This window comes from Clostridium beijerinckii HUN142 (assembly GCF_000621745.1).
Taxonomy (GTDB): domain Bacteria; phylum Bacillota; class Clostridia; order Clostridiales; family Clostridiaceae; genus Clostridium; species Clostridium beijerinckii_A.
Window position 1 is genome coordinate 1 of the sequence record NZ_JHXK01000010.1, and the last position, 115,343, is coordinate 115,343.

The 115,343-nt window shown below is 29.4% G+C and carries 94 protein-coding genes, 1 pseudogene and 1 other annotated feature (1 of these 96 running past the window's edge); of the genes and pseudogenes, 76 read left to right on the top strand and 19 right to left on the bottom strand.

Translation table 11 applies throughout. From position 1 onward, the window contains the following. The 3 genes from T483_RS0104575 to T483_RS0104585 all read left to right on the top strand — a co-directional run. Positions 1 to 901 (top strand): transketolase-like TK C-terminal-containing protein (locus T483_RS0104575; RefSeq protein WP_026885776.1); only part of this gene is annotated, 901 nt, incomplete at its 5' end. 438 nt (positions 902 to 1,339) lie between these two features. Beyond that, positions 1,340 to 2,752 (top strand): glycoside hydrolase family 1 protein, encoded by a 1,413-nt coding sequence (locus tag T483_RS0104580; protein WP_026885777.1) that lies wholly within the window; start codon positions 1,340 to 1,342, stop codon positions 2,750 to 2,752. Between the two features lie 343 nt (positions 2,753 to 3,095). Continuing rightward, the gene (locus tag T483_RS0104585; protein WP_026885778.1) at positions 3,096 to 3,845 is read left to right on the top strand and encodes a MurR/RpiR family transcriptional regulator; all 750 of its coding nucleotides are present in this window, start codon (positions 3,096 to 3,098) and stop codon (positions 3,843 to 3,845) included. A gap of 56 nt (positions 3,846 to 3,901) precedes the next feature. On the opposite strand, the gene T483_RS0104590 is transcribed toward T483_RS0104585, so the two are convergent. Then, a complete protein-coding gene (locus T483_RS0104590; RefSeq protein WP_026885779.1) occupies positions 3,902 to 6,589 on the bottom strand; it encodes a sigma 54-interacting transcriptional regulator in 2,688 nt (895 codons plus the stop codon). Positions 6,590 to 7,157: 568 nt separating this feature from the next. Here T483_RS0104590 and T483_RS0104595 point away from each other — a divergent pair. The 7 genes from T483_RS0104595 to T483_RS0104625 all read left to right on the top strand — a co-directional run bounded on the left by T483_RS0104595 (position 7,158) and on the right by T483_RS0104625 (position 12,646). Then, positions 7,158 to 7,478 carry a PTS lactose/cellobiose transporter subunit IIA gene (locus tag T483_RS0104595; protein WP_026885780.1) on the top strand — a complete coding sequence of 107 codons (321 nt, stop codon included), beginning with the start codon at positions 7,158 to 7,160 and terminating at the stop codon, positions 7,476 to 7,478. Between the two features lie 152 nt (positions 7,479 to 7,630). Continuing rightward, a complete protein-coding gene (locus T483_RS0104600) occupies positions 7,631 to 7,942 on the top strand; it encodes a PTS sugar transporter subunit IIB (RefSeq protein ID WP_012060794.1) in 312 nt (103 codons plus the stop codon). Between the two features lie 279 nt (positions 7,943 to 8,221). After that, positions 8,222 to 9,562 carry a PTS sugar transporter subunit IIC gene (locus tag T483_RS0104605; protein WP_026885781.1) on the top strand — a complete coding sequence of 447 codons (1,341 nt, stop codon included), beginning with the start codon at positions 8,222 to 8,224 and terminating at the stop codon, positions 9,560 to 9,562. A gap of 256 nt (positions 9,563 to 9,818) precedes the next feature. Beyond that, positions 9,819 to 10,043, top strand: a complete 225-nt coding sequence (locus tag T483_RS0104610) for a hypothetical protein (protein WP_026885782.1) — start codon at positions 9,819 to 9,821, stop codon at positions 10,041 to 10,043. Positions 10,044 to 10,520: 477 nt separating this feature from the next. Beyond that, positions 10,521 to 10,841 (top strand): PTS lactose/cellobiose transporter subunit IIA, encoded by a 321-nt coding sequence (locus tag T483_RS0104615; RefSeq protein WP_017211270.1) that lies wholly within the window; start codon positions 10,521 to 10,523, stop codon positions 10,839 to 10,841. Positions 10,842 to 10,921: 80 nt separating this feature from the next. After that, entirely contained in the window at positions 10,922 to 11,230 is a 309-nt protein-coding gene (locus T483_RS0104620; protein ID WP_026885783.1) for a PTS sugar transporter subunit IIB, read from the top strand. A gap of 87 nt (positions 11,231 to 11,317) precedes the next feature. Further along, positions 11,318 to 12,646: a PTS sugar transporter subunit IIC gene (locus tag T483_RS0104625; RefSeq protein ID WP_026885784.1), complete on the top strand. Its 1,329-nt coding sequence runs from the start codon at positions 11,318 to 11,320 to the stop codon at positions 12,644 to 12,646. 118 nt (positions 12,647 to 12,764) lie between these two features. Here T483_RS0104625 and T483_RS0104630 read toward each other — a convergent pair whose 3' ends face one another. After that, the gene (locus T483_RS0104630) at positions 12,765 to 14,603 is read right to left on the bottom strand and encodes an MBL fold metallo-hydrolase (RefSeq protein WP_026885785.1); all 1,839 of its coding nucleotides are present in this window, start codon (positions 14,601 to 14,603) and stop codon (positions 12,765 to 12,767) included. Between the two features lie 316 nt (positions 14,604 to 14,919). Continuing rightward, complete coding sequence (locus T483_RS0104635) at positions 14,920 to 15,888, bottom strand: glycosyltransferase family 2 protein (RefSeq protein ID WP_026885786.1); 969 nt, start codon at positions 15,886 to 15,888, stop codon at positions 14,920 to 14,922. 211 nt (positions 15,889 to 16,099) lie between these two features. Here T483_RS0104635 and T483_RS0104640 point away from each other — a divergent pair, with 211 nt between their 5' ends. The 4 genes from T483_RS0104640 to T483_RS0104655 all read left to right on the top strand — a co-directional run bounded on the left by T483_RS0104640 (position 16,100) and on the right by T483_RS0104655 (position 22,213). Further along, complete coding sequence (locus T483_RS0104640) at positions 16,100 to 16,948, top strand: LicD family protein (RefSeq protein ID WP_026885787.1); 849 nt, start codon at positions 16,100 to 16,102, stop codon at positions 16,946 to 16,948. An 853-nt stretch (positions 16,949 to 17,801) separates the two neighbouring features. Beyond that, positions 17,802 to 18,785 carry a glycosyltransferase family 2 protein gene (locus tag T483_RS0104645; RefSeq protein ID WP_026885788.1) on the top strand — a complete coding sequence of 328 codons (984 nt, stop codon included), beginning with the start codon at positions 17,802 to 17,804 and terminating at the stop codon, positions 18,783 to 18,785. 54 nt (positions 18,786 to 18,839) lie between these two features. Next, positions 18,840 to 20,705, top strand: coding sequence for a polysaccharide biosynthesis protein (locus T483_RS0104650; RefSeq protein ID WP_026885789.1), 1,866 nt, complete (start codon positions 18,840 to 18,842; stop codon positions 20,703 to 20,705). A gap of 2 nt (positions 20,706 to 20,707) precedes the next feature. Further along, complete coding sequence (locus T483_RS0104655) at positions 20,708 to 22,213, top strand: O-antigen ligase family protein (protein WP_026885790.1); 1,506 nt, start codon at positions 20,708 to 20,710, stop codon at positions 22,211 to 22,213. A gap of 148 nt (positions 22,214 to 22,361) precedes the next feature. On the opposite strand, the gene wecB is transcribed toward T483_RS0104655, so the two are convergent. Further along, a complete protein-coding gene (gene wecB / locus T483_RS0104660) occupies positions 22,362 to 23,426 on the bottom strand; it encodes a non-hydrolyzing UDP-N-acetylglucosamine 2-epimerase (protein ID WP_026885791.1) in 1,065 nt (354 codons plus the stop codon). 416 nt (positions 23,427 to 23,842) lie between these two features. Here wecB and T483_RS0104665 point away from each other — a divergent pair, with 416 nt between their 5' ends. Beyond that, entirely contained in the window at positions 23,843 to 25,099 is a 1,257-nt protein-coding gene (locus tag T483_RS0104665) for a glycosyltransferase (RefSeq protein WP_026885792.1), read from the top strand. A 44-nt stretch (positions 25,100 to 25,143) separates the two neighbouring features. Here the strand turns inward: T483_RS0104665 and T483_RS32635 are convergent. Further along, positions 25,144 to 25,515, bottom strand: a pseudogene (locus T483_RS32635) (UDP-N-acetylglucosamine 2-epimerase); the annotation flags it as partial. Positions 25,516 to 25,641: 126 nt separating this feature from the next. After that, positions 25,642 to 25,791, bottom strand: a complete 150-nt coding sequence (locus T483_RS32640) for a hypothetical protein (protein ID WP_431603139.1) — start codon at positions 25,789 to 25,791, stop codon at positions 25,642 to 25,644. Positions 25,792 to 26,002: 211 nt separating this feature from the next. Here T483_RS32640 and T483_RS0104670 point away from each other — a divergent pair, with 211 nt between their 5' ends. The 11 genes from T483_RS0104670 (at position 26,003) to tyrS (ending at position 40,562) form a co-directional block, all read left to right on the top strand. Next, the gene (locus tag T483_RS0104670; RefSeq protein ID WP_026885793.1) at positions 26,003 to 26,725 is read left to right on the top strand and encodes a response regulator transcription factor; all 723 of its coding nucleotides are present in this window, start codon (positions 26,003 to 26,005) and stop codon (positions 26,723 to 26,725) included. A gap of 26 nt (positions 26,726 to 26,751) precedes the next feature. Beyond that, entirely contained in the window at positions 26,752 to 28,152 is a 1,401-nt protein-coding gene (locus T483_RS0104675) for a sensor histidine kinase (protein WP_026885794.1), read from the top strand. Between the two features lie 302 nt (positions 28,153 to 28,454). Further along, a complete protein-coding gene (locus tag T483_RS0104680; protein WP_026885795.1) occupies positions 28,455 to 29,489 on the top strand; it encodes an N-acetylmuramoyl-L-alanine amidase family protein in 1,035 nt (344 codons plus the stop codon). 158 nt (positions 29,490 to 29,647) lie between these two features. Continuing rightward, on the top strand, positions 29,648 to 31,333 hold the full coding sequence (locus T483_RS0104685; protein ID WP_026885796.1) for a hypothetical protein: 1,686 nt from the start codon (positions 29,648 to 29,650) through the stop codon (positions 31,331 to 31,333). A 445-nt stretch (positions 31,334 to 31,778) separates the two neighbouring features. Then, positions 31,779 to 32,996 (top strand): glycosyltransferase family 4 protein, encoded by a 1,218-nt coding sequence (locus tag T483_RS0104690; RefSeq protein ID WP_026885797.1) that lies wholly within the window; start codon positions 31,779 to 31,781, stop codon positions 32,994 to 32,996. Positions 32,997 to 33,106: 110 nt separating this feature from the next. Beyond that, positions 33,107 to 33,712, top strand: coding sequence for a sugar transferase (locus T483_RS0104695; RefSeq protein ID WP_026885798.1), 606 nt, complete (start codon positions 33,107 to 33,109; stop codon positions 33,710 to 33,712). Between the two features lie 125 nt (positions 33,713 to 33,837). Next, a complete protein-coding gene (locus T483_RS0104700; RefSeq protein ID WP_026885799.1) occupies positions 33,838 to 34,926 on the top strand; it encodes a Gfo/Idh/MocA family protein in 1,089 nt (362 codons plus the stop codon). Positions 34,927 to 35,112: 186 nt separating this feature from the next. Continuing rightward, entirely contained in the window at positions 35,113 to 35,988 is an 876-nt protein-coding gene (gene galU / locus T483_RS0104705; RefSeq protein WP_012060773.1) for a UTP--glucose-1-phosphate uridylyltransferase GalU, read from the top strand. 631 nt (positions 35,989 to 36,619) lie between these two features. Further along, complete coding sequence (locus T483_RS0104715) at positions 36,620 to 37,702, top strand: sensor domain-containing diguanylate cyclase (protein WP_026885800.1); 1,083 nt, start codon at positions 36,620 to 36,622, stop codon at positions 37,700 to 37,702. A 207-nt stretch (positions 37,703 to 37,909) separates the two neighbouring features. After that, positions 37,910 to 39,058 carry an AlbA family DNA-binding domain-containing protein gene (locus T483_RS0104720; RefSeq protein ID WP_026885801.1) on the top strand — a complete coding sequence of 383 codons (1,149 nt, stop codon included), beginning with the start codon at positions 37,910 to 37,912 and terminating at the stop codon, positions 39,056 to 39,058. Between the two features lie 283 nt (positions 39,059 to 39,341). After that, positions 39,342 to 40,562: a tyrosine--tRNA ligase gene (gene tyrS, locus T483_RS0104725; RefSeq protein ID WP_026885802.1), complete on the top strand. Its 1,221-nt coding sequence runs from the start codon at positions 39,342 to 39,344 to the stop codon at positions 40,560 to 40,562. A 265-nt stretch (positions 40,563 to 40,827) separates the two neighbouring features. Here the strand turns inward: tyrS and T483_RS0104730 are convergent, their stop codons facing one another. Genes T483_RS0104730 through T483_RS0104745 form a run of 4 tightly spaced genes read right to left on the bottom strand, consistent with a single transcriptional unit; the run spans position 40,828 to position 41,904 of the window. Continuing rightward, positions 40,828 to 41,118: a spore coat protein gene (locus T483_RS0104730; protein ID WP_026885803.1), complete on the bottom strand. Its 291-nt coding sequence runs from the start codon at positions 41,116 to 41,118 to the stop codon at positions 40,828 to 40,830. A 12-nt stretch (positions 41,119 to 41,130) separates the two neighbouring features. Further along, a complete protein-coding gene (locus T483_RS0104735; protein WP_026885804.1) occupies positions 41,131 to 41,355 on the bottom strand; it encodes a hypothetical protein in 225 nt (74 codons plus the stop codon). Positions 41,356 to 41,403: 48 nt separating this feature from the next. Next, positions 41,404 to 41,679, bottom strand: a complete 276-nt coding sequence (locus T483_RS0104740) for a spore coat protein (protein WP_026885805.1) — start codon at positions 41,677 to 41,679, stop codon at positions 41,404 to 41,406. Positions 41,680 to 41,715: 36 nt separating this feature from the next. Then, positions 41,716 to 41,904, bottom strand: coding sequence for a hypothetical protein (locus tag T483_RS0104745; protein ID WP_026885806.1), 189 nt, complete (start codon positions 41,902 to 41,904; stop codon positions 41,716 to 41,718). A gap of 219 nt (positions 41,905 to 42,123) precedes the next feature. Between T483_RS0104745 and tlp the strand changes: the two genes are divergently transcribed. The 6 genes from tlp (at position 42,124) to T483_RS0104775 (ending at position 48,210) form a co-directional block, all read left to right on the top strand. Continuing rightward, the gene (tlp, locus tag T483_RS0104750; RefSeq protein WP_026885807.1) at positions 42,124 to 42,351 is read left to right on the top strand and encodes a small acid-soluble spore protein Tlp; all 228 of its coding nucleotides are present in this window, start codon (positions 42,124 to 42,126) and stop codon (positions 42,349 to 42,351) included. A gap of 421 nt (positions 42,352 to 42,772) precedes the next feature. Further along, a complete protein-coding gene (gene buk / locus T483_RS0104755) occupies positions 42,773 to 43,843 on the top strand; it encodes a butyrate kinase (RefSeq protein ID WP_026885808.1) in 1,071 nt (356 codons plus the stop codon). Positions 43,844 to 44,139: 296 nt separating this feature from the next. After that, positions 44,140 to 46,023, top strand: a complete 1,884-nt coding sequence (locus T483_RS0104760; protein WP_026885809.1) for a flagellar hook-length control protein FliK — start codon at positions 44,140 to 44,142, stop codon at positions 46,021 to 46,023. Positions 46,024 to 46,164: 141 nt separating this feature from the next. Next, positions 46,165 to 46,425 carry an EscU/YscU/HrcU family type III secretion system export apparatus switch protein gene (locus T483_RS0104765; protein WP_026885810.1) on the top strand — a complete coding sequence of 87 codons (261 nt, stop codon included), beginning with the start codon at positions 46,165 to 46,167 and terminating at the stop codon, positions 46,423 to 46,425. A gap of 27 nt (positions 46,426 to 46,452) precedes the next feature. Next, positions 46,453 to 47,142, top strand: coding sequence for a metallophosphoesterase (locus T483_RS0104770; protein WP_026885811.1), 690 nt, complete (start codon positions 46,453 to 46,455; stop codon positions 47,140 to 47,142). Between the two features lie 189 nt (positions 47,143 to 47,331). Continuing rightward, positions 47,332 to 48,210 (top strand): aldose 1-epimerase family protein, encoded by an 879-nt coding sequence (locus tag T483_RS0104775; protein ID WP_026885812.1) that lies wholly within the window; start codon positions 47,332 to 47,334, stop codon positions 48,208 to 48,210. An 88-nt stretch (positions 48,211 to 48,298) separates the two neighbouring features. Here the strand turns inward: T483_RS0104775 and T483_RS0104780 are convergent, their stop codons facing one another. Continuing rightward, positions 48,299 to 49,252: a methyl-accepting chemotaxis protein gene (locus T483_RS0104780; protein WP_026885813.1), complete on the bottom strand. Its 954-nt coding sequence runs from the start codon at positions 49,250 to 49,252 to the stop codon at positions 48,299 to 48,301. Positions 49,253 to 49,291: 39 nt separating this feature from the next. Then, positions 49,292 to 49,972: a DUF2225 domain-containing protein gene (locus tag T483_RS0104785; protein ID WP_026885814.1), complete on the bottom strand. Its 681-nt coding sequence runs from the start codon at positions 49,970 to 49,972 to the stop codon at positions 49,292 to 49,294. Positions 49,973 to 50,175: 203 nt separating this feature from the next. Here T483_RS0104785 and T483_RS0104790 point away from each other — a divergent pair, with 203 nt between their 5' ends. The 5 genes from T483_RS0104790 (at position 50,176) to T483_RS0104815 (ending at position 55,653) form a co-directional block, all read left to right on the top strand. Then, a complete protein-coding gene (locus tag T483_RS0104790; RefSeq protein WP_026885815.1) occupies positions 50,176 to 50,967 on the top strand; it encodes a GTP pyrophosphokinase in 792 nt (263 codons plus the stop codon). 568 nt (positions 50,968 to 51,535) lie between these two features. Beyond that, positions 51,536 to 52,315 (top strand): hypothetical protein, encoded by a 780-nt coding sequence (locus tag T483_RS0104800; protein WP_026885816.1) that lies wholly within the window; start codon positions 51,536 to 51,538, stop codon positions 52,313 to 52,315. Positions 52,316 to 52,332: 17 nt separating this feature from the next. Then, positions 52,333 to 53,421, top strand: coding sequence for an ATP-binding protein (locus T483_RS0104805; RefSeq protein ID WP_026885817.1), 1,089 nt, complete (start codon positions 52,333 to 52,335; stop codon positions 53,419 to 53,421). Positions 53,422 to 53,567: 146 nt separating this feature from the next. Next, a complete protein-coding gene (locus T483_RS0104810) occupies positions 53,568 to 54,902 on the top strand; it encodes a vWA domain-containing protein (RefSeq protein WP_026885818.1) in 1,335 nt (444 codons plus the stop codon). A gap of 79 nt (positions 54,903 to 54,981) precedes the next feature. After that, positions 54,982 to 55,653 (top strand): hypothetical protein, encoded by a 672-nt coding sequence (locus tag T483_RS0104815; RefSeq protein WP_026885819.1) that lies wholly within the window; start codon positions 54,982 to 54,984, stop codon positions 55,651 to 55,653. A gap of 123 nt (positions 55,654 to 55,776) precedes the next feature. Here the strand turns inward: T483_RS0104815 and T483_RS0104820 are convergent, their stop codons facing one another. Next, entirely contained in the window at positions 55,777 to 56,106 is a 330-nt protein-coding gene (locus tag T483_RS0104820; RefSeq protein ID WP_012060752.1) for a HesB-like protein, read from the bottom strand. 252 nt (positions 56,107 to 56,358) lie between these two features. Between T483_RS0104820 and T483_RS0104825 the strand changes: the two genes are divergently transcribed. Together T483_RS0104825 and dcd are read left to right on the top strand one after the other, a co-directional pair. After that, the gene (locus T483_RS0104825; RefSeq protein WP_026885820.1) at positions 56,359 to 57,102 is read left to right on the top strand and encodes a hypothetical protein; all 744 of its coding nucleotides are present in this window, start codon (positions 56,359 to 56,361) and stop codon (positions 57,100 to 57,102) included. 114 nt (positions 57,103 to 57,216) lie between these two features. Beyond that, positions 57,217 to 57,738, top strand: a complete 522-nt coding sequence (gene dcd, locus T483_RS0104830) for a dCTP deaminase (protein WP_026885821.1) — start codon at positions 57,217 to 57,219, stop codon at positions 57,736 to 57,738. Between the two features lie 128 nt (positions 57,739 to 57,866). Here dcd and T483_RS28725 read toward each other — a convergent pair whose 3' ends face one another. Beyond that, positions 57,867 to 58,481, bottom strand: a complete 615-nt coding sequence (locus tag T483_RS28725; protein ID WP_051560286.1) for a sensor histidine kinase — start codon at positions 58,479 to 58,481, stop codon at positions 57,867 to 57,869. 473 nt (positions 58,482 to 58,954) lie between these two features. Here T483_RS28725 and T483_RS0104840 point away from each other — a divergent pair, with 473 nt between their 5' ends. The 5 genes from T483_RS0104840 (at position 58,955) to T483_RS0104860 (ending at position 63,334) form a co-directional block, all read left to right on the top strand. Continuing rightward, entirely contained in the window at positions 58,955 to 59,896 is a 942-nt protein-coding gene (locus T483_RS0104840) for a 2-hydroxyacid dehydrogenase (RefSeq protein ID WP_026885822.1), read from the top strand. A gap of 220 nt (positions 59,897 to 60,116) precedes the next feature. Then, a complete protein-coding gene (locus T483_RS0104845) occupies positions 60,117 to 60,800 on the top strand; it encodes a hypothetical protein (protein ID WP_026885823.1) in 684 nt (227 codons plus the stop codon). A gap of 39 nt (positions 60,801 to 60,839) precedes the next feature. Continuing rightward, on the top strand, positions 60,840 to 61,043 hold the full coding sequence (locus T483_RS0104850; RefSeq protein ID WP_026885824.1) for a hypothetical protein: 204 nt from the start codon (positions 60,840 to 60,842) through the stop codon (positions 61,041 to 61,043). Positions 61,044 to 61,372: 329 nt separating this feature from the next. Beyond that, complete coding sequence (locus T483_RS0104855; protein ID WP_431603140.1) at positions 61,373 to 62,479, top strand: sensor histidine kinase; 1,107 nt, start codon at positions 61,373 to 61,375, stop codon at positions 62,477 to 62,479. A 168-nt stretch (positions 62,480 to 62,647) separates the two neighbouring features. Then, positions 62,648 to 63,334 (top strand): response regulator transcription factor, encoded by a 687-nt coding sequence (locus T483_RS0104860; protein WP_026885826.1) that lies wholly within the window; start codon positions 62,648 to 62,650, stop codon positions 63,332 to 63,334. A 127-nt stretch (positions 63,335 to 63,461) separates the two neighbouring features. Here T483_RS0104860 and leuS read toward each other — a convergent pair whose 3' ends face one another. After that, positions 63,462 to 65,912 carry a leucine--tRNA ligase gene (gene leuS / locus T483_RS0104865; RefSeq protein WP_026885827.1) on the bottom strand — a complete coding sequence of 817 codons (2,451 nt, stop codon included), beginning with the start codon at positions 65,910 to 65,912 and terminating at the stop codon, positions 63,462 to 63,464. Positions 65,913 to 66,077: 165 nt separating this feature from the next. Continuing rightward, positions 66,078 to 66,295 (bottom strand) — a binding site (T-box leader). Between the two features lie 268 nt (positions 66,296 to 66,563). On the opposite strand from leuS, the gene cls reads away from it, so the two are divergent. From cls to T483_RS0104925, 12 genes are all read left to right on the top strand, one after another. Next, on the top strand, positions 66,564 to 67,997 hold the full coding sequence (cls, locus tag T483_RS0104870) for a cardiolipin synthase (RefSeq protein WP_026885828.1): 1,434 nt from the start codon (positions 66,564 to 66,566) through the stop codon (positions 67,995 to 67,997). Positions 67,998 to 68,434: 437 nt separating this feature from the next. Continuing rightward, a complete protein-coding gene (locus T483_RS0104875) occupies positions 68,435 to 69,595 on the top strand; it encodes an MFS transporter (RefSeq protein ID WP_026885829.1) in 1,161 nt (386 codons plus the stop codon). A gap of 751 nt (positions 69,596 to 70,346) precedes the next feature. After that, positions 70,347 to 71,360, top strand: a complete 1,014-nt coding sequence (gene aroF, locus T483_RS0104880; protein WP_026885830.1) for a 3-deoxy-7-phosphoheptulonate synthase — start codon at positions 70,347 to 70,349, stop codon at positions 71,358 to 71,360. A 127-nt stretch (positions 71,361 to 71,487) separates the two neighbouring features. Continuing rightward, positions 71,488 to 72,540 (top strand): 3-dehydroquinate synthase, encoded by a 1,053-nt coding sequence (aroB, locus tag T483_RS0104885; protein WP_026885831.1) that lies wholly within the window; start codon positions 71,488 to 71,490, stop codon positions 72,538 to 72,540. Positions 72,541 to 72,630: 90 nt separating this feature from the next. Next, on the top strand, positions 72,631 to 73,938 hold the full coding sequence (gene aroA / locus T483_RS0104890; RefSeq protein ID WP_026885832.1) for a 3-phosphoshikimate 1-carboxyvinyltransferase: 1,308 nt from the start codon (positions 72,631 to 72,633) through the stop codon (positions 73,936 to 73,938). Next, a complete protein-coding gene (gene aroC, locus T483_RS0104895; RefSeq protein WP_026885833.1) occupies positions 73,916 to 74,989 on the top strand; it encodes a chorismate synthase in 1,074 nt (357 codons plus the stop codon). The genes aroA and aroC overlap by 23 nt, the downstream gene beginning before the upstream one ends. A gap of 184 nt (positions 74,990 to 75,173) precedes the next feature. Continuing rightward, positions 75,174 to 76,313 carry a prephenate dehydratase gene (pheA, locus tag T483_RS0104900; protein ID WP_026885834.1) on the top strand — a complete coding sequence of 380 codons (1,140 nt, stop codon included), beginning with the start codon at positions 75,174 to 75,176 and terminating at the stop codon, positions 76,311 to 76,313. Between the two features lie 14 nt (positions 76,314 to 76,327). Further along, positions 76,328 to 77,140, top strand: coding sequence for a shikimate dehydrogenase (aroE, locus tag T483_RS0104905; protein ID WP_026885835.1), 813 nt, complete (start codon positions 76,328 to 76,330; stop codon positions 77,138 to 77,140). A gap of 9 nt (positions 77,141 to 77,149) precedes the next feature. Continuing rightward, positions 77,150 to 77,659 (top strand): shikimate kinase, encoded by a 510-nt coding sequence (locus tag T483_RS0104910; RefSeq protein WP_026885836.1) that lies wholly within the window; start codon positions 77,150 to 77,152, stop codon positions 77,657 to 77,659. A gap of 247 nt (positions 77,660 to 77,906) precedes the next feature. Next, entirely contained in the window at positions 77,907 to 78,347 is a 441-nt protein-coding gene (gene aroQ, locus T483_RS0104915; protein ID WP_026885837.1) for a type II 3-dehydroquinate dehydratase, read from the top strand. Between the two features lie 151 nt (positions 78,348 to 78,498). Further along, on the top strand, positions 78,499 to 79,512 hold the full coding sequence (gene aroF, locus T483_RS0104920) for a 3-deoxy-7-phosphoheptulonate synthase (RefSeq protein ID WP_026885838.1): 1,014 nt from the start codon (positions 78,499 to 78,501) through the stop codon (positions 79,510 to 79,512). A 23-nt stretch (positions 79,513 to 79,535) separates the two neighbouring features. After that, complete coding sequence (locus T483_RS0104925) at positions 79,536 to 80,369, top strand: prephenate dehydrogenase (protein ID WP_026885839.1); 834 nt, start codon at positions 79,536 to 79,538, stop codon at positions 80,367 to 80,369. Between the two features lie 574 nt (positions 80,370 to 80,943). Here T483_RS0104925 and T483_RS28730 read toward each other — a convergent pair. Then, on the bottom strand, positions 80,944 to 81,840 hold the full coding sequence (locus tag T483_RS28730) for a glycoside hydrolase family 5 protein (protein WP_051560288.1): 897 nt from the start codon (positions 81,838 to 81,840) through the stop codon (positions 80,944 to 80,946). Between the two features lie 511 nt (positions 81,841 to 82,351). On the opposite strand from T483_RS28730, the gene T483_RS0104935 reads away from it, so the two are divergent. The 7 genes from T483_RS0104935 (at position 82,352) to T483_RS0104965 (ending at position 90,369) form a co-directional block, all read left to right on the top strand. Continuing rightward, positions 82,352 to 83,458 carry an ABC transporter ATP-binding protein gene (locus T483_RS0104935; protein ID WP_026885840.1) on the top strand — a complete coding sequence of 369 codons (1,107 nt, stop codon included), beginning with the start codon at positions 82,352 to 82,354 and terminating at the stop codon, positions 83,456 to 83,458. Between the two features lie 230 nt (positions 83,459 to 83,688). Continuing rightward, the gene (locus tag T483_RS0104940) at positions 83,689 to 84,393 is read left to right on the top strand and encodes a DUF624 domain-containing protein (protein WP_026885841.1); all 705 of its coding nucleotides are present in this window, start codon (positions 83,689 to 83,691) and stop codon (positions 84,391 to 84,393) included. Between the two features lie 159 nt (positions 84,394 to 84,552). Further along, the gene (locus T483_RS0104945; protein WP_026885842.1) at positions 84,553 to 85,839 is read left to right on the top strand and encodes an ABC transporter substrate-binding protein; all 1,287 of its coding nucleotides are present in this window, start codon (positions 84,553 to 84,555) and stop codon (positions 85,837 to 85,839) included. An 89-nt stretch (positions 85,840 to 85,928) separates the two neighbouring features. Next, the gene (locus tag T483_RS0104950) at positions 85,929 to 86,885 is read left to right on the top strand and encodes a carbohydrate ABC transporter permease (protein WP_035790011.1); all 957 of its coding nucleotides are present in this window, start codon (positions 85,929 to 85,931) and stop codon (positions 86,883 to 86,885) included. A gap of 4 nt (positions 86,886 to 86,889) precedes the next feature. Next, entirely contained in the window at positions 86,890 to 87,738 is an 849-nt protein-coding gene (locus T483_RS0104955; protein WP_026885844.1) for a carbohydrate ABC transporter permease, read from the top strand. A gap of 130 nt (positions 87,739 to 87,868) precedes the next feature. Next, positions 87,869 to 88,885: a glycoside hydrolase family 130 protein gene (locus tag T483_RS0104960; protein WP_026885845.1), complete on the top strand. Its 1,017-nt coding sequence runs from the start codon at positions 87,869 to 87,871 to the stop codon at positions 88,883 to 88,885. A gap of 377 nt (positions 88,886 to 89,262) precedes the next feature. After that, positions 89,263 to 90,369 (top strand): LacI family DNA-binding transcriptional regulator, encoded by a 1,107-nt coding sequence (locus T483_RS0104965; protein ID WP_242841805.1) that lies wholly within the window; start codon positions 89,263 to 89,265, stop codon positions 90,367 to 90,369. 124 nt (positions 90,370 to 90,493) lie between these two features. Here the strand turns inward: T483_RS0104965 and T483_RS0104970 are convergent, their stop codons facing one another. Both T483_RS0104970 and T483_RS0104975 read right to left on the bottom strand, forming a co-directional pair. Next, a complete protein-coding gene (locus T483_RS0104970) occupies positions 90,494 to 92,272 on the bottom strand; it encodes a methyl-accepting chemotaxis protein (protein ID WP_080696916.1) in 1,779 nt (592 codons plus the stop codon). Positions 92,273 to 92,476: 204 nt separating this feature from the next. Further along, positions 92,477 to 93,385, bottom strand: a complete 909-nt coding sequence (locus tag T483_RS0104975; protein WP_051560291.1) for an AraC family transcriptional regulator — start codon at positions 93,383 to 93,385, stop codon at positions 92,477 to 92,479. 192 nt (positions 93,386 to 93,577) lie between these two features. Here T483_RS0104975 and T483_RS0104980 point away from each other — a divergent pair, with 192 nt between their 5' ends. From T483_RS0104980 to T483_RS0104990, 3 genes are all read left to right on the top strand, one after another. Next, on the top strand, positions 93,578 to 94,699 hold the full coding sequence (locus T483_RS0104980; RefSeq protein ID WP_026885849.1) for an SGNH/GDSL hydrolase family protein: 1,122 nt from the start codon (positions 93,578 to 93,580) through the stop codon (positions 94,697 to 94,699). A gap of 246 nt (positions 94,700 to 94,945) precedes the next feature. Continuing rightward, a complete protein-coding gene (locus T483_RS0104985) occupies positions 94,946 to 97,111 on the top strand; it encodes an alpha-galactosidase (RefSeq protein ID WP_026885850.1) in 2,166 nt (721 codons plus the stop codon). Between the two features lie 48 nt (positions 97,112 to 97,159). After that, entirely contained in the window at positions 97,160 to 98,575 is a 1,416-nt protein-coding gene (locus T483_RS0104990; protein ID WP_026885851.1) for a glycosyl hydrolase, read from the top strand. A 341-nt stretch (positions 98,576 to 98,916) separates the two neighbouring features. Here T483_RS0104990 and T483_RS0104995 read toward each other — a convergent pair whose 3' ends face one another. Beyond that, positions 98,917 to 99,792, bottom strand: coding sequence for an AraC family transcriptional regulator (locus T483_RS0104995; protein WP_026885852.1), 876 nt, complete (start codon positions 99,790 to 99,792; stop codon positions 98,917 to 98,919). Positions 99,793 to 100,152: 360 nt separating this feature from the next. Here T483_RS0104995 and T483_RS0105000 point away from each other — a divergent pair, with 360 nt between their 5' ends. The 10 genes from T483_RS0105000 to T483_RS0105050 all read left to right on the top strand — a co-directional run. Continuing rightward, complete coding sequence (locus tag T483_RS0105000; protein ID WP_026885853.1) at positions 100,153 to 101,091, top strand: glycoside hydrolase family 113; 939 nt, start codon at positions 100,153 to 100,155, stop codon at positions 101,089 to 101,091. Continuing rightward, positions 101,088 to 102,890, top strand: coding sequence for an ABC transporter ATP-binding protein (locus T483_RS0105005; protein WP_026885854.1), 1,803 nt, complete (start codon positions 101,088 to 101,090; stop codon positions 102,888 to 102,890). Before T483_RS0105000 ends, T483_RS0105005 begins: the two co-directional genes overlap by 4 nt. A 145-nt stretch (positions 102,891 to 103,035) precedes the next feature. Further along, positions 103,036 to 104,163 (top strand): SGNH/GDSL hydrolase family protein, encoded by a 1,128-nt coding sequence (locus tag T483_RS0105010; protein WP_026885855.1) that lies wholly within the window; start codon positions 103,036 to 103,038, stop codon positions 104,161 to 104,163. A 520-nt stretch (positions 104,164 to 104,683) separates the two neighbouring features. Next, positions 104,684 to 108,880, top strand: coding sequence for a glycosyl hydrolase (locus tag T483_RS0105015; RefSeq protein ID WP_026885856.1), 4,197 nt, complete (start codon positions 104,684 to 104,686; stop codon positions 108,878 to 108,880). A gap of 538 nt (positions 108,881 to 109,418) precedes the next feature. Continuing rightward, positions 109,419 to 109,742 (top strand): PTS lactose/cellobiose transporter subunit IIA, encoded by a 324-nt coding sequence (locus tag T483_RS0105025; protein ID WP_026885858.1) that lies wholly within the window; start codon positions 109,419 to 109,421, stop codon positions 109,740 to 109,742. Positions 109,743 to 109,846: 104 nt separating this feature from the next. After that, entirely contained in the window at positions 109,847 to 110,155 is a 309-nt protein-coding gene (locus T483_RS0105030; RefSeq protein WP_026885859.1) for a PTS sugar transporter subunit IIB, read from the top strand. A 155-nt stretch (positions 110,156 to 110,310) separates the two neighbouring features. Beyond that, positions 110,311 to 111,636, top strand: coding sequence for a PTS sugar transporter subunit IIC (locus tag T483_RS0105035; protein ID WP_026885860.1), 1,326 nt, complete (start codon positions 110,311 to 110,313; stop codon positions 111,634 to 111,636). A gap of 463 nt (positions 111,637 to 112,099) precedes the next feature. Continuing rightward, positions 112,100 to 112,825, top strand: coding sequence for a GntR family transcriptional regulator (locus T483_RS0105040; protein WP_242841806.1), 726 nt, complete (start codon positions 112,100 to 112,102; stop codon positions 112,823 to 112,825). Positions 112,826 to 113,202: 377 nt separating this feature from the next. Further along, positions 113,203 to 114,138, top strand: coding sequence for a type I phosphomannose isomerase catalytic subunit (locus T483_RS0105045; RefSeq protein WP_026885862.1), 936 nt, complete (start codon positions 113,203 to 113,205; stop codon positions 114,136 to 114,138). Positions 114,139 to 114,365: 227 nt separating this feature from the next. Next, a protein-coding gene (locus T483_RS0105050; RefSeq protein ID WP_026885863.1) for an alpha-galactosidase crosses the window boundary here: on the top strand, positions 114,366 to 115,343 show its 5' portion. It continues 1,251 nt past the right edge of the window; 978 of the gene's 2,229 nt are visible here — the first part of the coding sequence; the start codon lies at positions 114,366 to 114,368; the stop codon falls past the right edge of the window.

Here is a 115,343-nt window from a genome sequence, read left to right on the forward strand (position 1 = left end):
AAATAGATTGGCTAAACTAATTCCAAACTTTATTGGAGGATCAGCAGATTTAGCTCCATCTAACAAAACTCATATGAACGATAGAGGAGATTTCTCAGCAGAAGATAGAAGTGGATCAAACCTTCACTTTGGAGTTAGAGAACATGCTATGGCAGCTATCGCTAACGGAATGTATGCTCATGGTGGACTTAAAGTATTCTGTGCAACATTCTTTGTATTCAGTGATTACATGAAGGGTGCTATGAGATTATCAGCTCTTATGAATCTTCCAGTAGCTTATGTATTAACACATGATAGTATTGGAGTAGGGGAAGATGGACCAACTCATGAACCAATAGAACAATTAGCAGCTCTTAGAAGTATGCCAAATATGACAGTATTTAGGCCAGCGGATTCTAAGGAAACTGCAGCAGCATGGTATTATGCAGTAACTAATGGAACTACTCCAACATCATTAGTATTAACAAGACAAAAGTTACCACTATATGATGGATGCCCTAAGAGAGCATTAAAGGGAGGATATATATTAAAAGATTCGAAGAAAGAAACTCCAGATGTACTTTTAATGGCATCAGGTTCAGAAGTAGAATTAATCTATAAAGCAGCAGCTGAATTAAAAGCTAAAGGAATAGATGCAAGAGTTATAAGTATGCCATCATTTGAGTTATTTGATGCTCAAGATGAAGCATATAAAGAATCAGTAATGCCAAGATCAGTTAGAGCTAGAGTTGCAGTAGAAGCATTAACAAGCTTTGGATGGCACAAATATGTAGGTCTTGATGGAGATGTTATTTCATTAGATACATTTGGAGCATCAGGTAAAGCAGAAATTCTATTTGAGAAATTTGGATTTACTGTAGAAAATGTTGTAAAAAAAGCAACTAAAGTTGTAGGAAAATAGATTTAACCTTAAAATATTAATAAATATAGATAAGTAGATATAGAAAGAATATTTAGATTAAAAGTGTATGAATTAAGAAAATTGTATAAGTGAATATATGAATATGCATGTTGTAATCGCAAATTTATTTTAAGATTACATCAAGTTAAATAATCGATTAAGATTAAAATTTAGAAACTCAATTGCAATATTTAAATATGTTATTAATGAAGCTGCTACTGGTAAAGAAAGTATTTTTTACCTATGGTAGCTTTTTTAAAAACAGCTTGTTTTCTGAAAAAACAAATACCTAAAAAGTGGTATGTGTTCCTAAATTATAAAAAGCATATAAACTAGTTACAGTCTATGGTATATTGAATTCATAGGTAGGAATGAATTTATTATTATTAAAGAATTTGTATGAATAATAAAAAGATAATGTGCAATGGAGGGTTTTATATGTTTCATAAGAAATTAAAAGATTTCCCAGAGGATTTTTTATGGGGAGCTTCAACATCAGCTTATCAGGTAGAAGGTGCTTATAATGAAGATGGAAAGGGACTATCAGTTCAGGATACAAAGGACCCAGTTCCAGGAACACCTGATTTCAAAGTGTCTAGTGACCACTATCACCATTACAAAGAAGATGTAGCATTATTTGCGGAAATGGGATTTAAGACTTATCGTTTTTCAATTGCATGGACTAGAATAATACCAAATGGAGTAGGAGATTTAAATCCTAAAGGAATTGAATTTTATAACAATTTAATCAATGAACTATTATCATACGGAATAGAACCGCTAGTTACTATGTATCATTTCGATTTGCCAGATGCTCTTCAAAGAGAAGGCGGTTGGTCAAATAGAGAGACTGCTGATGCATTTGTAAATTATGCAAAAGTATTGTTTGAAAACTTCGGTGATAGGGTTAAATATTGGCTTACAATAAATGAACAAAATATGATGATACTTCATGGAGGGGCAATTGGAACTGTAAATGATGGAGTAGAAAATATTGAAAAAGAATTGTATAAACAAAATCATCATATGATGATTGCACAAGCGCAAACAATGAAGTTATGTCATAGTATGTGCCCAAAAGCGAAAATAGGGCCTGCACCTAATATAAGTTCAATATATCCAGCAAGTTCAAGACCAGAAGATATATTAGCAGCTAGTAACCAATCATCTATAAGGAATTGGTTATACTTAGATATGGCCGTACACGGTAGGTATAATCCAATAGCTTGGAGCTATATGGTTGAAAAAGGAATCGAGCCAACTATTGAAGATGGAGATATGGAAATATTAAAAGGTGGAAATCCAGATTTCATAGCATTTAATTATTATTGTACAGGAACAGCAGAGGAAAGTAAGATTGATGATAAAGAAGTTTCAAGTCAAGGTGGAGATCAACAAATTGCTGTAGGAGATTTAGGTATTTACAAAGGAACTTCTAATCCGAACTTGGAGAAAACTCAATTTGGATGGGAGATTGATCCTATAGGATTTAGAAATACTTTAAGGGAAGTTTATGAAAGATATAATTTACCTATAATAATTACTGAAAATGGATTAGGTGCTTATGATAATGTTGAAGAAAATGATACTATAAATGATGATTATAGAATTGATTATTTAAGAAAACATATTCAACAGGCTAGACTTGCTATAACTGATGGAGTAGATTTGATTGGATATTGTCCATGGTCAGCTATAGATCTTATAAGTACTCACCAAGGTTTTAAGAAGAGATATGGCTTTATATATGTAAATAGAGATGAATTTGATCTTAAGGATTTAAGAAGAATAAGAAAGAAGAGTTTCTTCTGGTATAAAAAAGTCATCGAAACTAATGGAGAAGAAATTTAGTCAAATATAATTAATATAATATTAGAATAGAATAATAGTATTAAAAAAATAGATACTAATATAAATGAAATATACCAAAGTGTAAGAAATTTCACTTTGGTATATTTTGCTTTTATAATATAGCTGGAAGGAATTTTTACAAACATAGCCTTAAAAGTTTTTTTCAAATACTGTATACTTAAATTAAAAGAACTTTGATTGATAATATAACGAAGATAAATTATAGTATCCACAAAGTCATAAAAGGCTAACTAGTATAGTGTTTTAAATTTTAAGATAACAATATATTCAAGTATGTGTGAATGTAAAAAAGCTAGTTATAAAGGAAGAGGTTGATTAAATTATGTTTAATTATGAAATTATCCAGAGTTTAAACGATTTAGAGTTGTCCCTATATAGATATATAATGAAGAATATTGAAAAAGTTGTTTATATGAGAATTAGAGAATTAGCTGATGAAGCACACGTCTCAACAACAACTATATTAAGGTTTTGTAAAAAGTTGAATTGTGAAGGGTATTCGGAATTTAAAGTGAAATTAAAATTGTATCTTGAAGAAAATGAAAGTACTAAAGTAAATAATGATACATCGATAATAGTTGATTTTTTCAAAAAATTAGATAATAGCGAGCTTGATAGAAAATTAAACGTACTCTGCGATTTAATAAAGAAAGCAAGAAATGTAGTATTTATAGGAACGGGAACATCCGGAATACTGTGTAAATATGCAGCTAGATATTTTTCATCAATTGGTAAGTTTTCTATGTATATCGATGATCCGTATTTTCCAAGAAATTATAAGCTATATGAAGATTCAATAATAATAGCAATGTCAGTTTCAGGTGAAACACGTACTGTTATTGACTATATAAGTAACATAAAAAGAGAAAATACTACGCTTGTAAGCATAACAAATAGTGAAAACTGTACAATATCGAAAATATCAGATCTTAATATATCGTATTATGTCCAACAAGAAAGATTAGGAATTAGTGATATAACAACACAAATACCTGTATTATATATTATTGAAAGTATGGGAAAGAGGTTACATAATAAGTTTATAGTAGATTCTTCTGATTATTCTAAGTAAAACTTTAATATCCCTATAAAAGAATATGTTTATTCTTTTATAGGGATATATTTGTATTAAAATTTACTTTGTAATTCAGGTGCTGAATTTGATAAAAGATTCATCAAATAGCATATTTCATCATCTGATATTTCAACTTTATATTTATTAGTTATGAAGATTAAATTTTCTTTTAGTATATTATATAGATTAATACTTTCTTCTATATATTTCTCTTTTTCAGGATAAACAGCTGGATTATCTTCATTTCTTAATCGTCCTATTACAAATGACAAATGGAGAATAACACCAACCATATTTTCATCAGATAATTTAATTAAGAGTTTCTCTTGTAATATATTTAAAAATAGGGTTACATCTTTATAAAGTTCAACACCATCTATATTATATATATTTTCCTTTATAATTTTAGGTAGATTAATCATAGTTAATTTTGAATCAATTATACTTTGTAATTCTTTTAATACATTCATGTTAAATACTTCGTACATTGTATATTGTTTTATAGGTGAATCTACAGGAAAAGATGAAACTATAAAAAGTACCTCATTTTTTTCTTGAAGATTAATTATTTTTTGCTTGAAGTATTTTTTATCTAAGCAGTTTAGACAAACGACTTCAAAATAATCTTTATCTAATCTAAGATTACTTAGTAAGAAGTTTTTAATTGCAATAGCAGCTCCCTCACCAGTTAAGCAGGCAGTTACTATTAAAACTTTATCAGAATCGCTAGAAGGATTACTTATATTTTTATGTATTTCTACATAAGAATTTACCATAAGAACGTCATTATATATTTCATCTAGTGATGATCCAATTAGTGCTTTTCGTGCTGCTTCTAAAACATGTAAAGTTGAAACAAGAGATATCACTTTAATGTCTACTTGAAATTCCTTTTTTATAACATCTGCAAAAGTTGTTAAAGACCCCATATCTACTAATAAGAGATAGCCAGCAGAAGTTGGATTGTCCTGAATACCAATCTTAAGGCTTTCTAATACTTTTGATGGAGCAACATCTATTGGAGCATTTATTGGAATTATATAGTTTTCTCCAAGTAGTCTGTTAGAAACATCAGCCATTGAAGTGGCAGTTGATTCACCATGGGCAATTAGGATAACTTTCACTTTATCTTGAGATTTATCGTTAAAAGTATTATCTGGTATCAAGAATAATGTTAAGTATCCAGCTTCATCTATTGGAATTGATTTATTAATAGTGTTTTCTATGATCTCCTTAATCTCTAGTGCAACAGCAAATTCAGAAGGATAAAGATCTTTTATTCTATTTAAATTAGTGTTTATTATTATTTTGTCACTATTTATTCTATTAATTAATGTGTTGATATGCAGAGCAAAAGCCGTATATAAATTACTATCAAAAATTACAGGAAGCTTTCGAGTTATATGACTTACTATACTATCAATACATTTTAATGTATCTTCATCAATAATGGTTAATAAGTTTTGTTTGCTTGTTTCTTCGGAAACTTCAGAGTTATTTTTATTGAAATGTTTGGCTATATCTTTCTCAAGAATGTTCTCAATATCAATATCTGAAATTTCTAAAGACTTAAGCTTTTCAAGTTTACTTTCTATAAAATCGTAAATAGTATTATCTCCATTATTAAAGATAGTGTTTGTATCTTCATTAGAACCATTAAATCTAAAATATTCAATTTCTTCACTCATAAGTTTATTCCATAAAACTCTGTGTTCTTTTTCTTTATAAAGACCTTCTTTAATATAAGGAGGCAGTATTTTACTATGGATTCTTACGTCACGTCGTATATTAGTTAAGTATTCAGAGTATGCTTTTGCACAAAGTAGCTGAACGTCGCTTTTCAACTGACCTATATTATTAGGACAATCATAAGAAAGTAATGCTCTAAGAGAGTTTAAAGATACATAAATCTCTTTATTTAAACGGATACTTTCATATTTGAAGAAACTTTTAATTAAAAATAATCTTTCATCTAAAGTTCTTTCTTTAAGAGAAGGAATATTAATAACAAGAGGAATTCTTCTTGTAAATGTGTTTAATAAAGCAGAATTTGGGTCCTCTGTTGTAGCTGAAATTATTAATACATCTGATTTTCTGGTTTCTGAATCCCCAATACGTCTAAAAGTACCTGTATCTAAAAATATGAATAGAGCTTCCTGCCCTTCAGGTGGCAATCTGTGAATCTCATCTAAAAATAAAATACCACCATCAGCCTGTTCTATTAATCCGACTTTGTCAGATTCAGCTCCAGTATACGCACCTTTTTTTACACCAAAAAGTTGAGAAGTTAATAGTTGTGGGTTATTAGTATAATCTGCACAGTTAAACACTATAAAAGGAGAATCTTCTGTTTTTACCTTCATTTCCAATGCATAATTGTGCATAAGAGATGCGAACATAGACTTTCCTACACCAGTAGCACCTAATATTAAACAATTCATACCCTTAGGTGGATATAGTATAGCTGCTTTAGCCTGTTCCACAGAATCTTTAAGAGAAATATTATTTTTAGCTAACAAATCTAACTGAGATTCATTGCTTTGAATCTTATTTTCAGAAAGAAAAAATAATACTGGTCTACCAGAGGATTTATACAATTTACCTTCTTTACAAAGTTCATTTAGTTCATGGCTTAAGTTAGCTCTAGTCATATTAACTAGAGGAGCCAGTGTTTTTGTGTCTATCCCATCTGGAGAATTAAGCTGGAGAAGTTTTTGGTAAATTAAATCTTTTTTAGCCATTATATGTCCTCCTATATAAATAAAAATATTATAGCCACTATAAATAGATTAAACATTTTCGTGCATTATGCTGAAAACATTATGGTAAATTGACTATTATAGTAAAGCTATTTATTATAACAAAACATTGTTTATTTAGTGTTTGCATACAGTTTTAAGATTAATCAAACACTATATATAATTATAAAACACTATGTGAATTAAGTAAACACATATCATAAAATAAATAAAATATATAACTTTTATTGTAAAAATGATATAACCTTTAAATGAAATTATATTATCTATTTTGCTTATAAGAGTTGATATATAGGAGTGATCTGATAGTATATAAAATTTAAACAGCAAAAAAATTAGAAAAAAATTTAAATATTTAGTAGTGTTTGGCACAGGTATTGCTATATATATTGGCATGAAGCAATAAAGCATCAAGTAAAACTTTATTCAGTTGGAGTTTAATATATCTTCTGAATTTTAGTTTGACTTATCCAGGAGCATGTAGCCGTTAACTATATTATGGAAGGTATTACGGATGCCAGCTACCGGATAAATTGGAGGAGGAGTACAAATGGATCAATTAGAAATGGCAATAATGAATATTATAATCAATGCAGGAGATTGTAAAAATCATGCTTATATGGCTCTTAATTTAGTAAACGAAGGTAAGTATGAAGAAGCTGAAAATGAAATGCAACTAGCAAATGATGCGTTAGGAAAAGCGCATGATGCACAAACAGAAATGCTTCAAAAAGAAGCTTCTGGAGAAAAAGTAGAGTTATCAGTTTTGTTTGTTCATGCACAAGATCATTTAATGACATCTATATCAGAAAAGAATCTTATTGAACAAATTATAGAGTTAAGAAAAATTGTAAACACTTTAGTAAAATAACAAATTGAGACTTGTAAGAGCAAATAAGACAAGCTTTATTTTGTAAATACTATAAAAATAAAATTCACAAGTAACTTTAAAATTAACACAAAACTATATAAAGATATAGAACATATTAAAATTTATAAAAGTTAAATCAAGGAGGAAGAAATATGGTTACAATCAAATTATTCTGTGCATCAGGAATGTCAACAAGTGTTTTAGTTAATAAGATGAAGGAGGCAGCTAAAGCTAAAGGTGTTGATGCAGAAATTATAGCATTTCCAGAATCTCAAATGGATAGACATTTAGATAGTATGGATGTTGCATTACTTGGACCACAAGTAGGATATACTTTAGGAAAAGCAAAGAAACTTTGCGAACCACATGGCATTCCAGTAGAAGTAATACCAATGGTTGATTATGGAATGATGAATGGAGCTAAAGTTTTAGATCTAGCATTAAATCTTGCAAAAAATAAATAATTGAAAAATTAATTATTTGTATAAACTTAACCAATAAGAAATAATTTGCAAAAATAAACTGCATTTGTAATTTTACGTAATTTGGTAAAAATACAAATGCACATATAAAAATATATCTAATCGGTTAACTTATATTCATATTTCATATGAGAAAAGAAAACCTTTAACAACAATTATAGGAAAAAAATAAATATGTAAGTTTATAAGTAATAATAGCAAATTTTTATTTGTAATTATTCATATTATAATCACAATTTAGTTATAAGGGGGAAATTTATTATGTCACTCAATCAAACACTGAACGAAAAAGTAGTACCAGCGGTAATGAAATTCGTTAATCTTAAAGGTGTTCAAGCATTAAAAGATGGTATGTTATTTACTTTACCATTAAATATTGTTGGATCTATATTCTTATTAATTGCTTGCTTCCCAGTAAAGGCATTTACAGATGGTATGGCTAGCGCTTTTGGACCAGGTTGGAATGATCCATTATTTAAATTACAGCATTCAACAATGGGTATTATGGCAGTGGTAGCTGTTATAGGTATGACTTATGTATATTGTAAAAATGAAGGTCTTGAACCTTTTTCACCAGCAGTAATTGCTTTAAGTGTATTCCTAACTGTAACAAATGATTTTGTTATGTTTAAAGTTACACCTGATGCAACTCCAATTCAAGTTGGCGGAGTTATTCCACAAGACTGGACTGGTGGATCAGGTATGATTACTGCAATTATTGTAAGTTTAGTTGTTTCATTTGTTTATTGCGCAATGGTAAAGAAAAATATTACAATCAAGATGCCAGAAGGTGTACCTCAAGGTGTTGTTAATGCATTCTCAGCATTAATTCCAGCTACAGTTATATTTATAGGTGCAACTGTTGTATATGCGGTATGTAAGTTTGGATTCAATACTTCTTTTGTAGAAATTATATATAAAGTTGTTCAAACACCATTACAAGCTGCATCAGATTCACTTCCAGGAGCTATACTTATTGCTTTTGCTGTTCCATTCCTATGGTTCTTCGGAATTCATGGAGGTATGACAGTATCAGGTATGGTAGGTGCTTTATTAACTGCCAATACTGCAGCTAATGCTAAATTACAAGAAGCAGGGACTTTAGATCTTGCTCACGGAGCTCATATAGTAACCCAACAATTCTATGATAACTTTATTAACTTAGCAGGTAGTGGTCAAACACTTGGATTTACTATATTATTATTAGTACTTGCAAAATCTGCTCAATATAAACAATTAGGTAGACTAGCACTTCCAGCTAACTTGTTTAATATTAATGAACCAGTATTATTTGGTACTCCAGTAGTAATGAACCCAATAATGGGTGTACCATTTATACTTACTCCAGTAGTAAATGCAATATTACTTTATTTAGCAATTGCAACAGGTATACTTGCACCAATGGGTGGAGCATTACCACCTTGGACAGTTCCAGCAGTATTCTCAGGATTAATAATTGGTGGTCCTAGTTATGCTATAGCTCAATTAGTATTCCTACTTATTGGAATGGCAATATACTTCCCATTCTTTAAGAAAGTTGATGCTATGTCATATGCTGATGAATTAGCAGCACAAAAACATGAAAATAGTGCTCAAGCATAAATAAAATTAATTAGCCCTATTATTAACAAATTAAAATAAATTTAAAAACTCTAACATTTTTAATTATTGGAATTATGATTTCTGTAGTAGCAGAAGCACAATGAGAAAATAATTGAAATGTTAGAGTTTACTCAGTATAATTCTGAAAAATAAATGATATAATATGTTAATAATCAAAGTATAAGAAAGAATTATTAGAAATCAAATTAAGATAAAGTTATTTTTTCAAAAGATTAAATAGGAGTGAGGTAGAAAGATGATATTAATAAACTGTGCATTAAGACAAGACGATATAATAAATATAGTAGAAAACATTGAAGTTGAGAATGAGAAAGTATTTAAATTTGTTAGAAAAGAAGGGATTAAGATACTTTTTGAGTGCAGCCTTAGTGATCAACAAAATGCGGCTACAATTGCAAAACAATCAATAAAAGATACTGAACTTGGAAAAGTATTATATTTTGGAGTTAGTGTACAATAAAAATTAGATATAATTTAATTATTTATATTGTAAATAAAAAGCATTTTCTTATAGTTAAGAAGGTGCTTTTTATTATTCCTATATAATTTACTTCATTTCTAGTTGTAGAAATTATTTTTTAATGATTAAAATAAATTTAGTGATTAAACAGTTCTTGGAAGTGTTCAAACACTAATAACAATCATATACTTTCATCTAAACACTGGGCAATATTACCAAAACGCTAATAAGAATAATCAAACTCTTATATTAGATAGTGATTATATTAAGTAAACATATAAAATGTTAATCATAATTTGAATACATAAAATCCCTTGTAAACGTTTTTAAAAATCTAGGGTTAGGATTAATATAGATAATATTAATATATTTAAAATAATGTCTACTAAAAAGCAGAATAGTGTTTGGCACAATTTATGCTATGCAATAGTGTAAAAGGAAAAATATTCTAAAAGACGTTGAATGGGGGAGTGTAGAGTGGAAGAGTTAGAAATGGCAATAATGAACATTATAATAAACGCTGGAGATTGTAAAAATCATGCGTATATGGCACTTAACAATGTAAATGAAGGAAAATACGAAGAAGCTGATAAGGAAATGCAATTAGCAAATGATGCATTAGCAAAAGCACATGATGGGCAAACAATGTTCCTTCATAAAGAAGCAAATGGTGAAAAGATTGACATGTCAGTTTTGTTTGTACATGCACAAGATCATCTAATGACAGCAATAACAGAGAAAAACTTAATTGAACAAATAATCGAACTAAGAAAAGTGGTAAATACGTTGGTTAAATAATTAACAAAGAGATTAAAATTTCATAAGGACACTTATTCAAAGTTTATATAAATAAATTTATATTTTAGGAGGAATGAACCATGGTAATAATTAGATTATTTTGCGCAGCAGGAATGTCAACAAGTCTTTTAGTAAACAAAATGAAGGAGGCGGCTAAGAATAAGGGGGTAGATGTAGATATTGAAGCTTTTCCAGAAAGTCAAATGGATAAAAATATAGAGGGAGTTGATGTTGCATTATTGGGTCCGCAAGTTGGATATACATTGAACAAAGCAAAAAAGATATGTGAACCTAAAGGAATACCTGTGGATGTTATACCAATGGTTGACTATGGAATGATGAATGGGCAAAAAGTTTTAGACTTTGCCTTGAAGCTAGCAGGAAAATAGTTAAAAAGTTTTTACAATACCATTTTTTATAAATTATTTAATAAACCGTGTTAACTTATATTTACTAATTTTTAAGGAGGAATTATTATGTCATCATCTGGGACAACTTTAAACGAAAAAGTATTGCCAATAGTTATGAAGTTTGTTGGTTTAAAGGGAGTTGTTGCATTAAAAGACGGTATTTTATTCACTTTACCATTAACTTTGGTAGGATCGGTATTTTTATTACTAGCGCAATTACCATACCAACCGTTAAATGATTGGCTAAATGTTACATTAGGTGCAGGATGGACTGACCCACTGTTTAAAGCAAATGGAGCAACTTTTAACATGATAGCACTTGTTGCAACAATAGGAATAGCATACACTTATGCTAAAAATGAAGGTCATGAACCTTTATCAGCAGGAATAATATCATTTGTAGTATTTATATTAACAACTAGCTCTTCAGTAACTACTAAAAGCGGAGAAACAGTAGGTGATGTCATACCAACAGCATGGTGTGGTGGAAAGGGAATGGTTACTGCAATTATAATAGGATTAATAGTTGGAGCAGTTTACTCATGGTTTATGGCAAATAAGATTACAATAAAGATGCCTGATGGAGTACCACAGGGAGTTGTGAATTCGTTTGCAGCATTAATACCAGCAGCAGTTATAGTGCTTGGAGCAACAATAGTTTATATGATATTTAAATGGGGATTACAAACAACATTTATTGAATGGATATATAAAGTACTTCAAACACCATTACAAGGTATGACAGACTCATTAGGTGGAGTTTTAGTAATGGGATTTTTAATTCCATTCTTATGGTGGTTTGGCGTTCATGGAGCAACAATAGTAAGTGGTGTAATGTCAGGAATATTACAATCAAATACCTTAGATAATGCAGCTATAGTTACAAGCGGAAAAGAATTATCAATAGCAAATGGAGCTCATATAGTAACACAGCAATTTCTTGATCAATTTATGACAGTAACAGGATCAGGTATGACAATAGGTTTAGTAATATGTATGTTATTTTTTGCAAAATCAGCACAATGCAAACAACTAGGAAAACTCGCAATAGTACCAGGAATATTTAATATAAATGAACCAATTACATTTGGAACACCAATAGTAATGAATCCATTTATGGCAATTCCATTTATAATTACTCCAATGCTATCAGGCACAATACTTTATTTTGCAATATTAACAGGAATAGTTCCACCATTTGGCGGGGTAATGGTTCCTTGGACAACTCCAGCACCAATATCAGGACTTTTGACAGGTGGAGTTAGAACAGCATTTTTACAGTTATTAGTATTAGTGATGTCATTCTTTGTTTACCTTCCATTCTTTAAGAGACAAGATAGTATAAACCTAAAAAATGAATTGGCAGCTCAACATGGTGATAATATTCAGGTATAAGAATTATTAAATAATATTATTATGACAAGGAAAGATTAAAACTTTAGGTAATTAGAATTTAAGCTTATCATTTGTAAAAAAGTACAAATGATAAGCTTTTTTAGAATTTGAGTTAATATTAAGATTTACTATTTGCTGGTTCCACATTCCAATTATCTTTAGTAGAATATACTGAAATTCCATCAGCATTACTGCTTGTCTCATATATGTTAACACCACATGTAGTTAAAACATTGTAAGATTCATTAGTAGTGCTAATAGATTCCTTAGCTCTAGAAATTATTCCGACAGTTGGTTTAACATATCCAATAAACGGATACGATGAAGATGTTGGATTTCCATGATGAGGAACCTTTAATACATCAACTTCTTTTCCGTCTAAGGCTTTTCTGCTAATAAAGTCATTTTCTGCACCCCATTCAATATCTGCAGCAAATAATTCTTGAAGATCATGATAATTCAAATAAACAAGTGCAGAGTTATTGTTTAGCAATGTGTATTCTTGGTAAGGATTAGTTGCTTCAAAGCTTGGATAATTTTTATCAGCATGAACAAATTGTAAAATATTTTCGCTGTCTATATATGATTTTGGTTCATCTGTGACTAAAGGTACTCCGCTTTTCTTTATAGCATCCATTGTTGCTGTATATACTTCATAATCATGTTTCATAATTTCTTTTTCGCTGGAACTAGAAGTAGTATCCTTCATACTTGTAAAGTCTTTCATTTCAAAGTATTTTGGAACTAATATTTTTCCGACATTAAAGTTTTTAAGCAAATCAATCACTCCACCAATGTGATCTGAGTGAGGATGTGTAAGCACTACGTAATCTACAACTCCTTTTCCATTAGAAGTTTTGCTAGTGTTAGATTCAACAGCTTGTACACTACTACTAGTAGTAGATTTGAAAAAGTCTTTTTTTAGGTTTTGACTATTTAAAAAGTCTATTAATGTTTTGCTAGTTGTTGTATCACCAGTATCTATTAAAACAGTCTCTCCACTAGGTAATCTTATAAATGCACAGTCAGCATTACCTACATTTAAATGTCGTACAAATAAATAATCTTTGTCATTTTTATCTGAACCTTCATAATAACCATTTGAATCAAAGTTCTCCATAATTCCGTTTAAATAAAGCTTTCCAGTGGCAACGGAACCATCAGATTTTATATAATATTTGTGAGTTCTAGAATTAACCCAAGTATTTAGAACAATTATTCCTTTATCATCGGAATAATATTCTTTATTATTATAATAGTAAAAACCTTTTTGAAGTTGTCCTTGATCGTTAAAGAAATACCAATTATCATCTATTAATGTTTTGTGTGTAGCCATATGACCGTATTGATCGAAGTAATAATTATATCCATTTATTTTTTGCCATCCAGTTTGCATGGCACCGTTCTTATCTGTATAGTAGATATTATTGTCATAAACCCATCCAGTTTGCAGTATTCCATCTTTATTGAAGTAATACCAAGTTCCATCGATTTCTTTCCAGCCAATTACTACTGAAAAATCACTATCTAGATAATATTTATCATCATAGCCTTTATCTTTAGAAGTTATATCAGGATTAACATCTTTCTCCATGAACCATCCAGTTTTCTCTAGAATTTTATTACTAACTATATAGTGCTTTTTAGAATCAATAGTTTTCCATCCATATGGAATAGATTCTTCTTGCTTATTCGGTACAGCAGTTCCATTGTTATTATTATCTGTATTTTTTTGAGGATCTTTTTCTGATTCTTTGTTTGAAATGCTTGTACTGCTATTTTTATTAGTATTTTTTGAAGAATCTTCATTTGTTGAATTATGTAAAGTTGCTTCATTTGTTTTTTGAGAAATTTCATTTGTTTGCTGTTCAGCATATACTATTGTTTCTGTAAAAATATGAAAAGATAAACAGATTAGAAAGAATAGTATAAAACTTTTAAAATATTTTGTCATCATTATCTTTTAACACTCCTTAAATTCAATACAAAATATTATAACACATAATCAAGCAAATTTTAAGCCAACTATCGGGACTTACTCCGTATTATGTAAAATTAAGAAAAAATTCTTAGAGGCAATAGAAAAATAACAAGTCAATATGTTAGTTTATTTTGCATTATGTTTCGTACGAAGATTAACCTAATAGTTTTCTATGTGGATATAGATCCTTAGGTGTATAACACAAAATATACATGGCATTTTAGACTTGTTATTTTCTCTACTATGTATTGAACAAAACAAAATATGAATAGCATAATTCTCTTGTTATCTTTTAACTTCTTAATAGCATTTTATATAATTTAGGATTGATTTTAAATATAGAAAATAAAATTATCCAGTGAAGTTGTTTTTTATTACTTTGAATATAAGATTTATATATTTCTGATACTTTTTGGTTAATTAAGGTTAAATATTCAGTATTATTTTCGATATTATTAGAACATTCAAAATAACAATTTATAAGTTTAAATAAGTACCATTTTAATGTTTTTGAATAGATTTCTTCATTACTTATATTTTTAATGAACTTAACTTTTTCATCGTAAACATCTATTATATCTAATCTCTTTTTATTAAATTTACTAGTAGTTATACTGTTAGGAGTGATCCTATAATAGTATAAAGGCCTATTAGTATAAGTAATTTTATTAGCTTTATAATATAATTTATATGTAGTGCCTTCATCCTCATGAATTTTGCCTACAGGATAAGAAATATCTTTAAAGAGTTCTCGTTTATAGAGTTTATTCCAAGCTACTACTGTTTGTGTATATAAGTCATTATAGAAGTTATTTAGGCTTTCGATATTATTGTAAGAGTTAATGATCTCATTATCTATATGAGGTATTGAGCCATCGCTATTAGCTGTTTTTAAAAAATCGCAACATGAAATATCAGAATTATTTTCTTTCAATAATTTTAACAAAATTTCATACATACTTTTATCTAACCAGTCATCGCTATCTACGAAGCCAATATAGTTTCCTTTAGCTATCTCAAGACCAGCATTTCTAGCAGAACTTAGACCATTATTTTTCTTATGTATAACAACTATTCTATCATCCTTTTTAGAGAATTCATCACATATCTTTCCGGAATTATCCAATGAACCATCATCAACTAAAATAATTTCAAGATTCTTTTCAGTTTGATTTAAAATGCTATCTATACATTGAGGTAAATATTTTTCAACATTATAAACAGGCACAATAACACTAATTAAATCTTTAGTATTTTCCATAATATATTCTCCAATCTTTTACTAAGGTTAAAATTTGCTCTATAGATGGTTAAGCTGTAATAAATTATAACATATTAAGACATAATTTAGAATTAACAATCTGTAGTAGCTATTATATTAGAAAATTAAAAGTCAATATTTAATATGTATTATTGAGTTTTATGCCTACATTGATATAATAAAAGGTAGATATGTATTAAAGGAGAAAAAGATGAACAATAATACTAATTATTCAAATTATGAAGATTTAGATTTAAGAGATGCCCAGTTAATAATGGCAAGTATTTTAAAAGATGTAAAGAAAATTTGTGATAAACATAATATTAGATATTTTTTAGATGCGGGAACACTTATAGGAGCAGTTAGGCATAAAGGATTTATACCATGGGATGATGATATTGACATTGGAATGCTTAGAGAGGATTACAATAAATTTTTAAGTGTAGTTAATGATGAATTGCCTGATCATTTGTTTTTGCAGACTCATGAAAATGATCCTAATTATGATATTTATCAAGTTCCATGCAAAATAAGATATAATAATACACTTTTTATTGAAGATAAAATTGCAGAAAATGAAAAAATGCATAATGGCTTATTTATAGATATTTTACCTTATGATAGTCTTCCTAAAAAAAGATGGATATATAATATTCAAAGAAAAATAAGTAATTTTGTCTTAAGAAGCTTCATAAGAATTAGAGAAAAACCTGAAAAGCTTACATTGAAAAATAGGATTACATATTTTATTTATAATATTGTATCAAATATTTTTACAACAAAAAGAAGACAGAAATTATTTAATTTCTTAGTTAAATGGAATGATAAAAATTCAAAATATATGGGATATGGATTGGATACAGTATGGAGTCAGTACATATATAAAAAAGAGGACTTTTTTGATTTGATAAAAGTTGAATTCGAAGGAGATTATTTTAATGCGCCTAGGAATTATCATGCTGTTTTAACACAATTATATGGTGATTATATGACACTTCCGAAAGAAGAAGACAGAGTATGGCATGCCAGAATAATAAAAAAGTTAAAAAATACTAAATAGGAATTTTCATTCTACAATGATATATTTTAAAGAAGTACAAGAATGTACAATCATTCAAAGTAGTAAAAGTATTTATTTAAATAGGAGTGTTTTTACTTATGGATAAAAAACTTAAGAATTTGATTTATACTTTGCAATAAATATCAAATATCATACTAGAAAGCAGAAACATTTTTATAACCTCAAGGGTCATAATATGCAGCAGGCATTGAAAATGAGCTGTTAAAAGTTCTTAACTGTAGGTTGTTTCACTAATGCTTGTCACAATGAAATTGGGAGCAAGCATTAGTGGTGTAACCTGCAATTTAGCACTTTCAGCGAAATTTTCATAGTCCTGTGAAATAACAATGTTTCTCCTTTCGGTGGATTATTGCATAATTCTAAGTTAGATATTGTTTATCTATACGATGAATGAAAATGAAAATTTACTTAAGAAAATGGCTTAATATTGCATATGAACATCAATACTAGTATAATTCAAGTAGTGTTGAAAAGTTTAAAGTTATTTGGTGGTATAGTATTTAAATATAGAAGTGATTTTATATTTTCTAAATTAATATATAGATATTTAATTTAAAGAGTTGACTTATTACATAAAGATATTTTCATAGTTTTTTTAGATCAAAATATTTATAATTTTGGTAAGTTACAATATAAGTCTAAGTTGTATGTTGGATATCTATAATGGATGCAAAAAAATAATAAGCTTATTATATATATTCTTTAAGACAAGAGAGTATATTATATTCACAAGGTCTATTAGCCCAATATTATAGTAAGTTATGGCATAAAATAGACTAATATGTTTACTTATTATTTTCTGAATATGATTAAATAAAAGGAGCGAATAGTTTTGGTAAAAGTGTCTATCATTACTCCTGTTTATAATGTAGAAGAATGTATTGAAAGAAGTATTAAATCTGTTATGAATCAAACTTGCAAAGATTTTGAACTTTTACTTATAGATGATGGGTCAAAAGATAAAAGTATTGATATAGCAAGAGAGTTACTTGAGAATTCAAGTATAAATTATAAAATCATAACTCAAAAAAATTCGGGTGTTAGTGCGGCAAGAAACAGAGGAATAAAAGAAGCTAGTGGAGAATACATAACTTTTTTAGATTCAGATGATTATATTGATCATAAATTTGTTGAACGCATGTATGAAAAAGCTGAAGAAACTAAATGTGAGATAGTTTTCTGCGATTATAGTGAGGTTGATGCTAAAGGAAATATACTGGTTCAAAATAGAACTAACTATTTAAATGATTTCATTAGCGGGAAAGAAGCAGCTCTTATGCAGTTAAAAGATGATATAACAATAGGAATGAGAAGTGCTATATATAAATCTTCTATTATACAAGACAATAATCTTTTATTTGATAGTAAAAGAAAATATGGAGAAGATATGGTCTTTGTTGTAAAGGCATTGTTATATGCAAAAAAAGTAATAAGTGTAAATGAAGTATTGGCTTTTTATGTTATATGGGGAAATTCAGTGACCCAAAATGTATCATTGAAGCATTTGGATTGCTATTATTCATATATTGATCTATTAAATGATATAAAAAATGATGAAAGCTTAAATAAAATAAAAAGTTTTTTAGTTGAATTTAAAATACCTTATTCAATATCACATGTTTTTTCAGTATTAGGTAAGGATTCAAATTTCCATGAGGAACTTTTTAAGTTTTTAAATAAAGATGATGTAAGAAAATATTTAAAGAATTATAAAATGCAAAAATTGGATAGAAATAATTTTAGATATTCTATTCAATGTAAGGGAATGCTATCTTGTCCTAAATTATTAATAAAAGTTTTAGATAAAGTAAGATAATAATTTAAATTAGGACATTTTAGTGAAAATCTCTGAAGTAGGAGGGGAAGTATAGTGAAGAATTGGAAGACTTTTATAGTTATGATAATCGATATGTTTATGGTTAATATGGCATATCTTTTCTCAATAAATATAACACAAAGTGGAACTTTTACAGAAATTGCGAAAATATATACTCACGATTGTATAGCTTTGAGTCTGATATATTTAGTCTGTTTTTACTTGTTTAAAATGTATGAAAGTCTATGGCATTTAACTGGTACTGACGAGTTTTTGTTAGGTGTTGGTGGAAATATTTTAGCAGGAATATTATCTATTGGGTACACTAGAAGTACCTTTGGTAATACGATACCTTTAAATGTTTGTGTTGTCGGAATACTTTTAAGTATTTTCTTTGTATTAGGATATAGAATACTATATAGAGTATATAGAAGAACGCTTTTGTACATACCATTTAAATACTCATCGGATCAAAGAAGAGTAATGATAGTTGGGGCTGGTTCGGCTGGAACTATGATTATTAATGAAATGATGGCAAGAAGAGAACTAAAGTATAATCCAATAGTTCTTATAGATGATGATAAAAGTAAACTTGGAAAAAGAATATCAGGTGTAAAAATAGAAGGAAATAGATACGATATACCTTATATAGTTGGAGAGCAGGAAATAGATCTAATATTAATTGCAATTCCATCTCTTGATGCTAAAAATAAAGCAGAAATAATTGAAATATGTAAGAATACCAATTGTAAACTTCAAATAATACCTGGAATGTACGAAATATTAAGTGGAGATGCTACGGTTAGTAGAATAAAAGATGTTGATTTGGAAGATTTGCTTGGAAGAGATCCTATTCAACTTGATAATAAAGGAATTTCAGATTATATAGAAGGAAAGACTATATTAGTAACTGGAGGGGGAGGATCAATAGGTTCAGAACTTTGCAGGCAAATTTCTGTATATAATCCTAAAAGACTTATAATATTTGATATTTATGAAAACAATGTATATGATATACAAAATGAACTTAGAGAAGAGTTCCCAGACATGAATCTCACTGTATTAATAGGGTCAGTTAGGGATAGAAAGAGACTTCATGAAATATTCACAAAATATAAAGTAAATGTGGTATTCCATGCAGCCGCACATAAACATGTGCCTTTAATGGAAGATAGTCCTAAGGAAGCTATAAAAAACAATGTTTTTGGAACTTTGAATTTAGCATTAGAAGCAAGTGATGCTAAAGTAGAAAGATTCGTTATGATTTCAACAGATAAAGCTGTTAACCCAACTAATATTATGGGAGCAACAAAAAGATTATGTGAAATGATCATTCAAGCCATGGATAAGCAGTCTAGGACAGAATTTGTTGCGGTTAGATTTGGAAATGTACTTGGAAGTAATGGATCAGTAATACCATTATTCAAAAGACAAATTGCTAATGGTGGCCCTGTAACTGTAACTCATAAAAAGATTATTAGATATTTTATGTTAATTCCAGAGGCAGCACAGTTAGTACTTCAAGCCGGTGCTTTTGCAAGAGGTGGAGAAGTTTTTGTATTAGATATGGGAAAACCAGTTAAAATTTATGACTTAGCATGTGATTTGATAAGACTTTCGGGACTTGAACCCAATAGGGATATAAAAATTGTAGTTACAGGCCTTAGACCAGGAGAAAAGCTATATGAAGAACTTTTAATGAGTGAAGAAGGCTTGGAAAATACAGTTCACAATAAAATATATGTAGGTAAACCAACATTTGAAGATATGAATAGCTTAACAATTAAGCTGGAACAATTACAAAATTTATTGGGGCTTAACGATATATCAGAGATTAAGCATCAAATGCAAAAGATAGTTCCAACATATCATTATAAAAATGAAGATGAAGTGGCTGCAGAAAATGCAGATAAGGAGTAATAATGACGAGAGAAGACGTAATTAGAAATATATTTTTAGCTATTATATTTGCTATTAGTGGAGTTTTAGGAATAGCAAATGGAAGTTATCTAGTATCTATAATGTACATATTGACAGTAGTAATATTAGTGGTTTTTATTCTTAAAGATAAAGATTTATATAATATGTTCTATACGCTGCTTTTAATTTCTGCATTTTATGATTACACATTATATGTACCAAGAGTACAAAGTGTATATCTATTTCATATAGTTTTAGGCATATTTACACTTATGTCATTGTTTAGAATATTTAAAGACAGACAAATTTTAATGGATTTGGATAGAAAAGTACTAGCAATATATGTGCTTTGGTTTATATATATGTGTGTTAGTATAGCATGGTCGTTAAACAAAAGCCTGTCAATAAAATATATAGCTATCTACTTGATGATGTTTGCGTTTATTGTAAACATGATGGTATATAACATTAATAGAGAAAGAATTAAAAAAACAATTACTATATTATTATCGCTAATTTTACTTATAATATTGATTGGTTTTATAGAGGTTATTCTTGGAAGACAGCTGCCAGTTAAACATTATGCTGATGCATTTATTGAATTCTTACCAAAAGGTGATCAAGACTTGATACATGCAAGACCTATAGCATTTTCATTTAATCCAAATAATTTATCTGCTACACTTGCGATGCTGTTACCAATTGGGTTTTATGCAATATACAAAGTTGAAAATATGCTTTTTAAGATAGTTTGTATAATTGCTTCAATTATTGCTTTTTCGCTAATTTCAATAATAACATCAAGAACAGGTTTTGCAGCTGCTGCATTTGGAGTTGTAGTTTATTTAATCTACTCAGTTGCAAATATAAAAAGGATAGGATTGAAGGGAATATTATGCCCATTAATTTTAGTTATTTCTCTTTTTGGAGCATTTAAATATAGTTATATGATAATGAATATTGCTCAGACAGAATCTGGTCAGGAGCAGAAGAAGAATGGTCTTGCAGATAAGCTTAATGCTTTAGAGGATTCTGAAATTCACGAGGGAGGAGAAGGATCTCTTAATGTTAGATGGACAATAGTAAGCGATGTATTAAGAGGTACAATAAAAGAGAGACATTATCTAGGTTATGGAGTAGGAAATGTTGAACAGTATATTAAGGATCAAGGAAATACAGGAAATATATATAGTCCACATTGCTATCCAATAGAGATTCTTGGTGACTTTGGATTACCAGGGTTAGCACTTTATGGTATATACTATTTATATTTATTGATTCAAAATATAATTATTGGGATAAAGAAAAAAAGTGCCATGTGCTTTGCAGCTGCAACAGGGCTTATAGCGTTTGCACCAGCAAGTTTTGGACCGAGTTCTATAACGTATGTATTTTCATATTGGATGCTTATGGGGTTTGCAGTAGCATGTATACAAGTTTATAAAAAGGAAAGTAGCGAATACAAACCGACATCATCATCTTCAATGAAAGAATATAGAGTTATATAATGGAGAATACGAGTGATTATAAGTTAAAGCATAATATAGAGACTAACATTTATTGTTAAATAAAAAATGGAAGGGATGCCTTCCATTTTTTTGCTTATTTCTAGTTATTAAAGTATATTTATATCTTGGTCGTTTAGTGTATGTGTACTTATCCTAAATATTTTTCTAGAATTCCTGTAATTATTGAAGAACTGTCTCCATTTCCAAATGCAGAAGCAGGAGTACCCGTTGGATTGAAACTTTCTATAGCATCCATTATTTTATCAGAATTGCTTCCAACTATAACGTTCCAACCATTATTCACAGTTTCAACCCACTCAGTTTCATCTCTCATAGTTATACATGGTTTCTTTAAGAAGTAGGCTTCTTTTTGAACTCCGCCGCTGTCTGTAACTATCTTTTGAGAATTTTCTTGAAGAGAAATCATATCTAAATATCCTACGGGATCAATAATTCTTATATTTTCTCCGACATGTAAATCATAAGTTTCGATAAATTTCTTTGTTCTAGGATGTAATGGAAGTATGATTCTCTTACCAGAGTTATTTAAGGCAGTAATGATCGAAGATAACCTTTCAATACTGTTAGTGTTTTCAGCACGATGTATTGTTGAAAGTATATAACTATTTGGTGCTAAATCAAGTTTGTTAAGTATTGTTGATATATCTTTAGCTCTTTCTTTAAAGAGATTTATTGCATCATACATTACATCACCGACATTATGAACACCTTTTGTAATATTTTCATCTTTTAAGTTATTTAAAGCAGTTAAAGTAGGTGTAAAAAGTAAATCAGATATATGATCTGTTAATATTCTATTTTGCTCTTCAGGCATAGCCTTATTGAAACTTCTAAGACCGGCTTCAACGTGTGCTACAGGAATCAATAATTTGCTTGCACATAGACTACCGGCAAGAGTTGAATTTGTATCTCCATAAACTAAAACCATATCTGGCTTTTCTTTCAAGTATATTTCTTCAAGAGAGATTAACATGCTGCCAGTTTGATGTCCATGATTAGATGAACCAATGTTTAAATTATAATCTGGCTTTGGAATTCCAAGCTCCTCAAAGAATATGTCGGACATATTATTATCATAATGCTGCCCTGTGTGTACTAAAATTTCACTGTTTCCATTTCTTCTAATTTTATTAGATACTGTTGCGGCTTTAATGAACTGTGGTCTTGCACCTATAACAGTTAATACTTTCATATAATAGGCCTCCTTAAATTTTGGGTATTTATTTGTGAATTATTTATATTTACGTATAAATAAATATCAAGCGAAATCTATTTGAGATGGGAGTTATCTCAATCTAAATATTAGTTAAACTCATAACAATAATTATCACAATGTCTAGGGGGTTCCGATGCGATCGTACTCTGTGAGCATCTATGATTTGATTGTGGTCGCTTACTCTGTGATCACTCATTTTACTTTGAAAGAAGAGTCTCCCATAAAGAATAAGTGTTATAGCGGTTAGACATCAGATAACGTTATTTTATCATATAAAATTCATAAATGAAATAATATGGGTGATATTAAAAGTAAAAGCTTATATCTATATTGTTGAAATGAAGTATTTCATATGTTATTCTTATACTGATTATGACTCTGGAGGGAAAAAGATGAAAAACTGTTTAGTACTTTTAACTAAAGTTTTTCCTTTTGATAAAGGAGAAGAATTTATAGAAGGCGAAATAAAAATGCTTTCTGAAGCTTTTGAAAAAGTAATATTGATAGCGACTAGTGTAGCTGATGATGCAGTACAAACAAGAAGTATTCCTAGTAACTTTGAAGTACATAAAATTAAGGCTTCAAAAATAAAGCATAGTTTACCTATTAGTGCTGTGAAGCTATTTCCATTTTATAATTATAATGGATGTGTAGATAAAGAAGAACGTAATACTATTAGTGGTTCCATAAAAAAGAAAGCTTATTTAACATATTTTACAGCAAAAGCAAACAGTGTTTTAAAAGAAGTTTTGGAAATCATTAAAAAATATAATATGGATGAATATGATGGTATAACTTTATATAGTTATTGGCTATATGATATTGCTTTGGCGGCAATAAAACTTAAAGAACTTTATGGGAAAAAGATTACAAAAGTTGTAAGTCGGACACATAGATATGATCTTTATGCTAATGAAAACTCAATGAATTATATACCACTTAGATATTATTTCCTAAGAAATTTAGATGCGGTATATCCATGTTCAGACGATGGAAGTAATTATCTAAAGAAACTTTATCCAGATTATTCAGCTAAAATTAAAACTGCATATCTTGGAACAAAAGATTATGGCACCTCACAAGGATCAAAAGATTTAATATATAGAATTGTGAGTTGTTGTCATGTTTCACCAGTAAAGCGTATAGATCTATTGGCAAAATCACTGGCAACATTGAAGGATTCAGGATTAAACCTAAAATGGACACATTTTGGAGCGGGAGATGGTTTGGATCAAATTAAGGAGTATGCAAGAGAAAATCTGAATTTTATGGAGACCAATTTTCCAGGTGGTGTCAAAAATTCTGAGTTAATGGAGTATTATAAAAATGAATCAGTAGATCTATTTATAAACACAAGCAGCTCAGAAGGATTACCGGTTAGCATCATGGAAGCATGTTCTTTTTCAATACCAACGATTGCAACTAATGTAGGCGGTACAGCTGAGATTGTTAAAGAGGGAGAAACCGGATTTTTGTTGGATAAGGATTTTAACCCGGAGGAACTTGGAAGCAAAATTAAGTATATGGTAAAAATATCAGAAGAAGAAAAACAAAAAATTCGTGATAGATGCCGTTCTCTTTGGATTGAAAATTTTTGCGCAGATAGTAATTTTAGAAAATTTGCACACGAAATTAGAGCGGTTAAATAAAATCAATTAAAAAGTTCTGACTTATTTTTTGTCAGAATTTTTTGTTATAGATTAATTATAAATAATTTGCAGAGAGTGTGGCAGAAAGTTTTATCTAAGATGATTCGAGTGATAATTGAAGAATTATTTCCATTTTCGAAAACAGAAGGAAGAGTTCATGGTGGATTAAAATTTTCTAATGCATCCATAATTTTATTGAAATCACTTCCAACTATAACATTCCAACCGTTATTCACAGTTTCTAATCATTCAGTTTCATATCTCATAGTTATACATGGCTTCTTTAAAAAATAAGCTTCCTTTTGAACTTAGCCACTATCTGAAACAATTTTTTGTGAATTTCCTTGTAATAAAAGCATATAGAGGTATCCTACAGGTTCTATAATTTTAATATTTTCTCCAATATGCAAATTATATTATTTAAAACGATATAGGTTTTTTCTTTAAAAATATTTCTTCAAATTTTATTAACATACTTCTAGTTTGATGCCATCATTTGATGAACCGATATTTAGGTTATGATCAGGTTTTGGGATTCTAAGTTACTCAAAAAATATATCAGACATGTTATTATCATAACGTTGTCCAGTATGTACTAAAATCTCACTGTTTCCATTTCTTCTAACTTTATTTGATACTGTTGCAGCTTTTATAAACTGTGGTCTAGCACCAATAACAGTTAAGACTTTCATGTACTATGATTTGTTGTTTATTTTAATATGCCTGAATTCGTTTTAGCACAGATTTATCATAGATACCATAAGGAAGAATTAGACTTATAACTGGATTAGTCATTCTTATTGTTTACTATTATGATATAATTGGAATTAAATGAGATAATACCTTAAAATGTAATAGATAGTATTTTGGTTGAAATATATAATTATTATTTGGAGGCGTAATATGTTAAAAAAGAAGATACTAGTAATAGAAGATGAATTTTCAATTAACGATACTTTAAAATTTACTCTTTCAAAGGAAAATTTTGAAGTTAAAGGAGCATATAATGGGGAAAGTGCGTTAAAAATTTTTGAAGAATTTGAACCTCATTTGGTTTTACTAGATATAATGCTTCCAGATATAAGTGGTTTTGAATTATGTAAGGTTATGAGTCAAAAAAGTTACATAGTTATGCTTACTGCAAGGGATGATGTAATTGATAAAATATTGGGAATGGAAATAGGGGCTGATGACTACATAACAAAGCCCTTTGAAATAAGAGAAGTTACAGCAAGAATTAATGCTATTTTTAGAAGGGCAAGTAAAAATATTTTAAATAATGAACATGAGAACATAGCTAATACTGTTTTAGAAAATGATACAAATGATGATGATAATATTAAAAAAGATGAGTTCACTATTAATTTTGATACAAGAACAGTAATTAGAGATGGAAAAGAAATTATGCTAAAAAGAAAAGAATTTGAGTTATTAAGTTATTTATATAAGAATAAAGGAATTGTTTTTACAAGACAGCAGCTTTTAAATGGAGTTTGGGGATATGACTATTATGGAGATACTAGAACTGTTGATGTTCATATAAGAAGATTAAGAGCAAATCTTGGGAATGATAAGGAGAATTCAGTTATAGAAACAGTTTTTGGTGTAGGATATGTGATAAGATAAAAACCTTAAGTTAGGAAGTGAAAAATATGCTGAAAACACTAAAAGGAAAAATAATGATAGGAATTATTTTTGCTCTCATTATATTTAATTTTGGGTTAAGTATTTTTATATATAATACTTACTACACAAATATAAAGAATAACATTAAAAGTGATATGGAGAATATAAGGAAGTTTAGTACAAGCACTTTAAAATATAGTGCTATGGTTATTGAAGATGACCTTAAAGTAAAAAATAAAACTGTTTATGAAGTTAACAATAATTATGATTGTTATGTGGGATTATATGATTCTGAGAATAACCCAATAGATTATAAAGGTAGTACATTATTTGAAAATAGTATTAATAACGCATTAGAAAGTTCCAAAGGAAAAAGTTCAGTGATAATATTTAATATTAAAAATGGTCTGATTTGTACGTACATATATCCTGTTTATCTTAATGGAAAATACGATTCAAGTTTAGTTATACAAAAAAGCTATAATGATTATTATGATAGTATTAGGAATACAATGACCAATATAATAGGAGCACAGGTTTTTCTGTTAATAGTTATAATAGGTGCATTAAATTATTTTATAAATAAAATAATAAGTCCTTTGAAAAAGCTTAGTGCAGAGATGAAAAAATATGGTGAAGGAAAAGAAGTTGATGAGATTTTAGTAAAATCTAAGGATGAAATTGGACAAGTCACTAAGTCTTTTAATGAGATGATTGAAGAAAAGAAAAAATTAGAAAATATATCGAAAGATTTTTTTGATAATGCAACACATGAGCTTAAAACTCCTGTTACCTCAATATACGGATATGTTCAAATATTGAAAGAAGAAGAGTTAAATAGCATGGATGAAGAATTTAAAAAAAGAGCTGTTAATAGAATAATGATGGAATGTGGAAAGTTAAAAGAACTTATACAAAAGCTTCTTGAAATTTCGCGATGTGGTGCTAAAAAAAAGGATATAAAGCAAGAGTTTAAGCTTAACATATTAATTGCAGAAATATGTGATAGATTAATTGATAGGTGTAGACGATTAAATAAAGAGTTTATTGTTAATATAGATGAAATTATTGTATTAACCGTAAAAGAAGATATTGAGCATATAATTTTAAATTTAATTGATAATGCATTAAAATATTCAAAAGGCAAAGAAATATATATTTCGCTTAGTAAACCGGATAAAGATAATTTTATATTTGAAATTAAAAATAAAATTTCTTCAATACCTGAAAATATTTCTGAAAATCTATTAGAACCTTTTATTAAATATAATCAATTTGATGGAAATATGGAAGAAAGTATTTCAAGTTCTGGATTAGGACTATATTTATGCAATGAATTAGCTCAAAAGAATATGCTGGATTTAAAATATGAAATAAAAAAAGATGAAATATTTTTCTATTTATTAAATTATGGATTGTCAAAGTAAAAATTAGATTTCTGGTATAGTGGTTCGCTCGAATTTGTTAGATATTTCTATTTACTCCGGCTATAAATCTAATTAGTAGCTTAGATATCTAAAGCATCTTTTTAGTTATATAAAAGTTATCTCAAAATATTACAAGAATGTTACAGAAGTGTTAAATAAGTAATAATTATTATCAAAATACTACAGGAAAATTACAAAAATGTAAAAAGTGTTGAAAGTATATAAAATGGGTTTATTATAGGTAATGTATCAAGTGTACAAATTAAATATTTATTATTGATTATTTGAGGAGGAATAAATTAATGAAGAAAAAAGCATTAAATCAATTAATTGCAGCAGTTTTAGTTTGTGGAAGTATTTTAGCAGTGGGGATGACACCAGCAAATGCAGAAGTGAAAACTCAAACAGGAATGATTACAGAAAATGGTAAGACATACCTTTATAATGGATTAGGTCAAAAAGAAACAGGTTGGGTTAATATTAGCGGGAAATGGTACTATTTTAATGAGAATGGTGAAATGCAAAAAAACACAACTTTAAAAATAAATGACAAAAATTTCAAATTTGATGAAAATGGAATAGTGCTTAATGAAGATGGAACTAAAGTTAGCGACAATGTAACTGATAAAGCGGAGGAAGAATTAAATAGATATGGAGCACATATTAAAATCAAAGATGGAAAAATTCACTACTGTAATGATTCAGATAAAGAAACAGGATGGGTTTGCGATGTAGATGGTAAAATGTATTACTATAATGAAAAAGGTGAAATGCAAAAAAATACAACAGTTAAAGATCTTACTGGTAAAGAAGTAAAGCTTAATGAAAAGGGAGTAGCTGTAGGTGAGCATGGATATGATCTCGTTAATGGAGAAGAAGTTACTTACGATAGCTCTGAAGCTTATAAAGAGAGTCATAAGCAGTGGAAAAGGGTAGGTAATGATTGGTATTATTACTTTGGGGACCAAGGAATTAAAATAGTTGACAGCTGGCAACTAGATAATGGATTATACTACCACTTTGATCATGACGGAAAAATGCAAAAAAGTACAACAGTTAAAAGTGAGAAAGGTAATGATTGTATATTAAATGCAGATGGAGCATTAACTAATAAAAGCACACCAGACATTACATTTGATGATGATAAGCATGAGTGGAAACAAGTAGATGGAAATTGGTATCATATGAATTCTGATGGGGATAAAGAGAAAGGATGGATTCAAGATAATGGTAAGTGGTATTATTGCAATAAAGATGGTGTAATGCAAAAAAATACAACTATAATAGACCATGATATTAAATATGTCTTGGGTACAGATGGTGCTTGGATTAAATAATATCTGTATTACAATTAAGTTTTTAATTTAACAATTATGTAATAAGTTTGCCTTATAATTATTTCTATTGAATTAATTTAGAAAGTAATTATAAGGCTGCTCTGATTTATTTTAGATTACTATTTTATTTATATGTGTATTGTGTTGGGAGGGGAAAGATGAAAAAGATAATTAGTTTGATAGCTTTATTAGCAGTTATATTGTCTTGCGTGTATTATCGTGACTACATAAAGAAAGGCCATGAAGAGATTGAGGTATTAAATACAGATGTAAGTATTAATAATATAAAGAGCATTATAGAGATAGAAAATGAAATTAATGATGATTATGAGGAGATTCCATTAGGCTACAATAATGGAAGAGTATACTTAATAAAATATGATTCTGTTAATAAAAAATTATATGATAATAATATTTTTATTTTAAATAAAGATGGAAGTAGTAAAGAATGTGGAGTAAAGCTACCAGATAATTATTTAAATGGGGAATTAAATATTTATGGTAATAAGATTTTTGGAAAGAATGGTTATTTTAATTGGCAATCTGGAAAGGAATATAAACTACTTTCTGATGAAGATAATATATTTCAGTCAAGATGGTATTCTGTTTCTGGAAATAGTGATTATTACTTATGCTCTGAAGATAATGAAGAAAATAGAAAGTACATACTATATAACATTAATAGCAATGATAAATATGAGTTTGAATGTAATAGCAATAGTGAAAATGTTATAAGTAGCATATTTTATGATGATATATCAAAAAACTTCTATGCAATATGTCCAAATAATGTAGTAAAACAAATACAGATTAATGAAGACAATTTTACCATAGAAAAATATGATGATATAAAAGTTTTTGATAAAAATCGAGTAAGCCAGGAAGAAAAATTTAAAAATAGCTATGTATATTGTTTTGGGGGACAGGCATATATAGGTTTAGATTGCAATGATAAATATCAAGATAGCATTAACATTAACCAATATGATATAGCTAATAAAGTTACAGAGCGATTAGATAACATAAGTCTATATGGCTATGATGACTTTTACAAGGATTATATATTGATTAAAAAAGATGATGATAAAAGTGTTAACAAAATTTATTTAGCTAAGCTTGAGAAAAATGGATTTGATATGCTTATTGAAATTCCTAAATTATATGGTGATGATAGTAAAGTCAGTATTCATATGGTTGATTCGGAAAATGTATTAGTTAAGGAAGAATATCATGATAAAGAAAACAAAAAAATAAAAAACAGATATATAGTCTATGATTTATCACAATATTTTCAAGATAACACTAATAAGTCAAGAAGTGATAATGATAAGTTAACATTGAAAAATACTTATAAAAATATTAATGAATATGATGATTCTAATAATAAAGCTAAATTAAATACTGAAGAAGTTAAACAACCTGAGCAAACGCAAAAAGATATTACACCAAAAGAAGATATTTCAAAAGAGGATACTTCAAAAAATAATGAATCTAATACTAAGGCCACTCAAGAAAAGGATTATAGAGAAGCTGATTCATCATGGAGAAAAGGAAATGGTGACTGGTATTATTATAAAAATGAGGAAAAAGCTATAGGATGGTTGAAGACTGAAAAGGGGTGGTATTATTTTTATAAAGATGGAACTATGCAGAAGGATTCAATTGTTCTTGGGAAGAATGGGAAAGAGTATAAATTAGGACATGATGGATTATTACTTAATCCAGATTCAGAACTAGATTATGATTATGCTGGAAGCAAAGAAAAAACAAACAAAGAGAACAATAGTAATACTACAAGTAGTGTTGGTGCTAATAATATAAATGAAAGCAATATTAAGAAATAGATTATCATAAAACTAGCATTTATAATGAATGGAACATTATAAATGCTAGTTTATATTTTGTGAAGTAAAAAGAATTATTAGTGCGATTTTAGGTTTAAGAGAAATATTTATAAGTTATATGGTTAAGTAATTAGGTCTTATAAAATTATAGTTTGAAAATAAAATTAAAAGTAAAGATGAGGCTTTTTAATTGAAAGGAACTTATAGAAAAGTTGATAATTTTCATTGCATAGATAAGTTAGACTAGCAAAATCATAGATGGATAATGAATTAGAAGGTATTAATATAATGTTAGGATAGATTTAAAGTTCTTTTTTTAAAGGAAATCCGACTCGCATGCACTCGCTGGATAAGTTCAGTTAGCAAAATCATAGATTTTGATGTTTACTTATGTTATAATCTATAGCGTTAATTAACATTATAATGCAAAAAAGGAGCAATTAAGATGAATATCTTACTTATAAATCATTACGCAGGGTCTGATTATCATGGAATGGAATTTAGACCTTATTATATGGGGCGAGAATGGGTTGATATGGGACATAAAGTAATCATACTTGGTGCTGATTTTTCACATTTACGAAAGAAAAACCCACAAATAAAAGAGGATTTCGAAGAGGAAATTATAGATGGAATTACATATGTATGGGTTAAGACTCCAGAATATCAGGGAAATGGAGTTGGAAGAATTAAAAATATATCAACATTCATGTTCAAATTGAGAATGAATTATAAGAAACTTGCTGATAAATATAGACCAGATGCAGTAATAGCATCTTCAACTTATCCTTTGGATATATATCCGGCTCATAGGATTGCAAAGAGGAGCAATGCTAAACTATTTTTTGAAATACATGATTTATGGCCTTTAACCCCAATGGAAATAGGTGGATATTCTAAGAATAATCCAGCTATAGTAATGCTTCAAAGGGCGGAGGATTTTGCTTTCAAAAATTGTGATAAAATTATTTCAATTTTACCAAATGCAGATAAACATATGAAAGATAGGGGATTTAGTGGGGATAATTATGTTCATGTTCCAAATGGAATAATTGTTGGAGAGAAGAAGAGTGTTCCTATTGAAAAAACGATTGAGAGATTACAAGAACTAAAAGATGAAGGTTATTTCTTAGTTGGATATACAGGAAATCACTCACCAGCTAATGTTTTAGATACAATGATTGATGCTGCAAAGAAAACTACAGATGAAAAAATAAAGTATGTATTAGTTGGAAATGGAAATGTGAAAAATGAATTAATACAATATGCTAAAACTAATAATGTAACAAATGTAGAGTTTCTAGATCCTGTACTTAAAGATAATATGGATAATGTACTAAGATTATTAGACATATGTTACATAGGACTAAAAAAGCAAAATTTATTTAATTATGGCGTAAGTCCAAATAAATTATTTGACTATATGATGGCAGCGAGACCAGTAATATATGCAGTTGAGGCTTCAAATGATCCAGTGAAGGATTCAAATTGTGGTATTACGGTACCAGCGGAAAATCCAGATGCTGTTGTGAAAGCAGTTATGGATATTAGAAACTTAAGCGAAGATGAAAAAAATAACTTGGGCCAAAATGGTAAGGATTATGTGTTGGAAAATCATACTTATCGTGGGCTTGCAGAGAAATTTTTAGATGCACTAAAATAACTTAAAAATTTATGAAGAAATTTAATAATATGAGCTAAATTGACTAAAAAGTTGTAAAATAGTTAATATAATATTATATGTTCTGAAATAAATAAATTAGGAGTAAATAGATGAAGACATTCAATAAAGTAGTTAAAAGAATATTTGATTTCATATGTTCTACTTTAGGGCTTATAGTTTTAAGTCCGATTTTGATAGTTATTGCGATCAGAATAAAAACAGATTCTGATGGGCCTGTATTTTTTAAGCAAATAAGAATTGGTGAAAAAAATAAAGAATTTGAAATTTTAAAGTTTAGAACTATGGTTGTGGATGCAGAAAAGTTAGGAAGACAAATTACTGTGGGAAATGATAGCAGAATTACTAAAATAGGCGCTTTCTTAAGAAAATATAAACTTGATGAACTTCCACAATTAATAAATGTATTTAAAGGGGACATGAGCCTAGTAGGGCCGAGACCAGAAGTTCCTAGATATGTAAAGATGTATAATGAGGAACAGAGAAGGGTTCTAGAAGTTAAACCAGGGATAACAGATTTAGCATCAATTAGATATAGAGATGAAAATGATTTACTTGGAGAAGCAGAAAATCCTGATGATTTTTACATAAACACAATTATGCCAGATAAACTTGCATTAAATCTAGAATATATAAATAAAAATAATATATTTTTAGATATTTATATAATACTTAAAACAATAGTAAAATGCCTTTAATCAAAGCAAAATATAGATTTATAATTATCTCATACGAAATTCTAAATTATTGGATTAGGAAATGAAAAAAATTATGAACTATTAAATTTGACTAAAAGTATTTAATTTGAGAGAGGTAGATTAATATGAAAAAATTAAAATTTGCTATTATTGGTTGCGGAAGAATATCATATAAGCATGTTGAAGCGTTAGCTAAAAATGGAGAAGAAGCGCAATTGGTAGCTACTTGTGATGTGGTTTTAGAAAAAGCGGAAGCAAAGAAATCTGAATATATAGAAAAAACTGGAGCAGCTGAAGATTCTGTTAATACCTATACAGATTATAAAGAAATGCTAGAAAAAGAAGAAATAGATGTAGTTACAATAGCAACAGAAAGTGGTTATCATGCTGAAATTGCTATTCATAGCATGAAAAAAGGAGCGAGTGCATTAGTAGAAAAGCCAATGGCTATGTCCATTGAAGATGCTAATGAAATGATTAAGGTGGCTAAAGAAAACGATGTTAAGCTTGGAGTTTGTCATCAAAATAGATTTAATAAGCCTATACAAAAATTAAGAGAAGCTATAGAAAACGAAAAGTTTGGAAAATTAGTTAATGGTACAGCTAGAATACTTTGGAATAGGAATATGGGATATTATGAGCAAGCACCTTGGAGAGGAACTTGGGCATTAGATGGTGGTACGCTTATGAATCAGTGTATACACAATATAGATTTACTTCAATGGATGATGGGCGGAGAAATTGAAAGAGTTTACGCTGAATGTGATACGTATTTAAGAGATATTGAAGCTGAGGATTTTGGTGCTGTAATAATAAGATTCAAAAATGGTGCTATTGGAATAGTTGAGGGATCAGCTTGTGTTTATCCTAAAAATTTAGAAGAAACGTTAAGTATATTCGGTGAAACAGGAGCAGTATCGATTGGTGGTCTTGCAGTTAATGAGCTTGAAACATGGAGATTTGAAGGTGAAGATGAAGAAGCGGTTAAGAAGTCGGTAAATGTTAAAATAGACAATGTATACGGGGAAGGACACACACCACTATTTAAGGATGTAATAGATGCTATAAATGAAAATAGAGATCCGCTAGTATCAGGAGAAGAAGGAAAGAAGGCAATGTCTATAATACTTGCAGCATATAAATCAAGAAAAACAGGAATGCCAGTAAAATTTCCATTAACAGATTTTAAAACATTAGATATGAAAGAGAATTAGTAAAGTTTATAGTTTAAATGTATTAATTTATTGAATACATTTAAACTACTATTTCATAAATATGTAAAAAAATATATATAAAATAGGAATACTTAAAAATGTGTTGGGCAAAATTAAGTGTAATTGTTTATTATGGATTAATATATTTAAATTACCAGTAATAAGATGAGAGGATGATGATATACAGTGAAAGTAAAAAAAGCTATTATACCAGCCGCAGGTCTTGGAACAAGATTTTTACCTGCAACTAAGGCACAACCAAAGGAGATGCTTCCAGTAGTTGATAAGCCAACAATTCAATATATAGTTGAAGAAGCAATCGCTTCTGGAATTGAAGAAATTTTAATTATTACAGGTAGAAACAAAAAATCTATAGAGGATCATTTTGATAAATCAGTAGAATTAGAATTAGAATTAGAGAAGTCTGGAAAATCAGAATTACTTGAATTAGTAAGAGATATATCTGATATGGTTGATATACATTACATAAGACAAAAAGAGCCAAGAGGATTAGGTCATGCAATTCATTGTGCAAAGACTTTTGTTGGAAATGAACCATTTGCTGTTTTGCTAGGTGATGATATTGTTGATAGTGAAAAACCATGCTTAAAGCAATTAATAGACTGCTATAGCGAATATAAAACTACTATACTAGGAGTTCAAACTGTAGCTAAAGAAAATGTTTCCAAGTACGGTATAGTAGATGGAATACATGTTGAAGATAGAGTTTATAAGGTCAAAGACTTAGTTGAAAAACCTAATACCGAAGAAGCACCAAGTAATGTTGCTATACTTGGAAGATATATTATAACACCAGAAATATTTAATATATTAGAAAATACTAAGCCAGGAAAAGGTGGGGAGATTCAATTAACAGATGCACTGAAAACTTTAATTGGAACTGAGGCTATGTATGCATATAATTTTGAAGGTAAAAGATATGACGTGGGGGATAAACTTGGGTTCTTGCAAGCAACAATAGAATTTGCTTTAAAGAAAGATGAATTAAGAGATGAATTTATAGATTATTTAAGTTCAAAGCCATGGGAAAATAATTATTAGAAAATAAATTAAGAGTAATTAAATTAATAAATCCTAAAGTATATTTTAGGATTTATTAATTTATAAAATATACATAACGATAGTAGTTTTAATATGTATATAAAAATCTAATATCAGAAATTAAACTTTTAGAAACTAATAACGATTGGTATACTTTTGAATTAAAAATCTTATACCAAATATAATTAGTGAAATAAGTAATACAATATTTAATACCGAATTACCAAATTGTATAAATAGTGTACATATCAATAAAAATATAAATACACCCAAAAGCCATTGTATAAATCTCATTATTTTGTCTCCTCGTAAAATTAATTTTGTAATATTAGTCTATCCTAAATTGAAAGATACAATTCATAAAAAATTTCACAGTAATTGAAGAGAGATGAAGAATATAGTAAAAATCGTTATAGAAAACTAATTATAGTTAAGTTTGTTATGATTTTTTATCGCGTGTACATGCCGGTATAATGTAATTCAAAGATATAGTAAAATTTACAAGCAGCTCAAAATAATTGTATTCAGTTATTTTATTACTTGTAGTATAATTGTATTAAGTATAAAATAATGGTAAATTGAAGTTGTTATATGATCATGGAGTTCGTATGATTAGAGGATGGTGGGACAAATGCAGGATTATGAGAAGCTGTATAAATCGCTAAAGATAGAATATGAAACATATCAGAAGTTTTCGGAACAACATATACAAGAATTAAATGAGAAAAATGTAAGACTAGAGAAGAGTATAGATTCTTTATCGAATATAATAGAAGTCAGTAAATATATAAATACATTTTTTAGCAGTGATAATTTAATATCTCTAATTAATGACATGATTATTGGAATACTAGGAGTTACATATTCAACTATATTTATGATAGAAAATGGCGAATTGATCGTTAAGGCAAGTAATATTGAAAATATGAATATAAATTTAACTTCTAAGGAGTTTGCGCACATAAATAAAGGCGAGGAATTTTTAGTTAATTCTACCAAACCTTTGAAACAGACTGGGGAACATAAGATAGACATACACTCAATTATGGGATCGCCAATAAAGCTGCGAGAAAAATTTATTGGATATGTAGTCGTAGAACATAATCTTTATAAATTTATGAATATAGAACTTAAACTTTTCCTTAGATCAATTGCAAACCAAATTGCAATAGCAATAGAAAATTCTCTGTTATACAAAGAATTAGAAAAAATAAATCAAAGAGATCCTCTACTTGGAATATATAATAGGAAATACTTTTTTGAATTCTTAGAAAAAAATGAAAATAGAAAATTAAATGATAAATTTGCCATAGTAATGATAGATATAGATGATTTTAAGAAGGTAAATGATACATATGGCCACCAATTTGGTGACAAGATTTTGATTAATACAGCTAATATCATTAAAAGTGGAATAGATAAAAATGATATCTTCGCCAGATATGGAGGGGAAGAATTTATTCTATATATTTCAGATTTTGCTAGTGAGGAGAATGTGTATAACAAAATTGAAGTTATAAGACGTACAATTGAAGGCAGTAAAATCAATTTTAACGGTAGAGATGAATCTATAACAGCAAGCTTTGGAATTTCATTTTTCCCTCTAAATGGTACAGATTTGAATGAACTTATAAGCAAGGCTGATGATTTATTATATAAAGCTAAAAAAAGCGGTAAGAATAGAGTTTTGAGTGGAAATATATTTAAAATCTAATAATAGTATTATAAAGCAAACTTATTTTTATTAATAAGAATGCTTTTTTATTATTTGAGCTAATAATATTTTATGGTGGATAAGTAAGAAATCTATTATTAAATTTAAAATTATTTGTTAGGCAAGTTTATATATGCCTTTTAAGCAGTCAATAAAAGATTTTATAACTTGGTGATATTTATAATAAATATATAAGGAGGGTATATTATGGATGGTAAAAAATTACTATCTTTGATAAAAAGAGAAGAAGGTACAAAGTTAGATTTTAAATTGAAGCTAGAACTTTTTTGTGAGACTGGAAAGAAAGAATTAACTAAAGATATATGTGCTATAGCCAATTCAGGTGGGGGAAGAGGATATATAATCGTTGGAGTTGAGGATAAAACTAAGAATATTATAGGTATACAAGAAAATGATATGTTTAAAGAGGAGCAGATACAACAAATAATAACAACAAGATGTGAGCCGCCAATACCTATAGAAGTTGATTTTGTAGAGATAAAAAATAAAAGAATAGGTGTAATATCAATTTATGATGGTGGACAGAAACCATATCAGGTTAGAGATAATGGGGCTTTTTATATAAGAAGAGGTTCTACTACAGATGTAATGAGAAAGCAAGAATTAATTGTGTTACTTGAGGAAAATCTAAGCTTAACGATTGAAACCTGTCCTCTTATAAAAAGTAGCATTGATATTCTAAATATGGAATTAGTTAATAAATATTTCAGTAAAAAGGGCATAGAAATTAATGAAGAAAACGAAAGATTCTTATTGTTAAGTGCAGGAATAGCCTTTGAACATAAAGAAGGTGGATCTCTTAAATGCACATATGGAGGTTTACTTGTATTTTCTGATAAAAATTATATATACATTCCTAATAATATGATAAAAATTATTAATAAATTAGAAAAAGCTACTGGAGAATTACACATAATTCAAGGGAATCTTTTATCTATGATAGATAGTGCAGAAGAAAAGATAAAAGAGATATTGCCAAAGAGTTATCCAATGCAAGCAATAATTGAAGCAATAAAAAATGCAGTTCTATATAGAGAATACTTTGATTTAAATAAAATAATTGAAATAGTTATAGATAGGAATAAAATTATAATCTCAAGCCCCGGTGAGTTCATGGATGAGAATATAAAAGGTCAAAGAACCAATTATAATAAGAGAAATATTTGGTTATATGAAAAACTAATTTCTTTAGATGAAAAAAGAAGATTTTTAAATAGTGGAAGAGGGTTTACAATTATTAAAAACTCTTTTAAGGGGAAAGGTAGAGTTAAATTTATTAATTCAAGGGCAGAACATAGTTTTAAAGTAATATTACCAGGTGTTGAGATTAAGTGACATTGAATTTCAAATCTAAATTAGTCTATAAAAAATATGAATTATTGCCAAAATTTAAGGTTGAGGATATACTATAATAAGTAATTCTAATATGAAATTTAGAATAATATTACTTTATTAATTTAAAATGCAGTATGAGTTAAAAACTTAAATACTAAAAAAATTAATAAGTTTATGAAACTACAATATATTTTTTGAGAAATACTCATAGTTTCTATAATCCGGACTTGTAATGCAATTATTTTATATTAACTTAAATAAGAAGATTTTAGGAGGTACTATAATGGCAAATGTATTAGATGAGCTATTAGAGAGAGGATACATAAAACAATTTACTCATGAAGAAGAAACAAGGAAATTATTAGAGAATGAAAAAATAACTTTTTATATAGGTTTTGATCCAACAGCAGATAGTCTACATGTAGGGCATTTTATAGCAATGATGTTTATGGCACATATGCAAAGAGCAGGACATAGACCAATAGCCTTAATTGGTGGCGGAACTGCTATGGTTGGGGATCCAAGCGGGAAAACTGATATGAGAAAAATGCTTACAAAAGAAGATATTGAGCATAATGTGAATTCTATTAAGAAACAAATGGAGAGATTTATAGATTTTTCTGATGGTAAGGCAATATTAGCAAACAATGCAGATTGGCTTTTAAATCTTAATTATGTTGATTTCTTAAGAGAAGTAGGAGTTCACTTTTCTGTAAACAGAATGTTAACAGCAGAATGTTTTAAACAAAGATTAGAAAAAGGATTATCTTTCTTAGAATTTAACTATATGTTAATGCAAGGATATGATTTTTATGAATTAAATCAAAAATACAACTGTAAAATGCAGCTTGGTGGAGATGATCAATGGTCTAACATGATAGCTGGAGTTGAACTTGTAAGGAGAAAAGCTCAAGGTCAGGCTATGGCTATGACTTGTACTTTACTTACAAATAGTCAAGGACAAAAAATGGGTAAGACTGTTGGAGGAGCATTATGGTTAGACCCAGAAAAAACTTCACCATATGATTTTTATCAATATTGGAGAAATGTAGATGATGCAGATGTTGAAAAATGCTTGGCATTATTAACATTCTTACCAATGGATGAGGTAAGAAGACTAGGTACGCTTGAAGGAGCTGAGATAAATAACGCTAAGAAAGTTCTTGCATACGAGATAACTAAACTTGTTCATGGAGAAGAAGAGGCAAAGAAAGCAGAAGAAGCAGCAGCAGCATTATTTGCAGGCGGAGCTGATATGTCAAATGTTCCGACTGTTACTATAAGTAAAGAAGAGATTGGATTGCCTATATTAGATGTAATGACAAGTACTAAAATTATTCCATCTAAGAAAGAAGGCAGAAGGCTAATTGAACAAGGCGGTTTGTCTATTAATGGAGTTAAGGTTGAAGAAGTAAATAGAATCTTAGCTGAAGAAGACTTCCAAGATGGAGCTGTATTAATTAAAAGAGGAAAGAAAAATTATAATAAGATAGAAATTAAATAATTTTATTATATAAAATAGAGTATAAAAGATGTTGTTAATTAAAAGAATTAAAACTTTTAGTTAACAACTTTTTATTTTTAGTATATTAGATAAAAATCTAAAACTTTTGAAATATTAATAATCAGTAAGTATAAACCATATTTATGAAAGTCTTTAGAATACATCACAATATCTCAATTATATTTTATAAGCATGTATCGGCAAGTTAGATTAATATTTCGTTCGATAGAACAGTATTAACTTCCTTGCCTGACACAAAAATTTGTTAGCTTAAATTTTGAGAATTTTCGTATTCATTCCTAAGTTGTTCCATTGGTGCTTCTTCAGCTGGATACCAACCCTTGTCTACAGCTATATCAGATAATTCAAAATGCTCAGTTACAGCTTTATCTAATTGCCCTCTTAACATTTCTCTTAATTCTGGATTCACTGCTTCAGCAGCGGCAGCAGATAAAGAAGTTACAGCAAATTTAGAATCTTTAAGCATGTCTTGAGCAATATCCTTAGCTGCTAGAGTTGAATCATCAGTTCCTAGTAACTTATCTAAAAAAGACATATTAACTACCTCCTATTCTTGTTGCATATTTAATTTATTTTCAATAAAATCTTGCATTGAATTTATATTTTCTTTTTTACTATCTAGACATCTTTCCATGAAAGATTTTAATTCATCATCTTCTACCATAGCCATGCTAGCTTGTATTTTCTTAGCACCTATAACATTAGTGTCCATCAATTCTCTTAGTTCAATCATTTCGTGTGGAGCTAAGCCACCATTATTATTATTAGACATAATTTCACCTCCAAGCTAAATTAAGATTTAAAATACAGTTAAGTAATTTTATTGAGTTATTGAACCAATAGATGATAATTCATTTTGAAGTTGTTGTTGAGGATCCTGATTAGCGTTATACCAACCTTTATTTTGGGCTATATCCGATAATCTATAATGAGAATTAACACAAGCAGTTAGTTGTCCTTTAAGTGTATCTCGTAGCTCTGAATTGGTTGTTTCTGTCAATACTTTTGCTAAAGTTGTTATTGTTGCCTTTGAACTTGTTATCAAATCAAGTGCAATATCTTTTTCTGATAATGAGTTATTTTTGTTTTTATCCATATAAATCTCTCTCCTTTCTATATATAATAAAGTTAATTATGATAATACAGATTGTATATTCTTTAGAGCAGTTTTTTTAGCATCTAGCGAATCTTTCATAAAACTTTTTAATTCATTATCATCTACCATATTCATGCTAGCGTTAATCTTCTTGATCCCTAGCATTTCTTGGCTGATGAGTTCTCTAACTTCTATGGCTTCATGTGGTGCTAATTGAGCTTTCATATAATCACCTCCTGACTATAATAGTATTGCACTACTAAATTCATTAATGCGTGGAAAATAAATGTATTATAAAACTCGTGTTGTTAAAATTTCAATATTTATATTTTTAGTAGGTATCATATGTTTGTACATAATAAATTATTATCTTGTAAATAATAAAAAATGAAAATTATTTAAATATAAGTAATTTCAATACTTAAACAAAGGAGAGATGCAATTATGAAAAACAAACCAGATAATAGAAAAGACAATGTAGATAGAATTCAATATAACATTGATAGAACTATTTTGAACTGTGAACTTGCAGATGAAATGATAGAGAAAACAGATGATCCTAAAATGCAACAAACTTTAAAAGAAAAAAATGAGAGAAGAGAAGAGGCGCTTCAAGGTATGAGAACAGAAATCAGAGATGAAGCATTAGATAAAGAAAAAGGATATAAATAAAAATATATAAATATAAATTTAATAGCATTTAACAAAAAAATAAATATTATTAGTATATAGTATGCTTTATTTGAATATATAAGTTACTAAGTATAAAATAAAATCACTTGTGAATTATTGATATGTCACAAGTGATTTTTATTTGGAAACTCAATAAATATCCTATTATACGAAAAAAGTATTTGTTAATTAATATAGTTTCAGGTTATAATAGTAAAGTGATGAAAAGGTTTAAATTGTATAGTAATTATTTCTTATAACAATCCGATATGCAGTATATAATATTATCGCCAATATATTTGTATTTTCTACAAAGTTTTCATTAATGGCAGTAGCAATTAATATTTTTGAATTACTATAAAATTTAATTTTACAGGTCATGTGGGAATATTGAAAATAAAAGCTTAAGGGAGGAAAAAGTGTGAGCTATAAATTATTAATAATAAATCCAGGTTCTACGTCAACAAAAATATCTGTATTTGAGGATGAAAAAGAAGTATTTGGAGAAACTATAAGACACTCTTCGGAGGAGATAGGAAAATTTGAACACATCTCTGATCAACAAAACTTTAGAACAGAAGTTATATTGAAGATATTGAAAGATAATAAAATAGATATAAAGGAATTAGATGCAGTAGTAGGCAGGGGGGGGCTTTTAAAACCAATCCTAAGTGGAACATATAAGGTAAATGATAACATGTTGAAGGATTTAAAGGAAAGTATTAAAGGAGAACATGCATCTAATCTAGGGGCTATAATAGCAAATGAAATTTCAAAATCTATTGGTAAATCTGCATTTATAGTAGATCCAGTAGTTGTAGATGAGATGGAAGAAATAGCTAGATTATCGGGTATTCCAGAGCTTCCTAGGAAGAGTATTTTTCATGCGCTAAATCAAAAAGCAGTAGCTAAAAGATATGCTAGAGAAAATTCTAAAAATTATGAGGATGTAAATGTTATCGTAGTACACATGGGTGGCGGTGTTTCTGTAGGCGCACACAAAAAGGGAAAAATAGTAGATGTCAATAATGCACTTGATGGTGAAGGAGCTTTCTCTCCAGAAAGAAGTGGAGGAGTTCCGTCAGGCGACTTGGCTAGAATGTGTTTTAGTGGAAAATACACATTGGAAGAAATTTTAAAGAAAATAACAGGAAAAGGCGGTTTTGTATCGTATCTTGATACAAATGATGCTAGAGTTGTAGAAAGTGCAGCACTAGATGGTGATCCAAAGGCTAAGATGGTACACGATGCTATGGGATATCAAGTTTCAAAGGATGTAGGTGCGGCGGCAACAGTACTTAATGGAAATGTTGATGCTATAATTTTGACTGGAGGCATGGCGTATGGAAAGCCAATGGTTAATTTAATAAGAGAACGAGTAGGATTTATAGCACCTATAGTAATTTATCCTGGTGAAGATGAAATGCTTGCTTTAGCACAAGGCGTAATTAGAGTACTTAACGGAGAAGAAGAAGTTAAAGAATATAAATAGATTATTAAGTGAATTTAATAAGTTAATAGTAGAAGTGAAGATTCTTTAAAATGGAAGCTTCACTTTATTTTTTATTATATTAAAACTTGAAAGTATAAATACTGTGATATTGTACCTCAATAATAATCTATTTATATACGATTATAATAAATTAATAATACATAATATTTAAATATAATTATTTAAATTGTAACTAAGAACATTCTATTTTTTAGTTAACTTATGCTGTGTTCATACGATAAGTATAATAGAGTGATCGGGAAAGTACAAATGAGATTAGTAGGGGAGAAGATAATATGCCAGGAATTTGGAATATAAATAATGGATATAATATAAATACAAAGAAAATTTCTAGCAAGTTAACTTTTGAAGTAGGGGAACGCTTTACAGGGAGAGTAGTTGCAAAGGGAGATGGAAAAGATATTACGGTCAAGTTATCCGATGGATGGCAATTTATCGCTGAACTTGAAGGAAATATTAATTTGGATGATCTAAAGTTAGTTAAGTTCCAAGTAAACGGATTTGAAAATGGAAAGTTAAAATTAAAGCTAGTTGAAGATTCTGCAGATGAAAAGTCAACTGGAGATGAAAGCTTTCAGGAAATAATTGATAAGGAAGGCCTTTCAAAGGAAGATATTGATATTTTAAAACAGATGGTTAAGCGTAATCTTCCTCTAACTAGAGATAATATTAATTTGATTAAAGGATTAATTCAATTTAATGGAAAGATAGGTTCGAATCCCAAGGAAATAGATGCATTTATTCAAACATATCTTCAAAGTAAAAATATATCCGGTGGTAGCGAGGAAGGTCAAGCAGTTAAAGAGATGCTTACCAAGTTCTTAAATGAATTTAAAAATATGTCACAAGAAGATATACTTACATTTATAGAAAACAATTTGGATTTTTCAGAAGAAAGTATAGATAGTTTTAATAAGCTATTTAAGGGAAATTCATCAATAGAACAAATACTAAAAAAAATGAATGAGTCATTAAATTTTATAGAATCACCAAATAATAATTTTGAGACTGTAGTTAAAAATAAAACAATAGATAAGGAACTTGACCTAATGAAGAATGCTACAGATACAACCAAAGCAATAGCATCGAAGTTGTATAATGAAAATGATCCTTCAAATAGGAAAATAAATGTACTAGATGTATTAAAAACATTGGCGGGAAGTGAAGATAGTGAACTAAATATAGCTCAAAAGCTTGCTGATAATGAAAAAAGCAATTTAAATACTCAAAAAGTAAATCTTCCGCTGTCATTAATTGAGAAATTAAATAATAAAGAAATAGTTGATCTAATAAAGGAAACCATGGGTAATAATATGACAAATGCTAATGAGCCTAAAACACAAGCGGAAAGTCTTATAGAATCAGCAAATAAAAATAAATTAGAAACATTATTAAGTAATATTGAAGGTAGGGAAGTCAAACTTACAGATAGCGAATATAAGGAATTCAATAAACTATTAAATAATAGAATTGATGGAAAAGATAATTATGATGAAAGTGTATCTAATGATAGAAATGGCAATATACAGCCTAAGGAATTATCAACATTATCGAAGGAAAACTTTGGTGATTTGAAGAATGAAGATTTACTATTAAGAAGCAATTTAGATAGCAAGGAAGCTATAAAAGCTGATATGAAATTTAAAATAGATGGTGTAAGGGATATAGTTAAGAACTTGATAGCTCATGTGGATTTAAAGGATGCTGGGTATGAAAAAATAATGGATCTGATAAAAAATAATATAAATGATATTAAGGTATTCAATTCCATAAGCAATGAGTATTATTACTTAAATATTCCTATAAATGCAAATAATCAAGAATATCCATGTAAGCTTATAATAAAGGATAATAGAAAAGATGGCAAAAGAATAGATAAAACTAATGCAAAAATGGTTGTTAGTGTTAAAACGGCTAATTTAGGAGAGGTTGATGGATATTTGACATTAAGAGATAACAGAATTGATGTAAATTTAAAATGTGAAAATCATTTTGCATCTGTTTTAAATAATAATAAATCTAAATTAGCAGATGGGTTATCAACACTTGGGTTATTTGTTAATATAAGCGTATCGATTAAAGAAAAGCCTGTGGACTTAGTAAGTTGTAGAAATTTCTTTAACGATTTAACTATTTCTGCTATCGATATTAAGGTATAATAATTAGTGTATTCATTTAAAATAAGCAGTTAATGTGCAATGAAGGAGTCTTAATTATAATGCTTTTAGGTCGGAAGGGATTTTAGCTTTAATTGTACATTTTGGAACTGTTGAAAATATCGGTTAGGAGTGTACAGGAATATGAATCAGAGGAAGAAAGCCGCAGCATTAAAATATGAATTTAATAGCGATGCACCAGTAGTTACAGCAGCAGGAATGGGGCATATTGCAGATAAAATAATAGAAAAAGCAACGGAAAATGAAGTACCAATAGTATACAATAAAGAGTTAACTAATTTATTGTGTAATGTAGATGTTGGAGATGAAATTCCTACAGAATTATATGAAGCAGTAGCCCATGTAATTGCTTTTCTTACTGATTTGGATAAGAAGAGATTATAAACAGAAGAAACACGGAGGGTGAGAAAAATGGCACTCTATACTATTTCAGATTTACACTTAGGTTTTAATGTTGAAAAGCCAATGGACATTTTTGGAGACAAGTGGAAAGCGCATTCTGATAAAATAAAAGAAAATTGGCTTAAAAATATAACTGAAAAAGATATGGTGCTTATAGCTGGAGATATATCCTGGTCTTTGAAAGAGAAAGATAGTAAATATGATTTAGATTGGATAAATGAATTACCAGGCAAAAAGATTATAAGCAAAGGAAACCATGATTATTGGTGGGGAAGCATATCAAAATTAAATAAGATGTATGAAAATACTAAGTTTCTCCAAAATAATTTTTATACTTATGAAGATTATGCTATATGCGGAACTAGGGGATGGATGTGTCCTGATGGAGATAAATATACTAGTAAGGATGAAAAAATATATACTAGAGAACAAATAAGGTTAAAACTCTCGTTAGATGCTGCGAAAAATAGCGGATTTGAAAAGATAATTGTTATGCTTCACTATCCTCCTACAAATGATAAATTTGAGGAATCTGAATTTACACGAATGATTAAAGAATACAAAGTAGAAAAAGTTATATATGGACATTTGCATGGTCCAGTACTACTTGGGAAAGTATTAAATGGATATTTAGATGGAGTAGAATATATATTAACATCAGCGGATTACCTAGATTTTAATCCTAAAATGATATTATAAAGCATGGAATATAAATTTAAGATTTAATGTAACAAAAATGAATAAGGAATTTGTTGGATTTCAAAATTAATCTGTATAATTTGATAATAAGCAATTAGGTAATTGTATTTATATATTATTATAAACATGAATGGAATAAGTAGATTATATTTATTTACATAACTATAATAAGATTTGGAGTGACGTTTTATGATTTATTCCTTAGAAAATGAAAAAATTAAAATTACTGCTAGTGAGCATGGCGGTGAATTACACTCTATAACAGGCAAGAAGGAAGGTACTGAATATCTTTGGAATGGTAATCCGGAATATTGGAAATACCACTCACCACATTTATTCCCCATAATAGGTAAGTTAAAGAATTCTACGTATAGAGTTGATGAAAAGGAATATGAATTACCATCTCACGGATTAGCAAGAATTTCTCAATTTACTTTGCTAAGTCAAAGTGATGAATCTATTACTTTTGAGTTAAAGTTCTCAGATGAAAGTCTTGAAGTGTATCCATACAAGTTTTCATTACAGGTGACGTATACTATTAAAGAAAATACTGTAAAAGTTAGTTATAAAGTTATCAACCTAGATAATAAAAAAATTTACTTTTCAATTGGGGCTCATCCAGCATTTATGTGTCCAATCGAAAAAACAGAGATATTAGAAGATTATTATCTTAAGTTTAACAAGATAGAGAATAGTTCAATTATGTGTTTCGATGAGAATACATATTTTACTCATGAAAGAAAAGAGTATTTAGTTAATAATGATACTATTGAACTTAAAAAAGATATATTTAAAGATGATGCATTAGTATTCGATGATTTGAACTCGAATAAAATTACAATAAGATCCAAAAATCATAATAAGTCTTTAAGTATGGAATTTGATGAATTTCCTTACATGGGAATATGGGCCCCAGTTGATGGTGCTCCATTTGTGTGCATAGAGCCTTGGTTTGGTCATGCTGACTATGGAGATTTTAATGGAGAACTTAAGGATAAAGAAGGAATAATGTTCTTAGAAGAAGGAAAAGAATTTAACTGTAGTTATATAATTTCTATTGAAGAGTAGAAATTGTAATATAATTGAGATAATAAAAGCTATCTAACTTTAAATATTAGATAGCTTTTATTATTTATTAATAAATAGATTTTAAGATCTATGATAAATCTTCTATTGAATTACTCATCTTTTTAATAGCATCTTCTTGGTTATTAAGATCGGTAATAATTTCTTTTGATAAAGATTCATGTTCTTTGAAAAGAACACTTATGTTATCAATAGAATTAATAACAGTATCCTTTGCTTCAGAAGCAGTAGTCAAATTCTCTATGCAAGTGCTAATTTCTTCAGTAGCATCTTCTATAGAAGTTTTAATATCAGAAAAACTAGTTTTAGCTTCCTGTAGTGAGTTATGTTGAGTTGTTAAGGCTGAATTACCAGAATTCATTGCATTAGAAGCTTTTAATATGTCTATTTTAATTTCTTCAAGTATACTAGTTATACTTTGAACAGCAAGTTTTGAGTTCTCTGCAAGTTTTCTAACTTCACCTGCGACAACAGAAAATCCTTTACCAGCTTCACCAGCTCTTGCAGCTTCTATAGCTGCATTTAATGATAGAAGATTAGTTTGGCTTGCGATTTGGCTTATAGAATCAGTTATGCTGTTTACAGATTCAAGTTTTGATACTAGAGCATTTACTGTTGAAGTTGATATTGTGAAAGCGTCTTCAAGTTCGTTTAGAGATGTATCTAAATTTCCTATCGTATCTAATCCCGTATCAGCTAATTTATCAGTATCTAACACCTTAATGTGAACATTAGTAATGTTAATAGCTAAGTCTTCCATGTTAGCACGAAAACCTGATAAAATATTCTTAACATTGCTTATTTCTCTACTTTGAGCTTCAGCAGAAGATACTAATTCTGATGCAGTAGATGAAGCGCTATTTATAGAATTATCAATTAAGGCAGCTTTTTCTCTTAAATCATTTATATTAGTTAAATTTTTTTGACTAGCGTTAGTATTGTTTTCCCCACTGTTAGAAACATTTGATACAATAGTTTCTGTCATAGCAGTATTTTTATTATTGTTCTTGTTAAAAAATCCCATGTTATATTCCCCCTTGAAATGATAAATAAAAATATATTTTTATGTGTTGGCAGTTTTAATTAAATCTTTTCCAACGCGAGCCATCTCTTTAATTTTATAAGAAGAATTTGTATTAACAATAGTTTTAGAGTACCATTGTAATGCATCTTGATTATTTCCTAATTTTCGGTTTAATTCTCCCAAAAGATACATTAAAGAATCTCTTTGTAAGCCATATATAGGAAAAATCTCAGTCATATAAGCATTGTTGAATCCTTCGAGAGCTTGCTTTAAAAATAAGGTTTCTTGAATATTATTATCCAATAATCTATACATCCAAGCAATTTTTAGAGAAATCATGCCTTTTGTACTATTTGGTAAATCAATAAGCATAGCATTTAATAAGGCTAATTTATAGCGCTCAATTGCTAATTTCTCATCTAAGATATATGGATATTCTCTCGGTTTCCATTTTGGTGTTACGTTGCTTAAAACAAGTTCTTTTTTATGTAATTTTAGTTTTTCAAAATCTGATCTCATTGCAGCGTAGCCACATGAATTACATATTAATACATCATAAAAATATGGATTTGCTACAGAGTATCTTATAAAGAAATCTGAATCCTTAGAAATAACTCGTGGTGACTTAGATTTAACTGTTTTAGCTTTAAAATGCGAATTACAAACAGGACAGACTATCTGTTTGTCAAAAAGATGATTTAATATACTCGTATCACTCATTTTCAGTCACCCCATTAAAAATGCAATCTAGAATAAAATTCTATATTATACATTGATTATAACATATTAAACGCATTCATAAATAGTCTATGAATATTTTTTAAATAGTTTATTTATTATTAATTACACTTAATTTAAAGTTTTTGATATAATAGATAAGGATGAAATTGAGAAATGATAGTAATGTATTAAAGGGTGATATAATGGCAATGAATGATTGGAAGGTTTTCTTAATGCCTTATGAGCAAGCAGTAGATGAACTGAAAGTTAAGTTAAAATCAATTAGAAAAGAATATAGAAAAAAAAATGAATATTCACCTATAGAGTTTGTAACAGGAAGAGTAAAAGAAGTATCAAGTATGTTAGAGAAAGCTAACAAATTTGAAATACCAATAGATAGGATTAGATATGAGCTTGAGGATATTGCAGGTATAAGAATAATGTGTCAGTTTGTTGATGATATAGACACAGTTGTGCAGATATTAAGAGAACGTAAAGATATGCAAATTCTTTATGAGAAGGATTATGTAAGGAATGTTAAAGAGAGTGGTTATAGAAGTTATCATATGATAATAAAATATCCTGTAAATATGGCAGAAGGATTAATAGAAATTTTGGCTGAATTTCAAATAAGAACATTAGCAATGAATTTCTGGGCAACTATAGAACATTCTCTTAATTATAAATATAAGCAACATATACCTGAACAATTGAAAGAAAAACTTAAAAGATCTGCGGATGCAGCATTTAGATTAGATGAAGAGATGTTAGAAATTAAAGATGAAATTAAAGATGCACAAAAGTTATTTGAGGTTAAATCGCATTTGATTTCAAATATAATGAATTTATTATTAACTTTAATTTCACTAGGTAAGGAAACAGAGGCAGCCAGATTCCAAAAAACTTTAAATAAGTTAATAGAAGATGGCGAGGTTTGGGAATTAAATAGTTTACTATTTTCTGTTAAAAGAGAAATTGAAAAATATACGGATTAAGAATTTTTGTACATTAAGTTTATGAGGTAAAGTATTTTTTATTGTTCGAATAATTTAAAATATAGCTGTAGATTTTCAATATTTAAAAGAAATATCTGCAGCTAGTTTTTTATTTTCTAGGAGATTATATTGTTGGACAATCCGTGGACAAATTATGAGAAAGACTATTCTGAAGGTTTTCTTTTAAAAGAGGATAAAAAAGAAAATATATTCGCCTGTATAAAATGTTTTTATATGTAGAATAGTTCAGTAGTGTAGCATAACTGCTCTTTTTATAAGTGCATAGCTGCCGGATCTAATGTGCAGATTTTTCTCATATGTGTTCGAAAAGGAAGATGCGTAAAAATATCTCCGGCTCTACAGTTGCCAGCGATTTTGTTCTAGAATATTGAATAAGGTATGTTGTAAAAAATTAATTAGATATATTAATATTAAATATTTATTAAGTATTATAAAAGTAGAATGTGTTTATTATTTAGGCATAGTGAATATGTGAGCAATATCAAGTATAATGTTTTATATAGAAATAATATATCATGAAATTAATATATATAATAAGGAGATAAAAATGGATAGAGATCAACTATTATTGAGATTGAAAAACAATCCTGAATATATTCAGGAATTAGACAAAGTTGATGAGGAATTAGAATTATTTATTGTTAAGAATAATGGTAACAATATTAAATACATTAAGAAACCTAGTAAGGAGGTGCAAAAACAAGCTATTGCAAATACTCCGTTGTCAGTAAAACACATTAAAGACGTTGATGAAGAAATTGCTATAATGTGTGTTAAGAGCTTGTGGAACTCTTTAGAATTAATAAATAATCCTACTGAAAAGGTGATAAAGGAAGCTATTAATACTAAAGGATGGGCTATACAATTTGTAGAGAACCCTAGCGAGGAACTTCAATTATTAGCTGTTAGCAGGGATTATGATGCAATTAAATATATAGATAATCCTTCTGAAAAGATTCAGCTTAAGGCTATAGAAAACTACTATGTAGCAATTAGATTTATAAAAAATCCAAGCCTTATGGCTAAAATAAAAGCCATAGAGCTAAATGGAGAAGCTATAAATTATATTTCTAATTATGATTTAGATGAAATAAAGAAATTTATATATGAAAACATAAATGTAGTTAAGTATATTTATGAAAGTATAGATGTATCACTAGTAATTGAGGTGCTTCAAGAAAAAATTAAAGAAGAAGATATTAGTAAGAAATATATTGAAGATTTCCTAGAGCTAGAGGTTTTGGAAATGGATAAAATTAATTTTGTTAGAGAATATGGAAGCAAGAATGCTAAAAAATTGTTAGTAGATTATAAATTATCTATATAAGAATGGAGGCGAAAAGATTGAATTATTTAGAGTGTTTAAATACAGTAGATTTAATAGTTGCATCAAATGATGTACCCTTAATTATAGGAGAAAGTGGGGTTGGAAAGACTTCATTAGTTAAGCGCATAGCAAGAGAAAATGGGCATTATCTTGTTACAATAGATGCGAACTTGTTAAAAGAAGGGGAAATAGGTGGGCTGCCTGTAGTTGAAAATAGAATGACTATATATGCTACACATAGTAAATTGATTGAAGTCAAAAAGGCATTAAATGAAGATACAAATAGAAATGTTATTTTATTTATAGATGAATTGAATAGATGCGATCATGCCGTAGCACAAGAACTTATGAATCTTATCTTAAATAGAGAGATTAACGGATATATATTGGATGAGAGAGTTAAGGTAATAGCAGCAATGAATCCTTCTAATAAAAATGATGGCTTTAATAGCAGTCAATATGATGTTGTTGATATGGATCCGGCTCAAGAAGATAGATTTGTTTGGGTAAGGCTTGATTCTGATATTAAAGAATGGATTAAGTGGGGAATGAGTAAGGATGGAAACATTGATGAACACATTATAGAATTTTTGTCTACATTTCCAGAATATCTACATACTCCTGACTCAGAAGAGACAATAAAAGCTACTCCAAGGAGCTGGGAGAGAATATCAAAAGCATATAAAGTATTTGTGAAAAATAAGGGGAAATACTCTTTAGATACTTTACTGAATGTTGTAAAAGGAAATGTTGGAATTAGCATTGCAAATGATTTTGGGAATTTTTTAATTAACTTAAAAACACCTTTAGTAAAGGTTGAAGATATATTCAGTAGTGATATTTTAAATTTTGAGCTAAAGGAAAAAGTAGAAAAAGAAAATCATTCTAGATTATACATATTGTCAAAAAATTCGTTGAGGTATTTAGAAAACATGCCGATAGAAAGGAATTTAAGGCTATTTTCAGAACTTCTAAATTTATACCCAAGAGACTTGAGACTTGGTATTATGAAGGAAATAAAAAGAGATTATAAGGAAAGTGGACTATATGAAAAGTTACTGGGTAATGAAGAGTTTTTAGAAGCATTTTTTAATATATTTAAGTGAGAATCCAAATCTATGATTTGGCTTATCGAACTTACTCAGCGAACGAACGTGAGTCGAGTTTCCTTTGAAAAGTAAAGTTATATCTAAAAATTGCTATTACAAATTAAGTTTATTGCAAGTAATCAATAAAAGAGGGGGAGGAGAGTATGGATTTTGAAGAAAAAAGACAGCAACTTTTAAAAGAAGCATATCAATTGCATGAAGGTGATGAATTTAGCGACAAGTACAAAAGAAGTTTCTTTGAGTTAGTTGAAGACAATATATTATATTTATTACAAACTCAAGATGTTTTTTTTGGGCAATTTATGCTTAGAGTTCAACGAAAAATAAATACTAGTTTAACTGCTCCAATAGCAACTATTCCAAAGCGTGATAGATTTGAGATGCATTTTAATCCATTTTTGTTTTTGGATTGTAATAGAAAAGAAATGGCAGCATTATTTAAACATGAAATATATCATATAATGAATTTGCATTTTGAAAGAGAAAGAAGATTGAAAACTAGATTTAGCAAAGAAGCGGTTAATGTTGCTTTAGATATTTCAATTAATCAGTATATAAAAGATCTACCGGCCTTTAGCAAAAGACTTGATACAGTTAATATGGAATATAATTTATCACTTGAAGAAAATAGAAGCGTTGAGGAATATGCAGAAGAGATTCATAAATCAATTAAGTCTAGAATAAAACAAGATAAATTTGATAAAGATGATGATTCAAAATATGAAGTAGATATGTCAAAAGTCCACGATTTATGGGAAAGTGCTCAAATAAGTGATGAAGATATTAGTAATTTGACTAAGAAAACGGCTCTAAGTGCCTATAATGAAAATACTCCAAAAGGATTAGAAAACATAATTCTAGCTTATAAAGAAAAGGCAGAAATACCTTGGCAACTCGTTCTTAAGAACATTCTTCCAAGTGTGAAATCAGGTTATAAAAAGACAATAACAAGAAGGGACAGAAGACAGCCAGAACGATTAGATTTACGAGGAAGGCTTCCTAAAAGTCAAACCGAATTAATTGTAGCGATAGATATAAGTGCAAGCATGAAAGATGGTGATATGCATAAGATACTAGTGGAAATACTGTCAATAACTTCAAATGTCAAAAATAAAATCACAATTATCGAATGTGATAGTGAAATTAGAAAAGTATATGACTTAAGAAATGAGAATGACATAAAAAAGAGAAGTAAGGATAATGGAGCTACGAAATTTACACCTGTATTTAAATATATAAATGAAAATAATTTAAGAAGTGCTGTATTAATATATTTTACAGATGGCGTTGGAGAAAGAGAGCTTGAGGTAAAGCCAATTAACAAAAAAACTATATGGGTTATATCTGGGAATGAAGAATTATCATTAAAAAATGCTTATGGAGAGATTAAAAGAATAAATACTGAAAAGAAAGAAAGCCCAGGTGGAAATATTGGATTAAAGATGGTAAATGAAGCTATACATGACTGGGCTAGATAGGAAAATTATTAACTAATTTTAAATAGGCAAATATAAGGTAATATGTTAAAATAAATTACAGTATAGAGGAGTGATATTCTTGACCCAAGGAATGAAAAATACAGAGTATACAAGATTTTTATCTATACTTCTTGTAGTAAGTATAATACTTAATATATATGTATTATTTAAATTGAATAATTACAAATATAAACTAGGTCAGGAATCTTATACTAAGATAGAGGATTTTAAGCAAAGAAACGAAAGTAATATGGATATTTTGTCTAAAGGAATTGAAGAGAATAGTCTAAAAAATGAAGATTTATTAAAACTTTATAAAAATTATGATGAAATGTCTAATGACATAATAGAATTATGGCAACAGTATAGAGCATATACTCAAAATGCAATACCCTTTTTTTCCAAGGTGATTAAAACTGATAAGATAATGGAAAATAATATAAATGAAAAAATAAAGGAGTATATGTTATCTACTTTAAGTAAAGAGATGAAAAATGAATCAAGTAAAATACAGCTAGAAAGTGAAGATTTACAATCCTTTAAGCATATGTATGAAATTTCTTCAAAAACATATGATTATTTTAATGAATTTAATGAAGAAAATTTAAAGGGAGCTACAGGTGAAAATAAGGAAAGTAAAGTTATAAAAGAACGTTATTGGATAGATATGCTGGAAGGTATATATAAAATAAGTGATAATTATGTGGATGTGCAATGGAAAATAGAGACAGTAAATAGTACAAATAAATAAAAGTATAATGGTAAGATAAGGTTGAAATTTTTTGCAAGGTTAATGTAAAGTATGTATAAAATTATAATCAAAAAAAATGAAGAATAAATATTCTTCATTTATTCTTGATTTTTTATTATGATTTTAGTGGCATCCAGAGCAAGAACCGCCACATCCGCCTTCTGGTGCGATAACAGGTTTTAAGCTTAAACCATTACCTTCATTTTCATCAGAAGAAAGTATTATAAATCCACCAAATTGTTCTATTAGGGATTTTTCATATATAAATGAAATATCATTCATTTTTTCAACTTCATCAGCGTCAGTAGCCTCTGAAACAGATATGTTAAAAACTGGACCGCTACATGCATAACCAGCAAAATTTATTCTAATATTGAAATCAGTTATTTTATTTTCGTCTAAAAAAGCTTTAAATTCATTGTAAGCTTCTTCACTTATATTAACATTTTTCATATATAAACACCTACTTTATGAAATATTAATGATATTAAATCATTAAAGTAAGTATAGCATATATATATTAAAATAAAAAGTTAATATTAATAGTTATATTATGGCTAAGAATGTGCTATTATATTATGGTTTATTAAATATATAATGTTAATAAATAAATTGTGCAGTATTATACAAAATTTGGAAAATATGCTATAATGAATAGGACTTATTAAGATTTTGCATTAAATATTGTAAGAAGGGGAATTAACTATGAAACCATATAATAAAAGTTTTGTGTTCCAAGAGATAAAGCGATATAGTGACTTAATTAATCAAGGAACTTGTGGCGACTATAAAATAGTTAAAGATACCATAATAAAGCAAGAATTACAAGGTTATATGTATGAAAATGAAGAAGAATATGATATAGATATAGTTCAATTATATAAAAATGGTAATAATTTAATGAAACTCACACCAAAGACAGTGGAAAGTTCATATGGAGCAATTTCTTTTGCTCACGGAAAAGTTGGTGTGATTGGACTTGGTGTTGGATATGTAGTTCAAGAAATTGCAAGAAAAGATAGCGTAGAAGAAGTTATCGTATATGAAATTAGTGAAGAAATAATAAAATTATATAATAATAATTTTCCTAAAAATGAAAAGATACGAATAATAAAAGGTGATGCTTTCAAAGCTAAAAGAAATAAATTTGATTTCTTTTATGTAGACATATATAAATGTGAGTTAAGTTCTAAAATAGTTAATGATTATAAAACGCTAAATGAACTCCATGAAATTGAAGAATATGCATTTAGAGGATTAGAACATTTTTTATTAAGTTGTAAATATGAGGATATAGTATGGATTTATATACCTGAAAATTGGATTTCAATGAGTAAGAAGGCTTATGAAGCCCTTGATGCTTCAGGATATTTAAATAGCTATAAGCCTCTAGATGAAGAGAATGTTAAAAAAATATTGTTTCAGTTTAAAGAAATATTGAATGCATAAATTCATCTGTATATTGCGGTATTATTTGTCGGGGATTTAAAGTTTATTAACTTTAATACATTAAAATGATACATTAGAAACTATTTGTTAATGGATATAGCAGGAGGATAACTAATGATATTATCAGGAAAAGAAATATTAAAAAATATTGGTAGTGATATAATAATTGAACCATTTGATAAGAAAAAAATAAATCCTAATAGTTACAATTTATCTTTACATAATGAATTATTAGTTTATGAAAATGATATTTTAGATATGAAAACTCCAAATCCAACAAAAGTGATAAAAATTCCGAAGGATGGATTGTTATTAGAACCAGGTAAATTATATTTAGGTAGAACAAATGAATTCACGAGTACTAATAAATATGTTCCTATGCTTGAAGGACGGTCTTCAACAGGAAGGTTAGGATTATTTATTCACGTTACAGCCGGATTCGGAGATATTGGATTTTCAGGTTACTGGACGCTAGAAATTTTTTGCGTTCAGCCAATAAAAGTTTATCCTGATGTAGAAATATGCCAAATATATTATCATGATATCCATGGAGAATATGATTTATATAACAGCGGCAAATATCAGAACAATACAGGAATACAACCAAGTTTAATGTATAAAGATTTTGAAAAATAGTTGTATTTACTAATATGATTACTTTAAAATTAAGTTCGTAAATATGCTCAACTTACTAAAACTTACTTATAATAATAAAATTAAGATTTAGTAAGTTGAAGCAACCAATACGATATGTGAATAATATTTTATTTAAGTTTAGTGACACTTCCATTCTTAATAGGTAATTCTATTACAAATAAAGCTCCTGAGGCTGAATTTTTAGCACTGATTTTACCATTTAACTTTTCGATGATATTTTTGCTAATAGATAATCCTAATCCGAAATTTCCATTTTTTACATTGTAAAATCTTTCAAATATATTTGCAAGTTCATAGTCTTTAAAACCAGGACCATCATCTGATATAGATATACTTACTATATTGTTATCAGTAGTTTTTAATTGTATCATAACAACTCTAACTGCATATCTTATGCAGTTACTTAAAATGTTACCAATAGCTCTAGAAAGCTTTTCTTCATCTCCATTAACAATAATTGTATTACTAGAAATATTTATAGCTATATTTATATTTTTGTTTTGAGCTAATAAACTCATACGTTGCAAGTAGCTGTTTAGTAAATCATTAAGATTTAGACTTGAATAGTTATAATTCTCTTCAATTGCATCAAGCAGAGAGAGGTAAAGTAGACCTTCTACTAAGTGAGTCATACGCTTAATTTCAGAAAGTATAACTTCAACGGCACTATTGCTATCAATAACTTCATATTTAATACCCTCAGCGTAACTTTGTATAGACATAAGTGGAGTTCTAAATTCAGGGGAAACGTTTTTTGGGATTTATCATATGTTCCAAGTTTTTCAGACATAACATTGATGCTATTTACAAATTCACGCAATTCATCATATACTGGCATTTCAATTTTATTTCCGAAATTCCGTTCAGAAATATCATTTATATGCTGATTAAGGTGAAAAAAAGGTTCAGATATTTTCTTGGACACTCTAGAAGAAAATATAGTAATTTTTTTCTCTAAGAATAATTAAAATAGAAAATTTTACGTATCCCTATTCAAAAGATTGTAATAGGGATGTATCATTATAATGTAGATAAAGAACTTTTAGAAGCTCATTTTTAATGCCTGTTACAGAAAAAGTATTTCACCTCATGGCATGGAAAATATTTCGGAGCATAAATCAAATTCATAGCTGGTTTATCTATAAAATAATATAAGTTTTAAATATAAATTAATATATAAAGGAGAATGGAGAAAATGGAATTAGTAATATTAGAACCATTAGGTGTAAATAAGGACAAGTTACTAGGAATGGCAAAGGATAGCTTAGGAAATGAAGTAGATATAATATATTATGATACAAGAGTAGAAGATACCGAAACATTAATAGAAAGAAGCAAAGATGCTGATGCTGTAGTACTATCTAATCTTCCATATAAAAAAGAGGTAATAGAAAACTGTCCAAATTTGAAAATGATTTGTGTGGCATTTACAGGAGTAGATCATGTTGCAATGGATTACTGTAAGGAAAGAAACATTTTAGTATGCAATTGTGCCGGATACTCAACTGTTGCAGTTTCAGACTTAGTATTTGGTATGGTTATTTCTCTATATAGAAATATTATACCATGTGATAAGGTGACTAGAGAAGGTGGAACAAAGAATGGTCTTGTTGGATTTGAACTCGCAGGAAAGAAGTTTGGAGTAGTAGGGTCAGGAGCAATAGGGATGAGAACTGCTGCAATTGCTAAGGCTTTTGGCTGTGATGTATATGCTTATAGCAGAACTAAAAAAGATATTGAAGGAATTGAATTTGTAGATTTAGATACATTAATGGCTAATTGTGATATAGTATCACTTCATGTTCCATTAAATGAAAGTACTAAAGGATTAATAAATAGTGAAAAACTATCATTAATGAAAGAAAGTGCAATTCTAATAAATACAGCAAGAGGCCCTGTTGTAGATAGCTTAGCGCTTGCAGAAGCTTTAAATAGTGGCAAAATTGCTGGTGCTGGAGTAGATGTATTTGAAATTGAGCCCCCAATTCCTACTGATCATGTGTTGTTTGGAGCGAAAAATTTAATAGTTACTCCTCATGTTGCATTTGCAACAGCAGAAGCCTTTGAAAAAAGAGCTGTTATTGTTTTCGATAATATAAAAAAATGGTTAAAAGGTACTCCTCAAAATGTAATGTAACATAAGTTTATAAAAAGTAAAAATAAGAAGTTAGAGTTTTAAAATGATGCCTATGGGTTATACACTTTTTGTGTTAGAACATAGGTATCATTTTTATATTATTTGAAAATTGTTTATAAAATTTTTAAAATTGCTTTAAAGGATTTTTAAAATTGGATTTTATAATGAATTCATAACAAGCAAGGAAATAAATCCTTGAAAATATCAGGAGGCGTTATAAATGAATAAAATTAAAGTATTATATGATGTATTTAAAACTATGAAGGAAAAAGAAATATTTAAAGGAAATATAAAATTGGAAGCAGCTAAAGGTGATGTGAAAGTATTATCATTTTCTAATGAATTTGAAACCAATACTAAAAGTGGGGAAACAAAAGCTAATATAAATGTTGATTTAGATGCTGAAGGCAAAAAAGTAAAACATGATAGTAATTCAGAATTTAATATAAAGGATTGCCCACATCATGGATTCCATAGAGGAATGCATATGAATAATCATGGGATGAATATGCACGGAGTGCATGGTCATAGTGGAATAAAAGGAGGCCTTTCAAAAATCACTTTTATATTAAATCTATTAAATAATGTACAAGTTGAAGAAAAGGATGAAAAAGCTATTATATCTTTAGAGTTGAAAGAAGTATTTAAAGAAATTAAGGATATGCATAAAGAATTCCATAAAGGAATGGATGAAGAAAAGATAAAGGAGCACATAAGACAAATGAAGGAAAATGATGATAGAGGTTTTCATAAGCATCATAAATTTATAAAAGAATTATTGTGTTCTGAAAACAGCGACGCTGTATTAAAAATATATGCAAACAAAAATAATGAAGTTGAGAAAGTAGAAATTTCCTCTAAAGGCGAAAATACTGTAAATGGATCACTAGATTTAGTTTGGTAAACGTACTATAACTGTATATACCGGGTTAGGAGATATTAAATGTCAAAGTATATTATTTGTAATAACACTAAAAAGTATAATGAATTAACTGAAGCTTTAAAAAATAGAGGGATTGAATTTGAGACAACACATTGTGATAGTAAATGTTTTAAATGTCGCACTAGAGTAATGATTAGAGAAGATGATAAATATATATATGCAACTGATGTTAAAAATCTATTAAGAAAAATGAATATTTCTTAATGTAAAGAGGGTTTGAAATTCAGAAATCTCTAAATTATTGATGTAAAAATTCAATTATTTAGAGATTTTCTTTTATAAATAAGGAGATTTGTTCCCAATCAAAATTTAAGTATCTCATAGAATTTATTTTATGAGAATTATTAATAGGCGGGTTTAATTTAATTTATCAAAAGTTAATTTGTAATGTTATAATCATTACAATAGTCGAAATTTATTTTAAGGTGGTGGCTGAGATTAGAAGATTTAGAGGAAGAGTTCATACTCATTTTAATAATAGAATTGATATAGAACATCGGGAATATTTTGAAAAACTAAAAGAATTAAATGAGATGCGTTATGAATTAGTTTATGAGCATCAAAAAATACATCATAAATCTCATCATAAGCAATTTAATGAATTTAATAGGATACATAGATATTTAAGATGGATGCGCCCAACAGGAATTTTAATAAGTATACTGCTTGTTTTTTCTATATTCAAATTTGTAGATGTAAAGGCAGTTACTATATTTTTCGCAATGATTTTTATTGTTCATCAGAGCTCTCACATATATATAACAATGAGAATGGAAAAAAGAATTATGAAACCTATAGAGAAGTTAAAAGATGGTGTTGAGCAAATAGCTAGAGGTAATTATGATGTGAAAATAGATAATGACGTGTATAATGAAATTGGAATTTTAATATACGATTTTAATAAAATGGCTGAAACTTTAAAGAAATCTGAAAAGATGAAACTTGAGTATGAAGAAAATAGAAAAGCATTGATAGCCAATATTTCTCATGATTTAAAAACACCGATTACTTCAATTAATGGATATATTGAAGCCTTAGTAGATGATGTTGTTACTTCACCAGATAAAGTAAAAAATTATCTAAATATAATTCATAATAATACTATTTATATAAACAATCTTATTGACGATTTATTTTTATTTTCAAAATTAGATATGCAGAAATTAGATTTTAATTTTAAGATAGTTAAATTTAGGTCATTTATGAGTGATCTCATGGAAGAATTTGATTTTGTTCTTAAAGAAAAAAATATTGAATTTAAATTTGAAGATAGGTTGTCGGAAGAATTAGAGGTTAACATAGATGGAAAAAGAATATATCAAGTTATTAGAAATGTTATAGGGAATGCTATAAAATACGGAAGACAAGAAGATTCAATAATTAAAGTGGAATTAAGTAATAATGATGAATGGATTAAGATAGAAATTAAAGATAATGGTCCTGGAATTCCAGAAGATAAACTTTCAAATATATTTAATAGATTTTACCGTATAGATACAGAACGTACAAAAGATTTTATGAGTACAGGTTTAGGACTTGCAATTGCAAAGGAAATGGCAGAAGCCCATGGAGGAAAAATTTATGCATCAAGTATAATGGAAAAGGGAAGTACGTTTACTATAGAACTACCAATAAAGTGAAGATTTTCAGGTGGAGGGAGCTCTAGCTGAATTTTCATATTAACAATGGACACAATGTTCAGAAGTGAGCAGCTGCTATCCAATGCTTAAAGAAGAGGAAGTGTTACGGATACTAGCTATCGGACATTGTGTTCTTTAATGGTATAAATAATAAAGAGGAGGAAGCACATGAAACAAATATTAATTATAGAAGATGATATAAATATTGCTGAACTAGAAAAAGAGTATCTCCAATTAAATGGCTATAAAGTGGAAATAATTCAGGATGGAACTGAAGGATTAAAAAAAGCTCTTATGGGTACATATAATCTCATAATAGTTGATTTAATGCTGCCAGGTAAAGATGGGTATGAAATAGTAAGAGACGTTAGAGAAAAATATGAAATACCTATAATAATAGTATCAGCAAGAAGTGAAGATATTGATAAAATAAAGGGGTTAGGATTTGGTGCGGATGATTACTTAACAAAACCTTTTAGTCCTGCCGAATTAGTAGCCAGAATAAAATCTCATATGCTTAGATATGAGAGGTTGTCAGGAAATAAACCACAATTCAATATTATTAGCCATAAAGCATTAGAGATAAGAACGGATTCTCATAAAGTTTTTGTAAATGGAAAAGAGGTTATTCTTACTACAAAAGAATATGAGCTTATGATATTTTTAGCTTCTAATCCTAATATAGTTTTCACTAAAGATCAGTTGTTCGATAGAATATGGGGAGAGGATTATTACGGAGATACGGCAACTGTAGCAGTTCATATACAAAAGTTAAGAAAGAAGATTGAAAAAGATCCAGGAAATCCAGAATATATTGAAACACTTTGGGGAACTGGATATAGGTTTAATTCCTAAATTTGAATATTGAAATAAGCTCATCAGATCTTTATATATTCTATTAATTAATTAAAAGAGCATTGTGAAAATTTGACTAAGGTAATAAGCATATAGCTAATAAAAAAGTGGCCAATTGGCCACCCTTTTATTTCACAACTATATTAACAAGTCTTCCTTTAATTACAATTACTTTAACGATAGTTTTACCTTGAGTATTTTCTTTAATAGTCTCATTCTCTAATGAAGTAGCTTTTATACCTTCTTCATCTAAATTAGAAGCTACCATGATTTTAGCTTTTATTTTACCATTTATTTGGATTGCAATTTCAACCTCATCTTTAATTAAAGCAGCAGGGGTAAATTCTGGCCATTTTTCATTAAAAATTGTTGAGTTATTTCCAAGTAAGCTCCATTGTTCTTCTGCAAAGTGAGGAGCAAATGGTGCAAGTAATTTTATGAAATCAACTATTGTTTCTTTTAAGAAGCTTGTGTTCTTAATATTTTCTTGAGTATACTTGTTAAGAGCATTTGTAAGTTCCATAAGTCTTGCTATTGCAGTGTTAAATTGCATTTTATCTCCGTCTTCAGTAACACCTTTAATAGTATTATGTTTCCAGAAGTTTAATTCTTTTTCAGCTGAATCAATAGAATCTTTAGTATTATCGCTTGAATTTATTACATTTCTGCATGTTTCAAGAATTCTTTCAATTCTATCTACAAATTTACCAACAGATTTTATTCCATCATCACTCCAAGCTCCACCCTCAGTATAACCAAATCCAAACATTAAGTACATTCTAAATACGTCAGCGCCATATTCTTTAATATAATCATCAGGAGAAATAGTATTTCCTTTTGATTTGCTCATTTTAAGTCCATCTGGTCCTAAGATTAAGCCTTGGTGAGTTAAGCTTAAGAATGGTTCATCAAAGTTTAAATATCCCATATCTCTTAGAGCTTTTGTTATAAATCTTGCATATAATAAATGCATACAAGCATGTTCTGGTCCACCGACATATTTATCTACAGGAAGCATTTTGTTTACTTTTTCAGGATCAAAAGGCGCATCCTCGTTTTTACTGTCTACATATCTTAAATAGTAAAAAGATGAACATACAAATGTATCTAAAGTATCAGCTTCTCTTTTTGCAGGCTTTCCACAATGAGGACAAGTGGTGTTTATAAATTTTTCAGATTTACCTAATGGTGATTTACCATCTGGAGTAAATTCAACATCGTATGGAAGTTGTACTGGAAGATCTTTTTCTGGTACTGGAACTATTCCGCAATCATCACAATATATAACTGGAATTGGAGCACCCCAATATCTTTGTCTTGATACTAACCAGTCTCTTAGTCTGAAGTTTACCTTCATTTGACCTAATTTGTCTTTTTCAAGTTCTTCAACGATCTTTTTCTTAGCTTCATCAGTTGTTAATCCATCAAACTTACCTGAGTTAACAAGTACTCCATATTCGCAGTATGGAAGCTCTGGATCAGTATTATCTTTATCTGTTATAACTCTTTCAATTAGAAGATTAAATTTAGTTGCAAAAGCAAAATCTCTTTCATCATGGGCAGGAACAGCCATAACGCATCCTGTACCATAAGTAGCCAACACGTAATCAGAAATCCAAATAGGGACTTCTCTTCCGTTAATAGGATTTATAGCATAAGATCCAGTGAATACACCTGTTTTTTCTCTTGAAACTGATTGTCTTTCAATGTCAGATTGTTTAGCAGCAGCTTCTTTATAGCTTTCCACAGCTTCTTTATATTCTGGAAGTGTTAGCTGATCAACTAATTGATTTTCAGGGGCTAAAACTACATAAGTTACACCATTTAAAGTATCAACTCTTGTAGTGAATACATCAAAATCTAAAATTGAATCTTTAACCTTAAAAGTAACTTGTGCACCATAAGATCTTCCAATCCAATGCTTTTGCATAGATTTAGTTTTTTCAGGCCAATCTAAACCATCTAGCTTATCAAGTAATTCATCACCGTAGTCAGTTATTTTAAAGAACCATTGAGTAAGGTCTTTCTTCTTAACTTCTGTACTACATCTTTCGCAAGCTCCATCAACAACTTGCTCATTTGCTAAAACCGTATTACATGATGGACACCAATTTACAGGAGCCTTTTTTCTATAAGCTAACCCTTTTTCGTAAAGTTTTAGGAATAACCACTGGGTCCATTTATAATAATCAGGAAGACAAGTAACAACTTCATTTTCCCAATTAAACATAGCCCCCATAGATTTTAATTGTTTTTCCATTGTTTTAATGTTCTTTAAAGTAGAATCTTGAGGATGAATTCCTGTTTTTATAGCATAATTTTCAGCAGGTAATCCAAAGGCATCAAACCCCATTGGTTGAAATACATTATACCCCTGCATTCTCTTAAGTCTTGCCCATGAATCTGTTGGACCATAATTAAACCAGTGACCAGCATGTAATTGAGCACCTGATGGATAAGAAAACATTTCTAATGTATAGAGCTTTTTATCTAAGTTTTCAGGATTAAATTTATAAACCTCGTTCTCTTCCCAAAATTTTTGCCATTTTTCATCAATTTTAGTTCCGTAATTTGCCATGATATAGCCTCCTATAATTTTAATGTAAAATGCACAATATAATGCATATAAAAGAAAAACATTTATAATAATTAAAGAATATGTTATTAAAACCATAATTTTAATTAAAATATTAGATTTACATAATGAGAATAGATAAATTAAAAAAAGCTCTCATCTCTAAAACAAAGAGACGAAAGCATAATTTCCGTGGTACCACTCTTAATTAGAAGAGATAAAAAATAAATTTATCCTTCTCACTTATTATTTTAACGGGTTTACCGTACTTGCTTTTAACAAGTAAGCTCCTAGGCAAGTTCATAATAATATAACACTGTTTTGCACCAAACAACAGCTCTCTTTAAGATATAGCTATTACTAATACTCCTATTCATCGCACAATATAAAATTTTAATAATATTATATATTAAGAAATCTAAAAAAGTCAAGAAGTTGACTTATATAGATTCATTTGATAGTTCAAATGTATTATTACTGATTGTTCATGTAATATTTAGAATGATATTAGCAGGTGGTGTGTTATCAAAAGTGAAATTAATTTTCAACTTAAATTAATATTATTTCTAAAAAAGCAAATAATATTTTTTTTAGAATAAGTTATTATGATACAATATTAGAATAGAGAAGAGTTTAATATAGGGATGTGAATCAATGAACATACTTTTAGGCTTAATAGTTATAACTTTAGTGTTAAATATACTTTTTTCTTTATCATTAGTATTTATAGAAAGAAAAGATCCAACCACAACATGGGCATGGATATTAATATTAATGATTTTGCCTGGCCTTGGATTTGTGATTTACATCATGTTTGGTCAAAATCTAAGTAGGCAAAAAATTTTTAAGGAAAAAATAAAGTTTGATGAGAAGAAAAGAAAAAATTTAAATGATACATACAAACCTGATAAACACGGTCATGATGGCGGAGAAAAATTTGCTGATTTAAGAAGACTAAATTTTAATAATTCGGGTGTGAAATATACTACTAATAATAAAATTGATGTATATACAAATGGCAAAGAAAAATTTAGACAATTAATTGAAGACATAAAGAATGCTAAAAAGTTTATTCATGTTGAATATTATATATTTAGAGGAGATGCTATTGGAAAGCAGATACTTGATGAATTAACTAAAAAAGTTAAAAGTGGATTAGAGGTCCGATTATTACTAGATAGTATGGGATCGCGCAAGTTAAGAAAAAAGGTTCTTAGGGAATACATGAATGCAGGTGGAAAGTTTTCACTGTTTTTTCCGGGGATTCTACCTCATATAAATACTCGTATAAATTATAGAAATCACAGAAAAATAGTAGTTATTGATGGTCAGTACGGTTATGTTGGAGGTTTTAATGTCGGAAAAGAATATATAAATGAGGATCCTGAAGTTGGTTTCTGGAGAGATACCCATGTAAGAATAGAGGGAGAGGCAGTTAATGCGTTAAACGAAAGATTTCTATTGGACTGGAGCCATGCATCTGGTGAAAAAATAGGCGATTATAATAAATATGCAAAAGAGTTCAAGAAAGACTTAGGAGATATAGGAATACAGATTGTTACTAGCGGGCCGGATCACAAGGAAGAATATATTAGAAATGCTTATTTAAAATTAATTAACAATGCTAAAAATAATTTGTATTTAGAGACTCCATATTTAGTTCTCGATTCACCAATATTGGAATCATTAAAAATTTCTGCATTATCAGGGGTAGATGTAAGGCTTATAATACCAGGAAAACCAGATCATTTCTTTATGCAGTGGGCAGCAAGTTCTTATGTGGGGGAATTACTAGAAGCAGGCGTTAAAATATATAGTTATCAAAACGGATTTATTCATGCAAAAACAATAGTGGCTGATGGTTTAGTAATGAGTATAGGAACAGCTAATTTAGATATTAGAAGTTTTAAGCTTAACTTTGAAGTTAATGCATTTATTTACGATGATAGAATTGCAAAGGATGGAGAAAAGCAGTTCATGAATGATATTGAGTGTTCGGATGAGATAACTATGGAAATATATGATAGTAGGAGTCTTTCTCTCAAGATTAAGGAATCCTTGATTAGATTAGTATCTCCTATATTATAGAATGTTATAGGAAACTTAGAATTATGATAGACCCACTCTTTTACTTAAAGAAATAAAAGAGTGGGTCTATGAATTTAAGCAGTTTAATATGTATTAGATGTGCAGGTGTTAAGGATATTTTTTATGAAACCTTAAATACTTATTTTCATAAACATCATTATATCTATAGGCGATAATTTTACAAGCTATAAGCTTTGGTACGTAGAGTTTATATATGTTGCAATTAAGTTTCCACATTCTAGTTTTAATTGAGCACTTGGCTTGATAGAGTTTTAAATATGAATTTATTATTGGAACATATATACATAAAATATTAATCTATTGCAAAGTTGCTAAAGTTATGGAAACTTTTTCTTAACAGAGTATAATTTAATATATAAATTTAATAATACAAGTGAGTAGGAGAAATATTTAATTCATTAGGATTGGAGTATTATATGAAAAACAAAGAAAAGTTTTATTATTCCTTGACTACTTATATAAATTATGGAGTAACAAGCATAGTGACTACTTTCTATGTGCCATATTTAAATCAAGTGGTTGGATTATCATTAAGTCAAGTTGGAACTGTAGTATCAATAGGAGCGCTATTTGCAATTCTTTCTCAGCAATTTCTAGTAAGTAAATTTTCGATGAGAAAAAATAAGAAAAGATTTATTATCATACATTTATGTGCACTTATTGGTATGATAATATTTTTAATGTTTGTTAACAAGACTATTATATATTTTTATGCAGTTCTTTATGGAATTATAGTGCAAACAATTGGAAATGTATATGAAGTATATGTCGAAGAAATAGCAGTTAGAAAAAATGTAGAGTATTCAGAAATAAGAAAATGGGGATCTATAGGATTTGGGTGCGTAGTTTTATTAAGTGGAACTATAATTTTAAAATATGGATTTAAAACCATACATATAATAGGAATTATAATGGCATGTATAGTTATATTATTAATAGCTATGAAGTTTAAAAACACTGAAACAGATGGAAATCCCAATAGGGGAAAACTAATTGCTGTATTTAAAAATAAAAATTCAGTAATTCTCGGAATAATTAATATTTTAATCATAGGGACTTATACAGCAATAGAATTTGCATATTCAACATATTTAATTGAAATAACGGGAAATGCAGATTTAGCTAACTCTATATATAGTAAATCTATATTTTCAAGAGTATGTGTTGAATTTATATCATTTATGCTTGTAGGAAAGTACCTAAAGGATAAAAAGCCTAAGAAATATTTAATAATAGCATTTCTTATAGGAACAACTAGGATATTTTTATTTTCAACGGGTTCAATACCTTTAGTTGTTTTAGGAGATCAACTACATGGTCTAATGTATGGATGCTATTTAACATTTTTATTTAAATACATAAGAGAAGTAGTTGATGATGAACTAGTTGCTGGTACATATTCATTTGTTAGTGTGCTAGGATCAGCAGGAGCTAACTTTGTATACCCACATATGTTTAGTGCAATCCAAAGAAACTTTGGATATACTGCAATGTATCTAGTTGGTTTCTCAATTATGGTAATTTCTTTGCTAGTTTCTATAAAAATTCTTCCAAATGGTAAGAAGGTTCAGGTATAAATTAAATCATAGCATGAAATGTAGAGGTGTCGTGAATTACGGTACCTCTTTTTTATTTCTCATCATAAGTGTTTTGATAATTGTTTTATAATATAAACTGTAATAAATATTTAAATAACAGAATAGCTTGGTATTATTTTCTTGATGGAAGTAAATGGAGTATATTCTTTGTATTCATTAAAAAATGCTAATTAAATATGAAATAGAAAAATTTAATGCTTAACTGATTTAACCTAATTAGCCAGTTGATAATATATTTGAATTTGAATTTGAATTGTAATTGATAAATAAGTAAAAAACATAATATATAATTTTGGAATTGATATAATTATGGAAAAATTATTGATGTTTTAGTTGTAAAACTAACTATATGTTTAAAAAGTGTTAATTTGTATTGACAATTAACTATAGTTTGTTATAATGATAAAAAGATTAATTTTAAATGTAAATATTGTAATTAATGTTCGTAAAAATAATTATTAAATTTAGAAATGGAGAAAATCATGGAAAAGGATATTGTAAAATCAGTTATGCAAAAATTTTATAGCTTTTTTTATTTTACATTCTGGGGCTTTTATTTTAGCGCTGGCTATTTATTTTGCAAAAAACTGAAAAGTACCTTTTTGATGAGTTATTTATATTTTATATAAGTTTATAATATATATCAGTATTGATATTTTATGGAACTCATTATACATGAGTTCCATTTTTTTTCGCAAATAATCGAATGTATGCAAGGGGGCAATATAAAATGGTAGTAATATTAAAGCAAAAAGCAAAGCAAGAAGAAATAGAAAGACTAACAAAACAACTTGAGGCGAAGGGAGTTTCGGTAAGCTTAGTTGTTGGGTCAGATGTTAGTATTTTGGGATTAGTTGGAGATACAAGTATAATAGATCCTTCGGTTGTTGCAGCTAATGGAATAGTTGAAAGAGTTATGAAGGTACAGGAACCTTTCAAGAAGGCAAATAGAATGTTTCATCCAGAAGATACAATAGTAGATATTAATGGGGCTAAAATCGGCGGAAAGAAAATAGCAATGATTGCAGGGCCATGTTCGGTTGAAAGTGAAGAACAAATCACTGAAATAGCTAAAGAAGTTAAAGAAATCGGGGCAAACTTCTTAAGAGGCGGTGCATTTAAGCCAAGAACTTCACCATATGCGTTCCAAGGAATGAAATATGAGGGGTTAGAGCTTTTAAAGAAAGCAAGAGAAAGTACAGGATTACCAATAGTTACAGAACTTATGTCTCCGTATGATATAGAAATATTTGTGGATAACGTAGATGTGATTCAAGTTGGTGCTAGAAATATGCAGAACTTTGATTTACTTAAGGAACTTGGGAAAACAAATAAACCAATATTATTAAAAAGAGGGTTATCGGCGACTATAGAAGAATGGTTAATGTCAGCGGAATACATTATGGCAGGAGGAAATGAAAATGTAATTCTGTGCGAAAGAGGAATAAGAACCTTTGAAAACTACACAAGAAACACTTTAGACTTAAGTGCAGTGCCTGCTATTAAAAAATTAAGTCACTTACCTATAATAATTGATCCAAGTCACTCTGCAGGAAAGTACTGGATGGTCGAACCATTAGCAAGGGCTGCAGTTGCAGTTGGGGCAGATGGACTTATTATTGAAGTTCATAATGATCCAGAAAATGCATTATGTGATGGACCACAATCAATCAAGCCAAGTAAGTTTGCAAAGCTTATGGAAGAGTTAAAAGTTATTGCAGCGGCTGTTGGAAGAGAAATATAAAATTATTAAATTAAAGAACAGTTGGTATTAACAATTACTTATTACAAGTATCTAAAAAATAGAAAAGAGTTATAACGTAATCTTAGTCATAATGCTAACTGTTTAATTAAAAGAGGAGTGTTTATAAATGGAAGATTTAGTTGTTGAACTTGGTGAAAGAAGTTATCCAATCATAATTAAAAAAGGATTAATTGATGAAGTGAATCTGGAAATCCAAAAAGTTTTTAAAGGTAAAAAGATATTTATACTAACTGATAAAAATGTAGGTTCTCATTATGGAGATAGGATAAAATCATGTTTAATTAACTCAGGATATGAGGTTAAGCTAATGGAACTAGAACCAGGTGAGGAAACTAAAGCCTTTAGTACCCTTCCTTTGATATATAATGAACTATTAGATTTTAAAATTACAAGAAGTGACTTAATTATAACTTTAGGAGGAGGAGTGATTGGAGATCTTGGAGGTTTTGTTGCATCAACTTTCTTAAGAGGTGTTGATTTCGTTCAAATGCCGACTTCATTGCTTGCTCAAGTTGATAGCAGCGTTGGTGGAAAGGTTGCAGTAGATTTGGAAAGAGGCAAAAATTTAGTAGGAAGTTTTTATCATCCTAAATTAGTTTTAATAGATCCAAATGTACTTGAAACTTTAAGCGAAAGATTTTTCAGAGATGGAATGGCAGAAGTTATTAAGTATGGATGCATAAAGGATAAGGAATTCTTTTATTTCTTAAAAAACATGAAAAACAAAGAAGAGGTTATGCACAATATAGAAAAGATTATCCACAGATGTTGCTTTATAAAAAAATGCGTTGTGGAAAATGATGAGAAAGATACTGGAGAAAGAATGTTGTTAAACTTTGGACATACATTGGGCCATGCCATAGAAACATATTATAACTTTAAGAAGTTTACACACGGGGAAGCAGTAGCTATAGGAATGTATGAAATAAGTAAAATCGCAGAAAATAAAGGTTTAACTGATCAAGGCGTAAGTGAACAGATAAAAGATATATTGATGCAATATAATCTTCCTTATGAAGTTGAAATAGAAGAAAGCTCAGAAATTTTAGATACTATAGCTTTAGATAAGAAAAATATTGATAATGTTTTAAAGGTAGTATTATTAAAAGGCATTGGAGAATCATACTTAGAAAAGACTAATGTAGAATTTTTTAGTTAATGATAGATATGAAAGAAAATAGGCTAGAATGCTTATGTGTTATTTTGAATATATCTGAAGCAATGAATAAAGAAAAAGCGAGGTAAAGTAATGGGGAACTTGAAAATTTATCCTGGAGAGTTAAGTGGAGAAGTTAAGATACCACCATCTAAAAGTATGGCACATAGAGCAGTAATTTGTGCGGCTCTTGGAGATGGTATTAGCAAGGTCACAAATATAGATTATTCTGATGATATTATTGCTACAATTGAAGCAATGTCATCATTGGGGGCTAAGATAACAAAAAAGGAAGATTATCTTGAGGTTTACGGAATTAACAGTCCGGAAAATATTGAAGCTAATTCAGTTAAAGATGAAAGAACTATAGATTGTAATGAATCAGGATCAACCCTTAGATTTTTAGTACCTATAGCAGCGTTATTTGAAGGAGTTAATAGATTTGTTGGAAGAGGGAATTTAGGAAAGAGACCACTGGACACTTATTATAAAATTTTTGACGAACAAGGAATTAAATATTCTTATAAAGAGGGAATTCTAGATTTAAAGACTGAAGGGAAATTAAAAGCTGGAGAATTCAAGATGGAAGGAAATATTAGCTCACAGTTTATAACAGGATTATTATTTACGCTTCCTCTTTTAGATGGAGATTCTAAGATTATAATTACTACAGAAATGGAATCAAAAGGATACATTGATTTAACTTTAAGTGCTATTAAGGATTTTGGTGTAGAAATTATAAACAATAATTATGAAGAATTTATAATAAAGGGAAATCAAATATATAAGAGTATAGATTACAGAGTTGAAGGTGACTACTCACAAGCAGCATTCTTCTTCTGTGCTGATGCACTTTCAAGCAATATTGTGCTTAATGACTTGAAACTGGATTCTCTTCAAGGTGATAAGGAAGTAATTGATATATTACAGAGAATGGGATTAAAATTAAATAGTAAGAATAATGGTTTGATCGGAAATGTTAGTGACGGTCTGAAAGCAACTTTAATTGATGGTTCTCAATGTCCAGATATAATCCCAGTAGTATCATTAGTTGCTGCATTAAGTGAAGGTACTACAGAAATAATAAATGCAGGAAGACTTAGAATTAAAGAATGTGACAGATTAGCGGCAGTAACTTCGGAACTTAATAAATTAGGTGCTAAAATTACAGAAAAAGAAGATGGATTGATAATTGAAGGAGTAAAGGAACTTAAAGGGAACGTTGAAGTTTGGAGTCATAAAGATCATAGAATAGCAATGACTATAGCTATAGCATCAACTATATGTAAAGAACCTATAATACTTAAAGATTACGAGTGTGTTTCAAAATCTTATCCTCAGTTTTGGGATGATTTTAAGAATTTAGGAGGTGTATTTGATGAGTGGAATGTGGGGGAATAAATTAAAGGTCTCTATTTTTGGAGAATCCCATGGAGTTGGAATAGGAATAACAATTGACGGACTTCCTTCAGGTGTAGAAATCAATATTGAAGAAGTTATGAAAGAAATGGCAAGACGTGCACCCGGAAAAAGTAATTTATCTACAGCTAGAAAAGAAGCAGATGCACCAGAAATTTTGAGCGGGTTCTTTGAAGGAAAAACTACAGGTACCCCTCTTTGCGCAGTAATTAGAAATGCAGATATGCGTTCTAAGGATTATGGAAAACTTAAAGATTTGATGAGACCAGGTCATGCGGACTATCCAGGTTTCATTAGGTATAATGGATTTAACGACTACAGAGGCGGTGGATCTTTCTCTGGGAGAATTACTGCACCATTAGTATTTGCTGGGGCTGTATGTAATCAGGTATTAGAAAGTAAAGGAATTAATATAGGAGCCCATGTTAAGAGTATTGGAGATATCCACGATAAGAGTTTTTATGATGTAGAATTAAGCAGAGAACTTTTAGGGGAATTAAAAACAAAGGAATTGCCTTTATTAATCCAAGAAAAAGAAGAAGAAATGAGAGATACAATTCTGAAAGCAAAAAAAGAACAAGATTCTGTAGGTGGAACTATTGAATGTACTGTTATTGGAATAAATCCGGGAATCGGTAATCCGTTTTTTGATTCAGTTGAATCAACTTTAGCTCATTTAATGTTTTCTGTCCCAGCAGTTAAGGGAATAGAATTTGGAAAGGGCTTTGAAATGAGCAAATTAAGAGGATCTGATTGTAATGATGAATACTATTATGACGGTGATAAAGTAAAAACTTATACTAATAATAATGGTGGAATTACAGGTGGAATAACAAATGGAATGCCAATATTATTTAAGGTTGGAATAAAGCCCACGCCATCAATATCAAAGACTCAAAGAACAATAGACATTGTAGAAAAGAGAGAATCAGAGCTTGTCATTGAAGGACGTCATGACCCTTGTATCGTGCAAAGAGCTGTTCCAGTAATTGAAGCTGTAACAGCGATTGGAATACTTGATTTAGTACTTTAATAATAAAGAATTCACAATACTAAGTGAATGAATATCTAGGATTTAATTACAAACTGTGCATTAAGAAGGAAAAGTGTTAATTTGAACGAGTTAAGGCACATTGAAGAAAATAAAAAGTCTAAAATATGATGGCAGGTAGACTAGTTAGTTATTTTTTAATTGAGTCTAAGTGAGGAGAAATGAAATGGCGGCTATAGATGATTATAGAAATAAGATTGATGAAATAGATAAAGAGATAACAAGGCTTTTCGAAGAAAGAATGGATATAGTAGTAAAGGTTGGAGAATATAAAAAACAAAACAATTTACCTGTTTTTAATAAAGCGAGGGAAGATGAAGTCATTGCGAAGAATATAGAATATCTAAATAATAAAGATTATTCAGAGGGGTTAAAAAACTTTTTTGTTAATATTATGAATATATCCAAAGATCTTGAAGATAAAAAAATAGTGGAAGCTACAAGCATTAAAACTGAATGCAAACCACATTTAAGAAGTGAGAAGAGTGACATTAAAGTTGGCTTTTATGGTGTTGCAGGATCATTTTCAGAAGAAGCAATGATTAAGCATTTTGGTAAGAAAGATGATGCTAAGGCGTATGATGAATTTGAGGATGTATTCTTAGCAGTAAAAAATGGAGAAATTCATTATGGAGTTGTGCCAATTGAAAATTCTTCAACTGGTGCTATTTCACAGGTTTACGATCTCTTATATAAGTACGGATTCTATATAGTTGGAGAAGAGTGCATTAAAATAGATCAAAATTTAATTGGAATTAAAGGAACAAAATTAGATAATGTTAAAGAAGTATATTCACATCCACAGGGGTTTGAACAAAGTACTGATTTTTTAAAAGAATATAATCACTGGAAGAGGATTCCTTTTCATAGTACTGCAGATAGTGTTAAACTTGTTAGTGATTTACAAGATATGTCAAAGGTTGCTATTGCAAGCAAAAGAGCAGCTGATATATATAATTTAAGCATAATAAAAGGAAATATAAATAATAGAAGTGAAAATTCTACAAGATTTATAGTTATATCAAAAGAATTAGAATTAAATAACAATTGCGATAAAGTAAGTGTTGTATTTTCTCTTGAGCATAAAGCAGGTACTCTATATAAATTATTAAGGCATTTTGCAGAAAATAATATAAATATGATGAAGATTGAATCAAGACCTATGGAAAAGGGAGCGTGGAAATATTTCTTATATGTAGATTTTGAGGGGAATCTTGAAAATGAACAAGTTAAAAAGGCATTGAGTTTAATTGAACAAAGCAGTGCGTATTTTAAACTTATTGGTGGATACAGGAAATACTGTTAAAAGGGGGGATTAATTTGGAATTTTACGGATTAATAGGAGAAAAGTTATCTCATAGTCTTTCACCTAAAATTCATAATACGCTTTTTAAAGATTTAAAAATAGAAGGGGCATATAAGCTTTTTGAAGTTGAAAAAGAGAATTTAGGTAAACTTATAGAATCAATAAAGCTTCTTAAAATAAAAGGGGTTAATGTAACCATACCTTATAAGCAAGATGTAATGGAATATTTAGATTTTATATCGGATGAAGCTAAAAAAATAGGAGCAGTAAATACTATTTATTTAAAAGATAATAAGTTATATGGGTATAATACAGATTATTATGGGTTTGGAACTATATTAAATAATAATAAGATTGTTATAAGAGATAGTATTGCTATGGTTCTAGGAAATGGTGGGGCGGCTAAGGCTGTTATTACTTATCTTTTAGATCATGGCATTAAAAAGATTTACTTAGTTTCAAGAAAAATCAGAGGGAATTCTGCAGATAAAGATGAAAGAATAGAATTTAAAACTTATGAAGAAATATCAGAGATAAAAGGTGATATTTTAATTAATACGACTCCGCTTGGCATGTACCCTAAAGTTGATGATACTCCTGTTAATGAGGATATAATAAATAACTTTAATTCATTAATAGATATAATTTATAACCCTAAGGAGACAAAATTCTTAAAAATAGGGAAGAATTTAAATAAAAAAGTATGTGGTGGTATTGAAATGCTAGTAGGGCAAGCTATAAAGGCGGAAGAAATATGGCAGGGATGCCAATTAGACAATGAACTAACTAAAGGTTTATATTCAATATTTGAAAATGAATTTAAGTAGGTGGCACATATGAAAAACAAAGTAGTATTCATTGGAATGCCTGGATGCGGAAAGAGTACAATTGGCAGATTGGTAAGCGAAGAATTAAAAATTAACTTTATTGATATGGATAATTATATTGAAAATATGACATCTAAAACGATACCTGAACTTTTTGAACAAGGAGAAAATTCTTTTAGAGATTTTGAATCTTTAGCTTGTAGAGAATTAGCTAAAGAGGGAAAGGTTATAATTTCTTCAGGTGGTGGTGTAGTGAAAAGAAAAGAGAACATAGATGTATTAAAGGAAGAAGCTTTTATTATTTTTATTGATAGACCATTGGAAGAGCTTTTAGGAGATGTGGATATATCAAAAAGACCTTTACTTAAAGAAGGTAGGGAAAAGATAATTAAGTTGTATGAAGAGCGCTATGAATTATATAGATTATGCGCAGATAAAATAATTAGAAATGATAGAGAAATTGGAAATATAGTTAATGAAATAAAAGAAGTTATTATAGATAACTTAGAAATGAATTAAGTATATAAGATGTAATAATAAACTTATTTTTAAAATTATAGTAAGGCAAGTACTAAACTAGAAGAAAATGTAGAAACTCAATTGAAATGTACATATATATGTTATGTTGAAAATCTTACATTATAATCTTATAAAATTAATATAATTTGCTATCACAACTTATGTGAAGAAGGCTCGCTAACTAAATAATTTATTGTAATATACATTATAGTTTAGAAAAATATAAATGCTGAAGGGAGGGATATTAATGAAGGTAATGGTAATAAATGGACCAAATTTAAATATGGTTGGAGTTAGAGAAAAAGGAATTTATGGCACTAAATCTTTTGAAGATATATGTGAATATATTAGAGAAGAAGGCAAAAAAAGAGGACATGAAATAACTCTATTTCAGAGTAATTGTGAAGGTGAAATAATTGATGAACTTCAAAAAGCATACTTTGAAAATTATGATGGGATAATAATAAATCCAGGAGCTTATACTCATTATAGTTATGCAATTCATGATGCAATAAAAGGAATAAATATTGATACAGTAGAAGTGCATTTGTCCAATGTGCATGCGAGAGAAGATTTTAGAAAGAAATCTGTAACTGCACCCGCTTGTATAGGACAGATGTGTGGATTTGGAGAAGATGGATATATATTAGCTATTAAGGCGCTAGAATTGAAAAAGATGTCTAAATAGTTTATATTATATATAGGAGGCTCGGCCTACTCTATTCGATGAGGAGAAAGTTCTCAACTAATTTTGGAGTTGAGCTATCTATTTGTAGTACAGAAGTATAGTAGAAAAAAGAAAAGTAAAAAATTAAAAAGTAGTACAGGAGGAAATTAAGATGATAATTATTATGAACCCAAAAGCAAGTGAGGAAGATGTAAGGAAGGTAAAGGCAGTAATTGAATCAAAAGGATTAGAAGCTCATCTTTCTAAAGGAGACACATATTTTATAGTAGGAGCTGTTGGTGATACTTCAATATTAGATCCTAAAAAATTACAAGTATTAAAAGGTGTAGATAGGGTTATGAAGGTTCAAGAACCTTTTAAGAAAGCAAACAGGATATTTAAGCCTGAAGATACAGTAGTTAATATTGAGGGATCAATAGTTGGCGGTGGGAGACTTGGAATAATGGCTGGACCGTGTTCTGTAGAAAGTGAAGAACAAATTGTTGAAATCGCAAAAAGAGTAAAAGCAGCAGGAGCCAACTTTTTAAGAGGTGGGGCATTTAAACCAAGAACTTCACCTTATAGCTTTCAAGGTTTAGAGCTTGAAGGATTAAAACTTTTAAAAACAGCAAAACAGGAAACAGGACTTCCTATAGTAACAGAACTTATGTCTACTGATTACGTAGATACTTTTGTTGAAGAAGTGGATATGATTCAAATTGGTGCTAGAAATATGCAAAATTTCGATCTATTAAAGCAAATAGGTAAAACAAATAAACCAATACTATTAAAGAGAGGTTTATCTGCAACTATAGAAGAATGGCTTATGTCAGCAGAATATATCATGGCAGGTGGAAATGAAAATGTAATTCTTTGTGAAAGAGGAGTAAGAACATTCGAAACTATTACAAGAAATACATTAGATTTGCAAGCAGTTCCAGTAATTAAGAAATTATCACATTTACCTATAATTGTTGATCCAAGTCATGCAGGAGGTTATGCTTACTTGGTAGAACCAATGGCAAAAGCAGCAATTATAGCTGGGGCTGATGGACTTATGATAGAAGTTCATAACGATCCTGAAAATGCACTAAGCGATGGACAACAATCACTTACTCCAGATCAATTTGATGTGCTAATGAGTAAAGTTAAAGCTGTAGCAAAAATTGAAGATAAGCAAATCTAATTCTATATAAGGGAGCTATAGATATGAAAATAGTAGTTGTAGGTCTTGGAGTAATTGGGGGATCATTTACTATGGCTTTAAAAGAAGCTGGGTATAATGATGTTTATGGAATAGATATTAATGAAGAATCTTTAGAAAAAGCTAAAAAACTTGGATTAATAAGAGAAGGTTTTAAAAACGGAGAAGAAGTAATTAAGAGTGCAGATTTTATAATTATTTCATTATATCCTAGATTAGTTAAGCAATTTATTATAGATAATAAAAGCAATTTTAAAGATGGTGCAGTAATAACAGATGCTACTGGAATTAAAAAAATGTTTATCGAAGATATTGTAAATATATTACCGGAGAATATAGATTTTGTTTTTGGCCATCCAATGGCAGGACGGGAGAAAAAAGGAATAGATTTTGCAAGTAGCCAAGTTTTTAAAGGTGCAAATTATATTTTAACACCGGTTTCTAGAAATAAAGAAGAAAATTTAAACATGGTGGAAGATCTGATTTATAAAATTGGATTTAAAAGAGTTAAAAGAATAACTCCAGAATATCATGATGAAATGATTGGCTACACAAGTCAGCTTCCGCACTCATTAGCTGTAGCACTGGTAAATAGCGATGTTGAAGGAAGAGAAACAGGAAGTTTCATTGGAGATAGCTATCGTGATTTAACAAGAATTGCTAATATAAATGAAGACCTTTGGAGCGAACTTTTCCTTGGAAATAAAGAGAATCTATTAAAAAGCATTGAAAATTTTGAAGTAGAATTGGATAAAATAAAAGATGCAATAAAATATGATGACAAAGAAACCTTAAAAGAGATATTTATAAAGTCTACAAAGAGAAGAGAAAAATTGTAATTGTATTTATGCTAAGCACAAATTGACTAAAACGGTTGATCTTTGAAATAGTTACAGTTTTATAAGATATTTAAGCCTATATAAATAAAAAATCAGGACTTGTTGAAAAAGTTCTGATTTTTTTGTTGAATAGAAAGGTATATTTTGGGAAATGAAAAGAATAAGATTTGATTAACTTACTTTTACTTCCTTTTGTAAAATATGTTTATGAATTTTATATAGTTGCAAATTATAAGGTTTTACTTAAATTTTTTATAATATAATTAAGCAATTAATTTTTGAATGAAGAAATATATTTGTTTTTCATGGAAGCAAGGTAATTTCACAAAATGGATAAACTATATTGCTAACGTTTCGGTAATTTTTCTTTAAATATTATTTTAAATTTCAATGGAAGATATCTGTATCATAGAGACGTTCATAGAAAATAAGTATTTTTTTAGTTAGCTCACTAATTCTTTTTTGTAGTTTAAAATTGCTATTGGCTCAAAATATGATTTCCTTTCTCATGGAATATCTATAGAATAATATCTCTTTATATCCGAGACAAAGCAACATATGTGATTATAATATATTACCACATATTATCTTTTACATATTGTCCCCACCAAGTATAACTTCCCCAAGAATTAGTCATATCTAGCCATGAATTTGCAGAATCATTTCCAGCCCAAGACCATGCGATAAATCCGATTTTATTTTGTTTGCAATAACTTAATAAATGAGCAACATCAACTTTGCAACCAAGATTATTATTACCGCTATTATAGTTATAACCAAATTCTCCAACTATAATTGGAATACCTTTACTTTTACAACTGCTTAAGAATGAATCTATATCTGAATTGCTATTCCATGATCCATACATGTGTATGCTGAATATAACATTCTTATTAGTATTGGAATTGTACACATCAAGAGCATAGTTTAGTATATCACTGCTATCTTGTCCCCATCCGCCTGCATCGATTACAATAGTACCAGTATAACCAGCAGTACGTATTTTACTTATAGAACTTTTGTAACCATCTCTCCAAACACTACTGTTAGCTGGACCCCATTCATTAGCGATATTTAACCAAGCCTTAGGGTGATTCTTCATTACTGTTAATACATCACTACGAACCCAATAATTCACACAAGTATTCAACGAGTCTGTAGTGGTACCACCAGTTGCATCATGAAGTTCAACTATTGCTTTAAGGCCTAAATTATCACATTTTGTAAGGTAATCATTTAATCTAGAAGTTGATCCGCTAGTGCTCCAAACAAGACGAACAGTATTAAATCCTTCGCTATTAATTTTGTTAAGAGAAGAATAGGATTGACTATCATACCAGATTGCAGGTACGTTCGTGCCTCTTATCCATGAAGAGTCTTCGGCTGCACTAGCTGGAGTTTGGAAAGTAAACATCGATGCAGATAACAGTAACAAAGATAGCATTAGTTTGAATTTAGATTTTTTAATCATAACTTTTCCCCCTTTTATGATATATCGTTTACAGACAAATTATAATTTAGTATCACTATGAAAGTCAATAGAAAAAAGTTAAAAAAAGTATAACGATAAGGTAATTTTAAATTAAAATGTATTAATCATTAGGTCTTATAAAGATCTTACAGTAAAAAAATATTATTAACAAATTAAATAATTTTGTTCTGTAAAAATTAAGTTAATTAGATTATAAAGTTAACATAGAAATATGCAAAAATACCGAAAAATAAACTATTATTACTATAACATTGACGTGCATTGATAGAATAAATAAACTATTTATAAGAGAACGTTTACTAAGAGTGATAGCGGAAAATTCTATAGTAAGCAATAAAGATTAAAAATTATTGAAGGGCTAAAAACTACAAAAAATAATATTTTAAATCTTGTAAGGATTAAAAAACAATGGTATATTATATTTATTCTTAGATTAACGTTAACCTAAAAATAGTTTTAATAACAACGCAAGTAAATAAGGAGGCGTAATATGGCTGGTATTTCACTTAAAAATATAGAAAAAACTTATCCTGGTAATGCAACCGTTGTGAAAAATCTAAACTTAGAAATTAATGATGGTGAATTCATTGTTCTTGTTGGACCATCAGGATGTGGTAAATCTACTACGTTAAGAATGATTGCAGGATTAGAAGATATAAGTGGAGGGGAACTATATATTGGGGATAATTTAGTTAATGAGGTTTCACCTAAGGATAGAGATATTTCAATGGTATTCCAAAATTATGCATTATATCCTCATATGACTGTATACAAAAATATTGGATTTGGACTAAATTTAAGAAAAGAAGATAAGAAATTAATAGATAAGAAAACTAGAGAAGTAGCTAAAATATTAGATATTGAGTATTTACTTAACCGTAAGCCTAAGGAGCTTTCAGGAGGTCAAAGACAGCGTGTAGCTTTAGGACGAGCCATGGTTCGTGAACCAGCAGTTTTTCTTTTAGATGAACCGCTTTCGAATTTAGACGCAAAGCTTCGTGCTGAAATGAGAGGGGAGATTACTAAACTCCATAGGAGATTAGGCGTTACCTTTGTATATGTTACTCATGACCAAATTGAGGCAATGACAATGGGAGATAGAATTGTAGTTATGAAAGATGGATACATACAACAAGCAGATAAGCCAATGGTGTTGTATGATTCGCCGGCTAACCTATTTGTTGCTGGATTTATCGGCTCGCCACAAATGAATTTTATAGATTCAACTATTGAAAAGAAAGATAACCAATACTATGTAAAATTCAATAGCTATAGTATTCCTATTCCTAAAAGTAAAGGTGGAGAGGAAACTTTTGAAGCGTATATTGGAAAAAATGTTGTTCTTGGAATTAGGCCAGAACATGTCAGCATAGAAAATGATTTCTTAGAAGAACATGAAAAAAGTACACTATATGCTCAAATAGCCCTTCATGAATTAATGGGAGCGGAGGTGTATCTTTATGTTAATTTCGATAACAAAAAGTTAACTGTTCGCGCATCAGCAGATACTATAGTAGAACCTGGAGATATGATAAAGATAGCAATTGATGAATATAAGATGCATTTATTTGATAAAGAGACAGGAAAAACAATTTGAAATTAATCTAGTTGGAAAAAGTAATAGAGTGGTTGATAAAATCTAAGTGTATAGATTAGCTTGATGAATTTAATGTGGTATTTTTTGTTCGTGCTACCAACTATTTTTCTATATTGAACATCCTTGGATAATTGGTAGACAATCTTTGGCTGTATAGAACTTATAACGGGTAAAGTAGCTTTATTATAAATTTAATGCTTTAAGGTTGGAACCTAACTTGGAGGTACATTATGAGATTATTTTTCTTTGATTACAATAAAGAGGGGCGAGGTGTTTCCAAAGATGCACCACCTAAAGAGGGGTTGGCCTTATTTGGGGATATATTTGCGCGTGAATTTACGTCGCTGCTTAAATTGAACTTACTGTTTATAATTTGCTGTATTCCTATTATATCTATTGGCCCCGCTATTGGAGCGATGACATCAGTAACAGTTAAAATGGTGCAGGATAAACCTTCAGATTTATTTTATGATTTTAAGGAGGCTTTTAAGAAAAATTGGAAGCAATCCTTTCTTGTTTGGTTATTTGTGATTGCATTTATGGTGATTCTAGGAAGGTTGTTAGCTTTTTGTATTGCCACAGAAGGATTAATTTATAGTATAGCAACTTCAATTATTATCATAATAGGAGTATTCTTCTGTATTATATTGATATACATATATCCAATGAGTATAGGTATAAATTTACCATTAAGGATAATTGTTAAAAATTCAATGTTATTAAGTGTTGTGTATATGAAATATTCTTTCGTAACATTCATACTATGCATATCTCTGATAGAAATAAGTATTTTATTTTGTCCATTCACTATACCTGTTCTTTTTTTGTTCACATTTTCTTTTTGCAGTTTTTTGAGCAGTTTTTGTGCTTGGAATGGAATAAAAAAATATATATTAAAAAGTGAAAAGGAGAGGAATAGTGAGGATAGAGAGTAATAAAAATCAGTTAATTAAAAATTAAAAAAATAATTAAAATTTAAGTTAAATTAATTAAAAAGTAATATAATTATGGTTAACAATATTGACAATTATTAAATTTGAATATATACTAAAAACGATTAAACGTTAACTTAAAAAAGAAGAGGGGTATGAAAAATGAAAATCCGTAAACAATTAGCATTATTATTAGCTGGTGCGGTAGCTGTTGGATCGCTAACTGGTTGTGGTAGCAGTAGTACTAGTACATCAGAAAAAAGTGATGGAAAATCAGGTGGAACTATTACAGTATTAACACATAGAACTGACATGGACGAAACTTTTAAAAAGTATAAAGAAGAGTTTGAATCAAAACATCCTGGAACCACAGTTAATTTTGAAGCGTTAAACGATTATCAAAATACAATGAACACTAGAATGGGAACAGAAGATTATGGTGATGTTTTAATGCTGCCTGCTAACATAACTAAAAATCAATATAAAGATTATTATGAACCAATTGGAACTAGAGAAGAACTTAAAGGTAAATATGATTTCCTTGATAATGCAGATGTAGATGGAACTGTTTATGGTTTAGCAACTGGTGCTAACGCTAATGGTTTTCTCTATAATGAAAAGGTTTTTAAAGAAGCTGGAATTACAAAAACTCCAACAACACCAGAGGAATTTATAGCTGATTTAAAAGCCATTAAAGAAAAGACATCTGCAGTTCCGTTGTATACAAACTATAAAGATGACTGGGCCTTAACTAACTGGTCTGCGGCGCAATTAGTTAACGCGTCAGGTGATGTAGACTACCCAAATAAAATGATTTATGACAAAAATGTATTTGCACAAGGGCAACCTCTTTATACATCATTAAAGTTATTAAATGATGCAGTTGCTAATAAGTTAGTTGAAGAAGATCCGATGACAACAGATTGGGAGACTTCAAAGCAAATGGTGGCTGATGGTAAAATAGGTGTAATGGCTTTAGGATCATGGGCAGTTGGTCAAATGAAGGCTAAATCTAAAACACCTGAAGACATTAAATTTATGGCATCACCTATATCACATGATGGAAAACAAGTTATGCAAATTGCCCCAGATTATATGATGGGTGTAAATGTTCATAGTAAAAACAAAGAAATTGCAAAAGAATTCGTAAAATACTTCGTAGAAAAATATCCAAACGATTCGGATATGGTTTCTTCTCTTGTTGGTGCAAAATTACCAGACTTCTTAGCGGGATCAGGAGCAACATTAGTTCAACAAAAGATGGGTACTACACAAATGGCTACTGATTTAGATAAAGTTCAAAAAGAATCATTACTTAACCTTAATGATAGTAAATGGGTTAAAACAGTAATCGAGATTGGTTTAGGAAATGGAAAACAAACTTTTGATGAATATATGGCTTCATTAAATAAGAGCTGGGCTACTGGAGTAGACTCAATTGGTAAATAGTATTTTAATGTAGTCATTAATTTGAAAAGAGGCGATATAAAATAAAATAAAATATCGCCTTTTTAATTTAAGAGTAAAGGAGTGTTATTATGACAACAAATGCTGAAAATGCCACAGCAAATACTAAAAATGCAGCAACTAGCACCAGCAATATGAAGAAAAAAATTAGCTTCTCCTCATTGCCTTATAACAAACAAAAAATTATAATTTCAGTCCTGTTTTTAATGGTACCAGTAGTGCTATTAGGGGTCTTTACTTATTTGCCGGCAATAGCAATGGCTGGATATAGTTTTACTGACTGGGATGGTATTTCTAAGACTAAGGAATTTGTAGGGCTTAAAAATTATAAGCTTATAATGAGTGATGCTAAATATTTTGAGCCGTTATTTGTAAGTATATATTATTTTGTTGCATCATTTATTCAAATCGCATTAGGTATTGCAATTGCATACTTAGTTTCATTTGGGTGTAAATTTTCAAATTTATTTAAAGGTGTATATTTCTTCCCATCGCTAATAAATAGTGTTGCAATTAGTTTTGTTTTTATATTCTTTTTCCAACCTAATAGTACTTTAGATACTGTTTTAAAGGCAGTTGGTTTAGGTGGTTTCGTGAAATATTGGTTACAGGATCCGAGTATTGTTAATATATCATTAGCTTCTGTATCGGTATGGAGATATATTGGGTATAATATCGTAATGTTTTCGGCTGCAATGGCATCTATTTCATCAGATGTATTAGAAGCGGCAAGAGTAGATGGAGCTAATAGATTCCAACAACTTAGATATATAATAATACCAGGTATTTCAACAATTCTAGGTTTACAATTATTTTTATCGCTTACGGGAGCATTATCAGCGTTTGAAACACCATATATAATGACCAATGGTGGAAATGGAAGTATGACTTTCATAGTTCAAACAGTACAGTATGCATTCCAAAATCATAGAGTGGGACTGGCTTCAGCAATGGCAATGGTATTATTGGTGATGTGTATAATTATCACTAGTATACAAAATGCAGTTATGAAAAGGAAAGGAATGTAAGAGTATGAAAATAAAAAAAATGAGTGGAAAAGAGATTGTTTATGAAGTAATTAAATATGCCATCTTAATCTTTTTTGTACTAGTATTTATAATTCCTATATTAAGTGTATTTTTTACAGCGTTTAAGACTGGTGCTGAATATACTACTACAAGCCCGTTAGCATTACCTAAGTCTTTCCTTAACCTAGATAATTTTAAAGCTGTTTTTGAAAAAGGTAATATGGTAAATGGTTTTAAAAATACATTATTTGTTTTAGTATTTTCATTAATAGGTTCAATACTTACTGGATCTATGGCAGCATATATATTTAGCAGATTTAAAACAAAGTTTAGTAAATTTGTAAATGGTATGTTCCTAGTTGCTGTAATGATCCCAGGGATAGCAACACAAGTTGCAACATTCCAGATTGTACATGCGTTAGGTTTATTTAATACTAGATTAGCTCCGATTATTCTATATTGCGGTACTGATATAATGACTATATATATATTCCTACAATTTTTAGAGAATATTTCAGTTTCGTTAGATGAATCTGCGATTATTGACGGTGCAAACTATTTTCAAATTTATTATAAAATTATTCTTCCGCTACTTTCCCCAGCAATAGTAACAGTTATGATCACAAAAGGTGTTGGTGTTTATAATGATTTCTACACACCATTTTTATATACACCTAGCCCAAACTTATTAACGTTATCAACAACGTTATTTAAGTTTAAAGGACCATTTGGTGCCCATTGGGAAATAATATCTGCGGGTATTGTTCTGATTATGATTCCAACGTTTCTTGTATTTGTTACTTTACAAAAGCATATTTATAGTGGATTAGTATCGGGGTCAGTAAAAGAATAAGTTAATTATATTTATAACAAAGCTAATAAATAATAATAAATATAGAAAGAAATGCTATTTAAATTGTGTATTCTTTAGAATTATATAATAATACATAAGATTGGCTATTTCTTAAGAAAGGTGAATTAATATGAGTAAAATTTTAGGCGAAAATCTACCTAATATTCCATGGCAAGAGAAGCCAGCTAACTTTAATGGTCCAATATGGAGACATACTGAAAATCCAATTATTAAAAGAAATCCTGTAGAGGGTGTAGCTAGAATATTTAATAGTGCAGTTATGCCTTACGGGGATGAATTTATAGGAGTGTTCCGTGGCGAAACTATAAATGGAAGACCACATATTTATTTAGGGTATAGTAAAGACGCAATTAATTGGGAGTTTGAAAAAGAAAAAATAAAATTTGTAGATGAAGAAGGAAGTGATTATCAACCACTTTATGCATATGACCCGAGATTACTAAAAATCGAGGACGCGTATTATATTATTTGGTGTGGGGATTTTGATGGTGCCGCAATTGGAATAGCTAAAACAACTGATTTTAAGACATTTATAAGGCTAGAAAATCCATTCTTGCCATTTAACCGTAATGGAGTTTTATTTCCTAAGAAAATTGATGGAAAATATGTTATGTTATCTAGACCAAGTGATAATGGACATACTCCATTTGGGGATGTATTCTTAAGCAAAAGTCCTGATTTAAAATATTGGGGAGAACATAGAATAGTAATGCAAAAAGGTGGATCAGGATGGTGGCAGTCAATTAAAATTGGATGTGGACCTGCACCAATTGAAACAGATGAAGGATGGTTAATGTTCTATCATGGTGTAACTGGAACATGCAACGGTTTGGTTTACTCTATGAGTGCAGCAATATTAGATAAGAATTGTCCATCGAAAGTGTTATATAGGGCTGGAAGTATAATGTTAACACCAGAAGAATGGTATGAAGAACGTGGATTTGTAGCCAATGTAGTATTCCCATGTGCGGCGTTAACTGATGCTGAAACAGGAAGAATTGCTATTTACTATGGTGCTGCGGATACGTATGTAGGTTTGGCGTATACTACTATTGATGAAACTGTTAAGTTTATTAAAGAACATAATGAACTTGGAACGATAGACGGGCAAGAGGGGAAATTATAATTTTTTTTATAAACCGCTTAAACGTTAACTTTAAAAAGTGAAGTAAGAATATAAAAAAATAAAATTATTAAGCTGTATTTTAGCTAAAATTAAAACTCTTTTGGAGTATATACTAATAGCGAAATACAGCTTTTTATTGTATAATATTAGAGAACAATGAAAACTAACCGTTTATTTATAAAGAATTGAATGTGAGCAGAAAATTTTTTAAACAGAATAGGATAAAATTTTGACTATAGACAATAATTATAGTTAAAAACTTTTTTATCATATGAAAATATTAAATAATACCCATCATTCTATAATATATTAAATGCAGATGTGTAAAGTTATAAAATTTATTAAGTGGATTAGTTTAACAACAACATTGAAATATTTTGATAATTCCGTATGTTATCATAGTTAGTAAACAAGCAGCATCTATGATAGTTAGTTATACGTACAACAAGAAGGGAATGAATAATATGGCAAAAGCTATTAAACTTGCTGACATTGCTGAAGCTTTAAATGTAAGTAAAGTTACAGTTTCTAAAGCACTATCTGACAAAGAGGGAGTTAGTGATGAATTAAGGGAAAAAATTAAGAAAGTTGCGGCTGAAATGGGATATCGTCAAAATTCTATTGCGCGATCTCTAAGAGATGGTCATACCTATAATGTAGGGGTGCTAATTCCAGAAGGATTTGTTGAAATGTATCATTCCTTTTATTGGGAGTTGTATCAAAATGTATTAAATGCATTAACTAAAAAATCATATTATGGGATTATGGAGATTATAAGCAAAGATGATGAGAATAATAAAGTAATTCCAAGAATGATACAAGATAGTAAAATAGATGGAATTATAGTTATGGGAGAATTGAAAAAAGATTATATAGAATATCTAAATGATCTTAATGAAGTTCCTGTAGTGATGTTAGATACATACGATAAAAATAGTAACTATGATACTGTAACTTCGGATAATTATTATGGGATGTATTTATTAACTGATTACTTAATTGAAATGGGTCATAGGGATATTGCGTTTGTGGGAAATCCACGTGCTACAAGCAGCATTCAAGATCGTTTTTTAGGATTTACAAAGGCTTTACTTGAAAATGGTATTGATTATTCTTCAAATAGTTATATTTCAGATAGAGAAGTTGGCAAGAAAGAAATAAATTTTGAGTTGCCAGAGAAAATGCCAACTGCTTTTGCATGTAATTGTGATTCAGTAGCATATATTTTGATTAAGAAATTACAGGATAAAGGATATAGGGTTCCGGAAGATGTTTCTGTAGTTGGATTTGATAACTATTTAATAACAGAACTATCAGACCTAGGGATCACAACTTTTGAAGTAGATATGAAGACAATGGCTGAAACGGCAGTTGGTGCTATAATAAAGAAAGTGCATAAGAGCGATTATAAGCCGGCAAGAAGAGTTATAAGTGGAAAAATTGTTATAAAAGATACCGTTAGAAAATTAGAGAAAAATTCATAAGAGAAATTAGCCCATTTGCACCGGTATTCTTATGAATAAAAGTGAAAAAGGAATATAAGTTTTATTATATTATTTAACCGATAGTTTTACATTCAGTAAAGCTATCGGCTGTTTTATTTTTTATTTAGGATTTAAGCTTAAATTTATCTACCATTGTATTTAAAGTTTCAGCTTGGGCAGTCAATTCTTCGCTAGAAGCTGCACTTTCTTCAGCTATTGCTGAATTTGATTGAACAACATCAGATATTTTTAAAATACTATCATGTATTTGATCGATTGAATTGGCCTGGGCCTTAGAGACTGATGTAATATTTGATATTAATTCGGTAACATTAGTCGCACTATTAACTACTTCCAATAAGGTTTTAGCAGTGCTATTGGCTAAATCTCTACCTTTATTTACAGCTTTGATAGAATCGGTAATAAGTAATGATGTTTGTTTAGCTGCATCTGCACTTTGGAAAGATAATTTTCTTACTTCATCGGCTACTACGGAAAAACCTTTACCGGCCTCACCAGCTCGTGCGGCTTCGATGGCAGCATTTAAAGCAAGAAGATTCGTCTTGGTTGCTATATCGCTAATTGCCTTAATTATATTGCTGATGTATTTAGAAGATCTTTCTATATCATTTATGGCAGAAAGCATTTGATTCATTTGGGAATTGCTATTTTGTATACTTTTAACTAAGTTCATGGTAATTAAATTAGTATTATCCGCAGTAGTCACAGTATTTTGAACTTGGTTGTAAATCGTTTCTATAGAGGCAGATAATTCTTCGATAGAATTAGCTTGTTCGGTTGCCCCTTCTGATATAATCTGCGAAGTGCTAGCTACTTGACTAGCTCCGCTATTGACTTGCATAGTTGCATCTTTAATCTCTAAGAATACATTGCTTAGGGATGCTACTATATTGTCCAGTGAACTCCTTATTTGAATAAAATTTCCTTTGTAATCCTCTATAATATGGATATCAAAATTTCTATTAGAAATGCTGCCTAAAACGGTAGATATTTCAGTGATATATTTTTTTAGAGTTTTAATCATTTGAGAGAAAGATAAAGCTAATTCACCTATTTCATCATTTGAAGATATATCTATTGAAACTTCAAGGTTACCATTAGCCATTTCGCTTGCCACATTTTTCATATGATCAATAGGGTTGCTGATCGATTTTATAATATTTTTGCCTAAGAAAATGCCAAGAATTAAAGAAATTATCATGCTTGTAATAACAATTATTATACTAACAAATTTTAAAACATTTAATTTGGTAGAAAGTAGATTACATGTATCTATTTTAGTTTGCAATAAGAGTGAAATATCAGAGCTGATTTTATTCATCAAGATGGATCCGTCAGATTTGAAGATTTTTAGCCCAGATTCTTTATCGTTTGCTAAACCTTTTACAACAACAGTGGTTCTGATTTGTTTATATGCTGCTAGATTGATCTTTATTCTGTTTAATATTTCCTTTTCTTCGTTTGAAGTAACAGATTTTGTAACAGTATTTAGTAATTCTTCGATTTCATCTAAAGATTTATTAAGAGAATTTTTGGCATCCTTTTGTTCATTAGCATCAGTTAAAAATAAAGTATCTCTAACTAAAGAATTAGACTTTTCTATTTCTATTCCAAGTTTTCCTATGTCACCTTGAGAAAAACCGTAATTTTTTAAAGCAGAATTATATTCACTGGTTGTTTTTTGTATAAATGTCAAACCTATTAATCCGGAAATTATTCCGATAAATGATACTAACATAAAAGAGTAAAATAACTTTTTGCGGATAGATAGATTTTTGAATTTTTCTTTTACAAAATTTAAGCTAATATATTTGAGATTTGTTGGCTTAAAATTGAAGATTTTTACTTTAATTTTCTCTGGTTTCAGTATTTTTTTAATCATTTGTTTGTCCCCCCTATATATTCACAGTATTATACGTAAATTTAAGTATTATGAAATTTTGATGTAGCTTGCATTGGAAGTATGTATTAGCAAAAAAGATTGATTAAATTAAGAATTAACGTTTAGCTTATATAATAAATAATAACACAACTGTGTAAATAATTACAATATGTCTTAAAAATATTATATAAGATATATAGTAGCTCATTTTTCAATGTCTGCTCCACGAAGATGTATTTTTTTTCTAAATTCAGATGGCGTAAAGCCAGTGTTCTTCTTGAAAATATTTATGAAGTAGCTAAGATTATTGAAACCAACATCAATGCTGATTTCTAAGATTTTTTTATCGCTATTTATTAGAAACTCCTGCGCTTTTGTCGTTCTATAGTAGTTAATGTAATCAATAGGAGTTTTAAAAGTTAGGGATTTAAAGATACGACAGAAATGCCCTTCGCTCATATTAAGTTGCAGAGATAGCTCTTTTATTGTAAGGGATTTATTGTGGTTCATATGAATATAGTTAAGAACATGTTTAAAGTTATCTATCTTATTTGAATTACTAACATTTAATAACTCATTAGCATTCTTATGAGTAACCATAAGCATTATTTTTGAAAAAATCATATATAGATATGATTTAGCTGTTAATTCAAAGTTGCTTTCTCTAATACTCAGTGTAGACATTAATTCTAATAAAAATGATCTTATCATTCTTTCGTTATCGTTGATGCATTTTAAATGATGAGGCAAGTTCAATTGATTATTTATTAACGGATTAATAAATTTAATCTGAATCGAGTCACTACTTTTACTGCTTAGCATATCACAATTAAAAGTCAATGATTTGCAAATACACGAATCACTAAAACTTTGGCTGTAAGCAGAATGAAGTTCGCCAGATCCAATGATGATGATATCGCCTTCGTTTACTTCGTAGGAGGAATTTTCTATTTGAAATATGGCTTTTCCGTAAGTTATTAAAATAAACTCAATTTCATCATGCCAGTGGCAATTAAGCGGGTTTGTTTTATCCCCAATATTAATATCAGAACTATATAAAGGGAACATAGAATCAATAGAATACATAGTTTCTTTAAAAATATTTTTATTCATAAATAATACCTCTTTATTATAAATTCAATTTAATATCAAAATAGTGTTATTATTTGCTGAAATAATGCAAGTTTATGTTTGTAAAAATCATTATACTTATATTAATAAAATTATTCAATTATTATTTAAACGATTAAGTTAAAATACTATTAAATTAACTAATTATATAAAAAGTTGTTAGGAGGATGACACATGGGATTTAAAATAACAGAAGAAATGTTTAAAAGTTCATTAGTTAATAAAGGGGATATAAGTAGAATATTAAAGTTAATCAGAAAAGCTGAGATGGGAGAAGATTTAATAGTAGCATTTTTAGGAGGATCTATAACTCAGGGATGTAACTCAACAGTTCAGGAAAAATGTTATGTTGAATTAACTTATGCTTGGTTAAAAGAAAAATTCAATAGGGTAAATGTTAGGTATATAAATGCAGGAGTTGGAGCAACTGGATCTTTAATAGGAGTTCACAGAGTAGAAAAGCAGGTGATAAGTCAAAATCCAGATATAGTTTTTGTTGATGCCGCAGTTAATGACCATGAAGATTATTCGTGTAAGGTTGCTTACGAAAGCTTAATTAGAAAATTATTAACTAGCGAAAATAAACCGGCAGTAGTAGAAGTATTTATGACGATGGATACAGGGTTTAATGTTCAAGAACAACAAATAGAAATAGGAAAGCGATATAACTTACCGATGATAAGCTTTAGAGATGCTCTAAAGTGTGAGGTTGTGAAAAACAAAATGAAATTTGCTGATGTACTAACTGATGAAGTTCATCCTAATGATGATGGTCATTATATAATATCTAAACTATTGATAAATTTTATTAATAATATCTACGAAAATGATTATAAAGATGGAGAGATTATAAAAATAACAGATAATGTTTTAAATACTCCTTGTGTGTTCGAAGATAGATATATAAATGGAATAATAATTAATAATGCTAATATTCAACCAAAAGAAATGTTAGGATTTGATAATTATGATGAAGGATTTCAAGTGTTTCAAAATGGGTGGAAATATACTATAGAAGATAATAAAGATGGAAAACTAGTTTTTGAGTTAGAGGCGAGAAACATTATCTTACTATATAAAAAGAGCATTTCTATAAACTCGGGGAAAATCAATATAAGTGTAAATGGTAAGAGCAAGGCGTTTTTAGATACTTATTTTAAAGATGGTTGGGGGGATTATTCGGCAACAGAAATACTAGAATTGAATGATGAAGTTAAGAGATATAAAATTGAGATTGATGTGGTTAAAGAAGATATAGCTAAAGAAATAACTATTTTAGGAATATTAGTTTCATAAAGAAAGAATATAAGGTATTACAGCTACTTGCGGAAGTGGAGGTAATACCTTATTTTTATACGTAAATAACATATGGCTTATTGAAAGTGTAAAAATTAACTTAAAGTTTTAGTAAATTCTCAAAATAGATTTGTTCTATTTTTAGTAAGTTGTGTTATATCGTCTTAGTAGTGAAGTTGGTATAGTATATGTAAATGATTTTATACAAAATTATTTGAAATTAGAGTATATTTGAGGAGAAATTTTATGCCTATTAGTTTTAATGAAAAGAGTAAAACATTACATTTATGCAATGACGAAACTAGTTATGTGATGCAGATAACCAATGAGGGCTATTTAGCTCATAGATATTATGGGAAAAGAGTTAATAGCTATGAACTAATTGGTTCATCTAGTGTTGAAGAAACCAATTTAGATGTAGTACCACAAGAATTTTCGGCATTTGGTTCAGGGGATTTTAGGACGCCGAGTTATGAAGCAATTCTTGAGAATGGAGCTAGTACTAGCGAATTAAAATACGTGAAACATGATATTATACCTGGTAAATCTAAAATGGAGTCTTTACCTGCAACTTATGTTAATAATAAAGAGGAAGCTGAAACACTAGAAGTAAAATTAAGTGATGATATTGCGGGGCTTACGGTTATCTTATCGTATACTATTTACAATAGTTATAATGTTATAACTAGATATGCTAAGTTTGTAAATAGCAAGTCTAATGGAGAGAAGATAAATTTGCGAAAAGCTTTAAGTTTTAGCATCGATTTAGAACATTCTAATTTTGATTTGTTACAATTATCAGGTGCGTGGTGTCGTGAGAAGCATATTTATAAGAGAGCATTGGTACCGGGGATGCAGTCTATAGATAGTAAGAAGGGTATAAGCAGTCACCAGCAGAATCCTTTCTTAGCTCTTTTAACAAAGAATGCAAATGAAGATAATGGTGAAGTATATGGTTTTAGCTTAGTATATAGTGGAAACTTTTTAGCAGAAGTAGAGGTAGATCAATTTAGCTGCACAAGAGTACAGATGGGAATAAATCCATTTGATTTTAATTGGGAATTATCTGCGGGAGATATTTTTGAAACGCCGGAAGTTGTTATGGTATATTCTGATGCTGGATTAGGTGAAATGTCGAGAACATATCATAAACTATATCGTGAAAGATTATGTCGTGGTAAATATCAGTTTGAAGAAAGACCAATACTTATCAATAATTGGGAGGCTACCTATTTTGATTTTACTACTGAGAAGATTGAAGAAATTGCTATGGCAGGGAAAGAATTTGGAATGGAACTTTTTGTATTAGATGATGGATGGTTTGGGAAGAGAGACTCGGATAACTGCTCTTTGGGTGATTGGGTAGTAGATAAGAGAAAATTACCAGATGGGTTAGACAGTCTTGTAAATAAGATTACTGATAAAGGGATCCGTTTTGGATTGTGGTTTGAACCAGAAATGGTATCTCCTGATAGTGATTTATATCGTGCGCATCCGGATTGGTGTATTCATGTACCAAATAGAGAACCAAAACAATCAAGAGCTCAGAGATCTCAACTTGTTCTTGATTTAAGTAGAGAGGATGTATGTGATGAAGTTATAAAAATGCTTTCTAATATATTAGAAAGTGCGCCTATATCTTATGTTAAGTGGGATATGAATAGGGGGATATCTGATTTAGGGTCAGCCAGACTTTCTAGTAACAAGCAAATGGAAATATCTCATAGATATGTACTAGGGCTTTATTATATTCTTGAGACCATAACAAGTAAGTTCTCAGAAGTGCTATTTGAAAGTTGTGCCTCTGGAGGTGGAAGATTTGATCCAGGAATGCTATATTATATGCCGCAAACTTGGACTAGTGATGACACAGATGCGATAGAAAGATTAAAAATTCAATATGGAACAAGTTTAGTATACCCAGCAAGTTCAATGGGATCTCATATATCAGCATGTCCTAATCACCAAGTTGGAAGGACAACAAGCTTGGAAACTAGAGGTAATGTGGCTATGTCGGGAAATTTTGGGTACGAACTTGATTTAACAAAGTTTTCAGACGAGGAAAAAGAAATTGTTAAATCTCAAGTAGCTCGCTATAAAGAAATACGTCATATTATTCAATACGGAGAATTTTATAGAATTCTAAGCCCGTTTGAGGGGAATGAAACTGCTTGGATTTATGTTACAGAAGATAAGACTGAAGCGGTTGCATTCTATTTTAAAGACTTGGAAGTACCTAATAGATTTCCGAAAAAAATAAGATTTAAGGGACTAAATCCAGAATATACTTATATAATTGAAGGTACTGATATTGAGGCAGGTGGCGATGAGTTAATGTACTCTGGAATTGATACTATAGGAGTTATAGGGGATTTTTCATCTAGGTCATGGACACTTAAGGCAGTGATGTAGCGCTGAAATTTTAAAAGACTAATTATTTATGAATTAGGGAGAAAATCTATGATAAATAACCTTATAATAATAGATTCTACAGAGATTAAGCATATAAATGGTAAAACAAATAATATAATTAAAGGATATAGCGGTTCAGGATACTTAATTGCATTAATAAATGATGATGATTATATAACTGCTGAAATTAATTTATCACATAATGGATTTTACAGATTAGGAATTAAGTATGCTCTACCTTCAAAAGCCGAATTATCGGTTCCTGAAGAAATCTCTGAATCAGCATTTCAGAAACAATCTGTACACAGAATTTTTATTAACGATGAATGCTATGGAAGTGTAGTATTTGATATAGCTAGTGAATTTGCTATCAAGGAAATCGGAAGCTTAAAATTAAAAAGTGGAGTTAATGAGATTAAAATATCAAAGCAAATTGGATATTTGAATATTGATAGCATAATAGCTACGGAGGGTACTAATTGTATTTTGGATAACCCCAATTTTGTATTAAGTAATAAAGATGCAAGTAAAGAATGCATAGAATTAATGAAAATATTCTCTAAAATATATGGTAAAGGAATTTTATCGGGTCAACATTGCAATAAGGCAAGTGGAACAGATTTTGAATATATAAAGAGAATGACAGGAAAGACTCCAGCTATAGTCGGCTTTGATTTACTAAGTTACTCACTAGCAACTGAAACACCTGATAGTAATTTTGAGTGTATAGATGAGTTAGCTAATAATAAGGGGACTATAGAAACAGCTCTATTTTGGGGAAAAAATACAGATGCAATTATAACTTTATGCTGGCACTGGTTCTCTCCAATGAATGGAAGAGGGAAGAGCTTTTATACTGAAAATACTAACTTTGATTTAGAAAAAGCACTAGTTGAAGGTACTGAAGAAAATATTAATATGATAAGAGATCTTGATACAATAGCTGAACAGTTAAAGATATTTAAAAACAACAATATTCCGATTTTATGGAGACCGTTGCATGAAGCTTCTGGAGGATGGTTTTGGTGGGGAGATAAAGGTCCCCAAGCCTACATAAAGCTATATAGGTTGATGTATGATAGATATGTAAGTTATCATGAATTAAATAATTTAATTTGGGTGTGGAACTCGCCCAATGTAGAGTGGTATCCGGGAGATGATGTAGTAGATATTAACAGTAATGATTATTATGCTCCTCTTGAAAATCATGGCCCACTAACAATTGAATTTCTAAATACAGAAGCTATTCCAAATAGTGTAAAACCAGTAGCTCTAAGTGAAAATGGACCGATTCCAGATCCTAAAATACTTAAGGAAACAGAAACTCATTGGCTATGGTTTATGACTTGGAATAACTTTGTTAAAGAATTAGAATGGAATACCAAAGAAGAATTGATGAAATTCTACAACGATGAATATGTTATAAATTTAGAAGATCTAGCTAAACTGAAATCTAGCTTGTAGGAATTTTGGGTTACAGATATACAAGTTCTAACATTTACTAGACTTAAGTAGTAATTTATAGAAACTGTAGATAAGCTAGTTAAAAATCATACTTATGCTTTGATATATATACTATACTAGAAAGAGAAGGTGCCCTTTTACGAAGTGTTGTGTTGAAAAAATAATTGTATGTATTTCTTCAATAAAAGTTGTTCTATCGCCGCTTGTCACGAGCTTGCACCGGGAGCATTCATGGTTGACACAACTTTTATTGGAATGAATTAACAATTAATTTTTCTGGCAGCCTAGTAACAGGGGGTTTTCTTTTTTTGCTAGTTATACGCATAACTATAAGTTACATGTTATTTATCTATAATGTGCAGCATTCTAAACTGTTTTGGTGTTATACCTGTCTTTTTTTTGAACGTTCTAATTAAATGACTGCAGTCCGCAAATCCCGTCTCTTGACTAATATAATTTAAATCAAAATTAGTAAATAATAATAAATCTTTAACTTTGCTCAATCTTATAAATTCAATATAGTCCTTACAGGATTGACCATACAATTCGTGAAATTTTTTTGCAAAATACGAATAACTCATATGGCATTTTTCAGCAAGGTCTTCTACTTTTATTGATTCATGTGAATGCTCATCTATATATTGTAATATTGTATGTAACGAATCAGTATCATAGGGCATTAAAGTGATGTTATTCGTATCAAATCCAGTTTTTCTCCATATTCTAAGAATTTCTATCAGTAGAGATGAAACTAAAGACTGAAAGCGAATGTCATAACCATAATCTTTAATTACTACTTCTTCAATGCAGCTATTAAATAAACGTTCTGGTGAATTTTTAAATAATTTTGATGGAAGTAATATAGGTGCATAAGGATCGTCTATAGCGCATTTGAATATTGAGCCAAGTTTTGGAGTATAGTTACTATTTATATGAAGATTATTTATATCAAATTTAAGTACACCATACTTTAAAGGTTCGCTTGAAGCTGAAAAAATAGAGTGCACCGCTTGTGGATGAAATAAAATTAAATCTCCAGGCTCGAGGACATATTCCTTATTATTACAATTTATTAATGAAGATCCTTTAATGATAAAAATAATTTCCATATAATAATGCCAGTGAGCCTTTATTGGGAAGCCACCATGTTTAGTGCCAGCTAAAAAGGCTTCATAGGGTGAGGTTAAAACATTAATTTCTTCAAATAAATAATTCATAATAGCCTCCGTAAAATAGATTTGTTCTATTTTTAAACAATTGTATTATATCAGATGAAAAATGAAATTGATATAGTATATGTAAGCGGAGGCGCAATGAAAAAAATAATAGATCAGCATGTTTTTGTTTATTTAATATCATATTACGTCGGTTATTTTTTATATAAAATCTGCTACAAACAAGATTTGCCTTATTCTGCCTAGCGTATATAAAACCTTCGTACAAGAATTAGAACTTTTGTTTTATAAATCTTTTGTTAAATGACAGCAAAAGAGTTGATTTGTTTTGAGAAAATATACATTACATTTTGATCTGTTATTTTCTTCATGGCGCTTAATTTAAAGAAAGGAATGGGATTTATGAAATTTATTAAAGGGTTTACTTTTGCGCCTTTTGCGAGGAAAGGGAGCTATTTAAAAAAAGAAACATATAAGAGTTTAGATAATTTAAGAGAAAGGGTTGGAATTAATTTTATAATATTGGTACCAAATGGTCTTCAGGATACTCCTCAATCAGAAGAGATTTGTTATAGTTCTAATTCTACTATTTCAGATACAGAGTTAGAAAATATCATAAATTATGCAAAGCATATTGGTCTTAGAATAGCGATTAAGCCGACTGTAAATTGTAAAAATGGAACTTGGAGGGCTCATATAAATTTCTTTGATGAAGACGTTCATTGTGAGCCAAAATGGAGTGAATGGTTTGCTTCTTACACGGATTTCCAACTTCATTATGCTCGTATAGCAGAAAAAACAGGTTGTGAAATGTTTATTGCAGGCTGTGAAATGGTTATGTCGGAGCGTAGAGAAAATGAATGGCGTAAACTAATTGCTGATATTAGAGATGTTTATCATGGAGCTGTATCTTATAATACTGATAAATATCAAGAGCATAATGTAAAATGGTGGGATTGTGTTGATGTTATATCTTCAAGTGGTTATTATCCACTTAAGGATTGGGAAAAAGAGTTAGATCGAATCGAAAAAGTAGTCAAAAATTTCGATAAGCCATTTTTCTTTGCTGAAGCTGGTTGTATGTCCACTAAAGGTTCTTCAGAAGTTCCAAACGATTGGAGCCTTGAAGGTGATATAGATTTAAATGAACAAGCAGAATGGTACAAGGCTATGTTTGAATCTTCGCTTAAACGTGAATGGGTATCTGGTTTTGCTATGTGGGATTGGGCGTGCAATCAATATTCTCTAAATAGAGCTGAAAATTATAAAGGTTATGATGTATATGGAAAACCAGCAGAAAAAGTTATAAAGAAGTATTATGATATGGTGGTGGAAAAGTGATAGGTGAAGAAGATAAAACAAATGACAAGTTAGAACCAGGCGAAGAAGCTCTTTTGAAAATTTTTAAACAGAATGAAAATAGTACTTTAAAAACTCTTGTTGGTATATATAAAGGACATTACTTAAAGTTATTTCTTTCAATTATATTTTTCCTATTAAAAAGTTCTCCTGTATGGGTTCTGCCAGTTGTATCCGCGAATATTATCAATGCAGCAACCGATAAAGGTGATAATGCAGTTCATATTATTGTAATTAATATTATAATAATTCTTGTTATGGTACTGCAAAATATACCAACAAATTATGTACATACAGTTCTATATGCAAAAACTATTAGAAGTGTAGAAAGAGAACTCAGAAGTACTCTTGTAAAAAGACTTCAGCAGCTTTCTATTGCATATCATAATCAAATGCAATCAGGAAGATTACAGTCAAAGATTATGCGTGATGTTGAACAGATTGAGAATCTATCATCTCAAGTTTTTATAACAATATTAGGTATTGTATTAAATATTGTAGCAGCTTTAGGAGTTGTTATTTTTAAGAGTTTAACAGTGTTTGTGTTTTTTCTTGCAACTATACCTGTAGCAGTACTTATTATAGTTGCTTTTGGAGGAAAGATAAAAAGGTATAATACAGACTATAGGAAAGAGATGGAAGAGACTTCAGTTCGTGTAATGGAAATGGTGGAATTAATTCCTGTTACCAGAGCTCATGCGTTAGAAAAGCAAGAAACAAAGAAAATAGATAGTCAGTTGGTGAATGTTGCTAAAAAGGGTTTGAAGTTAGATCTTATTCAGGCATATTTCTCATCCATAAGCTGGGTTTCGTTTCAAGTGTTCCAAATAATTTGTCTTGGTTTTACAGGTTATATAGCATTAAAAGGAAACATTACAATTGGTGAAGTTGTATTATATCAAACTTATTTTGGGTCTATAGTAGCACAGATTTCGGGTATTATTACACTATTGCCGACTATTGCAAAAGGACTGGAATCTGTGGATTCGATTGGAGATATATTACTTTCTGACGATGTAGAAAATAACCGTAAGAAAAAGAAAATTAAGGATGTAGAAGGGAAAATTACATTTAAGGATGTGGAATTTCAGTACAAAGATAGTACTGGTCCAATTTTAAAAAATCTAAATTTCTCTATAAATCCAGGAGAAACAGTAGCGTTTGTAGGCACTTCAGGAGCCGGGAAATCGACAATTCTAAATCTAGTAATAGGATTTTTCCAAGCCACAGACGGACAAGTACTGATTGATAATCAGGATATTAAAAATATTAATCTTCAAAGCTATCGTTCCAAGATTGCGGTTGTACCACAAAATGCAATATTATTTTCTGATACTATTCGGGAAAATATCCTTTATGGAATAAAAAACATTTCTGATGAAGAGTTAAGTAAAATAATTAAAGCGGCAAATTTGGAGGAGTTAATAGAATCACTCCCAAATGGATTAGATACCATAATTACTGAACATGGAAGTAATCTCTCTGGTGGACAACGTCAGAGAATATCAATTGCAAGAGCTTTTGTGAGAAATCCGAAGATATTGGTTCTTGATGAAGCAACATCTGCTTTAGATAGCGTTTCGGAAAAAAAGATACAAGAATCAATTGAAAGCTTAGTGAAAGATAGAACAACCTTAGTAGTTGCACATAGGCTATCTACAATTAGAAATGCAGATAAGATTGCAGTTGTAGGAAATGGTGGATTAGAAGAGTTTGGGACTTATGATGAACTGATGGAGAAAAAAGGTGAGTTCTATAAATTAAAGAAATTACAGATGTAATATAAAAGTAATGAAGAGGGCCTACTAGAAACAAAAAGTGATTAGTAGCCAGGGAGAGTGAGTAAAAAATAAATATAATTTAAATTAGAATGAGGATTAAATAAAAATATAGTTTGAATATTGAAAACTTGTGGGAGGGAAAATAATGAGAGAAAATGAAAAACTAAAAATATACCCATTATCAGATATTGAAAATTTAAAAGTTCATGGGAGAACGACTGGATGTCTTTCACCACTAACAGTATTTTGGACAGGAAGTGGTATTGAGCTAAATGCGAAAGGCTCTGAACTTTGGGTTGAAGTAGAAGTGGACTATGATATGTATGAGCCTTGGATTAGTATAGTTGTTAATTCCGCTACTGTAAGCAGACAAATGTTAATTGCCGGAAGGTACTGGGTTTGTATATTTAGAGGGATGACAGAGCATGAAATAAAAAATGTTAAAATTATAAGAGATGTTCAGGCTATGAATGGCGACCCAGGAAGTTATATGCAAATACATGCTGTGAAATTTGATGGGGAATGTCTACCTATAGAAGAAAAAACGTACAAGATTGAATTTATTGGAGATAGTATTACATCAGGAGAAGGAGTAATAGGGGCTAAGAAAGAAGAAGATTGGATTTCTATGTGGTTTAGTGCGATAGATAATTATAGCACAATGACTGCAGAAGCCTTAAATGCAGAACATAGAATTATTTCTCAAAGTGGATGGGGGATACTTACAAGTTGGGATAATAATCCTCATTATAATATTCCAGAGTATTATGAAAAGGTGTGCGGACTTCTTACTGGTGATAAAAATGAATCTCTAGGAGCTTTCGAAGATAACCACTTTGAATCTTGGCAGCCAGATGTTGTAGTAGTTAACCTTGGAACAAATGATGAAGGAGCTTTTACTTCACCTGAGTGGAGAGATGAAGTTACAGGAGAGACTCATAAACAAAGATTAAATGAGGATGGCACATTTAATGAGGAAGATTTAGAAGCTTTTGAAAAAGCGGCTTATAACTTTCTAGTTAAACTTAGAAAATATAATAAAAAGGCTAATATAGTATGGGTATATGGGATGTTAGGAATTCCAATGCTTCCGTCTATTTATCGTGCTGTGGATGCATATATTAAAGAGACTGGTGATAAAAAGGTTTCTGTATTCCAGCTTCCAAATACAACAGAAGAAACAGTAGGATCAAGACAACATCCTGGATTTCTATCGCATCAGAAAGCAGCGAAAGAGTTGACTCAATATTTAAGGGGAATATTATCTAAATAAGGTGAGTAATGCAAATAGCTTTCTAAAATATTTCAATTAAAAATTATTATAAATGAGGACCATGGATAGTTAGAAATATAATTTTTTGATTATTCATGGTTATTTCTTTAGAAAGAATTCATTTTAAGTAGTTAAGAGAAAGATATTTTCTTATTACTATTAAACAATTATGTGTTATGGAAAAAGCTTGTCTTGCTGGTAATGAATTTTTAACAAGATAAGTTTTATGTATAATAAAGAGTTTTTTTTCATATATAAAAACATTTTTCCATATATTGAAAAGCTTATTAAATTATTATATAATGTAAATGCTTTAATTAATCGTTAAAGTAAAATATAAACAAGGCAAATTAATCAAATAAGTAATAGTATCAATTATGCTTTAACTGATAAAGTTTAACCAAAGATTTACAATTAAAAAATAAATAAATAACTAATAAGAATTCTCTAAATCAGAAAAGTGAATTTTAAAAGTTTGCAATGTTAATTAAACGATAACTTGGTATTAGGAGGAAAATTAATGAAAACAAAAAAAATTAAAAAACTATTAGCGACAGTTATGGTAATCTCAACTTCAACTACTATCTTACCGGTTTCAGCAATAGGAATAGCGGAAAATAATAATGCAACAGTTTTAGAAAATAGTACAGGCATCTCTAGTACAACAGTTACTATGGAGGGGGGGAGTAACGATGCAACAAATTTAAATAGCAGTACAAGTAGTGCAGCAGTTACCGCAGCTACTAATGAGACTAACACAGTCGCAGCGCTGTCTGAAATTAGTACAACCCCTTCTGCTGTTTATTATAATGGTTTTGAAGATGGGAAGTTGCCGGATCAAGTTAATTGGAAGGCAGATATATCAAGTGTAGCAATAGAAGATATAAATGGAAATAATGCGTTAGGATTTAATGCAAATTATGACGGAGTAAGTACATGGAATTCTGAAACTTGTCTTGATTTTATTGCTAAAAGCTCAGAAAAAATTAAAGCAGGTTCTGAGATTCAATTTGATATTATAATTCCACAAACAAATGCTAATTTTACTGGCGAGATTCACTTGGAAAGCACATTGCAAGACTCCAATTGGAAGGATGCAGGTATTGGTTCGGGATCGGTAGATTCAACTGGTTTCAAAAATGAAAGCGCTGTTAATGGTTATATAAGAAAAACTGTATCTATAAAAACTGACAAAGATACTGTGGGATTATCGAATTTCTATATTAAAATTGTAGGAAATCAATGCAATTACAATGGTAAGCTATTTATAGATAACATTAAAATTGTAAACAACCAAGCTTCAGGTGATACGGCACCACTTCCGAGTGTTTCTGATTTAAAATGGAATTTTGATAATTCTGAGAATGATAGTGATGGATGGTTTTATGGAGGAGCCTATGATTATCATGGATCTTCTGATAACGTTGTAAATTATGATAACACTACGATTGGCAGTGGGGCTTTGAAGCTTTCCCTTGATTATTCTAAGGATTCTGCAAGTGGCTGGAGTGAATTTAAAATTAACAAAGATTTGGGTGCAGCAACTTCATTTAAAGGATATAATATATTAACATATGATTTTATTTATAACCCAAGTAAGATGACTACTGGAGGATTTCAAACAAAATTATTCATTACAGATAGCTTAAATACCTATGGCTCAATTGACTTAAATAATTCGGTAGATGTTGGTAATACTGGATTAAAGAAAGTACAGGTAACTCTTAAGTTTACTTCTAAGGATGTAGATGCCAGTTCAATTACTATTGGAATTATAGGAGCAAGCACTAACTATAATGGTGATATATATATAGATAATATTAAACTTAGTCAAGAACAAGTAGCAGATAAATATGTTGAAAAGACAACAACTACTACAACACAAAATATAATTGATGTAAGCGATTTAATGCCTTCAAAAGTAAAGTTAGTTGACTCGAGTGCAACATCAAAAACAGCAAATTTATACTCATATTTAACTGGTGTAGGTAAATCGGATTATGTTTTATATGGACATCAAAATGATACACATCATAAGGCTGGAAATGGTCCAACTAATTCAGACACAAAGGATATAACAAGTTCTATTTCTGCGATTGTTGGAATTGATGCCCTGTCATTAACGGGATCCGAATTATCATTAACTGATGAAGAGAAAGCTGCTGGAAAGGATTTGATTTCAAAAGCAGCAGATTTAAGCATAGAGGCGTCAAATGAAGGCGGTATAATAACTTTGTCAGCTCATATGCCAAATTTTGAATTAGTTAAAGAAAAAGGAAAAGATAAAAACGGAAATTATGATTATTCAGGATATACTCCAGGAACAACAACTGGTAATATAGTGTCAAGGATTATGCCAGGTGGAGATTTGAATGATGTATATGTTGGGTATTTAGATATGCTTGCAACTTATGCACATAAACTAGAGAATGCTGGAGTTCCGGTGATATTCAGGCCATTCCATGAGAATAATGGAAGCTGGTTCTGGTGGGGTAAAGCATATTGTGACGAGGAAGCGTACAAGAATATGTATCGTTATACAGTTGAATATTTAAGGGATACTGATAAAGTTCATAATTTCTTATATGTATATTCACCAAATGGGCCGTTTGAAAATGAGGAAGATTACTTATCACGTTATCCAGGTGATGAATTTGTTGATATCTTGGCTTTTGATTATTATGATGATAATCCTACTGAAGATGCATCTACAGATCCATGGATGGCGAGTTTCAAAGACACTATTAGCCTAGTTCAAAATATAGCAAAGAATAAAGGTAAACTCTCAGCAGTATCTGAAGTAGGATTGCGTAACAATGAAAATAATGGTTTTATGGCTCTATCAGGAAATGCCGATAAAGATTGGTTTAAGCATGTAGCTGATATAATATCAAGTTCGGATATGCCGTACTATATGACTTGGGCGAATTTTGGTGAAACGGATGGTTTCTTTGCTCCATATATGGTAAGTGATACAAAAGGTCATGAAATGATTAATAACTTTATAAATTACTATAATGAAGATAAATCAATATTTGCTGATGGAGTGGAAGATTACTCTAGTTCTGCAATAACTAAAGAGTCAGCATATTCTTATGGATTCATAACAGGACCAGTTTCAAGCAGCCGTATTCTTGAACCAACTATAGTAACAGCAAGCGTAAAAGAATATGATGGACAAGTTAAGTTTGTATTGAAAAATAAAGCAGGAGATGCTATTGAAACTCTTAACGCTACAAAAGATGAAAATGGTATATATTCAGCTGCAATTTCACAAACTATTCTCGATAAAATAGGACAAGCTGTTGGGTCTATTGATTTATATTCAGATGATAATAAATTAGATACAATAAAAGCTATATTTAATATAAAAGAGGCAGAGAAAGATCCTAAATTGGTAGATAATTTTGAATCATATTCAGGAGAAGATGCATTGCTTCAAGGCGTTTGGTCTACTAATGTTGGATCAGGCTGCAGTGTTACACCAAAGTTAGATACAAATAATAAAAATAGTGGCGATTATGGACTTGCGTTTAATTATAAGATTGCTCCAAACGGATGGACTGGTATTACACAATCATTAGATGCGGATTGGTCTGGTTGCGATGCATTACAAATTTGGGTTAAGCCAGATGGCAAAGGTCAAAAACTCGTTATACAACTTACATCAAACGGTGAAGATTTTGAAGTTTGGATGCCGGATTTTGCAGCAACAACTGAAGCTAAACTTCTAACTATACCTTTTAGCCAATTTAAAGGAAAAAACAATGGAACATTTGACCAAGCTCATATAGAGAAGATGGGAATATGGTGCAATACAATTGGAACAGATACTGTTAACTCAGTAATGTATTTTGATGATATTAAAGGGGTAAGTTCTTCAAATTCAGGTAGCAATAATACTGGTGGAGAACAAACAGGAGGAAATACAAATGCAGGAGGATCAACAGGTGGAACAGCTGAAGTAGTAATGCCTTCAAGAGTTGCAATTAATGGAACTGAAAGGGTTGGTGGAACTCTAACTGCTGAATTATTAAAGGCAGATTCTACAGAGTTTGTTCCATCTCAAGGTGTAACATATGCTTGGTATAGGTTATTTAATAAAGATGATAGTATCACTAACGGTGCATTAGTGGGAACTGATAAAACTTATAGGTTAATTGGCAGTGATAAAGGATATTATATTAAATTATTAGTTACTTATAATGGTAAGATATTTGAAAGTACTACGTCTTCTATTGCGAGAAATTCATCAAGTAGTAGTTCAAGTACATCATCAAATAGTAGTTCATCGAACAGTGGGTCAACTACAACAACGAGCACAACAACTGAAAATTCAGTTACAACAGGTGTAACTACAGCAATTTTAAACACAAGTGCTGATGGGACTGTAAAATTGCTCGATAGCAATGGACAACCTAAAACGGGTTGGCAACAAATAAATGGTACTTGGTATTTAGCTAATGAAACTGGTACAGCGCAAACGGGCTGGCAACAAGTAAAGGGGAATTGGTATTTGCTAGCTAAAACTGGTGCAATGCAAACAGGCTGGCAGCTAGTAAATGGTAAGTGGTACTTATTGGCTTCATTTGGCCAAATGCAAATAGGTTGGCAGAAAGTAGATGATAAATGGTACTATTTATATAGTGATGGATTTATGGCTAGTGATACAGTTATTGACGGTTATACAGTAGATGCAAGTGGTGCTTGGGTATAATGAAATATAAAAATTAAAGTAGCGAGTTTAGAACATGTTTTTAAGAGAAAGTTTAGATGAAGGAATCATTTGACTTTCTCTTTTTATATGTTAATTTTCGATTCTGTAAATTGATTTACGAGACTATATCAGAAGATTGTTGGCTAGTGAAAAATAAGTCAGCAGTAATAGATGCATATATGATAATGGATAAAGGGTTTAGTATCGAATATTGTTTTATAATAAAAGGTTCAGTGTTTGAAAAAATGAAACACCAGATATTATTTTTTCAAACACTATAAATATTTATATAAACACTGTATGCTTTGCTTAAACACTACATATATTGATAAATATTGTGTGCTTGGAAAATAAAATATATAATCTTTTTAAAATAAATGTATATACTTATAATATATAATATTCATTCATTTTGTTTTATAAATATATATAAGTTTGGGGATGAAAATTATAAAAACTTATATCATTAATAGTGTTTGGCATATTTATTGCTCTATATAATTGCATAAAAAATAACACGCAAATTGGAGGAGTAAAAATGGATCAACTAGAAATGGCAATAATGAATATTATAATTAATGCAGGAGATTGTAAAAATCATGCTTATATGGCGCTAGGAATGGCAAATGAAGGTAAGTATGAAGAAGCTGAAAAAGAGATGGGTTTGGCTAATGATGCTTTAGCTAAGGCACACGATGCACAAACAGAAATGCTTCAGAAAGAAGCCGCAGGTGAAAAAATAGAATTATCAGTTTTGTTTGTTCATGCACAAGATCATTTAATGACAGCTATATCTGAGAAAACTTTAATAGAACAAATTATAGAATTAAGAAAAGTTGTAAATACTTTACTTAATAAATAAATATATTATTTGCTTATCAACATATTACTAGTGCGTTGATGTAAACGTACTTAAGTATTTAATACATTATTTTATTTATAGAAAGATTTTAAGGAGGAACAATTATGATTACAATTAAATTATTCTGCGCATCAGGGATGTCAACAAGTGTTTTAGTTAATAAGATGAAGGAAGCAGCTAAGGCTAAGGGGATAGATGCAGAAATTATAGCATTCCCAGAATCACAAATGGATAGACATCTAGATAGCATGGATGTTGCACTTTTAGGACCACAAGTTGGATATACTTTAGGAAAAGCAAAAAGTCTTTGTGAACCAAAAGGAGTTCCAGTAGAAGTGATACCTATGGTTGATTATGGAATGATGAATGGAGCTAAAGTATTAGATTTAGCATTAAGTTTAATTAAGAAATAGTACTTTAAGCATATATATTGAATCTAGACGCTATAGTACTTAGATAATATTAAGTTTAAAAACATTTAAAGTAATAAAAATTCAATAAGGCAATAATAGCAAATTTATATTTGTAATTATTTATATTATATTTTTAATTCAAAGGAGGAATAATTATGTCATTTAATCAAACACTTAACGAAAAAATAGTTCCAGTAATTATGAAATTCGTTAATCTTAAAGGTGTCCAAGCGTTAAAAGATGGTATGATGTTTACATTACCATTGAATATTATTGGATCTGTATTTTTATTAATTGCAGCTTTTCCATTAAAAGCATTTACAGATTTTATGACTTCAACTTTTGGTGCAGGTTGGAATGATCCATTATACAAAGTACAAGGATCAACAATGGGCATTATGGCATTGGTTGGAGTTATAGGAATGACTTACTCATACTGCAAGAATGAGGGAGTAGAGCCGTTTTCACCATCAGTAATTGCTCTAAGTGTATTTGTTATAGTTACTAATAACTTTGTTACTTATCAGCCGACACCAGACGCGACTCCAGTTCAAGTGGGCGGTGCTATTCCTACATCTTGGACCGGTGGAGCAGGTATGATTACTGCAATTGTAGTTAGTTTGATTGTTTCATTTGTTTATTGCGCAATGATTAAGCGAAACATTACAATAAAAATGCCAGAGGGTGTTCCACAAGGTGTTGTTAATGCATTCTCAGCTTTAATTCCGGCTACTGTTATATTTAGTGGAGCTGCTGTTGTTTATGCATTATGCAAATTTGGATTCCAAACTTCTTTTGTAGAGATTATTTATAAAGTGGTTCAAACACCATTACAAGCAGCATCAGATTCATTACCTGGAGCTATGCTTATTGCATTTGCTGTTCCATTCTTATGGTTTTTTGGAATTCATGGAGGTATTACAGTAGGAGGAATGGTAGGCCCATTATTAACTGCTAATACTGCATTCAATGCAGAATTACAAAAAGCGGGGACTTTAGACCTTGCTCATGGTGCTCATATAGTGACTCAACAATTCTATGATAGTTTTGTTAATTTAACAGGTAGTGGTCAAACATTGGGACTTACACTACTACTACTATTCCTTGCAAAATCGGCTCAATTTAAGCAATTAGGTAAGTTAGCGCTTACTCCAAATTTATTTAATATTAATGAACCAATATTATTTGGTATTCCAGTAGTAATGAATCCAATCATGGGTGTACCATTTATACTTGGTCCAGTAATAAATGCAGTATTACTTTACTTCGCGATTGCATCAGGCTTACTAACACCAATGGGGGCAATATTAGTACCATGGACAGTTCCAACTGTAATTTCAGGATTTATTCTTGGTGGACCTAGTTACGCTTTAGCACAATTTGTATTCTTAATAGTTTCTACTGTAATTTACTTCCCATTTTTTAAGAAAGCAGATGCTATGGCTTATGCTGATGAATTAGCAGCTCAACAAGATCATTAATAAAGCTTATAATCTCAATTAAAATATCCCCTATAAGATAGATTATTTGATAAAAGTCTTTTTATAGGGGGATATATTATAATTTTAAATAATTTTTATTTATATAGTAGTAAAATAGTAATGACGAAGAATAGGTTGGTATTAATCAGCCTATTCTTTATTTATTGGTGAGATAAACAAGTACTAAATAAAAGTATAGACAGGAGTGCATGAAAGACATATATTATATATTAAGGGTAGAGTATATTTGTGCAGGTTGTATAAAAAATATATGGAATATGGTGGGGGTTTTTAGTGAAATGGTCAATAATTACTGATAAAGAAAGTTGTATAAGGAATAATAAGTTATAATAACAAATGCAATGGAAAACCACCACATAATTCCCTTTAAGTCAAGAGCATGTGAGATATTTAAATATTTAAAAAATTAAATTATAAGTCTGCATAATAAGAAGAATTAGATATGAAAGGAATAGTTATGATAAAGTATCAGAAAATAGCATCCCAGATTAAAGAATATATATTGAGTGGCAAGTACAAGCCTAATGAACAATTACCGTTTGAAAAAGAACTATGCGAAAGATTTAATGCTAGTAGAATGACAGTGAAGAAAGCTCTAGATTTGTTAGTTGCAGAAGGATTGGTTGTAAAGAGAAGGGGATCGGGAAGTTTTATAAAGGACATAACCGAAGGAGAGATTCAAGAGATTATTCGAAAAAAACAGTTTTCGGGATTAACTAATACTAATTTAGGGCATGAGGTCACAAGCAAAGTTTTAGATTTTAAGATTATTAATGCCGATGAGAAAATTGCAAGTACATTTAAGATAGATAACGGTGATTTTGTCTACTTCATACATAGAGTAAGGTATGTAGATGAGGCACCTATTGTAATAGAAAAAACTTATATGCCGTTATCAATTGCAGAGGGAATAAAAAAAGAAGATGTTAATGGGTCTATATATAATTTTTTACAGAGAAAGCTAGGATTAAAGATTCAAAGTGCTCATTCGACGGTTAGGGTAAGTAAAGCAGATGAATTTGATAAAGAATATTTATTGTTAATGGATGGAGATCCAATAGCAGAAGTGGAAAAGGTTGTATACTTAGAAAATGGAAGAGCGTTCGAGTACTCGTTTTCTAGACACAGATATGACAATTTTGAATTTAAAGCTATAACAGTTATATAAATAAATTAATATATAAATAAATTAAAGGTGTTGCAGTAATATTATACATTATCGCAGCATCTTTTTCGTCTAAGGAAGTATGTAAATTTTGGATATTGAAAGTGATTTATATAAATGCCTTAGTGGAAATTTAATACTAAATATGTAATTAAGAGAGAGTGTGCTGAGTCGCTGTATTAATTGAATGGAGTTTCGAGAGAAGAGTCATAAGTTTATGTGAGTACATATAAGTTAATAAATTTTATCTTAAATGAATAAAGTATGCTTTTAACTGCAAAAGTATAGACAAGTTGCCGAAAAGAATATATATTTAAAGTGAGGTTTTTAATAATATATGATATGTTTTTTATATATCGAGTGAGGGAGTAGGAGGAAGTATGTATCCAATAAGATTTGAAAATTTATACTACGAAAAAATATGGGGAGGAAGAGACCTAGAAACTTTTAGAGATAACCTTCCAGAGGGAAAAATCGGAGAAAGCTGGGATATAGCTTGTCATCCAAATGGAACAGGAATTGTAGCAAATGGTGAATTCAAGGGAATCAGATTTGATGAACTGATAAAAGAATACGGAACTAGCATCGTTGGTGCTAAGGTAAGCCTAGAAAAGTTACCTTTACTAGTGAAATTAATTAATTCAAGAGAAAAACTTTCAGTACAAGTTCATCCTGGAGATGAATATGCAGCTAAATATGAAGGTGATTATGGTAAGACAGAAGCATGGTATGTTGTAGATGCTAAACCAGATGCTAGTTTGATAGTTGGTACTAAAGGATGTACAAAGGAAGAATTTGAAGCGGCAATAAAATCAGGAGAAGTTGAAAAATATTTAAATAAGATAGATGTAAAAAAAGGTGATTGCTTTTTAATAAATAGTGGACTTATTCATGCTATATGTGAAGGTGTTATAATAGCTGAAATACAACAAAATAGTGATGTAACCTATAGAGTATATGATTACGGTAGACCAAGAGAAATACATGTAGAAAAAGCATTAGACGTGACAAACTTTGAACTTCAATGTGAAAATCTTAAAGGAGAAGAAATAGCATTTGATGGTTATAAAAAGAGTTTACTATGCAAAAATGAATATTTTGGAATAGAAAAATTAACTATAGAAGAAACATTGCAAGATAGCAGTGATGAAGATAAATTTGACATCTTAACTTGTGTGGATGGAGAAGGAATAATAGAAGGAAATGGGTATTTAGAAAAGATAAAAATGGGAGATAGCTATTTAATACCTGCAGCACTTGGAAATTATGAAATAAAAGGAAAGCTTAAAGTTTTGAAAAGTTATCCTGTAGTTTAGGTGGTAATTATAAATTAATAAATAATTGCTATTAAACTATTTATATAAAAAATATTTAGTTTAAAATTAAAACAAATATTCTGAAGAATATTACTATATATATTCTTCAGAATATTTAAAAAAGTAAACCAACTTCAAATGATTGTTTAAGTGAATTTTAGCACTATCTACAGTGTACTAAACACTAAAGTATTATTTTGTAAATACTTAAGAAGGAGAAAGATAAGATGGGAATTAAATTTAATGAAAATACTAGAGAGTTTCATCTTTATAATAATAATATAAGTTATATTATTAGAGTAATCGATGGCATAGAACAGATGGAAAATGTTTATTATGGTAAACGATTAAGGCATAGAGAGTCATTTAAACATATAATGGAAAGAGAACTTAAACCTTCATGCAATATGTTTGAGGGAAATCATACTTCGTCATTAGAACATATAAAGCAGGAATATCCAAGCTACGGAATTACAGACTACAGATATCCGGCTCATACGATTATAAGTAAAAATGGAAGTAGAATTAGTAACTATAAATATGTTGGATATAAAATATTTGAAGGAAAGAATAAGTTAAATGGATTACCATCGACTTATATTGAAGCAGCTTCAGAAGCTCAAACATTAGAAATTGCATTATTTGATGAGATATTAAATAGTAAACTAATACTAAGTTATACAATATACGAAGGTCTTGATGCAATATGCAGAAATGCAAAAATAACTAATGAAGGGGAAGAGGCATTTTATATAGACAATGCTATGAGCTGTAGCGTTGATTTAGCAGATTCAGATTTTGAAATGATTCATACATCAGGTGCTTGGGCTAGAGAGTGTCATCTTAAAAAGAGAAAGTTAACAGAAGGTGTGCAATCTATTCACAGTTTAAGAGGTGCAAGTAGTCATGTTCATAATCCATTTGTGATATTAAAACGTCCAAATACAACTGAATATGTAGGAGAAGTGTATGGCTTTAGTTTAGTATACAGTGGAAATTTCTTAGGACAAGTTGAAGTTGATTCGTATGGAGTATCAAGAGTTATGATGGGTATTAATCCTTATGAGTTCAAATGGAAACTTGATTCAAGAGAAGAATTTCAAACGCCAGAATGTGTAATTGTCTACACTAATGATGGTTTAAATGCAATGAGTCAAACTTACCACAAACTTTATAGAACAAGACTTGCAAGAGGTAAATGGAGA

Coding starts and splice junctions, on each gene's coding strand:
- T483_RS0104855 (WP_431603140.1), top strand. CDS start 61,373: ATGCGTTATGAATTAGTTTATGAGCATCAAAAAATACATCATAAATCT.
- T483_RS0104775 (WP_026885812.1), top strand. CDS start 47,332: ATGATTTATTCCTTAGAAAATGAAAAAATTAAAATTACTGCTAGTGAG.
- T483_RS0105045 (WP_026885862.1), top strand. CDS start 113,203: ATGTATCCAATAAGATTTGAAAATTTATACTACGAAAAAATATGGGGA.
- T483_RS0104935 (WP_026885840.1), top strand. CDS start 82,352: ATGGCTGGTATTTCACTTAAAAATATAGAAAAAACTTATCCTGGTAAT.
- T483_RS0104990 (WP_026885851.1), top strand. CDS start 97,160: ATGATAAATAACCTTATAATAATAGATTCTACAGAGATTAAGCATATA.
- T483_RS32640 (WP_431603139.1), bottom strand. CDS start 25,791: ATGAAAGTCTTAACTGTTATTGGTGCTAGACCACAGTTTATAAAAGCT.
- T483_RS0104695 (WP_026885798.1), top strand. CDS start 33,107: ATGAAGACATTCAATAAAGTAGTTAAAAGAATATTTGATTTCATATGT.
- T483_RS0104980 (WP_026885849.1), top strand. CDS start 93,578: ATGGGATTTAAAATAACAGAAGAAATGTTTAAAAGTTCATTAGTTAAT.
- tyrS (WP_026885802.1), top strand. CDS start 39,342: ATGGCAAATGTATTAGATGAGCTATTAGAGAGAGGATACATAAAACAA.
- T483_RS0104790 (WP_026885815.1), top strand. CDS start 50,176: ATGGCAATGAATGATTGGAAGGTTTTCTTAATGCCTTATGAGCAAGCA.
- T483_RS28730 (WP_051560288.1), bottom strand. CDS start 81,840: ATGATTAAAAAATCTAAATTCAAACTAATGCTATCTTTGTTACTGTTA.
- T483_RS0105015 (WP_026885856.1), top strand. CDS start 104,684: ATGAAAACAAAAAAAATTAAAAAACTATTAGCGACAGTTATGGTAATC.
- T483_RS28725 (WP_051560286.1), bottom strand. CDS start 58,481: ATGTCTATACAAAGTTACGCTGAGGGTATTAAATATGAAGTTATTGAT.
- T483_RS0104700 (WP_026885799.1), top strand. CDS start 33,838: ATGAAAAAATTAAAATTTGCTATTATTGGTTGCGGAAGAATATCATAT.
- T483_RS0105030 (WP_026885859.1), top strand. CDS start 109,847: ATGATTACAATTAAATTATTCTGCGCATCAGGGATGTCAACAAGTGTT.
- T483_RS0104630 (WP_026885785.1), bottom strand. CDS start 14,603: ATGATGACAAAATATTTTAAAAGTTTTATACTATTCTTTCTAATCTGT.
- T483_RS0104720 (WP_026885801.1), top strand. CDS start 37,910: ATGGATGGTAAAAAATTACTATCTTTGATAAAAAGAGAAGAAGGTACA.
- T483_RS0104600 (WP_012060794.1), top strand. CDS start 7,631: ATGGTTACAATCAAATTATTCTGTGCATCAGGAATGTCAACAAGTGTT.
- T483_RS0104670 (WP_026885793.1), top strand. CDS start 26,003: ATGTTAAAAAAGAAGATACTAGTAATAGAAGATGAATTTTCAATTAAC.
- aroF (WP_026885838.1), top strand. CDS start 78,499: ATGATAATTATTATGAACCCAAAAGCAAGTGAGGAAGATGTAAGGAAG.
- T483_RS0105035 (WP_026885860.1), top strand. CDS start 110,311: ATGTCATTTAATCAAACACTTAACGAAAAAATAGTTCCAGTAATTATG.
- T483_RS0104925 (WP_026885839.1), top strand. CDS start 79,536: ATGAAAATAGTAGTTGTAGGTCTTGGAGTAATTGGGGGATCATTTACT.
- T483_RS0104940 (WP_026885841.1), top strand. CDS start 83,689: ATGAGATTATTTTTCTTTGATTACAATAAAGAGGGGCGAGGTGTTTCC.
- T483_RS0104800 (WP_026885816.1), top strand. CDS start 51,536: ATGGATAGAGATCAACTATTATTGAGATTGAAAAACAATCCTGAATAT.
- T483_RS0104580 (WP_026885777.1), top strand. CDS start 1,340: ATGTTTCATAAGAAATTAAAAGATTTCCCAGAGGATTTTTTATGGGGA.
- dcd (WP_026885821.1), top strand. CDS start 57,217: ATGATATTATCAGGAAAAGAAATATTAAAAAATATTGGTAGTGATATA.
- T483_RS0104585 (WP_026885778.1), top strand. CDS start 3,096: ATGTTTAATTATGAAATTATCCAGAGTTTAAACGATTTAGAGTTGTCC.
- T483_RS0104595 (WP_026885780.1), top strand. CDS start 7,158: ATGGATCAATTAGAAATGGCAATAATGAATATTATAATCAATGCAGGA.
- T483_RS0104730 (WP_026885803.1), bottom strand. CDS start 41,118: ATGTCTTTTTTAGATAAGTTACTAGGAACTGATGATTCAACTCTAGCA.
- T483_RS0104620 (WP_026885783.1), top strand. CDS start 10,922: ATGGTAATAATTAGATTATTTTGCGCAGCAGGAATGTCAACAAGTCTT.
- leuS (WP_026885827.1), bottom strand. CDS start 65,912: ATGGCAAATTACGGAACTAAAATTGATGAAAAATGGCAAAAATTTTGG.
- T483_RS0104950 (WP_035790011.1), top strand. CDS start 85,929: ATGACAACAAATGCTGAAAATGCCACAGCAAATACTAAAAATGCAGCA.
- T483_RS0104910 (WP_026885836.1), top strand. CDS start 77,150: ATGAAAAACAAAGTAGTATTCATTGGAATGCCTGGATGCGGAAAGAGT.
- T483_RS0105000 (WP_026885853.1), top strand. CDS start 100,153: ATGAAATTTATTAAAGGGTTTACTTTTGCGCCTTTTGCGAGGAAAGGG.
- T483_RS0104770 (WP_026885811.1), top strand. CDS start 46,453: ATGGCACTCTATACTATTTCAGATTTACACTTAGGTTTTAATGTTGAA.
- T483_RS0104785 (WP_026885814.1), bottom strand. CDS start 49,972: ATGAGTGATACGAGTATATTAAATCATCTTTTTGACAAACAGATAGTC.
- aroF (WP_026885830.1), top strand. CDS start 70,347: ATGGTAGTAATATTAAAGCAAAAAGCAAAGCAAGAAGAAATAGAAAGA.
- T483_RS0104680 (WP_026885795.1), top strand. CDS start 28,455: ATGAAGAAAAAAGCATTAAATCAATTAATTGCAGCAGTTTTAGTTTGT.
- T483_RS0104970 (WP_080696916.1), bottom strand. CDS start 92,272: ATGATTAAAAAAATACTGAAACCAGAGAAAATTAAAGTAAAAATCTTC.
- T483_RS0104655 (WP_026885790.1), top strand. CDS start 20,708: ATGACGAGAGAAGACGTAATTAGAAATATATTTTTAGCTATTATATTT.
- T483_RS0104635 (WP_026885786.1), bottom strand. CDS start 15,888: ATGGAAAATACTAAAGATTTAATTAGTGTTATTGTGCCTGTTTATAAT.
- T483_RS0104995 (WP_026885852.1), bottom strand. CDS start 99,792: ATGAATTATTTATTTGAAGAAATTAATGTTTTAACCTCACCCTATGAA.
- cls (WP_026885828.1), top strand. CDS start 66,564: ATGAACATACTTTTAGGCTTAATAGTTATAACTTTAGTGTTAAATATA.
- T483_RS0104850 (WP_026885824.1), top strand. CDS start 60,840: ATGTCAAAGTATATTATTTGTAATAACACTAAAAAGTATAATGAATTA.
- wecB (WP_026885791.1), bottom strand. CDS start 23,426: ATGAAAGTATTAACTGTTATAGGTGCAAGACCACAGTTCATTAAAGCC.
- T483_RS0105010 (WP_026885855.1), top strand. CDS start 103,036: ATGAGAGAAAATGAAAAACTAAAAATATACCCATTATCAGATATTGAA.
- T483_RS0104780 (WP_026885813.1), bottom strand. CDS start 49,252: ATGGGATTTTTTAACAAGAACAATAATAAAAATACTGCTATGACAGAA.
- T483_RS0104825 (WP_026885820.1), top strand. CDS start 56,359: ATGAAACCATATAATAAAAGTTTTGTGTTCCAAGAGATAAAGCGATAT.
- T483_RS0104665 (WP_026885792.1), top strand. CDS start 23,843: ATGAAAAACTGTTTAGTACTTTTAACTAAAGTTTTTCCTTTTGATAAA.
- T483_RS0104985 (WP_026885850.1), top strand. CDS start 94,946: ATGCCTATTAGTTTTAATGAAAAGAGTAAAACATTACATTTATGCAAT.
- T483_RS0104820 (WP_012060752.1), bottom strand. CDS start 56,106: ATGAAAAATGTTAATATAAGTGAAGAAGCTTACAATGAATTTAAAGCT.
- T483_RS0104675 (WP_026885794.1), top strand. CDS start 26,752: ATGCTGAAAACACTAAAAGGAAAAATAATGATAGGAATTATTTTTGCT.
- T483_RS0104875 (WP_026885829.1), top strand. CDS start 68,435: ATGAAAAACAAAGAAAAGTTTTATTATTCCTTGACTACTTATATAAAT.
- aroA (WP_026885832.1), top strand. CDS start 72,631: ATGGGGAACTTGAAAATTTATCCTGGAGAGTTAAGTGGAGAAGTTAAG.
- T483_RS0104610 (WP_026885782.1), top strand. CDS start 9,819: ATGATATTAATAAACTGTGCATTAAGACAAGACGATATAATAAATATA.
- T483_RS0104735 (WP_026885804.1), bottom strand. CDS start 41,355: ATGTCTAATAATAATAATGGTGGCTTAGCTCCACACGAAATGATTGAA.
- T483_RS0104945 (WP_026885842.1), top strand. CDS start 84,553: ATGAAAATCCGTAAACAATTAGCATTATTATTAGCTGGTGCGGTAGCT.
- T483_RS0104810 (WP_026885818.1), top strand. CDS start 53,568: ATGGATTTTGAAGAAAAAAGACAGCAACTTTTAAAAGAAGCATATCAA.
- T483_RS0104840 (WP_026885822.1), top strand. CDS start 58,955: ATGGAATTAGTAATATTAGAACCATTAGGTGTAAATAAGGACAAGTTA.
- T483_RS0104625 (WP_026885784.1), top strand. CDS start 11,318: ATGTCATCATCTGGGACAACTTTAAACGAAAAAGTATTGCCAATAGTT.
- T483_RS0104960 (WP_026885845.1), top strand. CDS start 87,869: ATGAGTAAAATTTTAGGCGAAAATCTACCTAATATTCCATGGCAAGAG.
- T483_RS0104715 (WP_026885800.1), top strand. CDS start 36,620: ATGCAGGATTATGAGAAGCTGTATAAATCGCTAAAGATAGAATATGAA.
- T483_RS0104740 (WP_026885805.1), bottom strand. CDS start 41,679: ATGGATAAAAACAAAAATAACTCATTATCAGAAAAAGATATTGCACTT.
- T483_RS0104685 (WP_026885796.1), top strand. CDS start 29,648: ATGAAAAAGATAATTAGTTTGATAGCTTTATTAGCAGTTATATTGTCT.
- T483_RS0104845 (WP_026885823.1), top strand. CDS start 60,117: ATGAATAAAATTAAAGTATTATATGATGTATTTAAAACTATGAAGGAA.
- T483_RS0104605 (WP_026885781.1), top strand. CDS start 8,222: ATGTCACTCAATCAAACACTGAACGAAAAAGTAGTACCAGCGGTAATG.
- T483_RS0104745 (WP_026885806.1), bottom strand. CDS start 41,904: ATGAAAGCTCAATTAGCACCACATGAAGCCATAGAAGTTAGAGAACTC.
- T483_RS0104690 (WP_026885797.1), top strand. CDS start 31,779: ATGAATATCTTACTTATAAATCATTACGCAGGGTCTGATTATCATGGA.
- T483_RS0104860 (WP_026885826.1), top strand. CDS start 62,648: ATGAAACAAATATTAATTATAGAAGATGATATAAATATTGCTGAACTA.
- aroB (WP_026885831.1), top strand. CDS start 71,488: ATGGAAGATTTAGTTGTTGAACTTGGTGAAAGAAGTTATCCAATCATA.
- aroC (WP_026885833.1), top strand. CDS start 73,916: ATGAGTGGAATGTGGGGGAATAAATTAAAGGTCTCTATTTTTGGAGAA.
- T483_RS0104760 (WP_026885809.1), top strand. CDS start 44,140: ATGCCAGGAATTTGGAATATAAATAATGGATATAATATAAATACAAAG.
- T483_RS0105040 (WP_242841806.1), top strand. CDS start 112,100: ATGAAAGGAATAGTTATGATAAAGTATCAGAAAATAGCATCCCAGATT.
- tlp (WP_026885807.1), top strand. CDS start 42,124: ATGAAAAACAAACCAGATAATAGAAAAGACAATGTAGATAGAATTCAA.
- T483_RS0105025 (WP_026885858.1), top strand. CDS start 109,419: ATGGATCAACTAGAAATGGCAATAATGAATATTATAATTAATGCAGGA.
- T483_RS0104955 (WP_026885844.1), top strand. CDS start 86,890: ATGAAAATAAAAAAAATGAGTGGAAAAGAGATTGTTTATGAAGTAATT.
- T483_RS0104590 (WP_026885779.1), bottom strand. CDS start 6,589: ATGGCTAAAAAAGATTTAATTTACCAAAAACTTCTCCAGCTTAATTCT.
- pheA (WP_026885834.1), top strand. CDS start 75,174: ATGGCGGCTATAGATGATTATAGAAATAAGATTGATGAAATAGATAAA.
- T483_RS0104640 (WP_026885787.1), top strand. CDS start 16,100: ATGAACAATAATACTAATTATTCAAATTATGAAGATTTAGATTTAAGA.
- aroQ (WP_026885837.1), top strand. CDS start 77,907: ATGAAGGTAATGGTAATAAATGGACCAAATTTAAATATGGTTGGAGTT.
- T483_RS0104765 (WP_026885810.1), top strand. CDS start 46,165: ATGAATCAGAGGAAGAAAGCCGCAGCATTAAAATATGAATTTAATAGC.
- T483_RS0104975 (WP_051560291.1), bottom strand. CDS start 93,385: ATGAATAAAAATATTTTTAAAGAAACTATGTATTCTATTGATTCTATG.